Source organism: Shewanella sp. MMG014 (genome assembly GCF_018100775.1).
GTDB lineage: Bacteria > Pseudomonadota > Gammaproteobacteria > Enterobacterales > Shewanellaceae > Shewanella > Shewanella japonica.
The window spans coordinates 403,700-519,042 of sequence record NZ_JAGJDZ010000002.1; the positions used below are offsets into that span (position 1 = coordinate 403,700).

92 protein-coding genes and 1 pseudogene (2 of these 93 running past the window's edge) are annotated in these 115,343 nt (G+C 39.6%); 35 read left to right on the forward strand and 58 right to left on the reverse strand.

Annotated elements, in window-relative coordinates; all coding sequences use genetic code 11:
- The 7 genes from ggt to J8L86_RS04800 all read left to right on the forward strand — a co-directional run.
- On the forward strand, nucleotides 1-850 hold the end of the coding sequence (gene ggt / locus J8L86_RS04770; RefSeq protein WP_211028999.1) for a gamma-glutamyltransferase. Its footprint begins 905 nt before the window's first position; the window shows 850 of its 1,755 coding nt (coding positions 906-1,755); its start codon lies off the left edge, out of view; it ends in the stop codon at nucleotides 848-850.
- 631 nt (nucleotides 851-1,481) lie between these two features.
- A complete protein-coding gene (locus J8L86_RS04775; protein WP_211029001.1) occupies nucleotides 1,482-3,098 on the forward strand; it encodes a methyl-accepting chemotaxis protein in 1,617 nt (538 codons plus the stop codon).
- A gap of 68 nt (nucleotides 3,099-3,166) precedes the next feature.
- Complete coding sequence (locus tag J8L86_RS04780) at nucleotides 3,167-4,369, forward strand: hypothetical protein (RefSeq protein ID WP_065107852.1); 1,203 nt, start codon at nucleotides 3,167-3,169, stop codon at nucleotides 4,367-4,369.
- An 11-nt stretch (nucleotides 4,370-4,380) separates the two neighbouring features.
- Nucleotides 4,381-4,776: a phosphate ABC transporter substrate-binding protein gene (locus J8L86_RS04785; RefSeq protein WP_065107851.1), complete on the forward strand. Its 396-nt coding sequence runs from the start codon at nucleotides 4,381-4,383 to the stop codon at nucleotides 4,774-4,776.
- A gap of 263 nt (nucleotides 4,777-5,039) precedes the next feature.
- Entirely contained in the window at nucleotides 5,040-7,220 is a 2,181-nt protein-coding gene (locus tag J8L86_RS04790) for a M3 family metallopeptidase (RefSeq protein WP_065107850.1), read from the forward strand.
- 293 nt (nucleotides 7,221-7,513) lie between these two features.
- A complete protein-coding gene (locus J8L86_RS04795; protein WP_211029003.1) occupies nucleotides 7,514-9,592 on the forward strand; it encodes a bifunctional 2',3'-cyclic-nucleotide 2'-phosphodiesterase/3'-nucleotidase in 2,079 nt (692 codons plus the stop codon).
- A gap of 526 nt (nucleotides 9,593-10,118) precedes the next feature.
- A complete protein-coding gene (locus tag J8L86_RS04800; protein WP_211029005.1) occupies nucleotides 10,119-12,188 on the forward strand; it encodes a bifunctional 2',3'-cyclic-nucleotide 2'-phosphodiesterase/3'-nucleotidase in 2,070 nt (689 codons plus the stop codon).
- 92 nt (nucleotides 12,189-12,280) lie between these two features.
- On the opposite strand, the gene J8L86_RS04805 is transcribed toward J8L86_RS04800, so the two are convergent.
- Both J8L86_RS04805 and cobB read right to left on the reverse strand, forming a co-directional pair.
- On the reverse strand, nucleotides 12,281-12,739 hold the full coding sequence (locus J8L86_RS04805; protein ID WP_211029014.1) for an ATP-binding protein: 459 nt from the start codon (nucleotides 12,737-12,739) through the stop codon (nucleotides 12,281-12,283).
- 36 nt (nucleotides 12,740-12,775) lie between these two features.
- The gene (cobB, locus tag J8L86_RS04810) at nucleotides 12,776-13,534 is read right to left on the reverse strand and encodes a Sir2 family NAD+-dependent deacetylase (protein ID WP_055023350.1); all 759 of its coding nucleotides are present in this window, start codon (nucleotides 13,532-13,534) and stop codon (nucleotides 12,776-12,778) included.
- Nucleotides 13,535-13,858: 324 nt separating this feature from the next.
- Between cobB and fur the strand changes: the two genes are divergently transcribed.
- A complete protein-coding gene (fur, locus tag J8L86_RS04815; protein WP_055023351.1) occupies nucleotides 13,859-14,290 on the forward strand; it encodes a ferric iron uptake transcriptional regulator in 432 nt (143 codons plus the stop codon).
- A gap of 81 nt (nucleotides 14,291-14,371) precedes the next feature.
- Here fur and J8L86_RS04820 read toward each other — a convergent pair whose 3' ends face one another.
- From J8L86_RS04820 to sdhC, 10 genes are all read right to left on the reverse strand, one after another.
- Complete coding sequence (locus tag J8L86_RS04820) at nucleotides 14,372-15,295, reverse strand: hypothetical protein (RefSeq protein WP_211029016.1); 924 nt, start codon at nucleotides 15,293-15,295, stop codon at nucleotides 14,372-14,374.
- A gap of 158 nt (nucleotides 15,296-15,453) precedes the next feature.
- Nucleotides 15,454-15,954, reverse strand: a complete 501-nt coding sequence (locus J8L86_RS04825) for a GNAT family N-acetyltransferase (protein ID WP_211029170.1) — start codon at nucleotides 15,952-15,954, stop codon at nucleotides 15,454-15,456.
- A gap of 219 nt (nucleotides 15,955-16,173) precedes the next feature.
- Nucleotides 16,174-17,046: a succinate--CoA ligase subunit alpha gene (gene sucD, locus J8L86_RS04830; protein ID WP_055023354.1), complete on the reverse strand. Its 873-nt coding sequence runs from the start codon at nucleotides 17,044-17,046 to the stop codon at nucleotides 16,174-16,176.
- On the reverse strand, nucleotides 17,046-18,212 hold the full coding sequence (sucC, locus tag J8L86_RS04835; RefSeq protein ID WP_065107845.1) for an ADP-forming succinate--CoA ligase subunit beta: 1,167 nt from the start codon (nucleotides 18,210-18,212) through the stop codon (nucleotides 17,046-17,048). Before sucC ends, sucD begins: the two co-directional genes overlap by 1 nt.
- 78 nt (nucleotides 18,213-18,290) lie before the next feature.
- Entirely contained in the window at nucleotides 18,291-19,478 is a 1,188-nt protein-coding gene (gene odhB / locus J8L86_RS04840; protein WP_065107844.1) for a 2-oxoglutarate dehydrogenase complex dihydrolipoyllysine-residue succinyltransferase, read from the reverse strand.
- Between the two features lie 27 nt (nucleotides 19,479-19,505).
- Entirely contained in the window at nucleotides 19,506-22,328 is a 2,823-nt protein-coding gene (gene sucA, locus J8L86_RS04845) for a 2-oxoglutarate dehydrogenase E1 component (RefSeq protein ID WP_055023357.1), read from the reverse strand.
- Between the two features lie 210 nt (nucleotides 22,329-22,538).
- On the reverse strand, nucleotides 22,539-23,246 hold the full coding sequence (locus tag J8L86_RS04850; RefSeq protein ID WP_055023358.1) for a succinate dehydrogenase iron-sulfur subunit: 708 nt from the start codon (nucleotides 23,244-23,246) through the stop codon (nucleotides 22,539-22,541).
- Nucleotides 23,247-23,257: 11 nt separating this feature from the next.
- Nucleotides 23,258-25,024: a succinate dehydrogenase flavoprotein subunit gene (sdhA, locus tag J8L86_RS04855; protein ID WP_211029025.1), complete on the reverse strand. Its 1,767-nt coding sequence runs from the start codon at nucleotides 25,022-25,024 to the stop codon at nucleotides 23,258-23,260.
- A complete protein-coding gene (sdhD, locus tag J8L86_RS04860) occupies nucleotides 25,025-25,372 on the reverse strand; it encodes a succinate dehydrogenase, hydrophobic membrane anchor protein (protein WP_055023360.1) in 348 nt (115 codons plus the stop codon). It abuts the gene before it with no gap.
- A complete protein-coding gene (sdhC, locus tag J8L86_RS04865; RefSeq protein ID WP_065107843.1) occupies nucleotides 25,366-25,761 on the reverse strand; it encodes a succinate dehydrogenase, cytochrome b556 subunit in 396 nt (131 codons plus the stop codon). The genes sdhD and sdhC overlap by 7 nt, the downstream gene beginning before the upstream one ends.
- A 416-nt stretch (nucleotides 25,762-26,177) precedes the next feature.
- On the opposite strand from sdhC, the gene J8L86_RS04870 reads away from it, so the two are divergent.
- Entirely contained in the window at nucleotides 26,178-27,464 is a 1,287-nt protein-coding gene (locus tag J8L86_RS04870; protein ID WP_055023362.1) for a citrate synthase, read from the forward strand.
- Between the two features lie 1,003 nt (nucleotides 27,465-28,467).
- On the opposite strand, the gene J8L86_RS04875 is transcribed toward J8L86_RS04870, so the two are convergent.
- From J8L86_RS04875 to J8L86_RS04995, 25 genes are all read right to left on the reverse strand, one after another.
- On the reverse strand, nucleotides 28,468-28,974 hold the full coding sequence (locus J8L86_RS04875) for a hypothetical protein (RefSeq protein WP_211029027.1): 507 nt from the start codon (nucleotides 28,972-28,974) through the stop codon (nucleotides 28,468-28,470).
- A complete protein-coding gene (locus J8L86_RS04880; RefSeq protein WP_211029029.1) occupies nucleotides 28,971-33,836 on the reverse strand; it encodes an RHS repeat-associated core domain-containing protein in 4,866 nt (1,621 codons plus the stop codon). Before J8L86_RS04880 ends, J8L86_RS04875 begins: the two co-directional genes overlap by 4 nt.
- A gap of 86 nt (nucleotides 33,837-33,922) precedes the next feature.
- Nucleotides 33,923-34,897 (reverse strand): hypothetical protein, encoded by a 975-nt coding sequence (locus J8L86_RS04885; RefSeq protein ID WP_211029031.1) that lies wholly within the window; start codon nucleotides 34,895-34,897, stop codon nucleotides 33,923-33,925.
- On the reverse strand, nucleotides 34,894-35,997 hold the full coding sequence (locus J8L86_RS04890) for a hypothetical protein (protein WP_211029033.1): 1,104 nt from the start codon (nucleotides 35,995-35,997) through the stop codon (nucleotides 34,894-34,896). Before J8L86_RS04890 ends, J8L86_RS04885 begins: the two co-directional genes overlap by 4 nt.
- Nucleotides 35,998-36,018: 21 nt before the next feature.
- Nucleotides 36,019-36,309, reverse strand: coding sequence for a PAAR domain-containing protein (locus J8L86_RS04895; protein ID WP_055023369.1), 291 nt, complete (start codon nucleotides 36,307-36,309; stop codon nucleotides 36,019-36,021).
- Between the two features lie 49 nt (nucleotides 36,310-36,358).
- Complete coding sequence (locus tag J8L86_RS04900; RefSeq protein WP_211029041.1) at nucleotides 36,359-36,712, reverse strand: hypothetical protein; 354 nt, start codon at nucleotides 36,710-36,712, stop codon at nucleotides 36,359-36,361.
- Nucleotides 36,713-36,714: 2 nt separating this feature from the next.
- Nucleotides 36,715-38,619, reverse strand: a complete 1,905-nt coding sequence (locus J8L86_RS04905) for a type VI secretion system tip protein VgrG (protein WP_192022871.1) — start codon at nucleotides 38,617-38,619, stop codon at nucleotides 36,715-36,717.
- Between the two features lie 73 nt (nucleotides 38,620-38,692).
- Nucleotides 38,693-39,172 carry a type VI secretion system tube protein Hcp gene (locus J8L86_RS04910; RefSeq protein WP_055023372.1) on the reverse strand — a complete coding sequence of 160 codons (480 nt, stop codon included), beginning with the start codon at nucleotides 39,170-39,172 and terminating at the stop codon, nucleotides 38,693-38,695.
- A gap of 378 nt (nucleotides 39,173-39,550) precedes the next feature.
- Nucleotides 39,551-42,157, reverse strand: a complete 2,607-nt coding sequence (gene tssH / locus J8L86_RS04915) for a type VI secretion system ATPase TssH (protein WP_211029051.1) — start codon at nucleotides 42,155-42,157, stop codon at nucleotides 39,551-39,553.
- Between the two features lie 19 nt (nucleotides 42,158-42,176).
- Nucleotides 42,177-43,262 (reverse strand): type VI secretion system baseplate subunit TssG, encoded by a 1,086-nt coding sequence (tssG, locus tag J8L86_RS04920; RefSeq protein WP_211029061.1) that lies wholly within the window; start codon nucleotides 43,260-43,262, stop codon nucleotides 42,177-42,179.
- Nucleotides 43,259-45,088: a type VI secretion system baseplate subunit TssF gene (tssF, locus tag J8L86_RS04925; RefSeq protein WP_055023375.1), complete on the reverse strand. Its 1,830-nt coding sequence runs from the start codon at nucleotides 45,086-45,088 to the stop codon at nucleotides 43,259-43,261. Before tssF ends, tssG begins: the two co-directional genes overlap by 4 nt.
- The gene (gene tssE, locus J8L86_RS04930; RefSeq protein WP_065107832.1) at nucleotides 45,085-45,573 is read right to left on the reverse strand and encodes a type VI secretion system baseplate subunit TssE; all 489 of its coding nucleotides are present in this window, start codon (nucleotides 45,571-45,573) and stop codon (nucleotides 45,085-45,087) included. Before tssE ends, tssF begins: the two co-directional genes overlap by 4 nt.
- 9 nt (nucleotides 45,574-45,582) lie before the next feature.
- The gene (locus tag J8L86_RS04935; protein ID WP_211029063.1) at nucleotides 45,583-46,389 is read right to left on the reverse strand and encodes a type VI secretion system accessory protein TagJ; all 807 of its coding nucleotides are present in this window, start codon (nucleotides 46,387-46,389) and stop codon (nucleotides 45,583-45,585) included.
- Between the two features lie 14 nt (nucleotides 46,390-46,403).
- A complete protein-coding gene (gene tssC / locus J8L86_RS04940; RefSeq protein ID WP_065107831.1) occupies nucleotides 46,404-47,939 on the reverse strand; it encodes a type VI secretion system contractile sheath large subunit in 1,536 nt (511 codons plus the stop codon).
- Nucleotides 47,940-47,984: 45 nt separating this feature from the next.
- Nucleotides 47,985-49,475 carry a type VI secretion system contractile sheath large subunit gene (tssC, locus tag J8L86_RS04945; protein WP_055023379.1) on the reverse strand — a complete coding sequence of 497 codons (1,491 nt, stop codon included), beginning with the start codon at nucleotides 49,473-49,475 and terminating at the stop codon, nucleotides 47,985-47,987.
- Nucleotides 49,475-49,975 carry a type VI secretion system contractile sheath small subunit gene (gene tssB, locus J8L86_RS04950; RefSeq protein ID WP_055023380.1) on the reverse strand — a complete coding sequence of 167 codons (501 nt, stop codon included), beginning with the start codon at nucleotides 49,973-49,975 and terminating at the stop codon, nucleotides 49,475-49,477. Before tssB ends, tssC (J8L86_RS04945) begins: the two co-directional genes overlap by 1 nt.
- 41 nt (nucleotides 49,976-50,016) lie before the next feature.
- Complete coding sequence (tssA, locus tag J8L86_RS04955) at nucleotides 50,017-51,117, reverse strand: type VI secretion system protein TssA (RefSeq protein WP_211029065.1); 1,101 nt, start codon at nucleotides 51,115-51,117, stop codon at nucleotides 50,017-50,019.
- Between the two features lie 308 nt (nucleotides 51,118-51,425).
- Entirely contained in the window at nucleotides 51,426-52,217 is a 792-nt protein-coding gene (locus tag J8L86_RS04960; RefSeq protein ID WP_211029067.1) for a protein phosphatase 2C domain-containing protein, read from the reverse strand.
- The gene (tagF, locus tag J8L86_RS04965; RefSeq protein WP_211029069.1) at nucleotides 52,208-52,939 is read right to left on the reverse strand and encodes a type VI secretion system-associated protein TagF; all 732 of its coding nucleotides are present in this window, start codon (nucleotides 52,937-52,939) and stop codon (nucleotides 52,208-52,210) included. Before tagF ends, J8L86_RS04960 begins: the two co-directional genes overlap by 10 nt.
- Nucleotides 52,921-56,463, reverse strand: coding sequence for a type VI secretion system membrane subunit TssM (tssM, locus tag J8L86_RS04970; protein ID WP_211029070.1), 3,543 nt, complete (start codon nucleotides 56,461-56,463; stop codon nucleotides 52,921-52,923). The genes tagF and tssM overlap by 19 nt, the downstream gene beginning before the upstream one ends.
- 22 nt (nucleotides 56,464-56,485) lie before the next feature.
- The gene (gene tssL / locus J8L86_RS04975; protein ID WP_082972145.1) at nucleotides 56,486-57,775 is read right to left on the reverse strand and encodes a type VI secretion system protein TssL, long form; all 1,290 of its coding nucleotides are present in this window, start codon (nucleotides 57,773-57,775) and stop codon (nucleotides 56,486-56,488) included.
- Between the two features lie 26 nt (nucleotides 57,776-57,801).
- Nucleotides 57,802-59,130 carry a type VI secretion system baseplate subunit TssK gene (gene tssK, locus J8L86_RS04980; RefSeq protein WP_055023386.1) on the reverse strand — a complete coding sequence of 443 codons (1,329 nt, stop codon included), beginning with the start codon at nucleotides 59,128-59,130 and terminating at the stop codon, nucleotides 57,802-57,804.
- Nucleotides 59,131-59,200: 70 nt separating this feature from the next.
- Nucleotides 59,201-59,671, reverse strand: coding sequence for a type VI secretion system lipoprotein TssJ (gene tssJ, locus J8L86_RS04985; RefSeq protein WP_055023387.1), 471 nt, complete (start codon nucleotides 59,669-59,671; stop codon nucleotides 59,201-59,203).
- A 17-nt stretch (nucleotides 59,672-59,688) separates the two neighbouring features.
- Nucleotides 59,689-61,077: a type VI secretion system-associated FHA domain protein TagH gene (gene tagH / locus J8L86_RS04990; protein WP_065107826.1), complete on the reverse strand. Its 1,389-nt coding sequence runs from the start codon at nucleotides 61,075-61,077 to the stop codon at nucleotides 59,689-59,691.
- Between the two features lie 149 nt (nucleotides 61,078-61,226).
- Nucleotides 61,227-63,215 carry a serine/threonine-protein kinase gene (locus tag J8L86_RS04995; RefSeq protein ID WP_211029072.1) on the reverse strand — a complete coding sequence of 663 codons (1,989 nt, stop codon included), beginning with the start codon at nucleotides 63,213-63,215 and terminating at the stop codon, nucleotides 61,227-61,229.
- A 315-nt stretch (nucleotides 63,216-63,530) separates the two neighbouring features.
- Between J8L86_RS04995 and J8L86_RS05000 the strand changes: the two genes are divergently transcribed.
- A complete protein-coding gene (locus J8L86_RS05000) occupies nucleotides 63,531-64,022 on the forward strand; it encodes an OmpA family protein (RefSeq protein ID WP_055023390.1) in 492 nt (163 codons plus the stop codon).
- A 408-nt stretch (nucleotides 64,023-64,430) separates the two neighbouring features.
- Here J8L86_RS05000 and J8L86_RS05005 read toward each other — a convergent pair whose 3' ends face one another.
- Nucleotides 64,431-65,330: an amino acid racemase gene (locus J8L86_RS05005; protein ID WP_211029074.1), complete on the reverse strand. Its 900-nt coding sequence runs from the start codon at nucleotides 65,328-65,330 to the stop codon at nucleotides 64,431-64,433.
- A 131-nt stretch (nucleotides 65,331-65,461) separates the two neighbouring features.
- On the reverse strand, nucleotides 65,462-65,818 hold the full coding sequence (locus J8L86_RS05010; protein WP_247663192.1) for a GNAT family N-acetyltransferase: 357 nt from the start codon (nucleotides 65,816-65,818) through the stop codon (nucleotides 65,462-65,464).
- A 365-nt stretch (nucleotides 65,819-66,183) separates the two neighbouring features.
- Between J8L86_RS05010 and J8L86_RS05015 the strand changes: the two genes are divergently transcribed.
- The 4 genes from J8L86_RS05015 to J8L86_RS05030 all read left to right on the forward strand — a co-directional run bounded on the left by J8L86_RS05015 (nucleotide 66,184) and on the right by J8L86_RS05030 (nucleotide 74,587).
- Nucleotides 66,184-67,263, forward strand: a complete 1,080-nt coding sequence (locus tag J8L86_RS05015) for an efflux RND transporter periplasmic adaptor subunit (RefSeq protein ID WP_247663194.1) — start codon at nucleotides 66,184-66,186, stop codon at nucleotides 67,261-67,263.
- 10 nt (nucleotides 67,264-67,273) lie between these two features.
- Nucleotides 67,274-70,534 (forward strand): efflux RND transporter permease subunit, encoded by a 3,261-nt coding sequence (locus J8L86_RS05020; protein ID WP_211029077.1) that lies wholly within the window; start codon nucleotides 67,274-67,276, stop codon nucleotides 70,532-70,534.
- The gene (locus J8L86_RS05025; RefSeq protein ID WP_211029079.1) at nucleotides 70,534-73,650 is read left to right on the forward strand and encodes an efflux RND transporter permease subunit; all 3,117 of its coding nucleotides are present in this window, start codon (nucleotides 70,534-70,536) and stop codon (nucleotides 73,648-73,650) included. Before J8L86_RS05020 ends, J8L86_RS05025 begins: the two co-directional genes overlap by 1 nt.
- Nucleotides 73,651-73,720: 70 nt before the next feature.
- The gene (locus tag J8L86_RS05030) at nucleotides 73,721-74,587 is read left to right on the forward strand and encodes an MBL fold metallo-hydrolase (protein WP_211029081.1); all 867 of its coding nucleotides are present in this window, start codon (nucleotides 73,721-73,723) and stop codon (nucleotides 74,585-74,587) included.
- A gap of 78 nt (nucleotides 74,588-74,665) precedes the next feature.
- Here J8L86_RS05030 and J8L86_RS05035 read toward each other — a convergent pair whose 3' ends face one another.
- The 5 genes from J8L86_RS05035 to J8L86_RS05055 form a co-directional block, all read right to left on the reverse strand.
- The gene (locus J8L86_RS05035; RefSeq protein WP_240433795.1) at nucleotides 74,666-75,436 is read right to left on the reverse strand and encodes a phosphotransferase; all 771 of its coding nucleotides are present in this window, start codon (nucleotides 75,434-75,436) and stop codon (nucleotides 74,666-74,668) included.
- A 188-nt stretch (nucleotides 75,437-75,624) separates the two neighbouring features.
- Complete coding sequence (locus tag J8L86_RS05040) at nucleotides 75,625-75,798, reverse strand: Trm112 family protein (protein WP_080915983.1); 174 nt, start codon at nucleotides 75,796-75,798, stop codon at nucleotides 75,625-75,627.
- Nucleotides 75,785-76,801, reverse strand: coding sequence for a tetraacyldisaccharide 4'-kinase (lpxK, locus tag J8L86_RS05045; protein ID WP_211029083.1), 1,017 nt, complete (start codon nucleotides 76,799-76,801; stop codon nucleotides 75,785-75,787). Before lpxK ends, J8L86_RS05040 begins: the two co-directional genes overlap by 14 nt.
- The gene (gene msbA / locus J8L86_RS05050; protein ID WP_055023398.1) at nucleotides 76,802-78,601 is read right to left on the reverse strand and encodes a lipid A export permease/ATP-binding protein MsbA; all 1,800 of its coding nucleotides are present in this window, start codon (nucleotides 78,599-78,601) and stop codon (nucleotides 76,802-76,804) included.
- Between the two features lie 39 nt (nucleotides 78,602-78,640).
- Nucleotides 78,641-81,163 carry a ComEC/Rec2 family competence protein gene (locus tag J8L86_RS05055; protein WP_348772643.1) on the reverse strand — a complete coding sequence of 841 codons (2,523 nt, stop codon included), beginning with the start codon at nucleotides 81,161-81,163 and terminating at the stop codon, nucleotides 78,641-78,643.
- Nucleotides 81,164-81,191: 28 nt separating this feature from the next.
- Here J8L86_RS05055 and J8L86_RS05060 point away from each other — a divergent pair, with 28 nt between their 5' ends.
- Nucleotides 81,192-81,695 carry a DUF2062 domain-containing protein gene (locus tag J8L86_RS05060; RefSeq protein WP_055023400.1) on the forward strand — a complete coding sequence of 168 codons (504 nt, stop codon included), beginning with the start codon at nucleotides 81,192-81,194 and terminating at the stop codon, nucleotides 81,693-81,695.
- Between the two features lie 154 nt (nucleotides 81,696-81,849).
- Here the strand turns inward: J8L86_RS05060 and J8L86_RS05065 are convergent, their stop codons facing one another.
- Genes J8L86_RS05065 through J8L86_RS05075 form a run of 3 tightly spaced genes read right to left on the reverse strand, consistent with a single transcriptional unit; the run spans nucleotide 81,850 to nucleotide 83,582 of the window.
- Nucleotides 81,850-82,050 (reverse strand): DUF3624 domain-containing protein, encoded by a 201-nt coding sequence (locus tag J8L86_RS05065; protein WP_211029087.1) that lies wholly within the window; start codon nucleotides 82,048-82,050, stop codon nucleotides 81,850-81,852.
- A 21-nt stretch (nucleotides 82,051-82,071) separates the two neighbouring features.
- The gene (locus tag J8L86_RS05070; protein WP_211029089.1) at nucleotides 82,072-82,644 is read right to left on the reverse strand and encodes a GNAT family protein; all 573 of its coding nucleotides are present in this window, start codon (nucleotides 82,642-82,644) and stop codon (nucleotides 82,072-82,074) included.
- A gap of 35 nt (nucleotides 82,645-82,679) precedes the next feature.
- On the reverse strand, nucleotides 82,680-83,582 hold the full coding sequence (locus J8L86_RS05075; RefSeq protein WP_065107813.1) for a LysR family transcriptional regulator: 903 nt from the start codon (nucleotides 83,580-83,582) through the stop codon (nucleotides 82,680-82,682).
- 135 nt (nucleotides 83,583-83,717) lie between these two features.
- On the opposite strand from J8L86_RS05075, the gene J8L86_RS05080 reads away from it, so the two are divergent.
- Nucleotides 83,718-84,716, forward strand: coding sequence for an NADP-dependent oxidoreductase (locus J8L86_RS05080; RefSeq protein ID WP_211029091.1), 999 nt, complete (start codon nucleotides 83,718-83,720; stop codon nucleotides 84,714-84,716).
- Between the two features lie 64 nt (nucleotides 84,717-84,780).
- Here the strand turns inward: J8L86_RS05080 and J8L86_RS05085 are convergent, their stop codons facing one another.
- On the reverse strand, nucleotides 84,781-85,758 hold the full coding sequence (locus J8L86_RS05085) for a LysR family transcriptional regulator (RefSeq protein ID WP_211029093.1): 978 nt from the start codon (nucleotides 85,756-85,758) through the stop codon (nucleotides 84,781-84,783).
- 144 nt (nucleotides 85,759-85,902) lie between these two features.
- On the opposite strand from J8L86_RS05085, the gene J8L86_RS05090 reads away from it, so the two are divergent.
- The gene (locus J8L86_RS05090) at nucleotides 85,903-86,712 is read left to right on the forward strand and encodes a helix-turn-helix transcriptional regulator (protein ID WP_065107810.1); all 810 of its coding nucleotides are present in this window, start codon (nucleotides 85,903-85,905) and stop codon (nucleotides 86,710-86,712) included.
- Nucleotides 86,713-87,105: 393 nt separating this feature from the next.
- Here the strand turns inward: J8L86_RS05090 and J8L86_RS05095 are convergent, their stop codons facing one another.
- The 4 genes and pseudogenes from J8L86_RS05095 to J8L86_RS05110 all read right to left on the reverse strand — a co-directional run.
- Complete coding sequence (locus tag J8L86_RS05095) at nucleotides 87,106-87,489, reverse strand: hypothetical protein (protein ID WP_211029100.1); 384 nt, start codon at nucleotides 87,487-87,489, stop codon at nucleotides 87,106-87,108.
- 121 nt (nucleotides 87,490-87,610) lie between these two features.
- Complete coding sequence (locus J8L86_RS05100; RefSeq protein ID WP_065107808.1) at nucleotides 87,611-88,078, reverse strand: nuclear transport factor 2 family protein; 468 nt, start codon at nucleotides 88,076-88,078, stop codon at nucleotides 87,611-87,613.
- A 35-nt stretch (nucleotides 88,079-88,113) separates the two neighbouring features.
- Nucleotides 88,114-88,440, reverse strand: coding sequence for a hypothetical protein (locus tag J8L86_RS05105; RefSeq protein ID WP_211029102.1), 327 nt, complete (start codon nucleotides 88,438-88,440; stop codon nucleotides 88,114-88,116).
- A gap of 116 nt (nucleotides 88,441-88,556) precedes the next feature.
- Nucleotides 88,557-89,021, reverse strand: a pseudogene (locus tag J8L86_RS05110) (HD domain-containing protein); the annotation flags it as partial.
- Nucleotides 89,022-89,285: 264 nt separating this feature from the next.
- Between J8L86_RS05110 and J8L86_RS05115 the strand changes: the two are divergent.
- Nucleotides 89,286-89,414, forward strand: a complete 129-nt coding sequence (locus J8L86_RS05115; RefSeq protein ID WP_247663196.1) for a phage integrase N-terminal SAM-like domain-containing protein — start codon at nucleotides 89,286-89,288, stop codon at nucleotides 89,412-89,414.
- Nucleotides 89,415-89,754: 340 nt separating this feature from the next.
- On the opposite strand, the gene J8L86_RS05120 is transcribed toward J8L86_RS05115, so the two are convergent.
- Nucleotides 89,755-90,327: a DUF924 family protein gene (locus J8L86_RS05120; protein WP_211029104.1), complete on the reverse strand. Its 573-nt coding sequence runs from the start codon at nucleotides 90,325-90,327 to the stop codon at nucleotides 89,755-89,757.
- Between the two features lie 144 nt (nucleotides 90,328-90,471).
- On the opposite strand from J8L86_RS05120, the gene J8L86_RS05125 reads away from it, so the two are divergent.
- Nucleotides 90,472-90,903, forward strand: coding sequence for a hypothetical protein (locus J8L86_RS05125; RefSeq protein WP_055026280.1), 432 nt, complete (start codon nucleotides 90,472-90,474; stop codon nucleotides 90,901-90,903).
- A gap of 43 nt (nucleotides 90,904-90,946) precedes the next feature.
- Here J8L86_RS05125 and lolE read toward each other — a convergent pair whose 3' ends face one another.
- From lolE to J8L86_RS05140, 3 genes are read right to left on the reverse strand one after another with little or no spacing between them, the layout of a single operon-like run.
- Nucleotides 90,947-92,194, reverse strand: a complete 1,248-nt coding sequence (gene lolE, locus J8L86_RS05130; RefSeq protein WP_065107804.1) for a lipoprotein-releasing ABC transporter permease subunit LolE — start codon at nucleotides 92,192-92,194, stop codon at nucleotides 90,947-90,949.
- Entirely contained in the window at nucleotides 92,194-92,922 is a 729-nt protein-coding gene (lolD, locus tag J8L86_RS05135) for a lipoprotein-releasing ABC transporter ATP-binding protein LolD (protein ID WP_055026282.1), read from the reverse strand. Before lolD ends, lolE begins: the two co-directional genes overlap by 1 nt.
- Nucleotides 92,922-94,154 carry a lipoprotein-releasing ABC transporter permease subunit gene (locus J8L86_RS05140; RefSeq protein ID WP_119969654.1) on the reverse strand — a complete coding sequence of 411 codons (1,233 nt, stop codon included), beginning with the start codon at nucleotides 94,152-94,154 and terminating at the stop codon, nucleotides 92,922-92,924. Before J8L86_RS05140 ends, lolD begins: the two co-directional genes overlap by 1 nt.
- Before the next feature lie 163 nt (nucleotides 94,155-94,317).
- Between J8L86_RS05140 and J8L86_RS05145 the strand changes: the two genes are divergently transcribed.
- From J8L86_RS05145 to J8L86_RS05155, 3 genes are all read left to right on the forward strand, one after another.
- The gene (locus tag J8L86_RS05145; protein ID WP_055026284.1) at nucleotides 94,318-94,896 is read left to right on the forward strand and encodes a PilZ domain-containing protein; all 579 of its coding nucleotides are present in this window, start codon (nucleotides 94,318-94,320) and stop codon (nucleotides 94,894-94,896) included.
- A 170-nt stretch (nucleotides 94,897-95,066) separates the two neighbouring features.
- Nucleotides 95,067-98,549, forward strand: a complete 3,483-nt coding sequence (gene mfd / locus J8L86_RS05150) for a transcription-repair coupling factor (protein WP_211029106.1) — start codon at nucleotides 95,067-95,069, stop codon at nucleotides 98,547-98,549.
- Nucleotides 98,549-99,586 carry a peptidoglycan binding protein CsiV gene (locus J8L86_RS05155; protein ID WP_211029108.1) on the forward strand — a complete coding sequence of 346 codons (1,038 nt, stop codon included), beginning with the start codon at nucleotides 98,549-98,551 and terminating at the stop codon, nucleotides 99,584-99,586. Before mfd ends, J8L86_RS05155 begins: the two co-directional genes overlap by 1 nt.
- 129 nt (nucleotides 99,587-99,715) lie before the next feature.
- Here the strand turns inward: J8L86_RS05155 and nagZ are convergent, their stop codons facing one another.
- Nucleotides 99,716-100,735 (reverse strand): beta-N-acetylhexosaminidase, encoded by a 1,020-nt coding sequence (gene nagZ, locus J8L86_RS05160; RefSeq protein WP_211029110.1) that lies wholly within the window; start codon nucleotides 100,733-100,735, stop codon nucleotides 99,716-99,718.
- Nucleotides 100,736-101,148: 413 nt separating this feature from the next.
- Here nagZ and J8L86_RS05165 point away from each other — a divergent pair, with 413 nt between their 5' ends.
- The 13 genes from J8L86_RS05165 to J8L86_RS05225 all read left to right on the forward strand — a co-directional run bounded on the left by J8L86_RS05165 (nucleotide 101,149) and on the right by J8L86_RS05225 (nucleotide 115,010).
- Nucleotides 101,149-102,525: an L-serine ammonia-lyase gene (locus J8L86_RS05165; protein ID WP_055026287.1), complete on the forward strand. Its 1,377-nt coding sequence runs from the start codon at nucleotides 101,149-101,151 to the stop codon at nucleotides 102,523-102,525.
- 473 nt (nucleotides 102,526-102,998) lie between these two features.
- Nucleotides 102,999-103,271 (forward strand): hypothetical protein, encoded by a 273-nt coding sequence (locus J8L86_RS05170; protein WP_065107797.1) that lies wholly within the window; start codon nucleotides 102,999-103,001, stop codon nucleotides 103,269-103,271.
- 313 nt (nucleotides 103,272-103,584) lie between these two features.
- On the forward strand, nucleotides 103,585-103,974 hold the full coding sequence (locus J8L86_RS05175) for a hypothetical protein (RefSeq protein ID WP_065107796.1): 390 nt from the start codon (nucleotides 103,585-103,587) through the stop codon (nucleotides 103,972-103,974).
- Between the two features lie 50 nt (nucleotides 103,975-104,024).
- Complete coding sequence (locus tag J8L86_RS05180) at nucleotides 104,025-104,849, forward strand: hypothetical protein (protein WP_211029112.1); 825 nt, start codon at nucleotides 104,025-104,027, stop codon at nucleotides 104,847-104,849.
- A gap of 42 nt (nucleotides 104,850-104,891) precedes the next feature.
- Entirely contained in the window at nucleotides 104,892-105,428 is a 537-nt protein-coding gene (locus tag J8L86_RS05185) for a phosphatase PAP2 family protein (protein WP_211029114.1), read from the forward strand.
- Nucleotides 105,429-105,649: 221 nt separating this feature from the next.
- Entirely contained in the window at nucleotides 105,650-106,288 is a 639-nt protein-coding gene (locus tag J8L86_RS05190; RefSeq protein WP_065107793.1) for a hypothetical protein, read from the forward strand.
- A gap of 399 nt (nucleotides 106,289-106,687) precedes the next feature.
- Nucleotides 106,688-108,004, forward strand: coding sequence for a serine hydrolase (locus J8L86_RS05195; protein WP_211029115.1), 1,317 nt, complete (start codon nucleotides 106,688-106,690; stop codon nucleotides 108,002-108,004).
- A gap of 196 nt (nucleotides 108,005-108,200) precedes the next feature.
- On the forward strand, nucleotides 108,201-108,995 hold the full coding sequence (locus J8L86_RS05200) for a hypothetical protein (RefSeq protein WP_211029117.1): 795 nt from the start codon (nucleotides 108,201-108,203) through the stop codon (nucleotides 108,993-108,995).
- A gap of 275 nt (nucleotides 108,996-109,270) precedes the next feature.
- The gene (locus J8L86_RS05205) at nucleotides 109,271-110,017 is read left to right on the forward strand and encodes an HAD-IIA family hydrolase (protein WP_055026288.1); all 747 of its coding nucleotides are present in this window, start codon (nucleotides 109,271-109,273) and stop codon (nucleotides 110,015-110,017) included.
- A 299-nt stretch (nucleotides 110,018-110,316) separates the two neighbouring features.
- Complete coding sequence (locus J8L86_RS05210) at nucleotides 110,317-111,990, forward strand: M28 family metallopeptidase (RefSeq protein WP_211029119.1); 1,674 nt, start codon at nucleotides 110,317-110,319, stop codon at nucleotides 111,988-111,990.
- A 456-nt stretch (nucleotides 111,991-112,446) separates the two neighbouring features.
- Nucleotides 112,447-114,111 (forward strand): asparagine synthase B, encoded by a 1,665-nt coding sequence (gene asnB, locus J8L86_RS05215; protein ID WP_055026290.1) that lies wholly within the window; start codon nucleotides 112,447-112,449, stop codon nucleotides 114,109-114,111.
- 128 nt (nucleotides 114,112-114,239) lie between these two features.
- A complete protein-coding gene (locus J8L86_RS05220) occupies nucleotides 114,240-114,467 on the forward strand; it encodes a hypothetical protein (RefSeq protein ID WP_065107789.1) in 228 nt (75 codons plus the stop codon).
- 48 nt (nucleotides 114,468-114,515) lie between these two features.
- Nucleotides 114,516-115,010, forward strand: a complete 495-nt coding sequence (locus J8L86_RS05225; RefSeq protein ID WP_211029121.1) for a GNAT family N-acetyltransferase — start codon at nucleotides 114,516-114,518, stop codon at nucleotides 115,008-115,010.
- A gap of 140 nt (nucleotides 115,011-115,150) precedes the next feature.
- Here the strand turns inward: J8L86_RS05225 and J8L86_RS05230 are convergent, their stop codons facing one another.
- Nucleotides 115,151-115,343, reverse strand: the 3' portion of a protein-coding gene (locus tag J8L86_RS05230; RefSeq protein WP_065108406.1) for a DUF1289 domain-containing protein. Its footprint extends 20 nt past the window's final position; the window shows 193 of its 213 coding nt (coding positions 21-213); the start codon falls outside the window, past its right edge; it ends in the stop codon at nucleotides 115,151-115,153.

Sequence of the window (115,343 nt, forward strand, 5' to 3'; positions counted from 1 at the left end):
AATTCATATCATTCAAATGCTGAACATGCTTGAGAACTACCCTATCAATGAATTAGGCCACAATACGGCTCAAACATTGCACTTAATGGTAGAAAGTATGAAACATGCATATGCCGATAGAAGTGAGTATTTAGGTGATCCTGATTTTAACCCTGTCCCTTTGAAGGGGTTGACGGATCAAAAATACGCTGACTCATTGGTCAAAAAAATAGCTTACAACAAAGCCACTCCAAGTGCTGAGATAAAGCCAGGTAATATAGCTCCCTATGAGAGTAACCAAACCACTCATTACTCTGTTGTTGATAAATGGGGAAATGCAGTGTCGAATACCTACACGTTGAACTTTAGTTATGGTTCTGGACTAGTTGCAGACGGCACTGGGATTTTACTCAATAATGAAATGGACGATTTTTCTGCAAAGCCAGGTACGCCAAACGCCTTTGGTTTAATTGGCGGCGAAGCTAATTCGGTTCAAGGAAACAAGCGCCCATTGAGTTCAATGAGCCCAACCATTATGATGAAAGAAGGCAAGCCTTTCTTAGTGACAGGTAGCCCAGGCGGCTCAAGAATTATCACGACGACATTACAACTCATTATGAACGTGATTGATCATAAGCTTAATGTCGCAGAAGCGACTGCTGCGCCAAGAATCCATCATCAATGGCTTCCTGATTATATTGGTGTAGAAACCAGTTTAAACAAAGATACAATTTCACTGCTTGAAGCTAAAGGCCATACGATCAAGTCCAGCAGTGCCATGGGCAGTACCCAATCAATAGTGGTGACTGAAAAAGGCGTTTATGGAGCATCAGATCCTAGACGTGCAGGTTCTGAAACCCTAGGTTATTAGTAATAACGTAAATAATAACAATGTGCTGTATCGAAAAGCGATGAGTAGATACAGCTTAAATTTAAACAAGATAAAATAACACTCACTCCCTTTCCAAAATAAACCTGCTCACTTGCTCATTTTTATTGTTTAGATCCCCCCCTAAATAAGAATAGCTATCATTACAATCCGCATAAATAACAAAACAGCAACATCAAGATTCGATTTTTGTTATTCCAAATTTATTTCAATTAAAGTTTTTTATCTTTATGCCGATATTGTTATTGCAGGAACAGACCCGTTATATGGTTATTAATTAAAATTAACAAACACCCAATTGCGGATGCGTTTAATTAACAACACAGGTTGTAAGCGATATTTAACCCGCCAATATTTTGACAAGGACAAAATACTGGCAACTTAAGCAAGATAGAAAGAATTTAATTAATACCTGAAATGTTAAAACTTTTATCAAATAAAATTTATTTCATACAGGCGACAGACTTAACTAACTGATATTGATAGATATAACTATTTATGCCCATATGGTTGCATCAATTAACTGAAATAGACTATTTTTTTAGCATAAAATTCATATTATGATGCGCTAAAAATAACTCAATAATATTAAAAAACAGCAGGATTCAACTTGATGAAGTTAAACAGCTTAAAAATAAAGCACCGGATCGCTTTATTAACAGTCGTTGCAATTTCTTCGTTTGTTATTTCACTTGTAATTAACAATCAAAGCGTGCAACAAAATGCTGAACGTTTAAATGGACTTCAATCACAACTTTACCCAGTATTAAATTTAGCCACGATTAACGATGGCTTGTTATTGCAATTAAATCAAAATATTCAATCTGCAGTAACAACCGGTGAAGAAGAATCATTGTTCACTGCTGAAAATATGGTTAAACAAATTAATAGTAATCTAAATACTATTAAGGGTTTATTACCTCATGAAGCTAATGATGCCAATAATATGCAACGCGACTTGGCCACTTATCATGACAATGCCAAAACCTTAGTTGCTGAATTTTTAAAAGATGATGTCGACTTTAACAAGATCACAAACCAGGCTTCAGAAAATGCCAAGCGATTTGAATCCCTAACAGCGGTTTTTGCTAAAAAACAACAAGATTACTCAGATGCTTTCACAACGAGTATTAGCACGACCTTAGCAAGTTCAGATAATGCGGCATCATTGATGTTGATTATCGGTATTATCGCTTCACTATTTTTGGTGATCGTTGGCGTACTAGTGAATCGCTCAATCATAGTCACCATTCAGGACGTCACCCATTCATTACAGAATATATCAGAAGGTGAAGGCGATCTTCGTTCTCGGATTGAATATAACGGTAAAGATGAAATCGCGACGCTCGTACATTGGTTCAACCAATTTGTATCGAAATTACAAATCTCAATTGCTGACACTAAACAAACTACAGACAGTTTAAGTGCAGTATCTCATACGTTATTAGAAAGCTGTAAAAATAGTGAAAACACCGTTATCGAGCAAAATGAGTCCGTTGAACAAATCTCTAATGCCATGCGTGAAATGTTCATCAGTGTTGCACATATTGCTGAGTATGCCGCTAATGCTGCATCTGAAGCTGACAATGCAAATGATGAAGCTAAACAAGGTCAAGAGGTTGTGTCTCAAGCTATCACTACCATTAATAAATTAGCAGAAGAAGTACAAACGACTGCTGTTGTAGTGAATCAACTTGAGGCGTTCACCAGTAACGTCAACGATATTCTCGATACCATTCGTGGTATTGCAGATCAAACCAATTTACTTGCCTTGAATGCAGCAATTGAAGCAGCTCGAGCAGGTGAACAAGGAAGAGGCTTTGCCGTAGTGGCCGATGAAGTAAGAACCCTTGCTTCTCGAACACAAGCGTCAACGCAAGAAATTCAACAAGTATTGCAAGAGCTTCGCTCTACTTCAACTCAAGCAGTTGATGCAATGCAACGTGGAATTGAAACCGCTGAAGAAGGTGTCAAAACCACTTCATTAGCCGGAGATGCATTAATCAGTATCACCAATAAAGTGAGTGCGATTACCGTCGTTAACGAACAGATTGCTGCCGCCACTGAAGAACAACATAGCACTTCAGAGCTTATCCAGCAGTATGTCGCTGATATTGAAACCAATGCCGCTAAAGTAAAAATGACCACGGATGAAATGGGCGGGATCAGTTATGACATTGAAGGTGTTAGTAAACAGCTTCAAAACATAACAGGTCAATTTAAAGTCTAACAATAATAATATTTTAAGATAAACGAGATTTATCTTGAGTAATGATAAAGATGAACAGGAGTTACACCATGAAATTCAACTTGAAAGCGCTACCCTTAGCTATTTCTGTTGCAATGCTTCCTGCCTATGTCGCAGCTGAAGAAACAAGTGAAGAGAAAATTGCCAAGCTTGAACAACAAGTGCAATCACTTCAAGCAAGCCAAAATGCAAGCTTAACAGAACGTTTTAGCTTCAATGGCTTCATGACTGGTGCATATATCAGCTCTGACAATAACACAGGTTATGCAGGTGCGACTACCTCTGCTAACTTCGATGACGGCAGTAAATTTGGTCTTCAAGGTACCTTTGCCATTACAGATCAAACTCAAGCCGTAATGCAGCTTATGATGAAAGGCAGCAACGATTGGGAAGTAGAAGCTGAGTGGGCTTATATCTCACACCGTTTTGAAAATGGCCTTCAGGCTCGTGCTGGTAAACTTCGTGTACCTTTATTTATGTACTCTGATTACTTAGACGTGGGTTACGCACAGCCATTCGTACGTCCACCTTCAGAAGTTTATGATGCGGTTCCTTTCACATCTTACACCGGCGGTGATGCAAGTTATGATATTGAGTTTGATGACTCAACATTAACAATTCAAGCTTTTGGTGGTCAGTCTGAAGACTCAGGTATTGATATCGGAAATATTTTCGGCGCCAATGTTAACTGGACTGATTTAACATGGACTTTGCGGGCGGTTTACGGTCAAGCAACTCTTGATGGCACAGTCACACGACAAATGTCAGTAGACGGTGGAACAGACCCTTCAACAGGTTTACCAATTTCTATTGACGTTACTGTTGATATTCTAGACATTAATGATGCTACAGGTACATTCGTAGGTCTAGGCGGAAGCTATGACAACGGCTCTTTCTTAGCCATTGCTGAATGGACTCGTATCGAAACTGATGAAGAGTACCCAGATTCTGACGCAGGTTATGTCACTTTAGGTTACCGTATCAATGCATTTACACCTTATGTGACTGCATCTTATTACGAAACTAAAGATAATGACGTAAGAACTAATCCTGTTCACGCTGCAATTTTTAACGGCGAGCGCACAGCATACAGTGCAGGTGTTCGTTGGGATGCTATGGATAACTTAGCCCTTAAGTTTGACGTAACCCATGCCACTGACTTCGGTGACACCTCTGGCGGTTTTGATACCAACATAGCCCAAGAGTTTGATGACACTACAGTGTACACAGTTCAGTTCGACGTTGTATTTTAAGGAGCGATAAAATGAAAAAAATCCTATCTATTTTAGCGCTTAGCGTGTGTTCAGTTATGTCAGCTCAAGCAGCAGTTGTCGTCATTGGTGCACCTGGAGCGGCAGATATTAGCGCATCAGATGCTAAAAAATTATTTTTAGGTAAAGGCTCGAAATCTGCAGTGGTTTATGAACTTGCTGAAGGTAATGCAACACGTTCAGAGTTTCATGGTGCTGTCACAGGCAAATCCGATTCACAACTGAAAGCATTCTGGTCAAAGCAGGTATTTACTGGTAAAGGAAACCCACCAGCAACAGTAAATGATGCCGCGGCGATGAAGTCAGCAGTAGCTTCAAACCCTAATGCGATTGGCTACATTGATGAAGCTGATGTCGATGGCAGCGTAAAAGTGATTTTAAAGCCATAAAAACGACATAACATCATAGTCTTAAATTAAGTTTTAGTGATTGTGTTTTAAGCATTTCATACTCCCCCCTTCAATTGAAATGCTAGAGGGATCTGATAAACATCAGGTCCCTTTATTTTTTGTTACAAACTAAAACAAGATTACGACCAAAACTTGATAAACTAGTCACAAATCATAATGTAATAATGATAAACAGAAGCTTAAACCGACCATTCGATTAAAAGCTCATTTTTAACCATTCTTATGCAAACAGGGAAATAACTATGAAGGGACTAACCCTCAAACCGCTTGTTTCAGCTATGGCACTCACAGTCATGTTAAGTGCTTGTGCCAATGACAATGTACAAACCAACACGACACAAGCACCAAATGTCGTGGCTAGCAATATCATCGAGCAAAATGCTAACAACCCATTCTTTAAACCATACGGTACTTTTATGGAAATCCCTGATTTCGATAAAATAAAAGATGAACATTACTTACCGGGCTTTAAAGCAGGTATCGCCGCTCAAAAAGCTGAAATAGCCGCTATTGTTGCGAATCCAGAAAAACCAACATTTGAAAATACCATCGAAGCAATGGAGTTCTCAGGTGAATTAGTAACAAAAGTTGCTAGTGTTTTCTATAACCTTACTGGCGCGCATACAAACCCAGCGATTCAAGAAATTTCAAAAGAAGTGTCACCAATGCTATCAGCAGCAAGCGATGACATTTTATTAAATGATGAGTTGTTTAAGCGTGTTAAAGCCGTTTATTTACAAAAAGACAGCTTAAACCTCAATACAGCTAAAGCTAAATTGCTTGAAGACACCTACAAACGTTTTACCCGTGGCGGTGCTAACTTATCAGCTGAAGACAAAGCCACATTACGTTCACTAAATGAGCAAATTGGTAAGCTTAATCTTGAGTTTGGCGATAACTTATTAGCTGAAACCAATGCTTTTGAGCTAATTATTGATAACAAAGCTGATTTAGCAGGTTTACCACAAGATATTATTGATAGTGCTGCTGCGACAGCCACTAAACGTGGCCATGATGGTAAATGGGTTTTCACAACGCAACGCCCTTCTATCACGCCATTTTTAACCTATGCAGAAAACCGTGAGCTGCGTGAAACAATATTTAAAGGTTATATCGAACGCGCTAATAACGACAACGCGAATGACAACAAAAAAACCTTAGCGAAAATTGCTTCATTACGTGCAGAAAAAGCTGAATTAATGGGGTACAAAACCCACGCTGATTTTGTACTAGAAGAGCGCACAGCTAAAACACCTGAAAATGTATATGGATTATTAGACAAAGTTTGGCCAGCAGCACTTGCTCAAGCAAATGCTGAAGTTGTCGAAATGCAAAAGCTCATTGACTCACAAGGTGGCGACTTCAAATTAGAAGCGTGGGATTGGTGGTATTACTCAGATCAAATCCGTGTTGCTAAATACAGTTTCAATGAACAACAAACACGTCCATACTTCTCGCTTGAAGCAACCTTAGATGGCGTATTTTATACAGCCAACCGTCTATTTGGCATCACAGTGAAAGAACGTACTGATTTACCAAAATATCACCCAGATGTTAGAACATGGGAAGTCTATGATAAAGATGGTTCATTCTTAGCTGTATTTATGGGTGATTACTACGTACGTGACAGTAAACGTGGTGGCGCCTGGATGAACTCATACCGCCAGCAATACAACATGAATGGCGTTGAATCAAAGCCTATCATTGTAAACGTACTGAACTACCCTCGCCCAACGGGTGATGAGCCAGCACTGCTAACGTTTGACGAAGCAAGCACCTTATTCCACGAGTTCGGCCATGCACTACACGGGATTTTGTCTGACGTAGAATATCGCTCACAAGCTGGTACATCAGTACCACGTGACTATGTTGAATTCCCATCACAAGTCATGGAAAACTGGATGACCCAACCTGAAGTATTAGCGCAATTTGCTAAGCACTATCAAACAGGCGAAGTTATCCCGCAAGAATTAGTCAAAAAAATCCAAGCAGCAAGTAAATTTAACCAAGGTTTTGCGACAGTTGAATATATGGCCGCAACAAAACTGGATTTAGATTGGCACACATTAACTGATAACACTGTACGTGATGCAGCAAAATTTGAAGCTGAATCATTAGCCAATATGGGGCTGATTAAAGAAATTGCTCCACGTTACCGTAGTACGTATTTCTCGCACATTTTCGCGGGTGGCTACTCAGCGGGTTACTACAGTTACCTTTGGTCAGATATCTTAGGCGCAGATGCATTTGAAGCGTTTAAAGAAAATGGTATTTTCGACCCAGCAACGGCACAAGCCTTCAGAGATAATATTCTGTCTAAAGGTGGTAGCGCCGATCCTATGCAACTTTACCGTCAATTCCGTGGTAAAGATGCGGGTATTGAGCCATTGTTAAGAAGCCGTGGTTTATTAGAAGATAAGTAATTTATCTCAACCTTTAAAAGGCGCTTCGGCGCCTTTTTTATTGTCTTAATTATTTTTCTTTTAACCCTGCCTGCAACATTAAATCCTGAAATGCTTTAAAAATAAGAGTAATAACCTAATGAAATAGACGTTTGTACGTTCAATCGACATAGTTAATTTTATTTTGGCTAAATTATCATTCTGTAATTAACTTTGTATATAATTCCTAGCGATTAAAAAGAATACAAAAATGTGATTAATCAACATAATAAGAGCACTAAAAGCATGCTCTGGGGTCAAGTAAGAGAAAAACTATGTTAAATAAAACCTGTTTAGCCATTGTTATCGCCAGTTCACTAACGCTGGGTGGATGCAACTCATCTGATGAAATTAAATCAGCTGTAGAAGTCGAATTGCGCATCATGGAAACCAGTGATCTCCATGCCAATATCATGGATTACAATTATTATACGAGCCGAGTCGATAACACCATTGGCTTAGCAAGAACCGCTTCCTTGATAAAACAAGCACGCCTTGAAGTTAAAAACAGTGTGTTAGTCGATAACGGTGACTTACTCCAAGGCAGCCCTATGGGGGATTATATTGCGCATACTTTCCAAGCAAATAATCAACTAATCGATACTCACCCAGCTTATAAAGCCATGAATACTCTCGACTATGCTGTGGGTAATATTGGTAATCATGAGTTTAACTATGGTTTAGACTTTTTAGATCAAGCAACAGCAGCGGCCAACTTTCCATACATAAGCGCCAATGTTTATTGTGAGATTGATAATTGCTTTAGAGACGTCAAAGCTGGTGAACCTTTATTTAAGCCTTATATCATTACAGAACAAGAAGCTATAGATAATCAGGGCGCTAAGCACACCATCAAAATAGGCTACATAGGTTTTGTACCACCACAAATTAAAGTATGGGATAAACAAAATTTAGACGGCAAAGTTATCGCAAAAGGCATTGTTGAATCAGCAGAGCGTTACGTACCTAAAATGAAAGCTCAAGGCGCAGACGTCATTATCGCGATTCCACACTCAGGCATTGGCTCATCAGAAAACCCAGGTGACATGAATGCTGAAAACGCCACTTGGGCATTAACCACGGTTGCAGGCATTGATGCCATCATGTTTGGTCACAGCCACTCTGTTTTCCCAAGTGCACAGTTTTCTGATGTCGCTAAAGTCAATATTGAAACAGGCACGATTAATGGTGTCGCCGCTGTGATGCCAGGCCGTTGGGGAGATAATTTAGGTATTATCGATTTAACATTACGCCAAGAGGAAGGTAAATGGCGAGTATCCAACAGCTTGTCACAGGCTCGCCCTATTTTTATAAAAGAGACCGATAAAGTAGCAGGGTTCTCTGTCAATCCAGACAAAGAAATCCATACAAAGGTTGCTCCAGACCATCAAGCCACACTCGACTATGTTAATGCCCCAATAGGCAAATCATCTGCGGATATGTATAGCTTCCTCTCGCTTGTTCAAGATGATCCTACTGTGCAAATTGTGTCGAATGCCCAAATAGATGCAGTCACTAGAGCCGCAGCAAAAATTGATACATTAAAACACCTTCCTGTTTTATCCGCAGCTGCGCCATTTAAAGCGGGCGGGCGTCATCGTACAAGTTCTGATGCTGACAGTTATGTACAAGTAGCAGCGGGAGAATTGTCATACAAAAATGCTGCCGACTTATACCTTTATCCCAATACCCTAGTTGCGGTAAAAGTAACAGGTAAACAAGTTAAAGATTGGTTAGAGTGTAGTGCAAATCAGTTCAATCAAATTGATCCAAATTCCGCAGCAAGCCAAAGTTTAATTAATTGGGAAACTCATCGAACATATAACTTTGATGTCATTGATGGCGTTAACTACAAAATTGATGTGACTCAACCTAATAAATTTGATGGTGATTGCGCTATGGTCAATGCTGATGCAAATCGAATTGTTGAGTTAAGTTACACAGATGATTTTGGCACTATTTTTAAAGGCGAAGAGTTTGCAAATAAAAGCTTTCTTGTCGCGACCAATAACTTCCGCGCATTTGGTAATAAGTTTGCCGGCACTGGCGCTGATTATATCGCGATGGAACTACCAGATACTAACAGAGAAGCCTTAACTCAATACATTACACAATTATCAGAGCTCAATGGTGAAGTGGATCCTAGCGCTAATAACAACTGGCAATTCAAAACAATTGAATCAAGCACTAAGCTTGATATTCGCTTTGAAACTCAAGACTCCCCTTTAGCAGATACATTTATAAAACAGAACCAGCAGCGACCTATGACCAAACTTGAAGCTGATAATATAGTTTCTGGTTTCGCGATTTATAGTATCGACTTAAGTATCGACTTAAGTATCGACTTAAATTAATGCGTCAATAATATGTCAACAATACTTGATGACATTTTGGCTAAAAACTATAAAAATCTGCTTAATCAATAGTTTAATGTCAATATTCATACGAACGACTTTTGAGTGCCTAAGTAGTATTTAAACAAGGCGCGATAATAAAATTTCCAAGATAAACCCACAGGCTAACGGCAATGCTCCTATACATCAGGAGCATTGTCATCAACCCTTTTCCATTACTTCATCACTCAAACACGCCCTCTTATTTAACACCAATTGCGATTAGCAAGGTAATTAAGTGAACACTCAAGTTTAAAACACTAAAAAAATGCTAAATATCTACCACAAACTTCAACCGTTAACACAACCGCAGCTTAAATAACTTATCCTTACATTATCGTTCCTAGATCACAACACAGTGATTTATTTTATATACAATCTTTATTGATTAATTTACATTTCATCTCTGTAAATTGCTCACAACAATATGGAGCAAAAGAATAATAAGCTCCGGGGTCAGAAAAAAGCGTTTAAAAGAGAGACTATTATGTTGAACAAAAAGCTTTTAGCAGTTGTTATTGCGGGTGCATTAGGTATTACTGGTTGTAGCTCATCAGATGACGATGTTAAAACCATTGAAGTTGATTTGCGTATCATGGAAACCAGCGATATCCATGCCAATATCATGGATTATAATTACTATAGTGGTCAAACCGATAAAACTATCGGTTTAGCCCGCACTGCAGCACTAATTCATGAAGCACGTACTGAAGTCACTAATAGTGTGTTAGTCGATAATGGTGATTTACTTCAAGGCAGCCCTATGGGCGATTATATTGCTCATGAATTTAAATCGACTAACCAATTAGCCGATACTCACCCAGCTTATAAAGCAATGAATACTTTAAATTATGAAGTGGGTAACATAGGTAATCATGAATTTAACTACGGTTTAGATTTTTTAGATCAGGCCACAGCAGAATCAAACTTTCCTTATATCAGTGCCAACGTCTATTGTGAAGTTGATGATTGCTTCAGAGACGTTAAAGCAGGTGAACCATTGTTTGACCCCTTCATCATTAAAGATCAACTTGTCGTTGATAAAAATGGTGACGAGCATACGATTCAAATTGGTTACATTGGATTCGTTCCGCCACAAATCAAAATTTGGGACAAACAAAACCTTGACGGCAAAGTCATTGCACGCGGCATCGTTGAATCAGCAGAGCGTTACGTACCTCAAATGAAGGCCGCTGGAGCAGACGTTATTATCGCGATTCCACATTCAGGTATTGGCTCATCAGAAAACCCAAGTGACATGAATGCAGAAAATGCAACGTGGGCATTAACCACTGTTGAGGGTATTGATGCCATCATGTTTGGCCACAGTCACTCTGTATTTCCAAGCTCTCAGTTTGCTGACGTTGAAAATGTTGATTTAGACAAAGGTACCATTAATGGTGTTGCAGCGGTCATGCCTGGCCGCTGGGGAGATAATTTAGGTGTAGTCGATTTAACGCTAACCCAAGAAGATGGTGCTTGGACTGTAGTCAACAGCCAATCTGATGCTCGGCCAATTTTTATAAAAGCGACTGATACCACAGAAGAATTCGCTGTTGAGCCTGATGCAGATATACACGCTATGGTTGAAATTGAACATAACGCCACCCTTGATTATGTGAATGCGCCAATCGGTAAATCATCTACCGACATGTACAGCTTCCTCTCGCTTGTTCAAGATGATCCAACCGTGCAAATCGTATCAAATGCCCAAATTGACGCTGTAGCTGAAGCAGCCTCAAAGGTTGATGCTCTAAAAGGCATTCCAGTTTTATCAGCATCTGCACCGTTTAAAGCCGGTGGGCGTCACAGTACAACATCTGATGCTGACAGTTATGTGCAAGTCCCTGCTGGGGATTTAACTTATAAGAATGCCGCAGATCTTTATCTTTATCCAAATACCATGGTCGCAGTTAAAGTAACAGGCGCTGAAGTTAAAGATTGGCTTGAGTGCAGTGCGAATCAATTTAATCAAATTGATCCTACTTCTACTGCCGCTCAAAACTTAATTAACTGGGATACTCATAGAACATATAACTATGATGTTATCGACGGCGTTAACTATAAGATAGATGTGACTCAGCCTAATAAATTTGACGGTGATTGCGCAGTAGTCAATGCTGATGCAAGTCGTATTGTTGATTTAAGCTATACAGACGCTGATGGCATGACATTTACAGGGGATGAACTAGCAAGTAAAGAATTTATTATTGCTTCGAATAACTACCGAGCATTTGGTGGTAAATTTGCTGGTACGGGAGCTGAATTTGTTGTAATGGAGCTACCAGATACTAACCGCGAGGCGTTAGCTCAATATATTTCTGAAGAATCAGAGACTCATGGCGAAGTTGACCCAAGTGCGGATAATAATTGGGACTTTGTTACTATCGACACTGCTACTACACTTGATATTCGCTTTGAAACTCAAGACAGTGCAATCGCCGATAAGTTTGTTGAAGACTATCAAGTGCGCCCAATGACAAAACGAACTGACTTAACTGATGAGTTTGGGTTTGCAATTTACAATATTGATTTGCAAACGCCTGTATCTAACTAAATAAGAATCAGTTTATTAACCTAATTACCTGTAAAGTTAATTACTTCTGCTAACTAAAAAGGCGCATAATGCGCCTTTTTTCTCATTAAAACTTAATCAAGTTCAAACAACCTCGCCATTGTTTTGATATGGTTCAGTGGCACTTTATGTGTATTTCTTTGAGCACACAAAGCTTGGTGCTGACTATCTTTAGGATCACCGATAACTACGACACGAACTTGATACCCTAGGGCTTTAGCAGCAGCCTCGTAAGCCATATATTCCCATTTTGCCACATTGGTATTATCACATATGACTAATGGTTCATTGCTTGCCAACGCATTGATAAATGCCGTTAAATTAGCCTGATGATATTGGCTTAATAACTTAGGATTAAATAGATACTGACCTTCTTGCTCAAAGTATTTATCCGTTGAAAAATATCCATATTGTTTTACATGTAATGCGGTATCAATACCCTGGTTTGTTAAAAATTCATTCACCCAGTATGACTTACCACTACCAGGTAAACCTCGCATGATAATGGCTAACTTTATATTGGTTTGATTCATTAATTCTTATTTCGAAAGTGACATACGTCTAAATACTTAAGCCGATAAAGCATTGGCTAATTGTTCATTGAATGATGGGTTACCTACAACTTCGCCTGCTAAAATAGTTTCTACTAATTGCGGCACAATATCCCCTGCTTTTCCAGTCAAATGATATTGAAACTGACTGTGTCGATCTGGCTTCGCCAGATTAACCTCAACGGTTTGTGCGCCATGATGATTTGCACTATCGACAAAACCTGCTGCAGGATAGACAGTACCAGAAGTACCTATTGCAATGAATAAGTCACAGTTGTCCAGTGCATCATGGATTCTGTCCATGCCAAAAGGCATTTCACCAAACCATACGATGTGAGGACGTAAACGTTTAGCTGGAATACAACAGGTGCAGCAATTATCTTCACTAAATGGTTCGCGTAACACGAACGTTTGCTGCGATTGAGGGCAACGGCCTTTGTTTAATTCTCCATGCATATGTAATAAACGTTTAGAACCAGCACGCTCATGCAAATCATCCACATTTTGTGTAATAACAAGTAGCTTGCCAGAAAACTCCGCTTCAAGTTTTGCTAAAGCAACATGGGCTGGATTGACCGTAATTTCATCACTGTTAAGGTTATCCCAACGACTATTATAAAAGCGTTCCACTAAATCAATATCTCGAGCATAGCCTTCTGGTGTGGCGACATCTTCAATATGATGCTGCTCCCACAACCCATCTTGATCTCGGAAGGTTTTTATCCCCGACTCAGCTGAAATTCCTGCGCCAGTTAAGACTACAATCTGCCGATACATATTGATTTCCTTATTGTTATAATATGAAGCAACTCAATCACTAGCTTAGCAAAAGATCACTGTAAATTTTATATTGCTAATCATGAGTAAAATACTAACCCTATAGTGATATAAATGCTGCAAACTCACAATAATCCCTTAGTATAAGTAAGACTATTGTGTATTTTTTAACTAAAATGAGCTGCTTATTTAGTAGATAACAGAAAAATCTAGTTATATTGTCGATTAACCTTCAACAAAGGTTCCAGTTTCTGATTTCAACACATATAATAAACTTAACTATCCACGGATGAACCTTTAGGTTCTGCAATCAAGAGATTAGCAATGACAGATGGAAATCAAGCACTCAAAAAAGCAGGTTTAAAAATTACACTGCCACGAGTTAAAATCCTAGAATTAATGCAAGCCCCTGAAAATCAACATATCAGTGCTGAAGATTTATACAAAAAATTGCTCGATGTTGGTGAAGAAATTGGCTTAGCAACTGTCTACCGTGTATTAAACCAATTTGACGATGCAGGTATTTTAAACCGTCATCATTTTGAAAGCGGCAAAGCAGTTTTTGAAATGTCAACTCAAAAACATCATGATCACCTTGTTTGTTTAACATGTGACAAAGTTATTGAGTTCTCTGATGAAGTTATTGAGCGTCGTCAGGACGAAATCGCTATGCGCCACAATATCAAACTGACGCACCATAGTTTATATCTCTATGGTCACTGCACAAATGATACCTGTGATCATGCAGACGAATAGTATTTATTGTTTTAGTTAATTGACTTTAACAAATAAAAAGCCAGCATTAAGCTGGCTTTTTTTATCGCTAAAATGACTCGACTAAAATCGACCATTCACTCCAATACTATAAGAGAAACCATCAATATCAGAATCCAGCTCTTTTGCTGCGGTAAACACCGCTGCCATTGTGTCAGTTATAGGTAAATAATAATCGGTGCTTAATAACCAGCTGTCATACTCACTTTCATCAAAATCATAAAAATATGAAGCACCTACAGACCAAGAATTAGTGACATACCAATCCGCTTCCACTAAAGCGGTAGAATTACTATCGCTATAGGAACCACCACTATCACTAATGTCAGGGTCGTTAAACACTGAATCTACGGTGTAATCACTGTAAGTATATCGACCACTTAAATACAAACCTTCAGTCCAATCAAATTGAACGTAAGTATCAGCACCTAAAGTAATACTATCTTGCTCAGTATCAGACTTTCTAAAAGATGATGATTCACTGATATCATAGCCCCCTGAACTACGAATATACTCAATATAAAAAGAACTAGATGGATTGAAATAGTACCCAAGCGTTACACCATAATTATCATTTTCGAAACTAGAGTCGGCTTCAAAATTAGAATATTGTGCTTTGATAAACCATTTTGAATCAAACACATATTCACCAGAAATATTGTATTGGTCAAAATCATTCCCAATTCCTGAGTAAAACCCGCCTATATTTGACACCTGACCAAGATAGCCTGATAGCAAATAAGGGATTTTATTGTCATTTATCGACGAGAAATAATAGCGGTAATCGAGTTTAAAGGTTCCGTCTGAACTTGATTCTGTTTGATCAAAATATGTCACTGTGCCGTCATGTTGGTAATCATCATCTGCCATCACTAATGTAGATAAAGAAGAAGAAAATGCGGTGAGAATGGCTAAATATAAACCTTTTTGAATCATATTTGTTCCTTGTTTAAATAACAAGAAAGAGCCATAGAAGATAATATCCATATCTTTATTCCTACATCGCAATGTTGCGATCGACTCTTTCCTTAGAGTTTTTGGGGGATACTTCTAAGGCAAAGATAGAAATAACAATATCTACCTTTACTTAGAAGACTATAAACTAACGAAGTATAAATTAAATTGCAATCAGATAGGTTGATAATTTATAGCATTCTTTGATACACCTGTACCTTATGGCCTTTGTATATGTTTTGTTCATACAACGACATGCCATTGTTTACTGCAACTTTTTCGGAGCCTACGTTTCCATGTAAGATGAGCGCAATAACTTCATCAATATCAAACATTGGCTTAAGGGTATTCATTACCGCTTTTGCTGCTTCTGTACCAATTCCCTGCCCCCAATATTCTGGAAGAAAGCGATATCCCAGTTCCACTTTATCGTATTCGGGAATGTATTTAGGCCCACAAAAACCAATCACTTTTTTATCTTCTTTATGGTACACCGCCCAGCGTCCAAAACCTTTATCGTTATAGTCTGCTTGTATCACCTCTTTGAAAACTTGTTCAGCCTCTAATAGGCTTTTTAAGGGCGATTGTGGGATGTAAGTCAGCACATCAGGGTTACTATTCATTAATAAAATAGCTTCTATATCGTGCTGATTAAATGGACGAATGAGTAGACGATCTGTTTCTGCAATCACAGCGGGGATCACGGGCGTTATATGAGACACGATTATCCTTAACCTTTATTATTCTGAATTGTTGTGGGCTAACTACATGTTTAACTTTAGTAAAATAACCTTATCAAGATTTGACTATTTATCAATAACCACATGATAAAATGAATAATATTTCATCATCAACCGTTTGTTGCCCAACAAAAAAGGCGCCGAAGCGCCTTTTATATCACTTGCTAGTATTTACCAGCCAGTTTTAGTACGTAACGCTTTACCGATATCAGCTAAAGAGCGAACTGTGCTTACGCCAGCAGCTTCTAGTGCAGCAAATTTATCTTCTGCAGTACCTTTACCACCAGCGATAATTGCGCCAGCATGACCCATACGCTTACCTTCTGGTGCTGTAACACCAGCAATGTAAGACACAACAGGTTTAGTAACATTAGCTTTGATGTATTCAGCCGCTTCTTCTTCAGCAGTACCACCAATTTCACCAATCATTACAATTGCTTCAGTTTGTGGATCGTTTTGGAACATTTCCAATACGTCAATGAAGTTAGTACCAGGAATTGGGTCACCACCAATACCAACACAAGTTGATTGGCCGAAACCTTCGTCAGTAGTTTGCTTAACCGCTTCGTACGTTAATGTACCAGAGCGTGAAACAATCCCGACTTTACCAGGCTTGTGGATATGACCAGGCATGATACCAATCTTACATTCACCAGGAGTGATAACACCTGGACAGTTAGGACCGATCATGCGAACGCCAGTTTCTTCAAGCTTAACTTTAACTTGAAGCATATCTAACGTAGGGATACCTTCTGTGATACAAACGATTAGCTCGATGCCACCGTCAATTGCTTCAAAGATAGCATCTTTACAGAAAGGAGCTGGTACATAGATTACAGTAGCAGTCGCGCCTGTTTCAGCAACAGCATCTTTAACAGTGTTAAAGACTGGCAGACCTAAATGAACTTGACCGCCTTTTCCTGGAGAAACACCGCCAACCATTTTAGTACCGTAAGCAATTGCTTGCTCAGAATGGAAAGTACCTTGACCGCCAGTGAAACCTTGACAGATAACTTTAGTATCTTTGTTAATTAATACAGACATTATTTGCCCTCCGCAGCTTTAACAACTTGCTCAGCTGCGTCAGTTAAACTGGTAGCTGCAATGATATCAAGATCTGAGTTAGCTAAAACTTCACGACCTAATTCAGCGTTAGTACCTTCAAGACGAACAACAACTGGTACTTCAACACCCACTTCTTTAACAGCGCCGATAATACCTTCTGCGATCATGTCACAACGAACGATACCACCAAAGATGTTCACTAGAACGGCTTTAACATTTGAATCAGAAAGAATGATTTTAAATGCTTCAGCAACACGTTCTTTGGTTGCTCCACCGCCCACGTCTAAGAAGTTAGCTGGCTTGCCGCCGTGTAGGTTTACGATATCCATAGTACCCATTGCTAGGCCTGCACCGTTAACCATACAACCAACATTACCGTCTAGTGCAACGTAGTTAAGTTCAAACTTAGCTGCGTGTGCTTCACGAGCATCATCTTGTGATGGATCGTGCATTTCACGGATTTTAGGTTGACGGAACAATGCATTACCATCGATACCAATTTTGCCATCAAGACAGTGAATGTTGCCTTCGTCAGTGATAACAAGTGGGTTGATTTCAAGTAAAGCGAAATCATGGTCTTCGAACATTTTAGCTAAGCCCATGAACACTTTAGTGAACTGCTTCATTTGAGTTGGGTTTAAACCTAACTTGAAGCCAAGATCACGTGCTTGGTATGGTTGTGGGCCCGCTAGTGGATCGATGATTGCTTTGTGAATTAACTCAGGCGTTTCTTCAGCAACAGTTTCAATCTCAACACCACCTTCAGTTGATGCCATGAAAACAACACGACGTGTTGCACGGTCAACTACAGCACCAAGGTATAATTCGTTTGCGATATCAGTACAGCTTTCTACTAAGATTTTAGCAACTGGCTGACCTTTTTCGTCAGTTTGATAAGTGACTAAGTTCTTACCTAACCAGTTTTCAGCAAATGCTCTGATTTCTTCTTTATCGCCGGTAACTTTAACGCCACCTGCTTTACCACGGCCGCCAGCGTGTACTTGACACTTAACAACCCACATATCACCGCCAATGTGACCAGCAGCTTCTACCGCTTCTTGGGCTGTATCGCAAGCGAAGCCTTCAGAAACTGGTAAACCATATTCGGCAAATAAGGATTTTGCCTGATACTCATGCAAATTCATGATGATCTATCCATATACTTCTTAAAAAATCCTACTGGCTCTTATGAGCCAGCTACGAGGGTATTGTCTAGTTGACTCTTAAAGGTCAAGCAATAGACGAGTTGGGTCTTCAAGGAAGTCTTTAATAGCAACCAAGAATCCAACTGACTCACGCCCATCAACAATACGATGGTCGTAAGATAGTGCTAGGTACATCATAGGTTGAATAACAACCTCACCGTTCACTGCCATTGGGCGATCTTTAATAGCATGCATGCCTAAGATTGCACTTTGTGGAAGGTTTAGAATAGGTGTTGACATTAATGAGCCAAATACACCGCCATTAGTTACAGTAAAGTTACCGCCGGTCATATCATCTACTGATAATTTACCATCACGGCCTTTAATCGCTAATTCGCGGACGTTCTTCTCAATTTCAGCAAGGCTCATTGTGTCAGTGTCACGTAATACTGGTGTAACCAAACCACGTGGAGTTGATACTGCAATGCTCACATCAAAGTAGTTGTGGTAAACAATTTCGTCACCATCGATAGAAGCATTGACTTCTGGGAAACGTTTCAGCGCTTCAGTTACAGCCTTCACATAGAAAGACATAAAACCTAAACGGATTCCGTGGCGCTTTTCAAAGATTTCTTGATATTGCTTACGAATGTCCATAATTGGCTGCATGTTAACTTCGTTAAACGTTGTTAGCATTGCCGTTGAATTTTTCGCTTCAAGCAGACGGTTAGCAATTGTTTTACGTAAACGTGTCATAGGTACACGTTTTTGACTGCGACCTTCAAGCGGCGCAACAGGTGCTGATGCAGCTGCTGGTTTCGCTGCTGGAGTAGACTTAACAAATGCTTCAACGTCTTCTTTAGTAATACGTCCGCCAACACCAGAACCTTTCAATTGGCTAGCATCAACATTATGCTCAGCAATTAGACGGCGCACTGATGGGCTTAGTGCATCGTTTGATTCATCAGATTCAACAGCAGGAGATGCTGCTTCCGCTTCAGCTTTAGTCACTTCTTGACCAGAAACTGCACCAGCAACAAAGTTAGCAATAACTTGTTCGCCAAGGACAGTATCGCCCTCTTGGAATAATAATTCGCTAATAGAACCATCTTCTGGCGCAACAACTTCAAGTACGACTTTATCAGTTTCAATATCAACTAGATTTTGGTCACGAGAAACCTGTTCTCCAGGCTGCACATGCCATGTCGCGATAGTTGCATCAGCAACTGATTCTGGCAAAACGGGTACCTTAATTTCGATACTCATGGAAAGCTTTCCTTTTTATAAATTTTATTACGACAGTTTTAATGCGCTATTGATTAATTCTTCTTGCTGGCGAGCATGAAGCGCTGGATAACCGCAAGCTGGTGCAGCAGATGCTTCACGGCCCGCATAAGTTAATTGAGCTCCAGCTGGAATCGCTGCCCAGAAATGATGTTGGCTACAATACCAAGCACCTTGGTTCTGAGGTTCTTCCTGACACCATACAAAATCTTTAACATGCTGATAATCAGCAAGTGCTGCTTGCATTTCTTCTTGTGGGAACGGGTACAGTTGTTCCACACGTAAAATAGCAATATTGGTAATTTCTTGCTTACGACGCTTGTCGAGTAACTCGAAATACACTTTACCGCTACAGAAGACAACGCGTTCTACTTTGCTTGCATCTAATGCATCAAGTTCACCAATGACACTTTGGAAACTTCCGTTAGCTAATTCATCTAAAGTTGAAACAGCTAATGGGTGACGCAATAATGATTTAGGCGACATAACAACAAGTGGACGACGCATAGGACGTACAACTTGACGACGCAACATGTGATAAACCTGTGCAGGCGTAGAAGGAACACACACTTGCATATTATGGTTTGCACAAAGTTGTAAGAAACGTTCTAGACGTGCAGATGAATGCTCAGGACCTTGGCCTTCATAACCATGAGGTAGCAACATAGTTAGACCACATAAACGGCCCCACTTTTGCTCACCAGATGATAAGAACTGATCGATGACCACTTGGGCACAGTTAACAAAGTCACCAAACTGTGCTTCCCAAATAGTCAGACCGCCTGGCTCAGCTGTTGCGTAACCGTATTCAAATGCCAGTACTGATGCTTCTGATAATACTGAGTCAGTAATATCAATTTCACCTTGCTCATCAGCCACATTACGTAATGGCAAATAAGTGGTACCGTCATTTTGATTATGAAGAACCGCATGACGATGGAAGAAAGTACCACGGCCAGAATCTTGACCTGTAATACGAACACGTTTTTTATCTTCCAAGATTGACGCATAAGCCAAGGTTTCAGCAAAACCCCAATCAACTGGTTTTTCACCATCGGCCATAGATACGCGGTCTTTGTAAATCTTAGCGACACGAGACTGTAATTTGTGGCTTTCAGGGATATCAACGATCTTTTGCGCTAAATTATTTAAACGCTCAAGTTCCATTGACGCTTGGTAGCTTTCGTCCCACTCACGGTTAAGGTATGGCGTCCAGTCAACAGTATGTAATGTCATTGGTCGCCATTCTTTAACAACACAATCACCGGCATCTAATGAGTCACGGTACGTATTAACTAAACCAGTTACATCATCCGCTGAAATACTGCTTTCTTCAATTAATCGATCGGCATAAATCTTACGTGGCGTAGGATGTTTTTTGATTTTTGCATACATCAACGGCTGCGTTGCACTTGGCTCATCAGCTTCGTTGTGACCATGTCGACGGTAACAAACTAAATCGATAACAACGTCACGTTTAAATTCGTTACGGTAATCAACGGCTAACTGAGAAATAAAGGCAACAGCCTCTGGATCGTCAGCATTAACGTGGAAAATGGGTGCCTGCACCATTTTAGCGATGTCAGTACAGTACTCTGTCGAACGCACATCTTCATGGTTAGAAGTGGTAAAGCCAACTTGGTTGTTAATAACGATACGAATCGAACCGCCAACCTTAAAGCCACGAGCTTGAGACATATTGAATGTCTCTTGAACAATACCTTGGCCTGTTATTGCTGAATCACCATGGATAGTAATTGGCATAACTTGTAAGCCATCTTTACAACCACGTCTGTCTTGACGAGCACGAACAGAGCCAATAACAACAGGATTAACAATCTCAAGGTGAGATGGGTTAAACGCTAAGGCTAAATGAACATTACCACCTGGTGTTTCAAAATCTGATGAGAAACCTTGGTGATACTTAACGTCACCAGAGCCTTGAACTTCATCGTGTTTACCAGCGAATTCATCAAATAATTCTGCAGGACGTTTACCCAATACATTTACAAGTACGTTTAAACGACCACGGTGAGCCATACCAACTACGATTTCTTTCGTTCCAGCTTCACCTGCGCGGTATAAAATTTCGCGCATCATTGGTACTAATGCATCGCCACCTTCAAGAGAAAAACGTTTTGCGCCTGGAAATTTTGCGCCAAGGTATTTTTCCATACCTTCAGCAGCATTTAGGCCTTCTAAGATACGTTTTTTGGTGCTGATGTCGTAATTAGCTTTACCTAAAGATGGTTCAAGACGTTGTTGAATCCAACGCTTTTCATCCGTATCAGTAATATGCATGTACTCAGCACCAATTGAGCCACAGTAAGTGCTCTTAAGTGCTTTAACGATGTCGGCTAATTTTAATGTGTCGCTACCGTATGCAAATGAACCTGTATTGAATTCACGTTGCATATCTTCAGCATCTAGACCATGAAACGCTGGGTCTAATTCAGATACTGACTCACGCTGCCATAACCCTAATGGATCGAGATTGGCATTTTGGTGACCACGAAAACGGTGAGCATTGATTAACTGGAGAACTTTAACTTGTTTAGCATCTAATTCAGGATCGGTTACACGGCTGGCGCCTTTGGCTCGACCTTCTAATGCTAAACTGCGGAAATAATCACGTACTTTAGAGTGTGCAGTTTCAGGTATATCTTGAGAAGTACCATTTACCGCAGGGAGATTATCAAAAACAACTTGCCAGTCTTCAGAAACTGAACTTGGATCTTCTTGATAGGCTTCATACATCTCTTCTACGTAGGTCGAATTAGAGCCACTTAAATGTGACGATTCGAGCCAAGCTTTCATGATGCCTTGGTGCATTACTTTTCCTTACAAAACTTGATACACGTGCTTCGACATAATCATAATTACGATACCTATTGCACCGCAATCGAATCGTATCTAACTATATAATTTTAATCAGTTAAATACAAAGGACTTCCTAATACACACAATAGAGTCATCTCCAAAGATGAAGATGACTCTCAATGAGAGCTAATTAAACTGTAAACCTAGCTCTAAACTGTGCATTTATACTGCTCGCTTCAATAGCATTGACTTAATATGGCCAATTGCTTTAGTTGGGTTTAATCCTTTAGGACAAACATCAACACAGTTCATGATGCCATGACAACGGAACACACTGTAAGCATCATCTAAACCAGCTAGACGTTCTTCAGTTGCCGTATCACGACTATCAATCAAGAAGCGGTAAGCATGCAATAAACCACTTGGACCGATAAATTTATCCGGGTTCCACCAGAACGATGGACAAGCAGTAGAACAACAAGCACACATGATACATTCGTACAAACCATCTAAATGAGCGCGCTCTTCAGGTGATTGTAAATGTTCACGAGCCGGCGTTTTCTCATCATTGATAAGAAACGGCTTAATTTTTTCGTACTGAGTGTAGAACTGAGTCAGGTCAACAATTAAATCACGCACTACAGGCATGCCTGGTAAAGGACGGATTTCAATTTTCTTACCCTTAAAAGTAGAAACAGGCGTAATACACGCTAAACCATTTTTACCATTCATGTTCACGCCATCACTACCACAAACACCTTCACGGCATGAGCGTCTAAATGATAACTCAGGGTCTGACTCTTTCAGCTTCATCAGTGCATCCAGTACCATCATATCGGTACCTTCTTCCACTTCTAAGCTGTAATCTTTCATATAAGGCTTAGTATCTACATCAGGATTGTAGCGATAAACTGCAAATTCCAATTTCATCGTGGCTTCTCCTAGTAAGTACGCTTGATAGGCGGGAATGCATCACGAAGCTTAGGCTCCATGTTGACCTCACGCTTAGTCATTTGTTCAGTGACAGGATCAAAGACACTGTGACATAACCAATTATCGTCATCACGGTCTAAGAAATCTTCACGAGAATGCGCACCACGGCTTTCTGTACGGAAGTTAGCAGCATAAGCAGTTGCAATCGCTGTAGCCATTAAGTTATCTAACTCTAAACACTCAATACGTTGAGTATTAAATTCTGAAGAATTATCAGATAACTTGGCGTTAGCTAAACGTTCACGGATCTTCTTAAGCTCTTTAAGGCCTTCAGCCATTGCATCGCCACTTCTAAATACAGAGAAGTTAAGCTGCATACATAACTGTAAGTCTTTACGGATTACTGCAGGATCTTCACCTTCTTTATTGCTTTCCCAGCGATTAAGACGATCAAGTGAAGCAGTAATTTGCTCTTCTGAAGGTGCTTTAGGATCAGCAGTCTCATCTAACGCTTTACCTAAATGCTGACCTGCAGCACGACCAAATACCACTAAATCAAGCAGTGAGTTACCACCTAAGCGGTTTGCACCATGTACTGATACACAAGCAATCTCACCCACTGCAAATAAGCCTACGATATCTTGCTCTGAACCATCTTCGTTCTGGCGAACAACTTGGCCACTAACTTTAGCGGGTAGACCACCCATCATGTAGTGACATGTTGGCAATACAGGGATTGGGCCATCTGCTGGATCAATATGCGCAAACGTACGAGAAAGTTCACAAACACCAGGAAGACGCGCTTCTAATGTTTCTTTACCTAAGTGATCAAGTTTAAGTAAACAGTGCGGGCCTAATGGACCATCTAATCCACGACCTTCACGGATCTCAGTCATCATTGAACGAGCAACGACGTCACGAGATGCTAAATCTTTAGCGTTAGGAGCATAACGCTCCATGAAGCGCTCGCCATCTTTATTTAAAAGATAACCACCTTCACCACGACAACCTTCAGTTACAAGTACACCTGCGCCAGCAATACCCGTTGGGTGGAACTGCCACATTTCCATGTCTTGCATCTGAACACCAGCACGCATTGCCATACCAACACCGTCACCAGTGTTAATGTGAGCATTAGTAGTAGAAGCGTAAATACGCCCTGCACCACCCGTTGCTAAAATTGTTGCCTTCGACTTAAAGTAAACAATCTCGCCAGTTTCAATTTCAATTGCAGTACAACCCACAATTGCGCCGTCATCGTTTTTAACTAAATCTAATGCATACCATTCAGAAAACACTTCAGTTTTGTGTTTAACGTTTTGTTGGTATAAGCAATGAAGCAAAGCATGACCGGTACGGTCAGCTGCCGCTGCAGTACGTGCCGCTTGTTCACCACCAAAGTTCTTTGATTGGCCACCAAATGGACGCTGGTAAATAGTGCCGTTTTCGAAACGTGAGAATGGAAGACCCATTTGCTCAAGCTCGATAACCGCCTCTGGACCTGTCTTACACATAAACTCAATCGCTTCTTGGTCGCCGATAAAATCAGAACCTTTCACGGTATCGTACATGTGCTGTTCCCAGTGATCTTCATGGGCGTTACCTAACGCAACAGTGATACCACCTTGCGCAGAAACCGTATGAGAACGTGTTGGGAATACTTTAGATAAAAGCGCACAGCTCTTACCTTCTTTAGAAATTTGTAAAGCCGCTCGCATGCCAGCGCCACCAGCGCCGATCACTACTGCGTCAAATTCGCGAACTGGAATAGCCACTTAAACACCCCACACTATAATGATGCCTGCAGCTAGATAACAAAAAGCCGCTACGACAAATACGAACTGAAGTAATCCACGTACTGATACATTTTTAACGTAATCAGTTAGCACTTGCCAAATACCAATCCACGAATGAATAAGCACAGCGACTAACGCTAGCAGAGTGAATACTTTCATCGGCAAAGTGCTAAATAAGCCATGCCAGATTTCGTAAGTTAATGGGGCGCTACACGCAATGAAACCCACCATAAAAATGGTATAACAGGTTAAAATTACGGCACTAGCACGAATTAAAATAAAGTCATGAACACCACTGCGTCCAAGGCTTGCTGCATTAGTTACCATACCCAAATCCCCACAATGATTGAAAACGCCGCTGAAAGTACAAAGGCGATTTTTGCTGAAGCTAAGCCTGAGGCTAACTCTTCCCAACGACCGGTATCCATAATCAGATGACGTAAGCCAACGATTAAGTGGTAACCCAACGCAGTAAGAATTCCCCAGATAACAAACTTAACGAGCAAGTTATCAAAAAGAGATTGTAGGCCAGCGAAACTCTCAGGAGATGCTAAAGATTCATTTAGCATCCAAATAAGAATACCGACAGCAAACAGCATGATAACACCGGAAATACGGTGAAGAATTGACGCAATCGCTGTTGCAGGAAAGCGAATGGTCTGTAGGTCTATATGGACAGGTCTTTGCTTTTTCACGTTCTGCTCACTCAGCTCCATTGAGCATTATTTTTATTATTCATCTTGCTTTGCTTCTATTTGCAACACCAACACACATATGTAAACAAAATGTTGAAACATAACAGACTACTATCAAACACTTAACTATTTGAGAAACCACTAATTTAGCTAGGTAAAAAATGTTTTCAAAAATGTGATGTCTGTCGCCCTTTGTGGACGCAGGCAAGTATACTCAAGCCCATTGTCAAATACAAACGTCACACTATGCAAAATTTGTTTTTTTGCATTTTTTTTGCAAACAAACCACAGCTGGCAAGGCGTCTAGCAAGGTTTATACCATGGTCTAATAAATTTAAACGCTTATTTAAATTGAAATGTGATCACGATTCACTGTAAAGTAATGTCCGCTTAACATGCCGCACTCACAGAAAAGAATGAAGTAAGGAGAACGGGGTATGGCTGACAATATAGCCAAATTAGAGTTACCGGGGAATGATTCAATCGATTTACCAATTAAGCAGGGAACTGCTGGTTTTGATGTAATCGATATCAGTAAATTAGGAAAGACAGGTCATTTCACCTTCGATCCTGGTTTTCTAGCAACAGCCTCTTGCGAGTCTGCAATTACATACATTGATGGCGAAAAAGGTGTACTAACACACCGTGGCTACCCAATTTATGAGCTAGCGACTGAATCTAACTATTTAGACGTTTGTTACTTACTGCTTTACGGTGAATTACCAAGCAAAACTCAATACGAAGAGTTTGTTGCAATGGTAAAAAACCACACAATGGTTAATGAACAATTAGCTTCTTTCTTTAGAGGCTTCCGTCGTGATGCACATCCAATGGCAATGCTTTGTGGCGTTACTGGTGCATTATCTGCGTTCTACCAAGATTCTCTTGATGTAAATGATGAAAAACATCGTGAAATTGCGGCTTTCCGCCTAGTTTCTAAAATGCCAACGATTGCAGCAATGTGCTACAAATATTCAATTGGCCAACCTTTCGTCTATCCACGCAACGATTTAAGTTACGCAGGTAACTTCTTATCGATGATGTTCGCTGTCCCATGTGAAGAATACAAAGTCAATCCTGTTGTTGAAAAAGCAATGGACAGAATCTTTGTTTTGCATGCGGATCACGAGCAAAATGCCTCTACGTCTACAGTACGTTTAGCAGGTTCATCAGGTGCTAACCCATTTGCATGTATCGCGGCAGGTATCGCTTCATTATGGGGTCCAGCTCATGGTGGTGCTAACGAAGCTTGTTTAAACATGCTTGAAGAAATTGGCAGTGTAGACCGCATTCCAGAATTTATTGCACGAGCAAAAGACAAAGCGGATCCTTTCCGTCTTATGGGCTTTGGTCATCGTGTATATAAAAACTTCGACCCTCGTGCGAAAGTTATGCGTGAAACTTGTCATGAAGTTTTAGCTGAATTAAACGTTAAAGATCCACTACTTGACGTAGCAATGGAACTTGAGCGTATCGCACTTGAAGACGAGTATTTCGTTTCTAAGAAGCTTTATCCAAATGTTGATTTCTACTCAGGCATCATCATGAAAGCAATTGGTATCCCAACAAGTATGTTTACAGTGCTATTCGCACTATCTCGTACAGTTGGTTGGATTGCTCATTGGAAAGAAATGCTTGACCAACCAGGTCATAAGATCAGTCGTCCACGTCAGTTATACACTGGCTCAGAAGACCGTGATTTTGTTAGTTTAGATAAGCGTTAATTCGTATTAAATTAACTTCTAAAGCGCCTATAAGGCGCTTTTTTATTGTCTGAAATTCATGTAAACCTGAATGAAAAGATTTAACTAATAAATATTGATTAGACTTGATGCCATCGTACACTCTCAATAGCCCACAATTCTTCAAACAAACACCTCTCACTAACTGAAATAAGTTCGATATTAGAGTGTGAATTGCCCTTGCCTGCCTTAGCGATAAACAAGTTACCTTCTCATTAACTCATCATGAGCATTTGTGCATTTGTGCATTGCTAAAGTTATCGCTCTCTCCCGATTTTATTCAGTTTGAGCCACTAGCAATAACAATCCGATACGTAAAAATAAACTAAGATAACCATACAAAAACACATAAATATTCATTGAGGTATTTGGCCGATTAAGAGAAAGTAGACATCGCAATGTTATAAAATAAAGTCAATTAGGCCATATAGTATGACTCTCACTCCATTCCCACACAATCAAACCATGCACTAAAACGGTGAAAAGCAATTTAATATGCTTGCAAAGGCACATTTTTATGCAAAAAAGTTATAAGTGTACAAAGTAAATTATAACGAGACACTATAACTCAGGAACAACGGCGAAGTATTTGTGCTTTTAAAGGTCAATAACAGCTATTTGTAAAAAAGAAGGATAAACCAGATTGTAAATTTCGCACCATAGTAAAACATGCTTGCTCAGCTATAGTGCGATAATAATTTAGATGAAATTAATTCATTGTTGAATCATCAATAGTAAAACAGTAACTAAATGCATGCTCATTATCCAAATAGGTCTAGCAAGTTTAACGAAATGATAATAGTCAACTTTACCTTACTTGATTAAAGCGTCGGCCTCATAACTTTCTTGAAGATAGATTTAGCAGAAAAACTCTCCCATGAGTTAGTGATTATCACAATTAAAACCGTGCGCGCTTACCTGAAATGAATTTATTGGTATTCTGATTCACTAATTGAATTCAATATAGGCAATTACACAAAATCATTTATTGGATTGAGTATTTTGCAGCGATTTTTTTCAATTCATCTAACAGTCCCTCTTTAAGCATATACAGGGGGATATCCCATTCTTGTGGGCTTATTTTGGCAATATAATCTTCCCTGTTACCATTCCAAATATTTAAACCGGGTAGATTCTCTGCGCAGCAATGCATCATCACATTAATCCCAATGGTTTCCCCATCAAATTCTTTATGCTTACTACGCTCAAAATTAGAAAAGCCACCTTCCGCAGGCTTTTTTAAAAAACCATTTTCTATGGTGTCAACTACCCATGGTAATGCTTTTAAAGGATACTCTTTCTGTGTATACCTTCTTACTTTTTTGATTTTCGAATAATAATCTGTTGATACCACTAAATAATTGCCTTTTTTGACAAGCAACACCTTTTTATCTGGAAACATCTCATAATTTAGTGATAACAACACCTCTTCATCGTTTTTAAAGTTATTGTGGTCGATTAACCCTAAGGGGGTGCATATATTTTGGCTCATTTTAATCCTTTAATTGGTGTTAAATAAATGGTGGTCACGTTTTTCATCTCTGCGATGGTTGGTGGATTATTCTCTAGCGTTAATGTTTCTACAACGCCATGATTATTGCCCGCATGACGGCACTTGGTCATGCCATCACCAGTAAATTCACTGTTAGCACCAAATTCAGTTCTTAGAGCATGCCGAGCTGCAAATTTATCTTGCTTATCTCTCTCCAATGACTCTATAAAATCTCTTTGCTCATCGTTCTCAAACTCGCTAAAACCATATCGCCAATATTCATGCATATGTGATGCATACTGTCTTTGATAATCTGAGTTTAATACACTACCAATCGCACCATGATATTTAGGATCGAGATGCATTAACGCTGGTTCCTCTAGTTTATCCCAAGTCGGTACAAAGGTATTCTCTCCAAATAATGTCAGATCTTCCCCTCTATCAACAATATGAAGAACATAGTCTTTTGACGGGTCATAGCCCGTTGCAAGTAAATCAGCAATAATTTGCGGATCACTATCTGCATTTTCGAGCATACCGAAACTTGTCGCCCACAATGCGACAAGGCCGCCATCTTTTTGAAAGGCGAGTTTTGCATTAGTAGCGTCGTTTTTGGGTTGAAAACTAATAAGAAAACGCGCTTCATCTACAGAACCACCTTTTGCCTTTGCTACCAACTCTTCGTCGCTGAATTTTGCATGGTAACCCTGCTCAATAATACGTTCACGTGCTGAAGCCAGCCTATTAAGACATTCTTCAAACGAGGTTGGCTCTTCCTTCGCTTCAGCTGTTTCTTGTTGTGTTGACGGTCCTATAGCACCTGAAGTATTACTTTTTATTGTCTCATCGACACTGTAAGGCTTATTCTCTAATTGAATTATCGTAGGTAACTTTTCTTTCAAATCATCAGAAATTAACGGGCTCGAATCCAACGTCGTTTTATCTATCCCTTCCTTACAGCTCAACCCAAACGGATCTACCCAATTCACATGATTCGGCGCATATTGGTAGTGGTTTAATCCCCCAACTAGCCCTATTGGATCTTGATGAATAAACCGTGCCTGCTCAGGGCTATAATACCTAAATCGGTTGTAATGTAGGCCTGATTCGTCATCGAAATACTGACCTTGAAAGCGAATAGGGTTTACTATCGAATTTTCAAACTCATCATCTCTTGCAACATTGCTTTCAACAACAGTATCAAAGGCTTTTCCAAACACATCTAACTGATTACGCCATACTGTTTGGGCATTAGCATCAGTCAGACAAATAGGCGTGTCCATTTGGTCTAAATGATAATAATAAACCTGACCAGCTTTAATAAGAGCAACCGGCGTAAAGGTATCGGGCTGATAGATGTACCAGGTGTATTCACCTAACGTGCACTCACCAATTAACTGATTATTATCCCAAATAAAATCAGTACGGACTTGCTCGGTCACTTTTGCACTGCGTCTACCTAATGCATCATATTCATATTGCGTCAGTTTGCCATTATCATTAATTTGGATTAACTGGTTTAAGCCATTAAAACTGCGCTGTTGTTTATTGCCCGTTCCAATTTGAGAGATTTGATTACCACTGGCATCATAACGATAATCCACTCCTGCCATACTCATTAGTCGGTCATTGTTAACAACCACATCTTGAATGGATTTATCAGGACGATTTTGTTCAGTGGTTAATACCTGAGCGTCATGTTGACGAATATGTTGAGTCGGGTTGCCAAATGCATCCCAATGATACTGTTCTTTGTGATGATGTTTTACAGCAATGGCGTTAGAGGCAATACTGCTTTTACCATTCGCGCTTAATGCTTTTGCTTCACTCTCTCGCGAATGGCTAACCAACTGGCTAATTTTATTGTATTCAAATTGGGTTAAATCGACATTTAAGTCATTCTCATCCTGCACGCCATTGCAATTTAATTGACTTTCAGATGCTTTAAGCTGGTGCTGATTATCATAATGATAGTGTCGATGTTCAAATAGCGGTGAACTTAACACAGTTGTTGCTTCGCTCTCGCTTTCACTTTCTGCAAACTTAGCGTGTTGCCACTGCTGCTTAGTGAGCCTTGAATAAGCATCATATGTGTGGGTTGATTCGAGTTGATTACCTAACCTTGTGTGCTCTAATAAGCCAGCATCTGTATATTGATATTGAGCAATATCGATAGTTTGCTGATTATCGGTTAGTACAACACCAATATCCGCTAACAGGCCATTACGATTATATTGATAATTTACTTGGCTTCCATCAGGTAAGGTTAAGCCACTTCGATTACCTTTAGCATCGTACTGATAAGATAAGTGCCATGCACCTTGATTGACCTGAGTGACTCTACCCTTAGTGTCATATTTTTGCTCTAGAGTGCGATGCTGATTGTGTGCGCGAGTGATATTGCCAATGACATCATATTGGTAAAAATTTTGAGTGTTTAACGTAGCAGAATGAACATTAGCATCAAGTTTTACATGACTGCTTTGCTGAATAATACGACCTAGTGCATCACGCTTTAATTCAATAAAACGAATGTCACTGTCGTTTACTGCCACTAACTTATCATTGGCATCATATTGGTAAACTTGCTCGCGACCATCAAACCCGATTAATTTTTTTGGCTGTTCTGTCGGGGTGTATTCAATTCGATATTGAGCACCATCACTTCGCTCAATTTTGTTTAAATTACGCTCTTTATCATAGAAGAATTTAAGCCAGCTACCATCTGCAAAAGTTTGTTGACACGGTTGAGCTAATCCATCATAGCTAAGCAGCGTTTCAATATCGCTCTGATTTGCATTATTTAAATCAGATGCGTTTTCATCAACAACTGCTTCATCAGCCAATAATTTTTGACTAATTTTTCTACCTGCTTGATCAAACTGATATTGGGTGATAATTGCCTGTTCAGGCTTATCTTGAGGGTATGCTTTTTCTTCAATTATTTGCCCATTGAGGTCGCGAATGTACTCAGTAACTAAACCTTGCGGGTTAATTGTTGCATTTACTCGTCCTAAGCGATCATGACTATAGCGAGTTAAAGCATCGCCAATTTGTGTTGCTAATAATTCGCCATCTCTATCCCAATGATATCGATGTATAACACCATCAAGCTCTGTTTTTTGAGTTACTTGTCCAAAATCATTGTATTGAAAATACCGCTGACGACCATCAAAATGACTTTCTGATAAAATGCGCCCTGTTGCATCAAACTGCTTTGTAAATGTTCGGCCAATGGGATCTTGTGTCAGAATACACTGACCTAAACGGTTGTATTCAAATTGTGTGACACCACCATCAGCATGAATAATGGCTTCAATTTGTCCTGAGGTATTGTATATGAATTGGGTTTGATTATTGTTTGCATCAATGGTCGCTATTTTGCGCCCAACACTGTCATATTGATGCCGTGTCACCGCACCATTAGCATTATGATGTTCAATCAGTAAACCTTGAGAATTATGAACGAATGTTTCTTTATTTCCGAGAGAATCAATACAACCACTTCGCATGCCATTTGGATGTAACTCATAAGAAAAATGGTAGTGATAAATCTCATAATCACCCCACTGCTCTATGCATTTAGCGTTTACGTCCTCAGCATCCCATAAAAAGTGGTGGCTAAACCCTGAAGCTCGAGTTCTGGCTTTTAATAAATAGGTTGTTTTGTGATTACTTCGGGTTGAAGCTTTAGCTCCCTGAGTTTGGCTAGGTTTATGATAGCTGTATCGTTCAACTAGACCATTCATGTCAGTAGCTGCAATTAAGGCTTGGTGGTCATCATATTGATAGCTTGCAAGGAGTTCAGGGTGTTGCTGCTTATTACCTTTCTCGTCAAGTATATAAGAAGCAACTTTTAGTAAGTTACCTTGGGCGTTATAACTAAGAAGTACACCGCGTTTAGGCCCTGTGGTTATTTGATCAAGCTTGCCTTGCTTATCATAGTACAGCTGAAAATATTGGCCTTGGTGATTACTAATCGTTTCTAGTAACCACACATCTTGATTGTCAATTTGACGCTTTTTAAACGCCCAATGACTGTCATCTGGTTTTAATAATACCTGTCGACCATCAGCTTGATGTACTAACGACCAACCTGTCGTACTTTGAATACTGGTTTGGCCGCGTTTAACTTCATCAAAAACATGTACTCGGCCTTCTTCATCAGTGAGCTCAAACCAATATTTACCAGGCTTTTTCGGCCCCACTTTGGGAGGAGCTTGATATTGGCGATTGAGTTGTAAGCTAAAGTTATGTCGCCAACCAAAACCAAGCCCAACATTTCGATCAACTTTACTAGAGCGATATAAACGTCGCCAAGTTAACGGCATTAGGCCATTAATTTCAAAATCAGTTAACGGTAAAATTTCCTCGCCAGATAACATAGACACAGGATCACTGCGGCATTCTTGTTGATCAATTGGTACTTCAGTTGGAGTCGTATTAGCAATGGTGCCAGACTCAGTTGATTGAGCTGTCTGCTTACCTTTACTTGAAACAGGCGCTTTAGATTTACTTGAGCTGTTTCCGAGTGAGGCCGTTTCGGTAGAAGTTTGAATATTTGCTTTAGGCGTTTCAACATAAACACGTAATAGGTTACGTGAAATTGCTTCATTTAATTTGGTGACGATTTGTTTTCGATTTAACGAAGCATTCAAGCCCGCTTGCAATACTAATGCGCGCCCTTGCATTAAGGCATTTCTATCACGTACCAAATGAGGACTTATTTCATTGACCAACTGCTCAATTTCATTAGCTTGGCTAAAGGTTTGTAATTGGAAACCAGAAGGTGTTGATGCACTGCTGGGAACAACAACGATATGCCGATTGAAACCATTAAAATAAAAATTACTGACCGTCATTGGTACTAACGCCTTCTCTATCCATGAGACTAATGTTAAAAACAGCTAAATGCGTTGTCAGCCATACAGGCTGCATTTGATTCTGATTAGCCATTTGCTTCACCGCTGCAACCTAGCCACTCATACCTTAACAGGCCAAGGTAACGTTCCTCAGAAACCTCTAACTGAACGCTTACTCCTGACAAAGCTTGTTCTTTATAGCGATTAAATACGTGTAATAAATTATATAAACCCGCTGCGGCACCAATATTCCCAGTGTAATAATTAGTTTGAGTAATTTGGGTATCTTGATCTATTTTTCCCGCTAGCTGCTCATAGGCATTAAGCCAGCTATCTTGGGTGGTTTGATTATCACCGGGGAAATATAATTGTTTTAGTAAACTTGATTCATCTTGCTCTGTAAGCTGAGTAAATAAACGCTTAATTGATTGTGTTAATTGAACCTGGGTAGCAGCGTCTTGAAATACATCAGTCACATGTAGCCCTAGTGATGTTTTTTCTGCAGTAGTGACTTGAACCTTAGTCATTATCGCAGCCTCAGAAGGCCTAATGCCTTCATCAATATCTGCATTAATCAATTGACCAGTTCGATAAAGTTCAGGCATATCAAAATACAAACTATCCACTGCGATAAAGACAATCGAGTCAACACGGCTTCCCATCGTCTTAGCTGCCTCAAACGCAATAGGTAAAGATGCACTTCCCATAGGAAAAATGCGCCCATTAGGGTGTTCAAAACAATGAGGAAAAGCTTGATGTAATTCGTTTACCCACTGAGTTAACATTTCAGGTGCTAAATTAGGTAACAACCAAAAAACAGGATTGTGTTGATATGGCGTCCATGCGCTGGCATCAGTTATAGGCAGCTTACTTAGCAGTTCGATAATGCGTGTTAATTTACATTTCGCACTTAGATCACTGCGCATACCTGAGACTAATTGAGTTCCGTTAGGTAATTGCAGAATGAAATCGAGCCCTTCTGTATAAGGTAAATTAATCAACTGCATTTGATTATCGCATTGACCTACGATTAACTCTGATTCGAGTACATTAATAATCATGAGGCCAACTTTATAGTCATTGACGAAGTTCGCACTTCACCGGTTAATCTAAGCTGATGTAATTTAGCCACCCTTTGATGAACAGGGCTCGATTTAAGCAGTATTTTATCGACCGTTTCTAGGCTAACTTCCACGCCATTGAGTAGGCGAACTCCAGGTGTATCTGGCGCATATAATTGCCAGCGATTAAGTAACTTAGCGCTATAAAATTGCAGAAACTCAGCACGTCTTTGTGTGTTTTCTTCAAACTGTCTTTGGTAAGGAATTGACGAGTCAAGTCCAGGGCCTAAAAGCGTTCTTAAAGCATCAAAAGCAATTAATGTTTTAGCGGGGTGCTGCATTGCTTTTGCTAAAAATGGCACAAATTTACCAAAGCCTGAAAAACCCATAAGCTGAATCACTCTGTCACTGAGGTTTTCATCACGACTCATTAAATTGAAAATTTGAGTTAAAACCTGTTCATCAAGAGAGGTCACAAATATTTCAAACAAAGGGCTATGGCAATATTCATTTTCAACAAAACGGCTATATAGCGCTAATGGCTCAGAAATTTCTTCTAACAACATTTCTGCATATAGTGCATTCAGCGGCGTAAGATTTAGTGAGGCAATACCTGCAATACTTTTTAGTCGTTTACCTCGGTAGATACAAAACAAAATATATTGGTTAATTTGTTCAGGCGTTTTACCAACCATCGAGAACTGCAAACCTTCAACACCAAACTGGCAAGCCACTAGTGCTAAACTAGGGATGTATTTATTTAAATCTATTTGATTGTTATTTAATAGTAATTCAAATACTTTTGCTTGGTCGTGGGTTCTTTGTTTGAGATGAATTTGCAACAGTAGTTGCAAAACAACCAACTGGTTCTCCGTACTGAAATACACATCATTTTCAAACGCTGTCACTATTTCAACGACGCTATTAGCACAGAGAAATGCTTCGCTATTATGTTCTTCGTGAGCTTGCTGCTGGATCATATTGAGTGTGACTAATAAAGATCGGGTGTTATCTTCAACATTTTTAGGGGCACACTGAAACGACGACATTAATATTTGTCGTTGTGCTAAGAGAAGTTCAAAATTCTCAATCAAGTTCATTCAACGCAATCCTTGCTCATACTATCCAATCATTACAGTAGGGTTTCCTACTACAATCTTACCTCCATGGGCAGTACTGTCTCCGAGTCTCGCTGCGGGTTTTCCATTAATCAGTACCGAACTTGAACCTGCGTTGATTGTATCTGGTGGGCCAACACAAATTAACTTGTCACCTTTACGAGCAGCAGGCATAGAACCAATAAGCACGTTTCCTGAGCCCATAATGACAGGTCCGCCTACATGTGGGACTGGGCCTGGGTTAGTTTTTGGGCATACATGCATAGATGTCAGTGTAGCTGCGGGCATTCCCATAAAATCTTCCTTGAATTGTTAGTCTTACATTGGCGCTATCGGCAGGGTATTAATCACTTTCTAACGGTATAACGAGCAAGTCTTGTTGCATTAAGGCTACCGCTATTTCTTTGATTAATTTTAATTGCTCAGCCCTTCCTGATGCATACTCGTCATTCATCAAATAGTTGTAAATATGGCTAATTACATCCTGATGATTACGCCACATATGACGATTAGTTAAGAATTGTTCACCATAGGTTGTACTAGTTACATAGGTCTTATCAGGTATATCCAATAGTGGGTCTTGAGGTTTATCAACGGGTTTGCAAATCAAATACCGATAACCAAATTGGCAAATCAACTCGTGGCCACGACAAAACGCACCCGTTAATCCAACTCCAGGGTAACTTGAAATTTGCATTGTTAATTCAACTTAATTTGCGCTGCTTTCAACGCAATACTGGTACCGTTTACTTTCACATTAGTACCTTTAATTTGAATGTTGGTACCTTCTATTGATATCGAGCCATCACTGCTCATTTTAATCGAGGCACTACCCGTTTTAATCACGACTTCTTTCCCTGCTTCGATATTAAGCGCTTTGCCCACTTTGAGCGTGTCGTTACTGCCAATATCATCGCTACGGTCTTTACCGACTTTGAGTGTATCGTTATTGACCACTTCAGTGGTTCTATCATTACCAATTTTGCCGCTGTCATTATTAACAATGTCTAAAAATCTATCATTGCCGATAGTATCTTTCTGATCGTTCTTAACATTTAATTGATGGTCTTTTTCTGCTTGTAAAAATAGCAGCTCTTTACCTTTTTCATCATCAAAGCGTAATTCATTAAAATTATCTGCGCCGCCCTCTTTAGTGCTATGCGATTTAATCCCTGACTGCGTTTTTTTAGCCGGTAAAGCATAGGGTGGCATTAGATCCGCGTTATAAACTGCGCCACTGATTATTGGTTGATCAGGATCGCCATTAATAAACTCAACTAAGACTTCTTGACCTACTCTTGGGAAGAAGAAAGCGCCCCATTTATTACCAGCCCAACTTTGGGCAACACGGATCCAGCATGAGCTTTTACTATTAAATTCACCATCTCTATCCCAATGAAATTGCACCTTAACTCGGCCAAATTTATCAATATGCTGTTCATCACCAGATTCTCCAGTAACGACAGCTGTTTGCACTCCATTGATAAGTGGTTTATTAATTTGAAGTGTTGGCCGATACGGAGTTGATTTAGGCACACATTCAAAATCATTTTGATAAACACCAATTGAAGCGGATTGACCAGCGCCAGATTGGTTAGGCTGTGTTGCAGATGTCCTTAGGGCAGTAATAAGAAAACTCTTACCTTTATAACTGCTGTTTTCGTGATCCTTAAAACTAAAAAATTTACCTACACTAAAGCTGCGGCAGTCGCCTTGACCACTGCATTTATTCATGTCTTTTTGTAATGCTTCTAGTTGATTATTAGCAAATGGTTGAGCACGTTTATTTAACTCTGATTCGCCAAGGTAGTCGTAAACTTCAAGTGTACTTTGATCAGGTAAACTGGCATTGGCATGGCTGCCTGACGGATATAATTTGGGTTGTTCGTAATCATATCCCTTTTGCATAAAGCCGCCACTCACCATACTCATACCGCCTTGCCAGTGAGCAACGTGTGACTCTGCTAAATGACCAGAAAAACAACGTACTTTCTCTTCTGCACAAGGTTTATAAGCTGTAATATCATCGGCAAGTACTAAGGTATGAGCACTCACGCTGTGTTCAAAAAAGAAGAAAATACCTTCTTGCTGTAATAAACGGCATACAAAATCTAAATCAGATTCAAGGTACTGAACACAATATTCGTATTTAGGGTATGTGCGAGTGGTTTTATTTTGAAAGGCAACTTTATGTTGACCAAACAAGTCACTAATAATATCGATTACTGACATGTTTTGAAAAATTCTGCAGTTACTGCGCTTTTTCATCAATGCCATTCTAGGCACGATAACAGCTTGATAATCAATATAATCTTGGGATACATCGGAAGCAGCAGTTCGCATGCCAGCTGACTCTAAGTGACTGACTACACCATGAAAATATCGAGCAGCTCCATCACTTTCTGCGTTGCGCAAAGTGATGCAAACATTTTTGCCCACAAGGCTATCTAAACTAATTTGTGTCCCAACGGTAAACATGGACACATTGATAGAAAATAACTGAGAAATGGCTTCTGTGGCAGTAAGATGCGTTAGGTATAGCGTGTCTTTACCTAATGGGGTGCTGATACTGATTATATTATTTTTTTGAGTCGCCTTTAGCATTCCTTGCCTCAGTCATTAAGAATTAAGATCTTGAGGAAACTGACGTTCCCTCAAGATTAAGATCGCAAATGGATTACATTTGTTGACCTTTAACACCGCTGTAGCCGTAACGTAGCGCTGCAGTAATGTTGTTTTTATCATCAGTAGGCGTTACTGCCATCATCATTTCAGTGTAACTGATAGTGATAGTTTCTACTGGACGATCGCCATGAACTGAAACACTGTAGCTAGAGATCATTGCATCAGTTAATTCGATTTGCATGATTTCTTCAATTTTGTCACCTTGCTTGGTCACATGGAAAATAGCTTTTTTACCTTTACCGATAGTTGCTTCTTTGAAAAGATCAGTAGAGGCATTATCTTGTAATTTAGTGATAGTTACATCACCTAAACGTGTAGAGCTCGCTTCACGGTCTTTTGCAGTACCAGTAAAAGAAGTAATTTCACGGCTAACATTCCAGTCTACTGATAACACAGTAATCATGTCTTTGAATTCTTCAGCAGTAGTTTCGCCTTTAATACCTTCATAATCTAAATACGTGTTCGCTTGCATTATTAATGCTCCTTTTGCGTGATTGTCATCCATTAATGGACAGTTTTATATAAGTTTAATAACAAACTTAATATTTCAATTTATTAAAAATGCACTTACTAACAAATAACACCCAAAAGTATTATTTATTGATAAAAGTAGATATATATTTTTAAAGCCAAAAGATTATAACAAAGGTTTTTTTTAAATCAATCGACCTTACAAAACAAGAGTTAATAATTTACAAAAATAATTAAAAGATATTAATTCAGACACTTATAATAACCCACAACAATAAAGCTTTATATAAACCCTTATCATTTGTTATTATTAACACTGGCTAACTAATACCTAATAATTATATTTTGTAAGTCATCTCTTACTTTAAAAAAATTAAATTTATACTTTATAGGTAAATTCTTCCTTGCTTACATTAACTTTGACATTATTTATTTTTTTATTGGTCGCCATATTCTGTAATATTTGTACTGAGAGTTCAGGTAACATTGAGTTTTGTAAAATATTGTGAACATTTCTGGCTCCAGAACCTGCATCTTGGCACATTGAAACGATCTTACTTACAACGTCATCGGTAAAACTAAATTTCGCCTGATAATGACCCGCAAGACGATGGCCAACTCTCGCTAACTGTAATTTAGTAATTTCACTCAACATGTCTTGAGTTAATGGAATATATGGAACCACATTGGTTCGTCCTAAAAATGCGGGTTTAAAGTAAGTCAGCAAGTCATCTTGTAAAGCCTTTCTTAAACCATTGATTGAAGGCGCCGTTTGCTCATCTTCAAATAAAGACATCGTTGTATCTGTCCCAGCATTAGAAGTCATGATGATAATTGTATTTTTAAAATCAATGTCTCGCCCTTCACCATCTTTAATCATGCCTTTATCGAATACTTGATAGAAAATATCCTGTACACCAGGGTGCGCTTTTTCCATTTCATCCAATAAAATAACGCTATAAGGCTTACGACGAACAGCCTCTGTTAGCACGCCACCTTCGCCATAACCCACATAACCAGGAGGTGAACCTAATAGTAAAGAAACTTTATGTTCTTCTTTAAATTCAGACATGTTGATCACAGTCACGTTATCTTCACTACCATAAACATGCTCTGCCAAAGTTAATGCCGTTTCTGTTTTACCTACACCACTTGGGCCCGTCAATAAGAACACCCCTATTGGGCGTTTCTCATCACCTAACTGCGCTCGCGACGTTTGCACTGTCTTAGCAATCAAGTCCAAGGCATGATCCTGACCAATAACTCGTTTAGCCATAATGTCCTTTAGATTGAGCACATTGGTAATTTCATCATCCTGCATTTTACCTGCAGGGATCCCGGTCCAGTCTGAAATCACTTCTGCAACCAGTTGCTCATCAACTTGCCAATGCACCATAGGTTGTTTGTTGCTTGCTAATTGTTGTTTTAGCGTCGTGAGTTCGGCAACTAACTGATCAGAATCTTCCTCTCCCTCTTGGATTTTGGTCACTAATTCTGCAATGGTTTCCACTGTTTTAAGTTCGGTTTCCCATTGCTTCATTAAAGGCTTAAGTGCTTTCTCTAACGTTTTTTGCTCTTTATTTAACTCGCTAATGACTTTCTTATGATCGGTACCCGTTTTCTGCTCACGGGTTAAAATATCAATTTGCGTCTCAAGTTGCTGAATTTGTCTTTGTAATGATTCAACACTGCCTGGTGTTGAAGCCTGACTCATTGCAACGCGCGCACATGCCGTGTCCAGCAAACTTACCGCCTTATCGGGTAGCTGCCTGCCGGTAATGTAACGATGTGATAAATTAACAGCTGCACAAAGCGCCTGATCTGACACTAAGATCTTATGGTGACTTTCCATAACAGGTAGCAAACCTCGCATCATTGCAATAGCCTGTTCTGGTTCAGGCTCTTCAATTTTAACCACCTGAAAACGTCGAGTTAACGCTGCATCTTTTTCAAAAAACTTCTTATATTCAGCCCATGTTGTAGCAGCAATTGTACGAAGTTCACCACGAGCTAACGCTGGTTTTAAAAGATTTGCAGCATCATTTTGGCCTGCCTGCCCTCCACTACCAATCATGGTATGCGCTTCATCGATAAATAGAATGATGGGTTTAACCGAGTTTTTAACCTCGTTAATCAGTGCTTTTAAGCGATTTTCAAATTCACCTTTAACACCCGCTCCGGCCTGTAGCAGGGCTAAATCCAAAGTATGAATACGGACATTTTGTAACGCTAATGGCACTTCTTTTTGGGCTATTTTTAACGCTAGCCCTTCAACTACCGCTGTCTTACCCACACCAGCTTCACCAGTTAAAATTGGGTTATTTTGGCGACGACGGGTTAAAATATCGATCATTTGACGAATTTCGTTATCTCTACCTAGAATAGGATCAATTTTTCCTGCTTCAGCTTGCTGCGTTAAATTTTGGGTAAACTGATCTAAACTCGGCGTTTTACTGGGTGCATTTTCCATTGCCTGAGTCTCTTCAATATCACTACTTGATACTTTATGCTCAGTAGATTGTCTCTCAAGTTGTGGCCATGCATGCTTTAATTGCGCTGAATCGATTTTGAACAGCTGTTTCGCTGAACGAGAAACTAACGAGTTTAACGAGTCATCGGTCAATAATGTGAAAATCAAATAAGCAGTTCTGATTTCATTATCATTAAATTCAATACTGGTATTTAACCAAGTTTGTCTCAGTAGACTAACAATATGCGGCGATAAACTTGGCGCTGCGCTATTACCTGTTTTAAATTTCTCTAGCCCTTGCCTTACCTCATGAATTAATTGGTCTTTTTGGATTGAAAAACTGGCCATAATGATATCTAAATCACCTGACTCAGCCTCTAACAGCGCAAGTAACCAATGTTCAATTTCTACCGTAAATTGACTTCGGCTGTGACACACACTGGCCGCAGACTCTAAAGACTGGCGACATGTTGGATTAAGTTTCCCTACTAACTTACTTAAAGTCATCGCTGACATATTGATAATCCTTTATTAATTAAATCATTAAGCGTTTTGTTTGTTGTCCATGTTCGGTTCGGCTTAATAAACCACAACCTAAGCCTAACGGCACGGCCGCTTTTGAAAGCTGAGCTTTTGGAGCATCTTGTTGTTTTACATCGAGATAAATTTTAAATTTCGCCGTTTGGCCTAAATAGCTTGATACGAGATCTTTTAACGGCTGATAACACTTCTCACCAGGCATGAATGCACTAACGGTTTGACCGTCTTTAGGTGTGAGTTGAATACTAATACTGGAATTAATATCCCAAACTCGACTGCCAATACTCGCATCTACACCTAAACGCGCGTACTGACCTTCTGGCATTGCTCTGGAAGATAACTTGGTTTGTTCATTGGCTGAAAGCTGCTGCCAACGACCTTGAAATGACGCTATCTCGACTTCACAACCAGTAAAGTCTTTCAGCATGATTCTAAGTGATTCAGCACTCGGCGTTTTTCTATTCAAAAAACCACCGTAGTAACAGTTCAACGACTTTTTACCGCTAAGCAGGCTGAGCACATGCGTAAAACTGTCTTTTTGATTATTGAAAGCTGACACACTATCTGGCGAACTATCTTGAAGCGGTTGATAGTTAACAGAGAATCGATACTTTTCCCATGCTCGATAAAATAACGAGATGATGCGGTGATTAAATAAATCATAAAAATCCCGCATACCTGTGTCTTTTAAGCGCAATCGTTCAAGTAATAGCTCTGTATAATGTTGAGGTAGCACACCACTTGGGCCAGTTAACCCCATAAAGGAGACATGCATTTCTGCAGCAATTTTTTTAGCAGCACTTGCTTGGGTTAAATTCACTTTACTGATTGCTTGCCCAGGAAAACCCAAATGTTGATCAGACTTAAACCGCAATAACTCTTCTGATGGAATGGCATCATGGCCCACTTTGTGACCTTGCTCTTTTCCTTGAAGTAATTGCTGCTGAAATTGATATACAGCCTGATAAAAGTCATGCTCTGTCGGTGAATCAGCAATCGCTTGTAACTGTTTTGCAGGTGCACTCATGTTCGCCGACTGATTGATTAACTCATCAAAGTCTACTTCTGCGCTCATTGTCATAGTAATGGCCTATTTCCAGATCGAGCTGGCCACGTATGCGTGATGGCATCTTGATCTTTAAACCTCATGCTTAAACGCGTAAAACTATTTACAACAGAAAACTGGGCAAAGAAATGGTCTAAAATGCTGCAAAAAAAGAACACGCCACTACCTGAGTAATGATCTTTGATGAACGTAATTTCAATATGGCTACCACTGCAAAAACTGATACGTCCATTTTGATTGACCCGAGCAGTATCGGGGGACACTGATACTTGATAGATGTTTTCAATCAAGTTTTTATTCTCTGGTGAGCATTTGAAGTCATACAGTTTTAACGTTTCTTTTAAATGCGTCAGCGCATCAGGGCCACTAAAACTGTCTATAGATAAATGGCTGACCAATTGCCAACGAGAAGCATCGCTTAATGCAGCTCTCACCGGCATGGTTGGTGCTAAAAGGCATTTGACGTGTTTGATAATATCAGCACGTTCTGGCACAAACATTTTAGGTTCATCGGTGCCAAATGGCAGGTGAGCGGGTAGATTTCTGTTACTGCATAAAGCATTAATACTCAGTATCCAAGCGCCATAATCTTCTTCGGCTTTAAAGCCCTTAAAATTATGATCCACCAGCGATAAATAGGATTCAGTCCCCTGCTCTGCATAGCCTCCAGACCAACTCGATGACTCTCGCCTTAAGTGCCAAAATAAGTTGTCATGGCCTAAATACTGTGGGTGGGATTCACCGTAAAACGGTGTAACCTCAACTTGATTATCTTTAGGATCATAGGCAATGACTTGTTTAACACCGATTATCTCTGCAACTTCTGCATCGGCATAACGCGCTGCCAGTTTATATTCATATTGAGATGCATCGATACTGACAGGCTCAAGTTTTTGCTCAAATAAATTTATGACTGGAGTACACCCGAGCAAAAAGTGATTCGCTGTAACTTGTTTTTCAAGGTCTTGCGAGCCTTCTTTTAAATAGATATAAAGCGAAAACTTATCGTTGATCCCTTGCCACTTTCCTTCAATATCATCAATATCAAAAAATAAAAACTTTTCAGGAAAAATGAAGTTTTCAAGTAACATACGGTATCCAGCGCTACTGCGTTGGCTGTATGGTATGACTTGCTGATCATCTTCAAAACCCACCGACTTTAAATGTCGCTGAGTTAAGAAGTGACACACCGATTGGTCTTCATTCACTAAGGCAAAGCCTAAGCTATGTTGAAACAGTAATTGGTATAACTGGAAAGTTTGATGGTCCTGACCATTCAAGAAAAATCTCAGTCTGTTAACACCTAAACTCGGCATGCTAATTTCTTCAAACTCACATGCTATATCCAGTTTGATAATGGCTTTAGCCCGTTCTGGCCATTGAGGTTCTGGCGCATTGAATGGAGCATTTTGAAATTGCACTTTTTGCACTTCAATTGGCCACAGTTTCATGTCGTAACATGTTTGAAAATGACATGGCTTCATACCATCAACTTGAGTATCAACCTTAGTATTTTTAGGTAACTGTACTCCTGTTGTCGACAAGTTTTCTGTGGTGACTTTTATCACTGACATTGAAGGAATTGGTGCTTGATAATCAGGATACAATTGACCTAATAACGCTTCTGTCAATTCAGGGAAACTGTCATCTAACTTCTGCCTTACTTGCGCTGTTAGTAGCGAAAAAGCTTCGATAAGTCGCGACACATGTGGATCTTCGACATGTTCATCACTTAACCTTAATCGACCAGCGACCTTTGGGTATTGCTCCGCAAACTCCGAGCCCATATGCCTAATAAATGCTAACTCTCGGTTGTAATATTCTAATAATTCTTGGTTCACAACGCCCCCTCATTCACAATCATCGCCAGATGAACTGGTTCAACTTCTGAGTCAAATGTAATAAATTCAGGTTCAGGATCCGCATATAAAAGTGCATTAATCTTTAACCTTAATACCCGATCTAATGGTTGCTCGTTATCTACCGTTTCAACCATGACTTCAAGAAATCGAGGCTCAAACCGTTTAATCGTGTCAGCAACCTGTTTACACAGAAGTTGGCGCCCATCGAGGCTTGCAACAGGCATAGAAGAAAAATCACGTAAACCATAGTTCATTAAAGAATGATCCAGTTCGCTTAAATGTTCTGGCCAAGTTTGCCACTGTAACTTTGCATTAAGCAGATTTTCTAAATCACGACGAACATTGGTTCTTAACTGACGTAAATTAAGGCCTCTATGGCTATCTTTGACATCTTGCTCATCTGGCGCATCATCGATTAAACGATCAAGTACTGATGCCATAATAGGTTGCTGGTTTTGGCTCAAAATGACTTCCTACTGTAAAACGGGAGTGTGGATTTTAGTCACTTGATTCAAAGGCAGTGCATTGTCATCTGCAAACCACATTTTTAATCCTTTACCTGTCATAACGTCTGTGGCGACTTCTTGCCAATCCGTTTCACAACCTAATTTTTGCGCATCTGTTTCGCTATTACCGTAAACAAGTGGGATATGTGCTTCGCCACTTGGGCCGTTTTTAATCGCTAGATCAACACGTCTCCAGACGGTTTCAACCAATGATGAAACCGGTTGGAAATTGATATATTCAATTTCTGAAAGTTGCGCTAAATAGTAATAGCCATCAGTTCCGAAGATTTCTATAAAGCCACCTAAGGTGTCATCCAAATCTCTTATCTCTTCATTAACTTGATCGTCTAATAACAAACTCACTTGAGGGCGTTGAGCTTCTAATCCTTGACTACACTGAGCCACTTCATTGGCAGTATCATTGCCTTTTTGGGCATCAGTTAACGCTAAACGTAACTTCATTAGCGCTTCAACGTGATCATCAGAGTCAGCGAACAGTTTAGGTACTGAGTTGCCTTGCATATAATCCTGTCTACTTTGCTCTGCACGAATTAATTGACGTAAGTTTGAAGCACCGATTAAGAAATCAGGATGTTTTTGCACAAGAAGATTAAGCTGCTTGTCAGCACGCTCAAGTTCACCGTTAATGCAAAGCAGTTCAATGAATGCACTTTTTAAATCAACATTCATTGGGTCTTCTCTTAACTGAGCTTCTACATATTTAATTGATTCTTGTAGCTGACCACTTTGCAGCATCTGTTGTATTTTTTTCATGTGATACCTTTTAATTAATTCCTTGAGGTCAGCTCAGTCACTAACTTAATGCTAGAAACCATCTGATCTAATTGAAAATGGGGTTGTAATTGAATAATTGAGTAAAAATGCCCTGGTTTTCCGCGCATTTCCTTTACTTGTACTTGGGCATTTCTTAAGGGATATTTGCTTCTAACATCGTCAGAAGACACATCGGATGCAGTCGTGTAATTATGAAGCCATAGTTGTATATCTCGCTCACAAGCCTCTGCAGAGCTCAATGAACCGATTTTTTCTCGACCTATCACTTTGATGTAATGTGCAAACCGAGATACGCAAAGCGTATATTGAAGCATGGTTGATAGTTTGGCATTGATGGTGTCTTCCAAACGTTCGTACTTTATGGGTTTCTGGGCTGATGCATTGCTGTAAAACACTAAGTGTTCGCAGCCTGAAACGGGAGATAATGGAATAAAACCTTGGTCAGAAAATGACTTTTCAGCTCTATCACTGACAAGTAAATCCACTGACGGTTTCTTACGCTTGCGGTATAAGTCAGTTTCATACTGGCTAACAGCTAAGTCACACACTAGCCCTTTTTTACGACTACCAGGCTCTAAGCCTCGAATATGGCCAAACCAGCCTGAATCACTAAATGAGCGGATTAATACGCCACCAAAGGCGTAAGCGGCATTTCCCCATAAATGATCAGTCTTTGGGTGCTTTATTGATTCTTTAAACTTGAAGCCTTCACTGCGCGTCCCGTCAATTAAATATGGCGATCGCATCAGTATGTGCGGCATGGTGAGTCCAATAAACCTCGAGTCATCCATTTCACGAAGTGAGTTCCACTTTACGTATTCAGTTTGCTCGAATATTTTTTCAATATTCATGTGAGCCGACAAATCAGAGAAGTCATCAACACCAAATAATGTTGGGCATGCAGATGTAATGAAAGGAGCAAAAGCTGCTGCAGCGGTGCGAGATATGTCTTTTAGTACATCTATATCATTAGTCGCAACACCTGGCCTAGATTTATGGCTAAGTTGATAATCACCAATGAGCGTGCCAAAGGGTTCGCCACCAGACATGTCATATTCATTGTTATAAATGAGTTTGAAAAATTCGCTTTGGTCAAATTCAATAGCCCGATTAATATCTTTAGATAACGTCTGCCAACAACAATCGAGAATTTTTACTTTAACTTTCTGATCTTTATCATGTAACTCTTGCTGCTCTACAAGATAAAACACGCCACGCCAACTCGCCTCTAATGACTGAAAAGCTGTGTTGTGAATAATGCTATTGATTTGTTGTTCGAGCTGCTTATCGATAAGATCTACCGCTTTTAATAAAAGAGGTAGCACTGAGTGCTTGTCAAACTGAGTTAAAGAATGACGCGAGTTTTCAAGCCACAATAATAACGATCGGGTTGAGTCTGATTCACGAAGGAATCGTTCAACAAGATGTTTATTTTTCAGCTTTTGTGGTGTTGAAGACACAGGCTGTTTAAAGCCTGCGTCATCATTGAAAATTTCACTTGTAACAAATGAAATGGTTTCTTGCGTCATCGTTTGTTTCTATCCTTGAAAACAAATGAGGGTCACTGTCAGTGATTATCCTACTTTAGGAATTTTCGCCACTAGACGTAGTGATGCAGTTAACTCTTCCATTTGCAACCAAGGACGTAACCAAGCTACAGCATTATAAGAGCCCGGTTGACCTGGGATTTCCTTCACTTCCACTTTTGCGTCAGCTAATGGATATTTAGCACGAATATCTTGTCCGCCACCTTCTGATGCATTGACAAAAGAAAGGATCCAACGGTTTAACCATGCTTCAACATCATCGGCTTCCATAAAACTACCAATCTTGTCACGAGCCATCACTTTTAAGTAATGTGCAAAGCGAGACGTTGCCATTAAGTAAGGTAGTCGAGATGAAATTGCAGCATTAGCCGTTGCATCGTGACTAGAAAAGATTTGTGGTTTTTGACAGGTTTGTGCACCAAAAAATACGGCATAATCAGTATGCTTGTAATGACATAATGGTAAGAAACCAAGTTTACTTAACTCTGCTTCTCGACGGTCTGTAATACCGATTTCAGTTGGACACATTAAGTCTGGGTCACCATCATCACTGGTAAAGACATGAGCAGGTAGACCTTCAACTTTACCCCCACCTTCTGCACCACGAATCGCAGTACAGAAACCATACTGGCTAAATGCTTGACCCATATTGGTTGCCATAACATATGCTGCGTTCATCCAGCAATAATCATCATGAGCTGCAACTTTAGAACGGCCACTTGCCGCATCCATTTCAAACTCTTCGTAACAGAACTCTTCTACTGGTTTAGTTGCACTACCGTAAGGTAAACGCGCAAGTACTCGTGGCATAGTCAAGGTCACAAAGCGTGAATCATCACTGTCACGGAATGAACGCCACTGTGTGTACTCTAATGATTCGAATACTTTTTCAAGATCACGTGGTTTACTTAATTCTGTCCAGTCATCAAATCCAAATAACGATGAACCAGAAGCAGAAATAAATGGGCAGAAGCCAGCAGCAGCCACATTAGACATTAAAGATAAGGTTTCAATATCTGATGGATGATTAGTAAATTCATAATCGCCGACTAAACAACCATAAGGTTCGCCACCTGGCGTTCCGAACTCAGACTCATATATTTTCTTGAACATTTGGCTTTGATCAAACTCAACAGCCTTACTTAAATCCTTATGAAGCTCTTTTTTAGATAAGCTCATTACACGGATTTTTAATGTCGCGTTGGTTTCAGAGTTCTTAACTGTGTGATGAAGACCACGCCAGCTTCCTTCTAATTTTTGCAGCTCATCATTATGCATAATCGCTGCAAGCTGTTTCGAAATAACTTCATCCAAACTATCAATCGCTTTGTTAAACGTCACAGTTAAGTTTTTATCCCACTGAACTGTCCCTTTCAACGCTTCTTCAGTCAAAGAGCGAATAAGCTCTTCAGCACGTGTTGAATCAGTTTGTTTCGTAGCATCTATCGCTTGGTCAAGAATCGACACACTCAGTGTTTCTTCGTTTACAGGCTCTAATGTAGCGGCATCCGTGCTCATCATTCAGCTCCTTTAAGATTTAGTTCACCGGCTAGTTTGTCTAAGCTAGTGGTATTGTTTAATACGTCTTCTAAAATATTCTCAAGATTCTCTGAGCGGTCTACTTTAGTCATCAGATCACGCAATTTGTTACGTGTTTCCATTAACTTTTTCAAAGGCTCAACTTGATTGACGATCGCTGCAGGTTCAAAGTCTTCCATGCTTTTGAACTCTAAATCGACATTCATTTCAGAATCATCGTCAGCTAACGTATTTTTCACAGAAATATTTAACTTAGGGCTCATGCGCTTTAGCACGTCATTAAAGTTATCACGGTCGATTTGTACAAAACGACGGTCTTTTAATGGTTTTAAATCTTCAGTGTTATGGCCGGTAAAGTCACCTGTAATACCAATCACAAAAGGCAGCTCTTTTTTTACAACTGTGCCTTCCGTTTCTACATCATAGGTAATGTGGACGCGGGGTTTTCTCACTCGCTTTAATCTATCATGTACACTCATTTGAACTCCTTTCAATAAAATTGTGAGTAATCGATTACAGATTATTCTTCAGTTTTTATTCCAGATAATTTAAAGAAGCCATTCCTCGCTTCTCCATCTTGGATTAATTCTTGTAACAACTCAGGTAAACTCAGATCACTCCACCTAATGACTTGCTCTATGGCATAGGACATCGGTGAATGTGGCTCAGTATTCTTAAAAAAATCTGCGATTTTCTCTAAATTCTCAATAGCTTGAGCGCGAGAATTTAGCTGTTGCTCAATCCCAGTCGAGCTACTTTGCACCGTTAGTTCGTCATCAGTTTCTACTTCAACTTCCGTAGATATTGAAGACGTTTGGCTCTTAGCTAAAATAGGTTCGGTTATCGTATGAATTTGAAGCGCACAGGCTTCTAATGCTTTTCGAATATAGCTAGTCGGTTGTGGTAAACCTCCCATCGCCGTATCCATGACTTCCGACAACCTTGAAAATGCAGCGATTGCAGCATTGACATCAGCATCAAGTTCAATAAAAAAGCTATCTGATGTTTCCTTAATACTTAACTCAACTTCTTCAAGTGATATAGCACCCGCATCGAAACGTTTTTCTTGTTTGTCGCTATCTAGCCTATCGACCTCTAATGCTTGCTCATATTGCCAAGTTGAATAGGCGAAGGCCCCTTCTGTGATGGGAATGGTTTTGATTGGTTGAATTAATGAACCTTCGCTTTCAACACCGTTTAAACCAATTAATGGCGCAATTCGTTCTTCAAGATCGTCTGGGTCAGGTATTGGATATAAGTTTTCCCAATAGCGCTCAATTAATTCAGCGGCCAAGGTAAAACCAAAACTTAATCCCTTAAATCCATGTAAACGGCATGCAGCTTCAATAAACCAAGCGATGTACTCGAGATCTTTGGCTTTATCTCTAGTGATATCTGGCACTTGCTCAAAGATTGGGCGCCACTCAATAGCAACAGAAAGCACATCTTCTTCGTCTATTAACGCTTTTCGTTCATTCGCCCGTGCTGTGCTTCTTACATCTTTAAGTAAGTAATAGGTAGATGTTGGACTGATATCAGAACGCGGATCTTCTCCCGTTACAGCTTCATCTGTAATAGGTTCAATTAATTCTTCAATCGATAGATTATTTAATTGGCTCAACTTTATTCAATCCTTGAATATATTATTATCAATATTCGATAACAAATTGTGCTTCTACACAAAACTAATAAAACACTAATACTTAATAGTGTATATTTAAAATTAATACTAAAAATAATACTTTTTGATGTTATATATCAGATCACATATTAGTTAATACTTTATAATGTAAAAAACATCTAATACGCAATAATCATTAAGTATAGATTTATTTTAAATAACATACTTATTAACTATTAATATAATAATTACCATGTAACATTTACACTTTTGTTAATTCATCAACAAGAAAACTTCCGATTTATTCTTTAAATAAATACAGGAATGGTTTTATCAAAGTCATCATTTGACTCACTTATGTCTTTTGAAGATAAAACCGACGTAACTTGAGTGTTTTTTACTAAAATACAAGTGACATTATCACGCGCATTTCGAACTAACGATGCATGTAATAAGGCCAGTCCAGAATCAATAATATTACCAGAGTTAATTGTGGCTTCGATTTCAGTGTCACTAAGTTCTTTATTTAGGCCATCACTACAAAGTAAAAACGTATCGCCTTCAACCACTTTACCCGTCCGATAATCAATATCTAATTGACTATCGACTCCCACAGCACGTGTGATTACATTTGCTAATGGATGTGACTCTGCATCTTCAGCGGCCAACAAACCTTCATCAACCATGTCATTCACTTGACTGTGATCTTTGGTAATCATTGTCATTTTCTGTTGTCTTAACAGATAAATCCTACTGTCGCCGACCCAAAGCAGGTGATAATCGCCTTGATATAACCACAACACTACAACTGTACTACCGGCGACTTTACCTTCAAAATCAGTTTGGCTCATTTGCTGAAGCTGGGTATTACTGTTTTGTAATGCGAGCTTTAAAATATCAACACTGATTAGCTCAGGAGATAATCCATCAACAGCCTGTTGAATATTGTCGATAACTAATTGGCTCGCCACATCACCAGCAGCATGACCTCCCATCCCATCAGCAACAACCCATACACCGATATGCGGAAGTTCTAACATAGCGTCTTCATTAATTTCTCGTACTGTGCCTCTGTGGGTTAAAGCTTGACTTAAGTGCACGTATTTTGCTCCTTCACTAAGGCGGCTGTGTTCCAACCTCTTTGTATCCATTGCCCGCTTAACATAGAGACAAACTGGCTAATTTGAGGCAGCCCTTCTGTGATAATCATGCATGCTTCAACCTCTGATGAACCTTCTGTCCACCAAATACTGTATCGTTCAAACTGTTTACGGTATTGCTGATCAAGTAGTGACAATATATTAGGAGCATTACTTCCCTGAATAACCCAAGCTTTTTTTGTAATGTCACTAGATTCACTTTGAGATGAACACAGACCAGTAACCGGAATCGTGTACTGTTGCCCAGAGACATCATTCAACCAAGTCTCAAGATTGATATCATCTTCAAGTACCTGCAAAATCTGTGCTTCAAATTGTGTCGACCATTCGTTTTCATGCCAACCACATACCGCAGCTTGCTGATGAAAGCCTGCTAAAGTAAAAGGATAATGACGCCCAACATTATCCACGCTCGGAATAAGTGTCCCCACTACTGCTTGCTCGCAGCATACTCCAGCTGACAAAGAAAAATGCCAAACAGGGCTTGTGAGATAATAATCCAGCCATTCATTGCCGCTTTGCTCTTTACTCACCGCAATGACTGCTTGTAACCACTCATTCCAGTTTTTAAAAAAGTCTATATCTAGATTTTCTTGTAAAAAGTCACCCTTTGAGGGGACTTTACCGCAATAACCTAATCGCATTAAAGATTCGACGGACATGAGAAAGTCTCCATATTAGCCATCCAAAATGGATTGTTTACGCTGTTAGCAATCAGTTTTAACTCAGCATTATATCCACTGAGGTTGATCATTAACTTGCCGTCTTTCTTTGTTTGCGGACGTTTTTTGCTCAACTCATCGAGTAAGCGGAAGAATGACCATTCTCCTTCGTACTTCTTATTGATTGAACGGCCACCATTAGGCGGTGAAAACGCAATGCGAGTTTCATTATTGGCGCCTCGACCTGGCCAGAAAAATAACTCTTTACGTGTTGGTCCATGGCGGTATTTAAGTTGTTGTTCATCCAATTCTAATAAGAATAGGCTGACACTACTGTCCAGTAGTTGTGGTTCAAGAGAGAAGTTAATTTTGGGGAATTTAGTTCCCGGTTCAAAGAATGCCTCTTTAATGATTTCAGCTCGTTGGTACATTTCTAACACGTCATAGCTAATACCAATGTTACGTTTAAAGCGCCATGGCTTTTTACTGGTATCAACATGCGCTGCCAGATATTGGTCCCAAAACTGATCTAAGGTGCCGCCATAGCCAAAGAACTTGCTAAAGTCTTTTAGTCTCACATCTTCTTTTGCACGACGATTGAACGGGTAACGACCTGATATCGCACGATTAAACTCAGCTAAGACCTCTGAGCGCCAAATGCCATTAAATCGCTGACTTTGGTTAGTTTTAGCAAATGATCTAGTTTGATAAGCAACATCATTTAACCAATTTTTGACTGGGTATGGTAAATCCATCAATTGCTCTGACAATGTCATTCCCATCTGAGCAAAGTTTTCTTCTACAGCCTGGTTCACGACTCTGCCGTCCGATTGAAGGAGTAACTTGCTGTAATTTCGATTCAATGCGCGCAGAGTCGTTTGAATTTGATCGACTTCTACTAAGTTAATTTTAATCAATTCACTAAAGGCAACTTCCACTTCTTTACCAGGCAGGTCGACATTTAACTCAATTGCGGTATCAGGTAGCAACCGATTTAACTGCGCTTTTTTAGAACGAAAGGCAACATCAGTGACATTAGTAGCCACTTCTGATGCAGCCTTTAAATTATTAGACTCCATAGGAAGTTTGGTTAGTTGCACATTTTTTTGCGCTGCGGCAATGATGGTTTTTATGGGTTGATCAGGACTTGATAACGCCGCTGTCACACGCTCAGCCTCTTCAAGACTTGAGTATGGTTTTACAAAGATATCACTTAAAAAGTCTTCCCAATAAAATATATAGTCACGAATATACTTACGCTCTAATTCAGCTGTTAGACGTTTTTTAGCCTGCTCATCTAAATTAGCTAAGTCATCTCCATATACCCAGCTGTCAGCAGTCAGGTTTTTAATAATTTTGGTTTTTTCAATATTGAAAATTCCGTGGAACCCATTAAAAGTATACAAGCCTGGAATACCGTCATTAAACGGTCTACCACTCATAAATGTTAAGCCATCAAGACTGTCTAAACTAAGAATATCCACTAGTTTAAAATCAGGAATACTGCTTTGAGAGAAGTCGCTCTTCAATCTCTGATAAGCTCGCTCCACCAGCGGCAACATGGTTAAATTAGCTCGAGCGCCATCAACAACCATGTCATCGTATTGAGTTCCACGGATCCCTAACGTTAAAAGTGTCTCAATATGTTGGTTTAGCTGCTCTCTGATTTCGGCATTAACATTCCCAGTAATGTTGCGATCAATATAAGCAGAGAACCAAATTTTGATGTTGCTTTCATCAAAATGCTCCGGTAGATACAACATGAGATATGTTTTTAAGGTTTCATATAAATAATTAAGGTGCTGACCGTTAGCATCCATTTCTTCGCTTAACACATCTAACATAAACGGCAATAAATGCGCTTCTAATGCTCGCTCATATGCAGCTGAAGCAGGTTGCTTTAACTTATCCCCTTGGTACAAACCAAACGTTTGTGCATCCTCAGGTTTTTCTGAGCCAAACCCCACAGGTAAATCACGAATCAGTGTCAAACCTTTAGTTAAGGTGATGACATCAGTGTTCGCATTCAGACCACCATGAGTAATATCCTCATACTGAGCAAGTTCAGTAAAAGTATTATCGATAAGCTCATGGTTCCAATCATAACTTTGCCACCAAATATAACTCGTAAATAAAGTGACCACTGCGGCTGCACCCACCGAAACCTTACGCAGCATTCTGTTTTGGTTAGTATGTTTGCGGTTTGTAGAGGCTAAATTCTTCTCAGGAAAAATGACATCTTCCAAAAGTCGTTTAATAAAGTAACTACGCTGCTTATTACTATTATTGCTTTTAGTTTTACTTTTAATACCGCTGGATAAGTGCGTTGAAAGATGGTCAATCGGCGTGCCTTCTTGGGTCGCACTGGTTAAGTATACGCCACGCAAAAGAGGCGCTTCTTCGTAAGCATTCGGAGCAAATATTTCCTTTAAGAAATCATCTGCCGAACTTTGAAGTAATCGTAGTTGTTTTGGGAACTCATAAATTACTGCTCGGCGCTCAAGATCACGCTCATTTTTAAGGCGACTATTTAAGCGAGCATTTAAGTTCAATAACAAATGATGAAACTCTTTATTGAAAGTACTAACGATGTCAGTTTCATCATCTTCGGTATTTAATGGAAAAGTCACGCCCCAAATTTGTTCGCAATCTTCTTTGGTTAAATCATCAAAAAATTCGTTAAATCCTGCAACTAAATCAGATTTAGATAACAACACATAAACAGGAAATGTCATGCCTAACTGGTTTTGTAATTCCTGCAAACGCTGCTTAATCGCTCGTGCGTGTAGATTGCGTTCAGTTTTAGTTTGATTAAGTAACTCCGACATTCCCATGCTAATAATGACGCCATTGATTGGCCTTACTGGTCGGTATTTCTTCAATAACCCCAAAAAGCCCTGCCATGCACGTGAGTCTTGTTTAACATGACTATCTTGGGTGGTATAGCGTCCTGCGGTATCAATAAGTACCGCTTTGTTAGTAAACCACCAATCACAATGACGTGTACCGCCAACACCTTCAATCATGTCGACACCCATTTTATCTTTTAACGGGTATTCCAATCCTGAATGCTGAATTGCAGTCGTTTTACCACTTCCTGGTGGGCCAATCATGATGTACCAAGGAAGCTCATAAATACTTTTGTTTTTGGTTAATTTAGTTTGTTTTAAAATATCTAACGCTTGGGTCATTTTGTTTTGCAGCAGCGTTATCTCACTTTTTACTAGCTCGTCTCCGTTAACCGCAGCGCCTTCTTCACCATTAATCAAGCTATCAGCCATTTCTTCACTTTGTTTTTTACTTTTAATTTGTCGTGAAAAATGAACGCCACCCCAGACCATGACAATGACCAAAAGTACAATGACACGAACTGCTGCAGACGCTAATGGCTCATAACCTGCAATAGCGACTAATGGGCCACCAAACCAAATAAGTAGTGCTAAACACACAAAGCCTAAAATGGTAATAACCCATTTAGATTTAAGTGTTTCGACAATTCCCTTGCCGACTGATTTTAAAGACATTTATACAATTCCTTTTGTCACTCTAAAACAATAAGTCAATTTCAATTCGACGATTTAAAGCACGATTAAGCTCGCTATCATTAGCAAAACGAGGCTCAGACTCTCCCCTTCCTTCAGGCCATAACCGACCACTCAATGACGCGTTATGCGCTAACACATTGCCAATCGATGTGGCTCTAGCAAGTGAGAGATGCCAATTTGATGGGTATTTAGACGTAAAAATCGGTTCGTCATCAGTATGGCCAGTGATCAAGATTTTCCCTTTGGTTCCTTCAAGTGTCCTAGCGATCTTAGCTAAAATCGCTTCAAAATCTGATCTTGGCTGAGTGTTACCCGATGCGAATAATTCACCAGCACCAATTCTGATCCGAACTCTGTCACTTAATTGCTCTACTTCAAGTAGTTGCATACTAATTTCTGTCTGCAATAACTGCTGTAGTAAAAGGGCTTCTTCACGGCTTAATTGTTGCTGTGCAGCAACGGTTTTTTCCCATGGTACGATAGATGTTAATTGCTTATATGCCTGTGACGAATAGCTATTAATACTGTAGTTAAATCCCATGTAGACGAATAAAATAATCACCCCAAACAACGCACCAATCACCCATAAAGGGAAAGGCTGTTGAAATGATAAATTTGGCACAATATTATTTCGCCAGTCAGGTGATAACTCCCGATGGAAGTCGCCTTTACAAGATTGGATAGCAAGGTAAGTTCGCTCTCTTAACGCTTCCAGTTTCTGGTCGCCTTGAGGCTCAATACGCATTTTCCCGACAAAACCAAGCGTTAAACATAAATACATCAATTCCAGTAAGTTACATTTCTCAGCAGGTTGTAATAAAGACGCATCAAGTAGCGTATAAAAATATTCACCCCCGAGTGTTTCATTATGAAAAGTCGACAGTAAACTCTCAGAAGCCCAGTAACTTTGGCCGCCCCATGCTGTATTCAAAACCACTTCATCAATAAAACAGCACAAGCAATAGCGCGCTGACTTTATGTCTTCGGCAGCAATATCAGCATTACGAAGTTGTTGTTCATAATGTTTAATCAACTCAACACAATGCACACGTAAGGTATTTACGTCATCATGCTGAGTACTCGTGCGTAATTGAGTACAAATAGATAGTAACGTGCCTGCATAATCAACAATCGGATTTTGTGCCAAGCTTAATACAGCACTTTGCGTTCTGTTATCAACGCTTTGTTCTTGTATTAATGTTTTCTGATTATCATCACTAACTTTAGGTTTTTGGATTGCCATCCCCGCGCCTTTCCCTGGACGTGGTTTAACAATGGTTTTATCGTTCACAAAAATTATCCTTAATATTGTGGTTGTTAAACGCTTACAGCCCAAAGCTCAAGTTGTAAATCCGGATAAGCGCCAGAAATATGCATCGCAACACCACCACTGGATTTAAGTTTGATCCAATGGCTATTGTTCTTATCTAATTGGAAATAATGATAGCCAGCATGATATGGCACTTGTCGCGGGGCAACAGGTAGGTTCGTGATTCCGATACCGGCCAGCTGGTTATTTACCAGTTCTCGAATCGTTTCTACCGAGCCAATTTTAATTTGTGACGGCAAACGCTGACGTAAATCATCATTTGGTACATTCGCTTTCACCGCTAAGATGAACTCTGCGCTATCAAGTAAACTCTTATCGGCAATGGTTGAGAAGTACACGCCAAATTTGGTTTTTTCGAGTACCAATTCTGTTGCTGTTTGCTCAAGGACAGTGCTTAATCCGTGGTTAACAATGACCATGATATTACCGAATACATAGGTCAAATTATCATGCTGATAAGTAGGCAATTTCGGTGGTCTTTTATCTTGGCTGCTAAACGTCGATAGCTCACCTGCAAAACTCACTAGAGTTCTAAATAACACTTCAGGATGGATATGATTGATGACGCTATAATGCTCAAATAAAGGTTGGTATTTATTCAATAGTTGTAGCATTAAAAAGTCAGCAATTGAGCTTGAAGATCCTTGAGCTTGACTCAATCTGCCAGCAATAGCTTCTGCACGTTGGTTTATCATTCCCGTCACTTCTGAAGTGACATTAAGCAAGGCTTTAATATGCTCTATGCCGGTACAAGCTGGAATAAACTTTTTATCAAGCCTAATTGCCCCTTCTTCAGAAACATCAATAACTCGAGCGATGGCGATAGATACATAGCCTGAACGGTCTTCACTTTGCAGCTTTAAGCGGCAATCAAATTTTGCGACTTGCAACACTTCCATTGCATCAGAACCCACACTGGTATCAACAATATTATGATCTTCGTACAAGTAGCGAGTGATTTGATTTTGTTCAGATGACGAAATATTAAGGCCGTTACTTTTCGCTACAGGAAGCACTAAATAAATCAGTTGATCGATTGTCCCTGCTGGTATCGATAACGCATTAGGAAGCGGACTTTGCTCAGGCATTAATACTAAGGTTTGATCTTGAAATACACACTCAATTCTATCTAAACCAAACTGACCTAGTGGCAACAAGCTATAATTAATTTCGTATTGGGTCACTCCCCATGCAAATGGGTTAGCTTTATTCGCTATTTGAGTTTGCTGATACTGTAAAAAACGTTCTTGTTGTTGCATATGCTGAGGGCGTAAAAACATCCCTTCAGTCCATGCTATTGGGCTAAAATCGCTCATAACTTCCTTATTATTTCCAATACTTGTTATCGTTGTTGAAATATCCGTTATTTCAATTTAAATAAAATCTTTACTGCTCAGAGTTATAAACTGCTATTTTTTCTATATTGACTGTGACACTGTCATATCCAGTAGGGTCAACCTCAACAACTGAGCGCCAGCGAGAAGCATCGATATCGCGATAAGCCACAATCACCCCTACGTATCGTGTGTTTTGACCTAAGCTCATTGGATACTCGTGAATTTCAGAAGGTTGCAATTCAAGCTCATCTTTTCGAATTAAGTCAGGTCCTAATACCGATTCAGCAGACTCGTAAAGAGTGAAAAAATCCTGATTATCAAAGATGGTACGGGAAGAAAGTTCGAATATTTTTACTACCACAGGCGACGGACGCTTATTGATATCAGGGTTAATATCTGCGCTCGCACTAAACGTGATATCGGTATAAGCAGGTACCACGGCATTAATGGTTTTACAGCCCGTATTTATCAACAATACTGAGGCTAGTAAAGCTTGATACAATCCTAATTTTAGTTTCATCGCTTAATCCCTTAAAATTATAATGATTTGATTTTATTGTCGTAAGCTTCTACAAAGTCATCAGATAATGCTGAGGTGTTTGTGTTAGCAAACTCAGCCTGTAAATCTTCATGTAAACTTTTGTAGACTTTCCATTGTTTAAATTGCTTTTGGCCTGGCACTAACATTTCAGCAAATGATTGGCTTTGACTTTTTTGCTCAACAAGATCGGGATCGAGCTGATTTAACAAGCCTCTTAAAGCACCAAATGTCCCAGCGGTAAGTGCAATGTCATGTTTACGCCCATCGTTAAATGCTTCAATAATGGCCTGTTGAGATGACAGAAAACTCGCACTTTTACGCAAATACAAATTTTGAAAAACATCATCAAGACTGGCTGAAAACTTGAGCGGATTATTTTCTCTTTGCTGAAATGTCGTTTGGTTAATTCTGAATTCTGTTTTCAACTTCGAGCGTTGACGCAAAGAGTCCATTAAGCCAGTGAGCATGAGTTGCATGCTTTGACCAAGCTCGAACATTAATTCTTCAGTGAGTACTTTGCTGTACTCTTGCTCATCAATACCAAAACCTTTAAAAAAAGCTTGGCTTAATGATGAAGCAGCTTGTACCTGATTGCTCACTTGTGGTTGAGGTTCTGATCGAGTTGCTTGTTGAGCTGTTGATTGCGCCGCATGTGGGTTAGTCACTTGCTGCTGACTTGCCATACTTGCTAATTGTTGTGGCGGCATTGATTGCGGCTGTTGGTGAGCGGGTTGCGGCGCAGCTTGATTCGTAACAGGTTGACTAACTGGCATACTAACTTGTGGCTCTGCCACTGGCGCAGACTCATTAAAGAAATCTTGGCCCCACTCTTCTGGAATTGCCATCCCAGGAGGCTGAAAATGATCTTGTAAGTCACCGTTGACATCAGGTAGCGGTTGAGACTGACTCGGCGCTTGATTCAACAAACTTTGTGCGTCAAAACCAGCAATTTGTTGTTCAAATTCGTTTTCAAACGGATTACTGTCAAGCACTTGGTTAGCCTGAAACGGGTCGGCACTAACACTTGCAGCTGATTGAGTGCTAGAAGCAGCCCCAGTACTAATACCATTTGTCATCTTTGCTGACACTTCATAATCACCTAAGGTGAGTAGATCATCATGCTCAATCTTATGAGGCTTTGTAGATCCTAACGCTTCAACTGAACGGTTTATATATAAGCCATTCGTTGATAAATCTTCAATATAAAAGCCGTCAGAACGTTTCGTAATACGAGCATGTGTACCCGACACCACCTTTTCTGGATCAGGTAAATGCCAATCATTAGTATCAGCTCGACCTATTGTAAGCGAACTGATTACATCCTTAGATGTGACTTGCTCAGGTGATAACCGATGAAAGCTCACTATCTCAAGCGTTAATTCCATTTTAAATACATTCCTTTAAACAACTTATGCGCAAACAGTGACTCAACACATTTAAAAGCGTAATGCATATCAATCCTTAAATTGATATGCAGTTAAATAAGGTGATTTCATCACCTTACTGGTTATTTGCCCACTCTTTGCAATGCGGTTTACAGCCTCTCAACACCGTTTAGACGTTCATACATCTCATTACCACGAGCAAATAATTCACGGGCAGTTTTTAAATATTGTTTCTCTAAATAAATATTGGCTTGTCTTAGGTAAGAACCTGCTAAACGTTTATCCAAAGTCAATAAGGGTTCAAAATCTTCCGGTACACTCTCAGCTAGCACTCTGACTTCATCGTCAAATGCTCGCAGGTCTTTTGGATTATCAATGGCATCTAATCTGACAGTCAGCTCTTCAAAGGTGTTTCTGTAATAGACCTCTGCATCTTGGTAAGGATATTGCGCATTTTTACCGCTTTGGACAGCATTGTTGTATGCAGTGAGTTGTTCAACCGCCACCTTCATTTCAGCGCCATAAGTCAGTAAAGGCTGTGCTTCAGCTTGCTGTGAAAAAATAACCTCACCCGTTGTGATTAGTGCCTTTATTTGAGTGACATCGTGGGTTTTAAGCGCTACATCAAAAGCTGTTGCATAAAGTGTAAAATCTTCTTCTGATGGCACATAAGTGAACTTAGGCTCGATAAAGGCTAAGTCTTCAACAATCGCTTTTATATTATTTCCGCCTGCTTCATCGTATCTTGACTGACTTAACAGTAAAGCTAATCGCTCAGATAACGCATCTATCACCGACTGCTTGCTACGTTCTGCTTGGTTTTTCATTTTTAATAAGCGTATTGAGTCAGGGTAATAGCGCTCAGTGGCTTCAATGATTAATGAAATTCGGCCATAGTCTTGATATAAACCGTTACTGCTTTTCGGAACTGAAGCAATTCGCTTTTCAACAATATCTAATACTTCAGTATGGTGTTTTCTTAATAAACCATTACGAATTAGCACTTTATCTTCAGGTATTTCAGCTAGGCGCTCTAATAATGCGGAAGCTGGAATGTATTCGTATGACTGAGTTTCATTTTGCACTTGATCAGTCATTGATACTTTTTGCTCTAAATTCGCAAGTTGCAGCTGATGATGTTGTTGGACTTGTACTCCCACAACAATCAGTGCCACTGCCGCAGCAATCGCAGTAGGTAGCGGCCAGGCTTTACTCTCAAACTTTTCAATAATCGTCGCGATAGAGTCAGCTCTTTGCGCCTTCTTAATAGCAAGACCTTTTTTGAGTGTAGGCCATAAACGTAAGCTAATATGACTTGGTTTACTCAACGATGCTTTGGCCAAATCGACTTCATTTGCCGCAACTCGTTTGTAAGGGTGTTTGCTGGTTAACAGTTCATAGGTAATGCAAGAAAAGGCATAAATATCATCGGCGGCACAAGCTTCTTCACCCATCAGCTGCTCATAGCTGGCATAGGCTGGTGTGTAACCTGTCAGTGGCGAGTCTTGATCAACTTGTTCTAATGCATAATGGTCTTTTTCATGTTGGAATGATTTAGCCACGCCAAAATCAAATACCTTGATATTGCCTTGACGGGTTAAGAAAATATTCGATGGTTTCAGATCGGTATGCACAATTCCTTGTTTATGGGCATAAGTTAATGCCGAACCAATCTGCTCAATAATCTTCATTGAACCTTTAAAGTTAAGTCCAAGCGGCTTAGAACGTTTAATCACTTGATCTAAAGATTCACCATCTAGCCATTCCATGACCATAAAATGGTAACCATCGTCAGTATCAACGTCGTATACACGAATAATATTGGGATGCGAGAGCTGTTGTGTTTGCACAGACTCTTTAATTAACACCTGTTGCGCTTCTGGAATGTCAGTAAATTGTGATAACAGTACTTTAATAGCGACAAACGGTTCTGCGACATTTAATGATTCTAAATATAGATCTTTTGCACGGTAGATATCACTCATACCGCCATGACCAATTTTAGATTCTATTAAGTAACGCTTTTTAAAACATTTACCGATTAAATTCGTATTATTTTTGCTATTTGAACCGTTATTAATGCCAGCGACCAAAGTCTTGTCATCAACCATATGTTCGGGGGTTTGACTCTTATCCATAAGTACAGGTAAATCCCTTTATATTATCCTTAAGTATGTAAACTAATGCACTACTCTATTTAATTTACCCCAATATGTTGCAGCATCAATTTAAAAAAAACAATATTAAAAACCATTTATCATTGTAAATATAAAAATAGAGCAAATATCTCACACCCTTTAGTATGTATTTAATTAAAATATAATTAATTAGGATATAAATTTAATTAAACTTATAAAACATTCATTAAAAAACCATCTATTTCTATTGACCAAGCATTCCATAATGGGTAATTTACGAATACTTTTTTAACGGACTAAATAATAGAAGTAGATATGGCATATTCTAAATTATCAGTACCTCTTTTGATCTTACTTGCAGCATCTGGATGTAAATCAACCCCAGAAGTTCAACCTGAACCACCTAAAGTCGTTTCGCTTTCTCCTGCGTGCATGGAATACGCTTTAGAAAATGATAATGAAGAGCTTGTTGGTTTTAGACCGGTTTACTTTGAAGTCAACAGTGCAAAACCTTACAGTAGCTTAGACAGTAATATGTCTTGTATTGTCACTTACCTATCTAGAAACCCTGATAAGTCTGTTGATATTCAAGGGTATACCGACGATAAAGGTACAATTGAATACAACAAGGCGTTAGCTAAAAAACGCGCTGATGGCTTAGTTGAACACTTAGTACTATTAGGCGCCTCACCAAAGCAGCTTCAGTCTAGTGCACACATTATCGAAGACAAAGGCGTTAAATTGACGACTTCAGAGCGCTCAAAAATACGTCGTGTTAATTTTGCTATTACAGACAAATCTTTATAGTATCGATGGAAATAGTTCTATTATTTTTCGAACTAGCACCTATCCTACTAGCATGAGCATCACGATATAAATACAGGTATACCGAGTTTCGGCTTACCTGTATTTATATAATACTTAGTGATAATAATTTAATCAGTAGACTTTGAAAATCATACTTTAAGGTTTCAATTTATGTCATTTTTAATTTAGGTTAGTTTTAATTAAAGTGACTTTTCAGTTTAAGTTACCTTCCACTTTAGATTAAGTTAAAATTTACTTATTAAAAAACCAAATTGCATTAATACATTACAAAAAACCATCAATTAATCAGTCCTAATAACACAGCCTGACTTGTATCATTGATAACCTAGAAAGATAAGCTTGCGTTGGTCGCGAGTATATTTAAAAATCACAAACAAATGCTAAGTTTCAAGCCTCAGCAAGCACCCTGTTTTTATTTTGCCTATAAACAATATAATGCGCGATATCTTCAATAGAGTGAATGTCTCCAATATTTATTTTTTCACAAAAGTCTCTGGCTTCACCGCTGAAGTAAAGTGACTTTGCCAACTCATAAACTTGCACAACTTTGCTTGCAACCGCCTCCATTGGATCAATAAAATCAATTGATGAAAAGTGGTTCTCTAAAATAGAGCGAACTAAAGGTAACTCAGTACAGCCCAAAATAACGGTATCAACACCTTGAACTTCTAACGTTTCAATCGCCTTAATCAATAGTTTTGCATTACTTGCTAATTCACCAGATTTAATACCAAACGGTTCTCTTATATCCTGACCACATGAGGATTTCTCACCAGTTTTGGCACCATATATTGCGCTATGTACATATCGTTCTTGAATTTCTAATGACGGCTTAATAAACGGTAAATTTGCCATTGTTAGATAATCATCGTAGATACCCGAATTGTAAGTACCATTGGTACAAAGTATGCCAACGATTGCTGCAGGGTTATCGCTATGAATTTGCTCTGTGGTTGCTTTCAACATGTCGAGTAAATAAACATCTGTTTGTTCTTGTAGCCTTTTCCTAAAATAATGCGCTGTATTGCATGTCATCACTGCAAAATTGACTTTATTTTTTTCAAGAAATTTTACTGATTCAAGCATCTCAGGAACGGGATCTTCTCCTCCCTCATTGATAGCTTCAGAGCGATCAGGTATATCTGGATTCTTAATGACAACCATTCCCATATGGTCTTGATCCTTCATCGCACCATGCGCGACTTCTTCCTTAAAAACAATATCCTGAAATAGAATGTCAGCTTCCGGCCCCATATTGCCTACAACACCAAATAATAACTCTTTCATATCTAACTGGCCTTTCGCCCTCTGTAAATTTAGGCTTATGGTAAAAGGCAGGTGCAATAGACGTTAATCTCAATTGAAGGATCTAACCCTCTATTATAATGGCGTAGATGTTGTTAAATAAGCGTAATGGGTTAATCAACACGCTTAATATAGTGATCAAACTGGTTGAGTTGTCGGTATCCCTTACTCTCGTATAATGCTTTAGCCGCGCCATTACTCACCTCTGTCGATAATTTAATACTGTCCGCATGAGTAAATTTAGCGAAAACGTCAACCTGATGCAGTAAAGCTGTAGCTACACCTTGTTGTCTAAAAGCGTGTTCTACATATAAATCGTTTAAAATCCATGTTCTTTTCATCGCAACTGATGAAAATGACGGATACAACTGAGCAAAGCCAACCAACGTATTTTGCTCATTCATCGCAATAAAAATGATTGAATCAGCTTCAACTAACCTTTCCTTAATAAATTTATGGCTTAAATCCAAATTTTCTTCCTGGCCATAAAACTGTCTATAGGCATCAAAAAAGCGGTGAGATTTGTAAAAGGTTATCGATTGTGGCTTGTATGATCTTAACCATTTTCCTATTCCTTGACTGAGCCATCGGCTTTTTCGTTGAGTGTCAGAAGTGCTCACTGCCACTATTAACCATTAACACCAAAAAATAAACATTTTCACCACATCTTAATATTCACCTTTGCTAAACTAAAGTGCAAAAAACACTTAAACCTCTGTTTAAAAACAAATTAACTATATTGGCACAACTTCTGCTTATTCAAGGTTAAATAAGTATTAGCAACAAACCGATTACAAAATAAATTAGCAGGTACCCCATGGATAGGTTAATCAGCATGAAAAAAATGACAATCTCACTACTTTGCTTTGCAACATTAACGTTAACAGCTTGCGGTGGAGAATCTGAAATAGAAAAAGAGGAAGAGAAGTACGCCATTCCTGTTGAAGTATCACCAGTTACTCAAGGAGATGTATCTTCGTTTTATAGCACAACTGCAACATTAGAAGCGCCAGAAGAAGCTCATGTCGTCACCCGCATTGCAGGTCTCATTGAAACAATTGAAGTCGAGGAAGGCGATAGAGTCACCAAAGGTCAGGCTTTAGCCACCATTGACGCAAAACGTCAGCACTACGATTACAAACGCTCTCAAGCTGAAGTTCAAATCATTGAGCAAGAGTTAAATCGACTAAAGCAGATGAAGAATAAAGAATTTGTCAGTCAAGATGTCATGGCAAAGTTAGAATTCAATTTACAAGCCGCTATTGCGCAGCGTGATCTAGCTAAACTGCATGTTATTGAAAGTCAGATAGTTTCGCCAATTAATGGTGTAGTCGCTAAACGCCACGTTAAAAAAGGCAACATGGCGAAAGAGTTTGAAGAGTTATTTTATATTGTTAACCAAGACGAGCTTCATGGCATCGTTCACTTACCTGAGCAACAATTAGTGAGCTTACGCTTAGGGCAAGAAGCTAAAGTAACAAATCAATATGCTAATCAAAGCATCAACAACCAAGAAATCATCGCTAACGTACTGCGTATCAGCCCGATTGTGGATGCCCAAAGCGGTACATTTAAAGTCACCATTGCTATCAATAATAGCGATGCCAAACTAAAAGCCGGTATGTTTACCCGAGTAGAATTAAAATATGACACTCACAAAAACGTTATTACCGTTCCTTTCAACGCGGTTATTAATCAAGATGATACTCAAGCCTTGTATGTTATCGAAGATAACACCGCGACCCGTCGAGAAGTCAAACTGGGCTATCGAGAAAAAGATAAAGTTGAAATCCTTTCAGGTGTTGAACAAGGTGAACAAATCGTCATTCGTGGTCAGCAAAACCTGAAGGATCAATCTTTGGTCGAAGTGATCACGCCCCTTTCTTATGCCAAAAACAGCCTAGCAGCGCAATAAGGAAGTCACTATGTCATTGATTAATACTTCGGTTAAACGCCCGGTTACTGTGTGGATGTTTATGCTTGCCATTATGTTGTTTGGCATGGTGGGCTTTACTCGACTTGCGGTTAAGTTACTACCCGACCTAAGCTATCCAAGTGTAACTGTACGTACTGCCTACGATGGCGCTGCGCCAGTTGAAGTTGAACAGCTTATATCTAAACCCATTGAAGAAGCGGTTGGAGTCGTAAAAGGTTTACGAAAAATCAGTTCAATTTCTCGCTCTGGAATGTCCGATGTTGTCCTGGAATTCGAGTGGGGCACGAATATGGATATGGCAAGCCTCGAAGTACGTGAAAAAATCGATACTATTGAGTTACCTCTAGATATTAATAAGCCGCTTTTACTGCGATTTAACCCTAATTTGGATCCCATCATGCGTTTGGCGTTATCGGTTCCTGACGCAACTGAATCTGAATTAAAAACCACACGCACTTTTGCTGAAGAAGAACTAAAACGTCGCCTTGAAGCACTATCTGGTGTGGCTGCAGTTAGGTTATCTGGCGGATTAGAGCAAGAAGTTCATATTTTACTTAACCAGCAAAAATTACAGCAGTTAAACTTAAATGCTGACGATATTAAGCGCCGTATTAATCAAGAAAATATAAATTTATCAGCAGGTAAAGTGATACAAGGAGATAAAGAATACCTTGTACGCACCCTCAATCAATTTAATAGCCTAGATGAATTACGAAACGTCATCATCTACCGTGAAGGCCAAACATTAATTCGATTATCGGAAGTGGCTGATATTGTCGACAGCTATAAAGAACGCAGTGATGTCACCCGTATCGGCGATGTCGAGTCTATAGAACTGGCGATTTATAAAGAAGGTGATGCTAATACCGTTTCTGTTGCTAAAAAGGTGCAAGCAGAGCTTGCTAATATCAATCAAGAATCGGCAGATAATCAACTAAAAGTCATTTATAACCAATCAGAGTTTATCCAAAGCGCAGTGAGTGAAGTCACCACAGCAGCCCTATTTGGTAGTTTGCTTGCGATGCTAGTCATTTATTTATTTTTAAGAGACATCATAGCCACACTTATCATTTCAATTTCAATCCCATTCTCTGTTATCGCCACATTCAACATGATGTACTTTGCAGAGATTAGCTTGAACATAATGTCGCTTGGCGGGATCGCATTAGCCATAGGCTTGTTAGTTGATAATGCTATTGTGGTACTTGAAAATATTGACCGCTATAAATCAAAAGGCATGGCTAGATTAGATGCTGCTGTTACTGGCAGTAAAGAAGTGGCTGGTGCTATCTTTGCTTCAACACTGACCACCCTCGCCGTATTTGTCCCGCTTGTGTTTGTTGATGGTATTGCTGGGGCGTTATTTTCTGACCAAGCGCTCACAGTGACCTTCGCCTTACTGGCTTCATTATTTGTCGCTCTCACAGCGATTCCAATGCTTGCTTCTAGACAAGGTTTTACTCAACTACCTGTAGAGCAAACCACTACTCCGATTGAAAAACTAACGAGTAAAAAAGCAAAGTTCGCCTATTACACCAAGGCTATTTTAGGTTTTCCTTTTAAACTTATACTCAGTTATCTACCGACCTTATTGCTTAATCTTGTCATCATACTAACCCGCTTTACGTCTTGGTTTTTCAGCTTGTTCATGCGTCCGTTAAGCGCAGGTTTTAATCTATTTTATCGATTCATTGAGGCGATATATCATCGTGTATTACGTCAAGCAATGAGCCATAAAATGGTGACTGTGGTTATTGCACTCATGTTAACCGTGGGGGCTGGTAGCTTATTCCCAAGATTAGGTGTGGAGCTTATTCCTCCAATGAACCAAGGGGAGTTTTATGTCGAAATTTTACTTCCACCAGGTACTGCCGTTCAAAAAACTGATGCTGTGCTAGAGCAATTGGCATTTTCCATTAGCGATAGTGACAATGTGAAACACACTTTCAGCCAAGCAGGTAGTGGTGGATTAATGACTTCTGATACCGCTAGAGGTGGAGAAAATTGGGGACGATTACAAGTTGTACTAGCCAATCCTGACGCATTTACAATAGTGGCTAATACGTTACGTGAAACCGCCAAGCGTATTCCAGCCTTAGATGCAAAAATTGAACATCCTGAATTGTTTAGCTTTAAAACACCGCTTGAAATTGAACTCTCTGGGTATGATTTAGCCCAGTTAAAGCAAAGTGGTGACCAACTGGTTTCTGCCTTGTCACAATCAACAAGATTTAGCGATATCAATACGAGTCTACGTGATGGACAACCTGAAATCAGTATTCGCTTTGATCATGCCCGTTTAGCAGCCCTTGATATGGACGCACCTACTGTTGCCAGCAGAATTGCTCAGCGTGTAGGCGGGACTATAGCAAGCCAATACACAGTTCGTGACCGTAAAGTTGATATTTTAGTGCGAAGCGAACTAGATGAAAGAAATCACATTGAAGATGTCAATTCGCTGATTATTAACCCTAATAGTCAATACCCGATTCCATTAAGTGCTGTAGCTGATGTCTCATTGCAAGTGGGCCCATCAGCCATTAACCGTGTTAGCCAACAACGTGTCGCAATCGTATCGGCAAACCTCAGTTATGGCGATTTAAGTGAAGCAGTAAAAGAAGCCCAACAAATACTTAATCAACAGCAATTTCCGTCTTCCATTCAAGCACGCTTCGGCGGACAAAACGAAGAAATGGAGCACTCGTTTAATTCATTAAAAATTGCCTTGGTATTAGCTATCTTTTTAGTTTATTTGGTCATGGCAAGTCAGTTCGAGTCTTTACTGCATCCATTACTAATCCTAATTGCTGTGCCCATGGCTGTTGGTGGCAGTGTTATCGGTCTGTTTATAACAGGCACTCACTTAAGTGTGGTTGTCTTTATCGGCCTAATAATGCTCGCAGGTATTGTTGTTAACAATGCGATTGTTTTGGTCGATAGAATCAATCAACTTCGAAAAGAAGGTCATGATAAAGATGAAGCGATTAACACCGCAGCTAAATCGCGATTACGCCCAATTATGATGACAACGTTAACCACAACACTGGGCTTGTTACCAATGGCAATTGGTTTAGGTGATGGTAGTGAAATACGTGCACCTATGGCAATTACTGTTATTTTTGGTTTATCAATGTCGACCATGTTAACGCTGTTAGTTATTCCAGCCCTTTACGGCATATTTGATAAAAAACGTTATCAAGTAACGCAAACGGAAGTGGCGCCGACCTTAGCATCAGAGGGGCAGTTATAATGGATAACATTAAAATTAATCAAAATAAACAGAGCTTTAGCATTACTCGATTAGCCATTAAGCGCCCCGTAACCACCAGCATGTTTTTTCTGGCAATATTATTATTCGGCATGGCCTCTAGCAGGCTACTGCCATTGGAAATGTTTCCAGGTATTGATATTCCACAAATTCAGGTAAACGTGCCTTATAAAGGGTCAACGCCTGCTGAGGTTGAACGAGATATCACCAGTGTTCTAGAAGAGTCGTTAGCAACAATGAGTGGTATTGAAGAGGTACGCTCAAATTCATCTCAAGATGGAGCGAATATTCAGCTCAATATGAAATGGGGGCAAGATGTCGCCACCAAAAGTCTAGAAGCACGCGAAAAAATCGACTCGGTAAGGCATTTATTACCCAGAGATGTTGAACGAGTGCTCATTCAGCAATTCTCTACTGCTGATATGCCAGTGCTCACTATTCGTATATCAAGTGAGCGCGAGTTATCCAATGCATTCGACTTGCTCGATAAGCAACTTCGCAAACCCTTAGAGCGTATTGAAGGCGTATCAAAAGTCACTTTGTATGGCGTTGATCAAAAGCAAATTGAAATTAGGCTAGATGCCGATAAGTTAGCAGCTTCAGGTATCAACCCTGCACAGCTTCGCCAACGACTACAAATGGAAAACTTTGTCATAAGTGCTGGTACCATCCGTCACAATGACCGTGTTTTTCAAGTATCTCCAAAAGGTGAATTTTTATCTATTGAAGATATCAAAGCTGTTAAACTCAATACCACAACCAGCCTAGGTGACATAGCGTCAGTGACCTTTACGCTTCCTGAGGCGTTTGAGGGTCGACATTTAGACCAAAAATATGCTGTTGGTTTAGATGTGTTTAAAGAATCTGGGGCAAATTTAGTGCATGTGTCAGAGCGAGTATTAAAGGTCATTGAACAAACTAAACAAGACAGACAATTTCAAGGCATCAAGTTATTTGTCATGGAAGATCAGGCCTATGGTGTTAAGTCTTCACTTAAAGATTTGCTGCTATCAGGATTGATGGGCGCTTTTCTATCATTCGGCGTACTGTACTTATTTTTACGTAACTTAAAAATGACATTAGTGGTGGTGTCGTCAGTACCTATTTCAATTTGTATGACGTTAGCTGGTATGTACTTACTGGGTTATAGCTTGAATATCTTATCGATGATGGGGTTATTACTGGCAGTGGGTATGCTGATTGATAATGCGGTTGTTGTAACCGAAAGCGTACTGCAAGAAAAGCAACGTAGTGGTATTACAGGTCAGCAAGATACCTTAGCACGCTGTCAAAAAGCCAATGAAAATGCCGTGTTAACTGGTGTTGAAAAAGTGGCTTTAGCAGTACTTGCTGGCACGCTGACCACTGCCATTGTCTTTTTACCTAATATTGTGGGTGTTAAAGTTGAGCTGACCATTTTCCTTGAACATGTAGCGATTTCAATCTGTATTTCTCTTGCCGCATCACTGTTAGTGGCAAAGACATTAATCCCATTATTATTGACCAAATTACATTTCGAAATTGATACCGAGGAAAAAGAGTCTACGTTGCGTCAGTTTTATCAAACAAGCTTAACTTGGATTTTAACGCATTCGAAGGCCTCTGGGGTGTTAGCCGTGTTCCTATTAGCCTCAACAGCATTGCCATTGAGCTTGGTGCAACAGGACCAATCAGATGGTGAAGGTAATGACCGTTTATATATTAATTACCAACTTGAAGGCAGACATAACCTCAAAGTTACTGAAGCGATGATCAATCAAATGGAAGACTATCTTTATGCCAATAAAGAAACCTTTCACATCGACTCAGTATATAGCTATTACTCAGCTGATAGCATTCAAACCACCATCTTGCTATTAAAAGATATCGAAACTCCAATGTCTGAGTTAAAAGCGCAAATCCGAGAAGGATTCCCTAAATATGCCGCCGCTTCACCACAATTTGGTTGGGGAAATGAAAACTCAGGATTACGCATTACATTAACGGGGCGTTCAACGTCTGAACTTATCAAGATTAGTCAGCAAGTTGTACCATTGCTGAGTGCGATTGACGGCTTAGAAGACGTGCGCTCTGAAGTGAATGCAGCGCAACAAGAGGTTGTGGTAAAAATTGACCGTGAAATGGCTGCTAGGCTTGACTTAAACCTCAATGAAATAGCCTCTCATATTTCAATGGCACTTCGAGGCTCACCACTGCGTTCATTCAGACACGATCCTAATGGCGAGTTACGTATCGAATTAGCCTATGATAAAAGTTGGCAACACTCTTTAGAAAAGTTAAAACAACTGCCTATTATTCGCCAAGGTCAGCGAGTGTATAACATCGATAACTTAGCTGAAATCAATATTCAACCTCGTTTTGATACGATTAGACATTACAATCGCCAAACAGCCCTATCCATTGGCGCTAATGTCAATGACATCACTACAGAAGAGGCTCAAAAGCAAATTGAACAAGTCATGGAAACCATTAATTTCCCGTATGGTTATGGCTACAGTTTACGTGGTGGGTTCCAACGACAAGATGAAGACCAGTCGATTATGGCCGTCAATATGATATTAGCGCTAGCCATGATTTATATCGTCATGGCCGCTTTATTTGAATCCCTGTTATTACCAACAGCTATTATCAGCTCAATCTTGTTTTCAATCACAGGTGTTTTTTGGGCACTGTGGATTTCAGGTACGCCAATGTCAGTTATGGCAATGATTGGGATCCTTATCTTAATGGGCATCGTAGTTAATAACGGCATTGTATTGGTGGATCAAATAAACCAAATGACGCCCAAATTATCTGACTTATCAGACACCATTATTGCTATCTGTGTTACACGATTACGTCCAGTATTGATGACAGTCGCGACCACTGTGCTAGGGCTTGTTCCTTTAGCCATGGGTGATACTCAAATCGGCGGCGGTGGGCCACCATACTCACCTATGGCCATTGCCATTATTGGCGGGTTAAGTTTTTCTACCGTCACCAGTTTGTATTTAGTGCCTCTTTGCTATCAAGCGCTATATCGAATTCGTTATCAATCATCAGTTAAATTAGGTTTAGCTGACAAGAGAGCGAAAAAGCTGTTACCTTGGACTGTGTAATATGGATGCCTCATGCCTTTGTGCTAGTTAATCTAGCCAAAGGCGTGAATATTAAACCAGGACACAACAGATGAAACTAAGATTGTTCAGTAAATTACTCGCACTATCATTAATTAGCACTGCAGTTTATGCTGATGATGACCGCTTTAAAGATGTTCAAATCACCTCACAACAACTCACACCCACAACCTATATGTTTATCGGCTCTGGCGGTAATATCGGTGTATCAGCTGGTGCAGATGGCATATTAATTATCGATGATCAATTTGCACCACTCGCAGATAAAATCAGTCAATCATTAAATAAAATTCAACCAGGACAACCTAAGTACGTCATTAATACCCATTATCACGGCGATCATACTGGCGGTAATGCCCACTTTGGTGAACAAGGGATCATATTTGCTCATCACAATGTACTGAAAAGACTCAGTGCCAAGCAAGATACCCCAAAAGCAGCCCTGCCCGTTGTGACTTATTCCGAGGATGTTGCCATTCATTTTAACAATGACACGTTAACTCTGAAACATATGGGGTCAGGACATACTGATGGCGACAGTGTAGTGTTTTGGAAAAATGATAACGTTATACACATGGGGGATTTATTTTTTAAAGACCGCTTCCCTTACGTTGATTTAAATGGTGGTGGCTCTGTTATTGGTTATCGTGACAATGTTTCAAAGGTTCTGTCATTAATAGACAAACAGACACAGATAATCCCAGGTCATGGTTCGCTGGCCACTCAGGATGATTTATTAAAGTTCAAACATATGCTTGATGAAAATATTCTATGGATGGAAAAAGAGCTCACTGAAGGTAAAACACTAGCGCAAGTACAAGCAAGTGGCGTACCTGAGAAATGGAAAGATTGGAGCTGGGGTTTTATCACGGAGAAAAAGTGGATCGATACCTTATATAAAGACTTAAAACCTCGCTAATCATCTACTTATTTGAATAAAGCGATTCATTCTAAAAAAAGCCGCTTGTCAGCGTAGCAGTGACAAGCGGCTTTTTATTTAATGGTACCTAAAGTGCCATAGCACCCAATACACTGGTTTTAAATCTTTACCACCTATACCTTGAAACGGTTTTGCAAAATAGTATAACCATTGCCAAGACTGTAAAAATTGCTTGGCTTGTTGCCAAATAACCTCACCACCAGCTTGGCGATAAGCCGTTATCGCAGCCGAAATCTTTTCTTTATCATTTATGTAGCGGTATAGGCTATGCACATAAACTAATACATCTCGAATTTGTTGGTTCAACAAGGTGCCCTTTTGCTGATTGGCCTCAAAATCGATAAATTTAACTTCACCGGCATCCCAACTTATGTCGCGTAAAGCCGGTCTTCCATGTGCATGATCCATCAAATGCAAATGAGCTAAACCTTTGCTGGTATCATTCAAAATACGCTGTAATTCATCACTGGCTATATCATCACTTTCAAGCCAATCCCTAACCGTGCGCCCTGCATCTTCAACAACGAGATATCCATCGCCACTTGCATGTACCTTGGGAACTGGAGCACCATCGTTTTGTAAAAGTTTCAAAACTTGAGTTTCTTTGTATAAGGCTTCGGCTGAATCAGATTTTAAAAAGCGCATCGCTCCAGAAAGCTTTTCAACTTGTTTAAGCCAATAGCGCTTACCTTGATATTCAAAATGACTGATACGCACACCTTCATTTAAAATAAGCATTTGTGCGACTTTGTCCTGAAAAGAATGCATTTGAGTCATTTTTTGTCCGCCATACCGAATTAAGTATTCAGTATCTAAGCTATAAGACATAGACTTCAAATTTTTCGAGGTGAACTGGCTGACTTTTACGTCAGCGCATAAATAGTGCAATCACTCTATAATCAGTACCTACATACTAATAACAACAAGTGCACAATAGTTAACCAACGAATTGATATGTAGCATGGGATTTAAATCAAAAAAAAGCGCCTTAAAGGCGCTTTTTTAATAATGATTTTTTAAGACTCTAGCGGTAATGCTCGGTTTTCAAGCAAAACAGGAATGCCTTCAGTAATTGGATAAGCGAGCTTGTCAGCTTTACAAATCAATTGATCTGCTTCTTTATCAAATTCCAACTTACCTTTACATACTGGGCAAGCCACAATCTCAAGTAATTTTTTATCGAACGCCATGGAGGTTTCCTTGTTTAACTTTGACGACTTGTTCTAGTCTATTCAAAAATGCTTGATCAAAACTTTTATTAAGCTTCGCATTTACTGGCAGATACCACCAGTTTTGTTGTGCAAAATCGCGACATTTAACCGCATCTTTCTCTGTCATTATCAATGGATGCTCTTCAGAGAGTTGCGCTAATACCTGTTTATCAAATGCCTGATGGTCTTCAAACTCATGAGTTTGAACAATGTCGTACCCTAACGCGCTAAGACTATCGAAAAAACGTTGCGGATTACCAATCCCCGCCATAGCCACTGCGGGTTCAGATTGCCAAGATGAGGTATTAGAAGACGCTGCAGAGTCTACCCTTGTTAATGAACACGGTGCTAATTGCATTGCCACTTCATCATTTTGCGCTGCACCACCATTGTTGATCACCCAATCAATAGTGTTTAATCGCCAAATGCCTTCTCGTAATGGCCCTGCAGGAATTAAGCATTCATTACCGTATCGTCTTTGCCCATCTACAATCGCAAGTTCGATATCTCTGGCTAAGGCATAATGCTGTAAGCCATCATCACTAATAATCACATCAACATCAAAATCAGATAACAACTTCTGCGCTGCGTCAATACGCTTAGCGCCAACCACCATGGGAACGTTTGTCCGCGCCACAATCATGGCTGGCTCATCACCCACATCTACCGCTTTATCGGTTAAATTAACGGCTTTCACGCCATTAATTTTAACCCCGTATCCGCGGCTTATTACCCCAGGCTTATAGCCATGCTGGCGAAGTAAATCAATTAAGTAGATAACGGTAGGCGTTTTGCCACTGCCACCAGCTGTGATATTACCCACGACAATCACAGGCACAGGTAAAGTTTTAGCTTGTTTTATCCCGAGTGAAAACCCAAGGCGACGCAACCAAGTAATAAGCCCAAATAACCAGCTCAATGGCATAAGCAACCATTTTGCCGGATGACCTTGATACCAAATTTTGTTAACTAACGCCTGCATTTAATTACCAAATTGCATTTTATACAAGTTAGCGTAAACGCCTTCTTGCTCAACTAGCTCAGCATGCGCACCGCGCTCGACAACTTTACCTTGGTCGATAACAAGAATTTCATCTGCAGATTCAATCGTTGAAAGTCGATGTGCAATAACAATGGATGTGCGGTTGTGACGTAAGTTATCTAACCCATGTTGAATGGCTTTTTCAGATTCAGTATCTAAAGCCGAGGTTGCTTCATCTAAAATAAGGACAGGCGCATCACGTAACATAGCACGAGCAATGGCAATCCTTTGACGCTGTCCACCTGATAGCAAAACGCCATTCTCACCGACTTCGGTGTCTAAGCCTTCTGGTAGAGTTTCGATAAACTCCATTGCATAAGCAAGTTCAGCAGCTTTAACAATTTGCTCTCGGGTCACTTCACCTGGGTAGGCATATGCAATGTTATTCGCGATAGTATCGTTAAATAAGGTCACCTGTTGTGATACCAAGGCGACTTGATTACGTAAAGACTTCAATTTGTAATCATAAATACTGACATCATCTAAGGTAATATCACCTTCAGATACACCAGTGTAAAAACGCGTCATTAAGCTGGCAATGGTCGACTTACCTGACCCACTTCGGCCAACCAAAGCAATGGTTTTGCCTTGTTTTACTTCAAAGTCAATATTGGTTAACGCTGGCTTTTCAGTGTCTGGATAACTGAATGTCACGTTATTGAATTTCAAGTTACCTTTTACTCGTGCCACTTCATATTCACCCGTATCAGATTCAGGGGCGGTATCAAGTAGCTCAAACACGGTTGTACACGCTGCAATACCACGCTGAAACTCAGCATTCACTCGCGTTAAGTTTTTAATTGGCTGCAGCATTGCCATCATAGCGCCTAAAATAGCGGCAAAAGTACCCGCGGTCAGTTCTTCTTTTAATCCAGGAAATGTTGCGGCATACAGTACAAACGCAAGAGCAAATGAACCGATAATCATAATCACTGGCTGACTGATTGCTTGGGCGACAGCTAACTTCATATTTTGATGACGGTTAGAATCATTCACCTTGAAAAAACGATTAACTTCCGTTTTTTGACCACCAAACGCCAATACATTTTTGTGGCCTTTGATCATTTGTTCTGTCGTCGCTGTAACCCCACCCATAGCTGATTGGATTTGCTTAGAAACCTTACGAAAACGTTTACTGACAAGGCTTATAACTATCCCCATTAATGGGCCAATCACTAATATGCACAGGGATAGTTTCCAAGAATAAAAGAACATGATGGCTAACATTGCAATGACTGTAATCGAGTCACGTACTATAGAAATAAGTGCACTGCCGGATGCTCGGGCGATTTGTTCAGTATCGAATGTAACTCGAGAAATTAAATTACCACTGTTTTCTCGGTCAATATAACTGACAGGTAAGCGTAAATAATGTTCAAACACTTGCTGACGCATATCCATGATTAACTTAGCACTCATGTAGGATACACAATAGGTCGATACGAAATTCGCAATCCCCCGAAGTGTAAACATACCAATGACCACAAGTGGCGCCATTAACATAATGTCTTTGTTGGCATTAAATCCGCCGTGGGTCGGAACTTCTACGCCACCAACCACATTAGGCGTTTGACTAAAGCCTTCATCGATAAAAGGTTTAATGAACGCAATAAAAGCGGCGTCGACTAAGCCGTAAGTTAACAGACCTAAGATTGCTAACAAAAACATTCCTTTCATCGGAATGAGATAAGTAAGAAGGCGTTTAAATACGCTCGACATTTCGTTATTAGTTGTTGTCATTGATTACGTTAACACTTGAATAGCAAACAAAGGGTTATTCTACTCTGCTTTAACTTTCTCACCAAATCTAAACAGGCTGTTATACCAAAATGGCGCAATATCTGAACGATATTCACGAATAGTATAGTTTGATGGTTCAAAATCTATACTAATCTGACCCGAGTCACCGCTAACAAGTGTTTTAGCTCCTTTAAGTTTGTAACGATTTTGAATATCTTCTTTAGGAAATCCATATTGATTCGCGTAGCCTGCGGTAAAAATAACATGCTTTGGTGACACTGCATCGATAAAGTCTAGTGTAGACGATGTTCGACTCCCATGATGCGGTGCAAGTAACACATCAACGGGGGCTAATACGTCTCGCTTAAGGAATTCATACTCAGTTTCTTTTTCAATATCTCCAGCCAAAAATAGCCGCCGTTGAGTATCAATAATATAAGCAACACAGGAGCGGTTATTATCATTACTTTCAAGTGTATTAATATGCATCTCAATGGTTAAGTTAAGCCACTTTATTTGGTTATTTTCGCAAAGCAAATGTGCTGGTGCTTCAGTAGCCAGCTCAGAGCTTAAATTAATACTTTTATCGATAACGGCTTGCTCTGCTATAACAATCACCCCTGGGTAATGTTTGATTATGACATTTAACCCTCCAGCGTGGTCATTATCATTATGGCTCACAATGACGTAATCTAATTGAGTAACCCCTTTTGCTTGTAACATAGGGACAATAGCTCGCTCTGCATAAGAAAAACTCTCCCCATACGCGGCGCCTGTATCATAAAGTACGCCACGATTCCCCTGCTGCAGTAGTACCGACATGCCTTGAGCTACATCAATAACATGCGCTTGCCAATGAATCGGCTTTAGCGTTGAATCTGTAATGATTGACTTATTATCGGCGTGCTGAAATGGATCAATGTGATGTAAAGTCCAATGCTGCACTGTCAACATGACAAAGGGAATACACAATAAACTTGATACGACTCGCCATGTTTTATCCACTGACCATTTTATTAAAAATAGTCCCATTATGAAGAAAGCCACACTCAAGATGAGATTATCTGGCAACCTCACTAAAGCGAGTGGCCAGGCGTCACTAAAGCCAATTAACCACTGAAAAGGGCTAAGTGACAAATCAGCTAATTGCATTACAGTTTCGCCAAGTATGTACGACCAGTTTTGTGGTATGGGCATTATCATCAACAGTAAATTGAGCACCAAAGCGATAATGCTTAATGGAATAACCACAAAGCTAAACCAAGGCACCATAAGGAAATTAACCCAAATACTGTGAAATGAGAAAATGCCAAACAATACCGCTTGCACCAAACCTAAAGCTAATGCCAACCGCCATTGCACTGCCCAAAATACAACAATAAAAGCCTTACATTGACTGATTAAACGTCTAAACCTAGTTTGATGATCTTGAAAAAAACGCAGATAAAGGCTTTGTTGTTCCCTATTAGAATCAACACTATCTATACAATCAGTGCTATCACTTTCTTGTGAAATCGTGGTTTGTTGATGAAGCGAGGTATAGTCGATGGTTAATAAAATAATGGCCAGCGCACTAAAAGACAGCCAGAAACCAGCGCTTAAACTCGCGAAAGGATCAATTAATAAAACAGTAAATAACGCCCAAATGAGTCGCTGCCATGTTGAAGCATATTGATTGACCATGGTGAGGACCACGAGTGCAAGCAACATCACCAAGGCACGTTGTGTTGAAATGGCAAAACCAGCTAAATAGCCATAACCCAAAGCAAACACAGTTGCTATGAGCATAGATAAAAGCAAGTTTCTGCGACTAGAATGCGGCCAACATGTAAACAGCATCCCACGTGATAATAATAGAAAAAGTCCAAAAACTACCGATAAATGCAAGCCAGAAATAGCCACTAAATGCCCAGTTCCTGTTTGACGTAACTGTTGCCATTGCTGCTTGGATAATAATGATTTGTCGCCAAATAGTAACGCCTGCATAACAGCGCTATTGTCTAAACTCCTTAATACAGGTGTTAGGTTATCTATGATTGTTTGCCTAAAAGGCGCAAAATAGGCGACTAACTCCCCTTGCTTCACCGTGCCTTTTGCGACGATATGACGGCTTAATAGGTACTTTTGTTGATTAAAACCACCTTGATTAAGCGGGCTGGTAATCGGTTTAAGTCTGGCACTTAGCAGCCAAGTTTGACCGACTTTTAATTCAGGCGGTTGCTGCCAAATGAGTCTATAGTAGTGGTCATAAAAGCGACTTTGTTCAGAAAGCAGCCGAATATCGAAACTTATCCAGTCGCTGTTTACGCTAACTAGTGATACTATCTCTGCCTTAAATTGTTTTTTGACAGGGATATTTGATTCTTGTGAAGAAAATAGTGAATTAAAACAAATAGAAATTAGCAACACTCCAAAAAGTGTTCCACTGATGAACGACCACTTTTTAAAAGTTACTAACACTATTATCAAAGTGATAGACGCCATCCATATAGGAAGTAGGCTTGGCAGCAAATTGCTAAAAAGCATACTGGCGCAAAAACCATAAATGAATCGATTTATCATTGATTAATTAAAGACAGTAATCGCGTATATGCCAAAAAAATTATTACAAAAATTTATGCCGAAGCCTGAAACAATACGTAATCATAAGTATTTACGTATATTTGGCAGCTTATTAAATGATCCCAATTTATGGACGTTGAATCGAAAATCAGCGCCAGGATCATTTGCTATTGGCCTTTTTGTTGCTTGGCTGCCTTTACCTTTTCAAATGGTTATTGCTGCAGGTATGGCCATTTATTTCAAAGTTAATATTCCCCTCGCCGTTGCGCTAGTTTGGTTGACTAACCCGATTACCATGCCGTTTATGTTTTATGCTGCCTACCTATTAGGTGCAAATATCCTCGGGATGGATACGACTGACTTCGCATTTGAAGCCAGTTGGCAATGGGTTGAAAGTTCAATCGGAACAATCGGTCCACCATTTTTATTAGGTTGTGTTATTTTGGGGGCAATTTTTGCGTTAATCAGCTTCTTTGTGATTAAAAGTCTATGGAAATATTCGATACTATTTAAGTGGAAAAAAAGAAGCTAACCTAAACCGTGATATTGAATGAAAAGCCAGCATTTAAGCTGGCTTTTTACATTCTCATACCGACTTTAAGCCAGTGCGATTGAAATGAGAATACGTGAGAGTTAGCTGAACATATTTATTCAGCTGCTGATAATTTTCGATAAATCAGTACGACTTAGTGCAAACTTAACAGTCCAGAAAATGCAATGCAGAAAAACAGTAACGCAATCGATTCAACCAACGTCGGGTTATCAGCATAATTCCACCACCACAACGGCCAACAGATAAGACTCAATACAGTAAGTTGCATCATACATGCTCGGCAACGGCCTATCTTTTGCTTAAAAATGGACTCTTCACAGTCATTGCAAGACATCACCACTCTCCTTTATATACTTCAATCAGACTCATAAGAAAGGTGCTCTTTATTTAATAGTGCAAAGGCGCATTCATCCCCCCATTTTCCTTTAAAAAATATGTTTTGTATAAAATGCCCTTCTTTTCTAAAGCCGAGCCGCATCAATAGTGTCATTGACGCACTATTTTCGGCATCAGTTGTTGCGGTAATTCTATGTTTTTTCAGTACAGAAAATAAATAATCAATCACTGATTTCATCGCTTCAGTTGCGTAACCTTTTTTTTGTGCCGTTCTTGCTAAGGTAAAACCGACTTCAACCTGCTGCTCATCAACAAAATGTAGTGCGATATCACCAATTAACTGTTGCGAGTCTTTTTCAATCAAGGCCAATTGAAACCAAAGGCCTGCAACACCGAACATTTGGTAATCCATATTAGAATAAAACCGCAGGGCATCTTCTTCAGTGTAATCATTCCAGCTTTGGTATTGAGCGATGATGGGATCCGCTCGATAAGCTGCAAAATTAGCTAAATCATCAGATTGAAAAGCCCGTATTGTTAATCGTTGTGTATTCAATTGCGGTACTTGAACGGGCTTATTGGTTGTCTTCATTCCTAATACCTTACCTTTTGTGATTGATTAATAGGTTAAGCATGTTTAATTCTCGCCACTAAAAAATCCACTGCGGCTTTGACTTTTGGCACATGGTAGCGGTGTTTTTGATAAATCAAATATACGCCAAAATCATCACTTTGAGTGGCAGACAATGGTGGCTCAAAGTGTAACTCAGTTAATTCATTACTGGCTAAAAACGGCGATAAAACCCAGCGTGGCATCATCAAAATACCTTGGTGTTGTTTTGCCTTTGCAATTAGCCACTCCCCCACATTGCTAATCGCTGCTGCTGGTGCTGATACGTCTTGCCACTGACCATTTATTTTACTCAGCCAAGGTACACGACCATTTGGTGAGCGATAATATAAACCTTTATGATCTTGCAGCTCTGATGGATGTGTTGGCGTTCCCATTGTGTCGAGGTATTGCTGAGTTGCAGCAGGGATAAATTGATTGTCCATTAATCTAATCGCCATAACGCGATCATTTGGGGCATAACCACCTCTAATAGCAATGTCCACATCATCACGACCAACCGAGGACAATTCATCACTAAGCTCTATATCTAAAATGACTTTTGGGTATAAGCGAGAAAACTCATCTAAAAGCGGAATAAGTACTTCTCTACCGATACCAACCATGGCGCTTATTCTCAGCTTTCCCATTGGCTCTGTTTGATACGTTCTTACCGCTTCATTGCTTTGTTCAAGCTGTAGCAATAGTTGTGATACTTGTTGATAGTATTCAGCACCAATCTCAGTCAATGATACGGCTCTAGTTGACCGTTTCAATAACGTCGCACCTAAGCTTGTCTCAAGATCTGCCACTCGCCTTGATAATGAAGAAGCAGGTACCGAAAAGCTTTTGGCTGCGTGAGTAAAACTGCCAGTTTCTACCACTTTGATAAAATATTTAAGCGCTCTTAATTGATCCATACCCCACCCATTATTGTCATAAAAGCAATAAAGAAAGACAACTAGCCCACTATATCTTATCAATAATCAAAGTAATAATACTGTTTATCTTATTCACACCGATACCTAATTATCGATCTCATTGAAGGAAGCAAAATGAGTACATTTACTGCAATTAACTTAGTCAAACGACCACAAGGCGGACCAATTACTCAAGATATTTTTGAAATCGTATCCTTACCAATGCCAAAGGTTAACCCGGGTGAAATTCTCGTAAAGCAAAACTATATGTCACTGGATCCCGCTATGTTTGGCTGGATGCAACCTGATACGGACAGCTACATACCACCAGTAAATCTAGGTGAAGTCATGCGCAGTAGTGGCATAGGAGAAGTCGTTGAAAGTCATCACCCTGATTTTGAGGTCGGCGATCGAGTCATGGGAATGATGGGCTGGCAAGAGTATTTCTGCAGTAATGGCAAAGGCCTAAATAAAGTGGATGCCCCTTTACCTGATGAAACCATTCTATCTGTGTTTGCTCTGCCAGGGTTAACCGCCACGCAAGGGTTATTTAATGTAGGTAAACCTAAAAAAGGTGAAACAATAATAGTAACAGGCGCTGCGGGCTCTGTCGGTTCTATTGTTGGCCAACTTGCTAAAGCTGATGGACTTCACGTCATTGGTGTTGTTGGTAGTGATGAAAAAGCCAATTGGATTGTTGATGAGCTGGGATTTGATTCAGCCATAAACTACAAAACAGCTGATTTAGCTGCAGAATTAGACAAGTTAGCTCCCCAAGGTATCGACTTATTTTTTGAAAATACTGCAGGTCCAATTCAAAGCCTGATAGTCGACAGAATGAACCCTCATGGCCGCGTCATGGTTTGTGGTCTGATTGCTGATTACAGTAAACAGACACCTGCGCTAGGACCAAGCTGGATGAATATTCTAAAAAGACGTATAACAGTGCAAGGTTTTACCATGCCAGATCATTTTGGCGAAATCCCTAGCTTATTAGAAAAGCTCACTCCTTATGTACTGCAAGGGAAAGTGAAGCATCGCTCACATGTACTCAATGGGCTAGAATCATCAATTGAAGGATTAAATTTATTTTTTAAAGGCGAAAACCAAGGCAAGTTAATGGTTAAGCTTTAATATCATCAGCCCCAATCATCCAGCCCAAATAGAGCCTATGTTTATTAAACAAGGGCTCTATAAACTAGGTGATAGTAGAGTCAGAGTGTAAATTACGATTGGCAATAAGTTCAACTGATGAAAGTAATCCTGCAATTAATGATTTCACTAGATCTTTTGAGCCCGAATATATTTGATGTTGCTGATTTGCCTGCAAATAATACAATGCATAACTTAAACGTGATGGTAATAAATTAGCGACTTTATCGGGAACCTCGTAAAAATAGTGTCCGGGATAGTAAAGTGCAGAAAGTTTATCCGCAATAACAATAGAATTATCTGACTGTAAAAACTGCGCCAATATCGAGTGAGACTCTGATCTAAACTTAAACTTGAATCCCTCAGTGAGATCGTTATTTTCCAGTGCTGGTTGCATACGATTGATATCTGAAAAAATTATCCCTGCAAAGTCGTGCTTTTCAAAACCACTCAACTCCATCCCCTCTTCAATCCACGCATTAGGAGTCCGACTGATAAAAATAGGCTGGCTTTCAATCAATGGTATTTGTCTAATTTCTTTTGGCGCATTAATTGGAAATAAATTAAGCCCAATGTGAACATCGCCATTAATGACTTGATCAAGGGTATGATCTCCCCAATGAGTAAAATTGATTTTTGCTTTGGGTAATACCTCAATCACTATTTCAACAAGATTTTTAGCAATAACATCAATCAGAGGACTACCAATGGCAAAATTAATCTCACCATCGAAATCTCCATGACTTAAAAAATCCTGAGGGTAAAAACGTTTATCTAATTGTATCAATTCATTCGCCAAACCCTCGCCAATTGTCGTCGCTCTGACGGTTGGCACTAAATGATTTTGGCCTTTGATGAATAAAGGGTCATCAGTAGCAAGACGTAATTTAGATAAAACCTGGCTCACTGCTGATTGAGTTATTCCGAGTTTTGCTGCAGCCAAAGTTGTACTACGAGTGATATATAACTCGTTAAAAATTCTTAAATAATTTAAGTTAATTTGTTCTGGATATTTTCTATACATGCAGTTTTTTGAAAGTGTAAAACTTAATCCATATTAGCATACCTAATAGCCATTATAAGTAGCCCTCATCACAAATGTTAACTAGCATTTACACCGCCTAGTGTATTACGCACATCAGCTCACATATGTATCAAGGGAGAGAGAGTGTCCGCTCAAAGTAAAGAAGAAATTTTCAGCAAAGAAGACTTTGCCGTCGCCTTAAGGAATTATAGAAAGTCATACCGCTTATCTCAGCAATCACTTGCCGATGATTTAGCGACTAACCATAGCTTATTTAAAAACATCAATCAGTCAATGGTCAGTCTATGGGAAAAAGGCACTATCTTACCTTCGCTAAATCGCAGAGTCGGTTTAGCCAACTTCTTCAACCAATGTTATCAATATGACGAACATGAATTGAAAGTGGTTATCAAGGCACGTAAGCACAAAACTGCTATCAATGAAAAACCGAATATTTATAATTATAATATCAATCAAATCAAAGAGTTTTGGTTTGATGAAATGACTGAAGATGAGAAAGCATTAATCTATAACGCACATGCGTCTCAAAGTGGATATGACTTTAATGAAACCATCGAACACATTGACTGTAAAAGACTAAAAGTAGTCTGCTTTTACTACAATAATTCAATCATCGGGCATTTGGCCTTTTGCGCAGCACAAAATGGTTTAATTAAGTTAGCCAGTGTGGTCGCTATCGATAAAAACATTAAAATGAATATCTTTAAATTCATCCAGACATTGTCATCTGACTTAATGTTAGTTATTCCAAGTTTTATTAAATATTACAGCCATATGCTCAATGATATTTACCTTGAAGAAATTAAAAATGACTCACCTATTACACTACACGCAGGTAAGAGTGAGGTTGTTTTCAATAACCCGTTTGTTAAGCACGTTTTAGACGGTAATGATGATTTAGCCTTGCTTCGTTTCGAACAGCACAATGACTAATCAACCTGTTTATCTCTGATCGATTTATTGCTAATCGATTTATAGTTAGTCGATTTATAGTCAGTCGATTTATAAGAGTTACGCAAAAAAGTATAGCGCCTTGGATAAACGATGTATCACAAGTCGCTGTCTTTTCTGTGTAAGCTTTACCGGCATGAACACTACCCAGATTCATCCAACAGCAGACTTAATCACTGAATTTAACATTGAAAATACATCAATAACCACTATTACAACTTGGCTTAATTAGGCGTCTACCATCTTATCAGCACTCACATTAACTAAGTCAGCCCAACTTTCTAGAACATTTATAGCCTGGTGACAATGATAACTGCTGCACTACTTCAGATAGATGCTCAGATAGATGTTCAGATATATGACTAACGTGTTGAACTATCTAATGCTGTTAAAGCGAATAACATCTTTATGTAAGCCATAAGCCATATTTACACCTGATGTATGATTTATGAAAAACTGAATCCAACCGTTATTAATTCCAGCTTCCCAGTCATTAATTTCACCGTAACGATTTAAATAGCGATTGACCTTTGAATTAATGCCTTCTTCAGTTTCTCTACCTGCCGAATCGTTATACCAAGTTGAAGTTACGATACCGTTTCTCTCATAGAAACCACATTCCCAATTATCAAAGACGATTTTATAAAATTCACCTTCTTTATCGGTACACTTTTCTATTTCAGAAGAAAATGACTCAAGTATTTTTAAACCTTCATCTAAACTAATCCCTAATGGAATATGTGGTGACTCTAATTGCATGATACTCCTTACGCATAACGCCACGCCACGCCAAGCGTGCAAAAAAATTGTTTGAGGAAATAAGCAAGGAACATACAAGGCTAACTGTATTTGGCCGTTCTTGAGCGCCTTTAATGTGAATTTATTCGTGATATTTACGAATGACAGCCACTTTTCCATCCTCAATTTCTAGTACTTCCATCATTGTTTGAGAGTACTCAATAGGCTGATTACTTTGAGGGTGAATACCTTTAGCATAGTCTTTATATCTAATGGCAATGGCTGATTGATTGAAAGCAAATACGTCTAATAATTCAGCTTTGTACTCAGTATGAGCACCTAAATAGAATGTCATCCCTTTACGCATATCACTTTTACCAGACGGTAAGCGAGAATCATCAGTAACCCAAGGCAAATGCGAGTGACCAACATCGTCGGTTAATAATGCTAAATATTCTTCTAATTCTTTTTTTGTAGCTGTCGGACTTTGCGTGGCGACCATTTTATCAAAGTACAACTTCGCAAACGCATCGAGATCTATTTTTGAGTCATTAGCTAATAACGAACCGGAAAACAAAATAGTCAATGAAAGTATCAATAGTTTGTTCATAAGAACTCCTTTTCTAAGATTTACATAGCGTCTTGTTACGTTTTTACGCCAGTATTTGTTTGTTCCATGAATATATCTAATAAATTCCCTACAATTAGATGATCAGTATTCTCATCAATAGTACACTGAGTATCTATTAAATGAAGTGTTGTAGCTATCGAGCTTTGTGAAGATAAGTACATAAGTTTTTTAAAAATATTTCTCATGTTTTCATCTGAGTCTTGCCAAGCTTTGGACAAATCATGCATTGTACAGTCATTAAAATCTGTAGGCTTAGTCGTTGATAAAAGTTCTACAAAATGGGCTATTGATTTATCAAGTGACTCTTCTTTTATTTCATTTACAAACGTCAAATTATCCACTAATAATCTCCAAAAACCATTAAGCCACATTAAATGTGCAGCAGAGTAACGTGCGCTACACTTGAGCGAAACGAAACTAGCGCAACGGAATCACTCATAAGTACCTTATTATACACTTATTTCAATACGCCAGTTTCAACGGCTTCGTTCAATCTAGACTCGACTTCTTGCCAAAGTCTGTTACTACCCTTCGAAAAACGCTCACCATTGAAAGTAAGAACCTTTTCTTTAGATATAATGTGCTTCTTCCAACTATGACCTTCACCGTAAATGTTGTGAAGTAAAGGCGGTACTCTGTCAATTGCCTTTGCAAAGCTGGCCTCTGGGCTATCGCCTTTTTCAAATTCGTCCCAAAGTCTACCAAATTCTTTTGGCAATAGTTTTAATAACTTGTGTATTCCCGCCCTTTCCAGTTGTTTACCTTCTTCTGTTTCACTCGCGTAAATAACTCTATCACCAACTTCAATTTCACCTAAGTCATGGATGAGTAGCATCTTCATGACACGAACAATATCAACTTGCACATTTGCAAAGTCTTTGAGTTTTAGAGCACTCAAACATACGTGCCAACTATGTTCTGCTGAGTTTTCGTATCGTTCTAATCCTACGGGTTTGGTTTGTCTCTCGACAGATTTGAGTTTTCAACTTCAATTATTAAGTCGATGATTTCCTTGATTTCTTCCACATTACCTCCATTTTATGTGATATCTCTGATTGGCACATATTGCAGCATTAAGTGGACAAAAATAGTGGGTTAAAATGTGTAGCAGAGCGAAGCGTAAATCACTGTTTTTATCTAATTTAAATACCTTGTATACATACAGCCATGTGCCAGTAGGATATTTTTGTCTTCATCATCTTTCATTGAATCTGTTAGAAAAGAATTACGTACTCGACGCTACAGTATAAAAACTGAGAAGGTTTATTTATTTTGGATTAAGACATTTATTATATTTAATGATAAGAACCATTAACAATGGGTGGCAATTCATTCAATAACTTACCACATCAAGAAGAAGCAATTCTCGAAAACGCGATGTTTGAGTGGGTTGCAATTCCTTCTGCACTATTAGGTTAATATCGTGTAGTGCACCATTAGGTTAATGTCGTGGCTACACTCGCGAGAAACCATGTCTAGTTAATAACTTGCTCATTTAATATCATCGGGGAATAATAGTTTCGACACTAACGATACACCGTTACAGCCGCCGCTAATTACACACAAGCAGATTCATGTGTAAAGCAAAGATAATAACCCTTGATTAATGATCATAGTTTTCCTTTACCCAATTTGTCTCCACATGGAAGCCCGCTTTAAAAACCGCTACCCGGTTGCTGTAAAAACCTCAGTTCTTCTTCTGTAGATTCACGGCCTAACAGCATGTTTCTATGAGAGTATCGTCCAAACCTTTCGATAATCGCTAGGTGTTTTAGTTCAAATTGATAATTAGACTCCAAGCCATCTTGTTTAAATAGCGTTAATGCTTGCTGGTGAATCGATAGTGATTCGCTGTGCATGAAAGGCATATACAGAAAACTTCGCTCTGTCTGCTTGAGCCGTTTATCGTCACCACAATGAATAGCTTCTTGCGCCAATACTAAAGCCAGTGAGTCAAAAGCAAACGCTTTTGCTGAATCTCGATAAAGGTTTCTTGAGAATTGATCTAATACAATGATTTCTGCTAAACGACCTAACGCAGTATTACGCCAATGGAATAACTCTCCGGCGTTAGCTTGACGGTGAAAATGATTAAATTGTTGCTTAATCGTCGCATCAAATTCCTTGTCTTTTGTAAACCATAAACCCGAGTCAATATCAGTAAACCAAAACTGAATAATGTTGGCAGCATCGCCATTCAATTCATGACTTATTATGCAATTACTCATCAACTAATCCTTTATTGTTTTATTCGTCATTTATCTTCATTTTCATGACTAATTTCAGTAACTCAACAAATATATGCTAGATTTAATTTAGACACTTAGTCATCTTTTACTAAGTCATTTGATAGTAGGAATTATGGACCTAATATGGCTAATACTCCCGACACGTCTTCCAGCAAGTCTATCAGACAAGATCCTCTTATCGAAAAAGTGCTTAAGCGCAGTCCTTCAAATATTGCAGAAACCTTTACTGATGAACAGCTCAATGCAATAAAAATGGCCTTAGGCCCTAATACTTGGGGAGGCCATTTTTTAGATAGTCGAGGAACCTTTAAATTTCCCTTTATCAAATGGCGATTTTATTACGTTTTTTTACTGGGTAAAAACAAGCGTGCTTACACCCGTCGAGAAAAGAATATGTCGATGTTGATGATGTTTGCCACCATCGGAGGGTTTATTTTGATGAGTACCTTATTCGGCTTATTACTTTTATATCTATTGAAGTCTTGGTTAGGTATAGACCTATTTCCTGACACCTCTTTAGGTATTTGGGATGCTGTTAAAAGTCGATTTGAATAGCGAGGCTACAAAATAAACGCGCCTCAGCGCGTTTATTTTGCCTTTATCGGCCAGCTAAAGCTGTAGCAGGTGCTATTTTTGTTGCTTTATAAGCGGGGTAAATTGTCGCTAATAAACTCATGACTAACCCCATTGCCACAACAACTATGACATCTTCCTGTTGTAGTTGAGAAGGTAAAAAATCAATAAAATAAATATCAGAAGCGAGTAACTGTATTCCTAAAGTTTGCTCTATTGCACTGGCGATAGCACTCAGGTTCGTTGCTAACAACACCCCAATTACTGCGCCGATAGTACAGCCCAAAAAGCCATTCAACCCACCTTGCATAATGAATATTGACATTATTGCTGGTCGTTTTAGGCCCATAGTCATCAAAATAGCAATTTCAGAGCTTTTGTCCCTGACAGCCATCACAAGCGTAGACACAATATTAAAACAAGCCACAGCAATCACCAGAGCCAGCACCAAATACATTACCATTCTCACAAGTTGAATATCTTGATACAAATGCCCTTGTGAGCGAGTCCAATTATTTAAATGTAAGTACTGACTTTGGGCATAGCCTAAATCTCGAGTAATGCGCGGCGCACTAAATACATTATTAACCGTGATCCTAAGCCCTGTTGCTGAATTGGCTGGCAGTTTAAGAATGTTAGCTAAATATGCCATTGAAACATAAGCCTGTGTTGACTCTATTTCGCCACCAACATCATAAACTCCCGCAACAATAAAGCGATGACTCTTTGCTGCCGACAATGTATTTGATTGGCTCATATCAGGCGTATACATGGATAAGGTATCGCCAATATCTAAACCCAATTTATCGAGTAACGAACGACCTAAAACGATATTATTTTCAGCTACTGATAAGGTATTCCATGTTTCTTCTGGCATAAATTCAGCAAGAGTTGAAACTGACTGCTCATATTTAGGCTCAATACCGTTAAGCACAATTCCTTGGAAACCACCCGGTTTTTGCACTAATCCCTGCATTCTGATAAATGGCGCTGTAGCAACAATATCTGGCATGTGTGTGGCTGTTTCAGCAATCGCTTGCCAATCATGTAGCGGCTCATTAACGCTTAACAATTCACCATGGGACACCACACCTAACAAACGTTGTTCTAATTCTCTTTCAAAGCCATTCATTGCAGAAAGAACCAGAATTAATACAGCCACACCAAGGGCAATACCAGCTGTAGAGGCAAAAGAAATAAATCCAATAAAACCATTCGATTGTCTAGCGCGATAAAATCGCCAACCTATCGTTAGCGGTAATAAAGACTTCATTAATGTTTGTCCGCTGCTGTTGGTTGAACCGAAATATCAGCCATGTCTTGTAGTACTCCATCTTTCATTGTTAGCTGGCGATCCATTTTCGCCGCTAATTTATAATCATGGGTTACGACAACAAACGCTGTGCCAAGTTGATGGGCAAGTTCACGAATAAGCTCATATACACTATCGCCACTGCTTGCATCAAGGTTACCTGTAGGCTCATCAGCCAAAACAAGCTTAGGTTTGTTGATTAATGCTCTAGCAATGGCTACACGCTGGCGCTCGCCACCAGATAGTTGTGCGGGTATATGTTGAAGTCGATGACCTAGCCCTACTCTTTCAAGTAATGCCTGCGCTTCTTGTAACGTTTGTTTTTTATCACGACCTTGAATGAAGGCTGGCATCGCCACATTTTCAATCGCTGAAAATTCAGGTAATAAATGATGAAACTGATAAATAAAGCCTAAATCCTGATTGCGAATTTCAGCTTGTCTTGATGCAGATAGGGTATACAAATTCTCACCATCCAGTGTCACTTCACCCGATGTTGGAATATCTAAAGTCCCCATAATATGCAGCAAGGTACTTTTACCAGAGCCAGAACTCCCCACAATGGCCAGTTGCTCACCTTTGTAAACACTCAAATCGACATTTGACAGCACTTTTGTTGTCGTTTCACCGTCATGAAACTGTTTACAAACTTGGCTTACTTGCAGGATAACTGAGGTTTTATCATTCATTATTCATATCTCAAAGCAGTGGCAGGCTGAACCCGCGCAGCGGTTAATGCTGGATAAATTGTGGCAATTAATGTCATTGCTAGCGTGCCCACCACAATGATACTAATTTGGCTTAGTGATACCTCAACAGGTAGCATTTGCCCTGCGCCTAAAACTGATATGCCCAGCACATTTAAAATAATATTTAAATTCAACGTAATCATTACACCCACAATTGCACCAAGTGCGAGGCCAATAATGGCATTCAGTGAGCCTTGAACGATAAAAATGTTCATCACCGCTTGAGTGGTTAAACCTTGTGTTTTTAACACTGCGACATCGGTAGTTTTGTCTATCACCATCATCACTAGCGCTGACACAATGTTAAATGCTGCAACGGCAACAATTAGCGATAACATCAGCGACATCATGTTCTTTTCCATTTTAACGGCTGCAAACAAGTGTCCGAACCCTTCACGCCAATCACGAGTGGTAATGGATATGCCTTGTTGAGCGAGATCTGCAGTGATTTTCTCACCCACTTGCGGTGCAGAAAACGGATCAGCTAAATACACTCTTAGCTCGTTAATCTCTTTAGGGTTAATTCGCATTAATCGCCTTGCATCTTGGTAATGAACATACGCAAGTGCCGCATCAACTTGTGATCCCATTTCAAATACGCCAGCCACGGTAAATTTACGCTGACTAGGTACCGGTCCTAACGGAGAGTAAACCACTCCATCACCGCTTAATAATCTGACTTTATCACCAATATTAATAGACAGTTTACGGGCTAATTCACTGCCTAAAACAATGTTATAACTACCCGCTTGTAGCTGCTCAAACGCACTTGAATAGGTATTTGCGATAATTGCAGATAAGTCCTGTTCATATTCTGGAAAAACCCCATACACTTGAACTGCGCTGATATTTTGATTGGATTGCACCATCGCCTGGGTGGTTACTGATGGGGCAATGCCATGGATACCATTTTGCTGAACAATAATACTGGTATCACCTTGCCAATCATTAAACCCAGCTTCTGAAACTAAAGTTAATTGCGGAACTGCACCTAAAATACGCTGTTTAAGTTGACCTTCTAGCCCATTCATTACAGAGCTAACAATAATCAGTGCAGCAACACCTAAAAAGATACCTGATACGGCAAAAAAGGTAATGAAGGATGCGAACGCATTCGCTTTTCTGGTTCGCCAGTAGCGATAGCCAATGAATAATGAAAACCGAAAGTTCATAAAGGAAACGGCACCCCGAGTGTAGAAAGTAAATATAACGGCTTAGTGAGTCTATTATGCATGAAAAACAGCCGTTTATTTACGTAAGCAGGCTAAAACTTGCTAAATGATAAAGATGGGCATGATAATAGGGGTATTAGTTTGATAAATAAAGAGGCAAACCTTGTTCACTGAATCTAACGCATATTTTACTGTGCCTCATCAATTCAATGTTTATTTGGAAACTTGGCCTGAATCTAACGCTATCCCAACAGAAGAGGATCTTCGCTCAATGCAGTCTGTTGGGCTTAAGCTGCTGTCAGAAGTCAAAGAACTTGAAGCCAATTGCTTATTGCAGCTACGTCAATTAGATAATGAAGCAAAAGCTGTGGTCGATTTTTTAAAATTACAGTCACGTAAAGTCGATTTAGTGTTACAGCATGTGTTAGAAAAAGAAGTGCAATCGGGTGAGCGTTATCAAGGTACCCAATTTGGTGGCAGCGGTATAAGCATCGTCAGCCCTGATCCCCTCACCATTGGCGATTACTTTAAATCTTCGATTTACATCAGCAGTGAACTCGTTGCGATATTATGTTTATGCCAAGTCAGTCAGTGCCAAAGCACCGAAAACGGCTACCTTGTGACATTCGAATTTAGCCAGATACTCGACTCTGATGTAGAGCAACTCGTCAAAGCCAGTTTAAATGTGCAGCAAAAAATGTTGAAAATGCGAAAACAAAGTCGCCAACAAGCCTCTGACTAATAATATTTGCCTGCAACTTGTTATTGGCTAGCTTATAATAGTAAGCCAATAATAAAGGCAATGAGGATGCTTGCTTTTATTCATATCCGTTACCAATACTTTTACTATTGAGTCCCTTATTAGTATCGGCTGGAACATCACACATTGACAGAAGTAAACTTAATAATTCAATGAAGAATTTTAGCGTTTTAACACCGCCTAGTGTAAAAAAAGGCCAACAATTTCAGACATTAGCAACACTAGGGGGCGTATCTCAAGCCATTACCCTGTCGAGTTTAATTCAGCAACATTCTGGCACAACTCTTATTGTCACAAGTGATACGCCAGCAGCGCTACAACTTGAAGTTGAACTCGGTTACTTATTGTCTCATTACGACGTCAATGTCTGCTTGTTTCCTGACAGAGAAACCTTGCCTTACGACAGTTTTTCACCGCACCAAGATTTGATTTCTCAACGGTTAGAAACCTTAGCGCAAATGAGCCAAACACAACACAATGTTATTATTGTGCCAGTTAACACGCTCATGGTTAAACTGCCGCCTAAATCATTTTTAACTGCAAATGTCATGTTGCTGAAAAAAGGCGACACTTATAGTCTCCAACAAGTAAGACAACATTTAACAGATACGGGTTATTACATTGTTGACCAAGTATACGAGCACGGCGAATTTGCGATTCGTGGTTCTATTCTAGACATTTTTCCGACGGGGTCAGATCAACCATTAAGAATTGAATTATTTGACGATGAAGTCGAGTCAATTCGTTACTTTGATGCTGAAACCCAGCGTTCTCAGCAAGAAATAGACGCAGTAAGAATGCTGCCAGCAAAAGAGTTTCCTACTGACAATGCCGGAATTGAAGGCTTTAGGCAGCGTTACCGTCGTCGATTTGAGGTCATCTCAAAAGAAGCAGAGTCGGTTTACCAGCTCGTGAGTAGAAACCTTATGCCTGCGGGTATTGAGAATTACCTACCACTGTTTTTTGATGAAACAGCCAATCTATTTGATTATATTCCAGAGAACACTCAGCTCATTACACTGGGTGATATTGAACAAGCAAGTCAGCACCATTTAAGTGAAATCAACAGCCGCTATGAAGACCGTAGAGTTGATCCTTTACGCCCCTTACTCGCACCACAAGAACTGTATCTGCTCATCGATGAGTTATTTGCACAATTCAAGCGCTATCAGCGCTCGCAATTTGCTCTTCCTAGTGATGAAAATAACAAAGCGCAACACGCTAGTGTGTCTGCGTTGCCTGATATCAATGCCAATCATAAGCTCAAGCAGCCATTAATCAGTCTGCAAGAATATAGTCAAACACATCAACAATTGGTGTTCTGTGCTGAATCAGAAGGTCGACGTGAAGCATTAATTGAGTTGCTAGGCAAAATCGATATTAAGCCTAAGTTGTTCAATCATTTAGATGACTACATCAAGGCAAAAGCTCCTATTGGGTTAATTGTCTCGCCGCTATCACGAGGCTGTGTTATTCACGATACGCCTAAAGGTGATATCAGCGTTATTTGTGAAACTGAATTATTCGGACAACGGATTTCTCAGCAACGACGTAGAGAAAAACAAAAGCAAGTCAGCTCTGATGTATTAGTCAAAAATTTAGCTGAATTAAAAGTCGGTGAACCTATCGTTCACCTTGAACACGGTGTTGCGCTATATCAAGGCTTAGTCACACTTGATACTGGTGGTTTAGTCGCTGAGTACTTACAGCTTGAATATACTGGCGGCGATAAATTATATGTTCCAGTATCTTCACTGCACCTAATTAGTCGTTACAGCGTGGGCGCCGATGAAAGCCCAACCTTAAATAAACTAGGTAACGAAACGTGGGCTAAAGCCAAGAAAAAAGCCATTGAGAAAATTCGTGATGTTGCCGCTGAATTACTCGATGTTTACGCCCGAAGACAAGCCAGACCTGGCGATGCAATGAAAATTGAAGCTGAAGAATATGCCCAATTTTCTCAAGGTTTTCCTTTTGAAGAAACTGTCGATCAAGAAACCGCAATCGAAGCTGTGCTTGACGATATGCAAGCGCCAATGGCCATGGATAGACTGGTTTGTGGTGATGTCGGTTTTGGTAAAACTGAAGTTGCTATGCGAGCGGCTTTTGTCGCGGTCAATGCAGGCAAACAAGTGGTAGTATTAGTACCAACCACCCTGCTTGCTCAGCAGCATTATGAAAACTTTAAAGATCGGTTTGCAGACTGGCCTGTCGTCATTGAAGTCATGTCACGTTTTCGCTCTGTAAAAGAGCAAAATGGGGTGCTTAAACAATTGTCTGAAGGCAAAGTCGATATTGTTATTGGTACCCATAAATTACTCCAAGCTGAAGCCAACTTTGACAATTTAGGCTTACTTGTCATTGATGAAGAGCATCGATTTGGTGTTCGTCAAAAAGAAAAAATCAAAGCACTACGGGCAAATGTTGATATCCTGACATTAACAGCAACCCCAATCCCACGAACCTTAAATATGGCAATGTCGGGGATGCGAGATTTATCTATTATCGCAACTCCACCAGCAAAACGCTTAGCTGTAAAAACCTTTGTTCGTGAGTACGATATTGCAACGGTACGTGAAGCTATACTGCGGGAAATACTGCGTGGTGGCCAAGTTTACTTCTTGCACAATAATGTCGAAACCATTGAAAAATGTGCCCAAGACATTCGCGAATTATTACCTGAATCTCGCGTCGTTACCGCTCATGGTCAAATGCGAGAACGTGAACTTGAGAAAGTCATGTCAGAGTTTTACCACCAACGATTTAACGTATTAGTATGTACAACGATTATTGAGACTGGTATCGATGTACCTAGCGCCAATACAATCATTATCGATCGTGCTGATAAATTTGGGCTTGCACAATTGCACCAATTACGGGGACGTGTGGGTCGCTCGCATCACCAAGCTTATGCCTATTTAATGACGCCACATCCAAAATTAATGAGCGCAGATGCTCGTAAACGACTCGCCGCAATTGATGCCTTAGAAGATTTAGGCGCAGGCTTTATGTTAGCCACACAAGATTTAGAAATTCGTGGTGCGGGCGAGCTCTTAGGTGACGAGCAAAGCGGCCATATTTCTAAAATTGGGTTTAGTCTATATATGGAAATGCTGGAATCAGCAGTGAAAGCATTAAAAGAAGGCAAAGAGCCGTCGCTTGCTTACATGCTAAATTCACAATGTGAGATTGAATTACGTATTCCAGCCCTACTCCCTGATGACTATGTGTCAGACGTTAATATGCGTTTGTCTTTATATAAACGTATTGCCAATTGCGAAACTGAAAAAATGCTAGATGAACTCAAAGTTGAATTCATTGATAGATTTGGTCTACTGCCAGATCCTACTCGCAACTTAATGGAACTAACCTTATACAAACACCAAGCAACGGCGTTAGGCGCCAGTAAGATTGAGATGCATGCCAAAGGTGGTAGCATAGAGTTTAATGACGACCATAAAATAGATCCTATGTTCATCATTGGTTTATTACAAAGCCAGCCACAAATTTATCGAATGGAAGGCTCAAATAAGTTAAAGTTCACTATCCCTGCTGAAACCAGCAAACAACGTCTAGACTTAGTGAAGACGTTACTAGAACAATTAGCTCAACACCGTATTGGAGAAACCCACTAGTGCTGCGTAACCTTGTTATATCTATTGCCGCTATCACAGCGATAAGTTCGTCATTAAGTGTTCAAGCCAAGTCGTGGTTTGAAGTCGAAGTTTTCGTGTTTGAAAGACAATCTAACAGCCTAGAACAATGGCAAGAAAATGCCGCAGTAGCGCCTAATCGCAAAAATGTCGACTTAATTACCCCTATGATCAGTAACGACATCACTGGCGTTGCATTAGGGTTATCAGGCTGCACATCAACAGACTGGACAAGTGGCGAAGTTGATTGCCAAGATCCATTGGTCAGTGCCAATAAAACCACCTTCCCAAGTCAGGTGCCTTTTTCTATTGCTGCCGATGAACCTCAAGTCGCCTATTTAGGTGAAGGGCCAATTTTATTAGCTGAGTCCCAGAGCCAATTTGCTGAGATAATCAGCGCTGTAAAGCGTGAACGAGACGTGCGTAGTTTATTGCATATGACATGGCAACAAGATATGCAGTCCCGCAACCGTGCCAAACCGATTCGCATCTACGCAGGTAAAGATTTTTCAGAACAGTTTGAATACGCTGGCAACCCAGTCACAGAACAGCAAGAAGATGAGTTTTCAACTTTTGACTTCAGTTCATCATTTGGCAGCTTTATTGATGAACCCAAAACGACTCCAGTGTGGGAGCTTGATGGCAATATCAATATTTACTTAAGTCATTATTTATTTATCGAAACACGACTTGCGCTTCGTAAACCCATCCAAAAAGAAGTGGTGCAAAATGATTACTATCAATACAGCACTCAAGTGGAAAATGAAAAAGTATTAAGTCCATTTTTGCAATCTATTCCTATGGTGCAAAACAGACGAGTAAGATCAGGTGAAATCCACTACTTTGACCACCCTAAAATGGGGATTGTGATGCAAATTAGAAAAATGGAACAACCGACAACCACTAAGCCAGAAGATCTAGTGATGGAAGACTCGCTTGAGGAAAGTACTCAACCACTTAGTGATGATACTCCGGCATTGATGACTGAAGGCAATGCAAGCCATGAATCATTAAAGTAAGCCTTTCACTAACTGAAACTAATTTAGTCTGGTCAGGTGTAGAGCAAACGATTCCGTTAGCATTAGCATCACTAAACCGAATGCACATGAACAAATCTGTTTATGTCATTCGGTTTTTTATTGGCCAGTTTACGCTTGTGAGTGTGTTATTTGATTGGCAAGTTGCTGGGCTTTTTGCCAACGCTCCTCACAACCTAAGGCGCTCATGACTTGTTCCTTATTTGCTTTAAGCTTGGTCGCATTAACACTTGGTGGTGTTTGCGGCCATTCAAAATTAGCTAAAAGCGTGTTAACACCTTCGGGGTCATTACACACTAATATCATGTCACAACCCGCTGTTAAAGCCGCTTTAGCCCTATCGAGATAATCTCCCGCAAAAGAAGCCCCTTTCATGCCTAAGTCGTCAGAGAATATCACTCCATCAAATTCAAGCTCTTGCCTTAATACCTTTTGCAGCCAAAAAGAAGAAAAACCAGCAGGGTTGGGGTCTAACTGACTATAAACCACATGCGCTGGCATCACCCCATTGAGTAATTTTTTACCCATAAGTTGCTTAAAAGGGACCATATCATGTTCAAATATTTGTGCTTGGCTTCGATTGTCTTCTGCCATAGCAACATGGGTATCCGCTTTAACACTGCCGTGACCAGGAAAATGTTTCCCTACTGCGGCCATACCTGCTTCATTCATTCCTTCAATAAACGATTCAGCCAGCGCGCTCACTTGTCTAGGTTCGGCACTAAAACTGCGTTTGCCAATCACATCACTAATGCCGTTTACATCTAGCACTGGAGCAAAACTTAAATCAATGTCGCAAGCAAGTAATTCAACTGCCATCAAAAAGCCCAGTTCTTTACTCCAGCTTTGCGCAAGTGTTATGTCTCCAGCGGCTGCGGGTAATATATCCCCCATGGCAGGAATAAGTGAAAAGCCCTCTCTAAACCGTTGTACTCGGCCACCTTCATGATCAACAGCAATCAATAATTCAGGACGTATTTGCCGAACAGATTTAATTAAGTCAATCAATTGTGTTTTATTAGAAAAATTGCGGGTAAATAAAATAATTCCGCCAACTTGTGGATGCGAGAGTAAGCTCGCCTCTTCTTCGCTAACGCTATGGCCAGCTAAATCCATCATTAAATAACTCACGAGAGCTCCTGTTTATATTGGCAGTACAACCTCATAATTGTTCATATTTATGAATAGTCACCCTTGCGTTCCCCCTTGCAATAACCTCAACTAATGTGAAGTATATCGCATAAAAAAATCTAATGAACGAACTCGTAAAAAGTATGGGATACTCAGTAAAATAACTATCGTGATTTGAACCTAGATTATGTTTAAGCCATTAATCTAAACATGTTTAGTGGCGACTATTATGCAGAGAAATCTCCTATAGAGAAACAGTTAATAACGAAAACAACCCGCCTATTACTTGTTTTGTTATCTGCATATAGTGCCTCATTGGCGCAGGCTCTTATGCTGACAAATCTATCTCAAACGACACGACGAATATAATAAACGACTATAATAAAAAACGACTGAATTAAAGGTTGATAACAATGATTAGTGTATTTGACATGTTTAAAATCGGTATTGGACCATCAAGCTCCCATACTGTCGGTCCAATGAAGGCTGGTAAGTTATTTATGCAGCACTTAGCTGCACAAAATATACTTGCGCAAACCGATGAATTACGTTCAGAATTATTTGGTTCTTTAGGCCAAACGGGTAAAGGTCACGGTACAGGTAAAGCGGTCATTCTTGGGTTAATGGGTGAAGATCCCGATACCGTTGATACTGACACCATCGACGCCATTTTAGAGCAAGTATCAGCCAATCAAACCCTAACGATTGCAGATGGACGAACAGTCAAATTTACCCGTGATAACGGGATTACTTATCATCGCCGTAAAAGTTTACCTGCTCACGCCAACGCAATGACGCTATATGCATATAGCGAAGGCAGCTGTATCTATGAACGTACTTATTATTCTGTCGGTGGCGGTTTTATTCTAGATGAAGATGAAATCACCCAAACGAATGCCTCACCTGCAACACCGATAAAATCAGCCCCTTATGATTTTGATTCAGCCACGCAACTTCTTGATGTATGTTGTGAAAATGGTTTAAGTATTTCGTCATTAATGATGGCCAATGAACTGAGTATTGCTTCTGAAGAAGAGGTAAAACAGGGCTTATGGGACATCTGGCAAACGATGAAAAACTGCATCGAACGTGGTTATCAAAAAGAAGGCATGCTACCTGGTGGCCTTAAACTTCGTCGACGTGCACCCGCTTTATATCGCCGCTTACAAGCCGAAGGCCGTAATAATATGGATCCTTTGACAGCAATGGATTGGGTCGATTTATTTGCGTTATCTGTCAATGAACAAAATGCTGCAGGCGATCGCGTCGTCACCGCTCCGACTAATGGCGCAGCTGGCATCATTCCAGCGGTTTTATGTTACTACCATACTTTTGTACAAGAAGTGGACATTGATGTTTGTTGCCGCTACCTACTGACTGCTGCAGCCATTGGTATTTTGTATAAGAAAAATGCTTCTATTTCTGGTGCGGAAGTGGGCTGTCAGGGCGAAGTGGGCGTAGCTTGTTCAATGGCAGCTGCAGCACTAACAGAAATTATGGGCGGCACTGTAGAGCATGTAGAGAATGCGGCAGAAATCGGTATGGAGCATAACCTTGGATTAACATGCGATCCTGTTGGCGGATTAGTCCAAGTACCGTGTATTGAACGTAATGCAATGGGCGCAGTAAAGGCAATTAACGCCTCTCGTATGGCATTGCGTGGCGACGGTAACCATAAGGTCACACTTGATAAAGTGATAAAAACAATGATGGACACCGGTAAAGATATGCGTAGTAAGTACAAAGAAACGGCCAAAGGTGGCTTAGCAGTCAATATCGTTGAGTGTTAACCATAATTTAACCCTAACCAATCATGCATGAATCAATGACATCTTCCAAAGAGGCTTTTTAGCCTCTTTGTTTGTTTTAATCGGTAACGTATCTACAAGCATCATTAAAGCACTATCAAGACAGCTAACCTACAAAACTATAGTAGCGATCAGATTTCAGTGTTATCCAATACTCAAAGCACTACACTCTTGGTAAAGGTTATCAATCGCATAGTCATAACTCGCACTTCGATAACTCGCTATTTTAGGAATTTAATACTGAGTTAACCATTACTAAATGTCTTTTTAATTACTAGTAACGCCAAGTCACCTTAATATTGTCTCATTGGTAATGAAGTAACTAATGTGTATAGAGTTCAAGCCGCAATTTATACACACCTCCCATATTTCAACCATAAGGCTTAATAAAAGCAAACGACAAAACAAAAAATCCTTAAACGATTACCTTTCTAAGGAATTTACAGGAACATTTAATGAAAATAAGAACAGAAGCTGTGCTCACTGAAGAAGATGTCATTCGCTACGGCCATGTTCATTTTATCTACAAGCTTACCGTTACATTTAAACCGACTCATGTAGAAATAAGTGGCTCGCAAGAAACGATTAAACGGTTCTTAATCAAGCATTGGTTTGCTGATGATTTTACTGCTTACAATGACTTTATGGTTGAATACTTAGCACACCTAAAAGACAATAAACCGCTGATGTTAAACAAAAGATTGAAATCCGCCTCAAATGCGGACTAATTAATATGCCTGTTTTTCTAACTAAGGAACTACTTCAACCTAAAACTTATACAAACAGCGTAAATAGTTACAAGCAATAACCTCCCTCAAAAACACTCACTCAATCTAGGCTACTTCGGTAGCTTTTTTTATGTCTGCAATTTAGTAACTACAGCGTAAATACATCACTAATGCTCACTATAAACGCCAGTAAAGCTTAGTGAACCTTCGTTTAATAACATACCCATATCGAGTCACCACCTACTGGTAGAAAAAATCAATCCAAGTGGAAAACTCCTTATCAATACCGACTTTAACTTACTAAGGAAACATCATGAAAAAATTAATAGCGACTATCGCATTCACCTTAACCCTAACAGTAGCGCCAACAATTCAAGCTGATGTACTGGCTCCTATTTCTAGTACATATGGTCACGTTAAAACTTCATTGAATTTTGATATGACGCATACCGAAAATTTTAAGGCTTCAAATGGTCTTGAAATCAAAATCCACGCTTCAAAAAGCGACGACAACCGAGTGTTGGTGATGGATTCAAGCTGGTCTCCTTTTGCTTACCTTACCAGTGGTATTACTGAAACAAACGCTAAAGAAGCTGCAATGGAATATGCAAACACAAAAAGCATCGATGTTCAGCTAAGTAACCCTGAGGAGTACTACCACAACGGCTCTTACGGCTACGCATTCAACGTCGAAGCTAAATAACATTAAACAACTCATGGGCCAAGCCCTCACTAACTCGAGAGAGAAATACAATGAAAACATCTGTAATCGCTTTATCAATCGCCTCTTTATTTGCTGGTTCTGCAATAGCTTCAACAACAGTTGATGTATATACAGAACATGCTGACTCAAAGAACCACGTTCAAAGCCTTAAATTAGGTCATCAATTTGATTTTGGAACTGGATTGTCGATTGAAGCAAAAACTGATAAATCATTTGAACTTGGTCTTGAGCATCAGTTCTTTATCACTGACGGTTTCTACCTCACTCCAAGCGCTAAATATCTGTTCAACAAATCAGACAACTTCCATGCAGAACGTGATGGAACATTCACTATTGATGATGTAATTCCAGGTGGTAATGGGACACGTGAAGTCACTGGTTATCAAACTTTCGATACTATGGGTGAAGGCTCAGATGTAGCAATGTTTGGACTTGAAGCTGGTTATAGCTTTGATTTCGGCTTATTTGCAAGTGCTCGCTACCGCATGGAATATGCACAAGAAAACACAGGTTTCAAAGTTCAAATCGTTGAAACAATGGATGGTGGCTCAAATGTAGTTGACCAGTTTGAATTGTCATCTCAAAGCAAAATTGCTCGAACTGATTTAACAGTTGGTTATAACTTTGAATTGGTTTCACTAAAAGCAACTGCTATTCACGAAAGTGAAAAGAACAAAGATTTGGCAAACCTTTACAAAGGCATCGGTGCTAAATCTTCTGATTGGTCCTCTGAAGTTCGAGCAACATTCAATGGCTTCGATATTGTTAAGCCATATGTTCAATACACAGGTAAAAAGCTATATAGCGGCCTTAATGACGAAGCTATTCGTGTAGGTATTACCGCAACATTCTAAGTTCTCTCTTGCCAAGGACGGCAAATCCTTCTTGAGGTAATGATGAAAAAACTACTATTAGCTTTACCACTTTTATTTTCTGTTAACGCAAATGCAGAAAGCATCCATAGTGATTTACGCACTTATGGTGATGTTGCTCAAGTTGCTATTCCACTAACAGGCTTTTTCGTTGCCTGGATGAAAGATGATACTGAAGGAATGTGGCAATTAGGTAAAACGGTTGTTTATACACAAGCAATCACTGAAGCAACTAAATATGTTACTGATGTTACTCGCCCTTGTGGTGGTAAACGTAGTTTTCCAAGTGGTCATACATCGGCCGCCTTCAGTGGCGCTGCTTTTTTGGATCACAGATATGGATTTAAATACGGCTTACCCGCATACATTGCAGCGACTGGAGTAGCCTATTCAAGAGTCAAAGCGAATAAACACTGGAACACTGACGTCATTGCTGGTGCGTGTTTAGCCTATACAGTGAGTTATTTTGTGGCAAGTCGATATCGAGACCCTAACTTGACCATTGCACCGGTGTTAATGGGCAAAGATGCCCAGGGCATAAAAATCAGTTATACCTTTTAATGTCTTTAACACCTATCACTGAAGTCAGATATCTTACATCCCAAAAAGTAATGACTTTTATTACACATTACCTGTTAACGTAGAGGAAATTTAGCTCCTGTACTGTTTTAAGTAGATTGTTTTTATTAAAGAATGCGTATTTATCGCCAAGCCTGTATTACTCAGGTAATATCAATTTACAGCAATCCTTTAATTAACCAACTTTTATATGAGCTAATAATATGGATGATTCAGCTAAATTAGAGTTTGCAAGCCTAATAACAGATCAAACGAAACTACTAGAGTTAATTGCACAAGTCCCTCATCAAGCCCTAAAACAATATCCAGCTTTACAAAAACACCTCGTCATCCAGTCAGAACGTAATAAAGAATTACAACGAGCAATTAAAAATGGTGATTTCACCGAACAAGAGTGGAACTTGTCTTTATACCGTTTGCTAGACAACTTAGGGTATGAGATGGTTCAGACCATTGATACGACGATTTTGTCTAATCGTGTTATTCACTTGGTGGGCGCTGATATCCATTCAATAGAAACCTTGTCCATCCAAGACATTGGCTCAGAAGTACTTTCAGAAATTTTGATTAAGATGGCAAACAGTGTCATTGATACAACTAAGGTTAAGGTCATCAAATACCCTTGGTTAGCTGAGAAAGGTAGAATTGATTTCGGGTTTTACGCACAGCTAGATAAAGTTTATGCTGCATGGGTTGATGGCTTTACTTCACATTACAAACTCAATATGTGGTGCGAAAGTAATATTGGGACTAGAGCACCGCAATCGTGCATAAAGTTTTTCAAAGAACATGGTAATCCATCCGAGATCAAAGAATGGCTAGAGTGGAAATCAACCCGATAAATTAACACTCAAACAAAACCCTATTCATCTATAAACTTATCCTAAAGTGGCGACGTATTAAGTCGCCTTTTTCTTGTTCAGTAGAATGAAACGTTATACAGCGCAATAAAACTTGAATGTCGAACCAAATATCAAAATACCAATTCAATTTATTGGTGAGCGTTAGCTGACGTTTAAAACATTTAAGCTTTTATCACTTCCTTTCATTTATTACTTCATTTCACTACTCACTTCATTTTAATAATCACTATAGCTAACAGTGATGCTTAGTAACAAGCAAATTGGCAATATGAACCCAAGACGAAATATTGACTACCAACATCATCCTTTGAAGCAAGTTTCAGAAAACTTAACTAAGTTTGATGACATTGCCAAAGACGGTTTACTACTGAGGTTACTATGACAAAAACACTTATGGCTTTACCAATGCTTGTGGCTTTGAATGTTAATGCGGCAGAATTTCAAAGCCGTGACGAAGCATTTGTTGATAATGCCGCTCACCATGCGATTACGATTGAGAATTGGGATCAAGGTGAAAATGCAGCATCTACTTTCACTAATGCATATAAGTTTACTCACTCTTATAAATTGAACACTCAGGGCAACCATGAAGATTTAGGTACGGGTCAGATGAACTTCGACAACATATTTGTGGATGATGTTGATGGACAAATTAGCCTCAATACATTTTTACGTGATCGCGTTAAAAATCACTCAATGGTAGTGCTTAGAAATGGTCAACTAGCACACGAACACTACTGGAACAATATGAATGAAAATACGACCCACCTTGATATGTCAGTTACAAAGTCATTCACTTCGATGGCGGCTCAAATTGCTGTTGCGAATGGTCAATTGAATATGTCAAAACGGGTTATCGAATATCTACCTGAACTAAAAGGCACAGCTTGGGAAACTGCAACAGTTCAAGAAGTTTCAGATATGAGAACTTCAGTCGTCATCAATACACCGCCTCACTTTTCATGGGACCCAAGAATGACAACGGCGCAAAGTTATAATTCTCTTGAAGGTGTAAAAACTTATCCAAATGGCATTAATGATTACTTTCAGTTAGTAACTAAATTTAAAGGTTCTATGGGTGAAAAATACACTTACCAGTGTGTCAACACAGAAGTCCTCGGTAAAGTTGTTGAGGTAGCGACTGGTGAAAACCTTGCCAGTAACTTAGAAAGACTGTGGCAAAAAGTAGGTGCTAAAAACGATGTTTATTTGATGGCTGGACATGCTGGTGATGCAATGGCTTCAGGCGGTATGAATGCATCAACAAAAGATTTAGCACGAATTGGCAAGATGATTATCAATGATGGTAAAAACTATAATGGTGAACAAGTTTTACCTAAAGCATTTATTGATAGTTTAATGAGTGGTAATGATGAAGTTCGTGCAGCTTGGAAGTTAAGCAAAGAAAGTGCGTTGGCTGACGGATGGTATAAAGATCAGTTCCGAGTTCTTAATATCGGCGAACACAAAATCTTAGCGATGGTAGGTATTCATGGACAAGTTCTCGCAATGGATTTTGATACTGATACTGTGATTGCAATGAATGGTGGCTATCCAATCTCAGAAACACCAAGAATGGCGATTTCAATTTTCTACAAAACAATTCCAGCCATCATCGAAGCATTAACTGAGCAACCTATTGGTGCTTATTTAGATGAAAACGGTGACGTCGTTATTGTTGGTGAAAGCAATTAATTTATCCTCAAACTAAAGGCTACCAACTTGGTAGCCTTTTTTATCTCTAGATTTCACTAAACATTCCTCAAAAGCCTAGTAAACCCCATCGTACTACTATAACCACAACGTATAAAACCCCTTGTAAGCCATATCGGCGCTCTAGGCGCACCTTACGATAAACATTTAATTTACAATAAAATTTAGAGAGAATACCATGAAAAATACATTGATTACCTTATCAATCGCTTCCCTGTTTACTGGGTGTATTGCAGCCACAGAGCTGCCCACTAAAGAAAAGGTTTCACCCAGTGATTTAACTCAAGTTAATTCGTTTGTGAGTGGATCATTGAACAATAACAAAGAAATAACTTTAATGGGTGGGGTTGCGGGTCAATATTCTGCTGGAAATGGCTTCTTGAGCTTAGTTGAACACAAATCAGCGACCACCCATGAGAATAATCGTTTAGCTCAAGATACCCGAGTTCGATATTTTCAAGTGTTCGATGCTAACTTCATGTCCACTGAGCAAATTGGTTACAGCGTTGATTACATGAAGTCTTGGAAAATGGACACAGAAGCTATTGGATCAGACACTCTAGCATTGGGGGTAATTAGCAAATATTCACTAACCGACTCATTATCAGTATACCCTAACGTTGCTTATGTCATCGGTAAAGCTAAGGGGAGCACTGGTCAACAAAGTGATGTTAAAGGATTCCAGACTAACTTATTTGCAAGTTATGCCATCAACGATTCAAGCTATATACTGCTGCAACCTCAATTTCAGCAGGTTAAATTATCGTCAAATACACAAAGTACATCAGCTGACGTTAACACTTTTAAGATAAAAACGGGCTTTGGCACTTCTATGGATGAAATTGGAAAATGGTGGCTGGAAGTTTCCCATACTTACACTGAAAATAATGCTGAAATAAAATATGTTGACCAAATAATAACTGGCATAAATAAAGATCATTTATTTGATGTCACAGTTTCATACTATTTCTGAACCCGAGTTCTAATTATTATGCCAAGGATGGTAAATGTTAACGACCTTTGAAGCGAACAAAATAAGTATAAATACTCTCTTTAGGAGTTACATAAGTTATCACCCATTTTTAGCGGCAATCAGCCTGTAAAGAGACAAATCAACACCAAATAGCCAGCAATTATAATACCGTAAAATTAATTACCCTGTTTTTGGTTAAATCACGAGCATATTGATTGTTTTTTACATAAAAATGCCTTTATATGATGAAAGCATTCATCAATAAAGAGTAATCAATGAAAAATATTATCTGCGATATCGATGGCGTTTTACTGCACGACAATAAACTGATCCCCGGAAGTGATAAATTTATCCACAGAGTGCTCGAGCAAGGCAATCCACTGGTTATTCTTACCAACTACCCTGTTCAAACAGGAAAAGATTTACAAAACCGCCTTGGCGCTGCTGGCATTAATGTTCCTGAAAGTAGCTTTTACACTTCTGCAATGGCAACGGCGGACTTTTTAAAGCACCAAAAAGGCAGTAAAGCATACGTTATTGGTGAAGGCGCCCTGACTCACGAGCTTTACAACGCTGGCTTTACGATTACTGATATTAACCCTGACTTTGTGATTGTTGGTGAGACTCGCTCATTTAACTGGGACATGATCCACAAAGCGTCCCGTTTTATCGCTGATGGTGCTCGCTTTATTGCTACAAACCCCGACACTCATGGTCCAGCATACAGCCCTGCTTGTGGCGCTTTATGCTCACCGATTGAACGCATTACCGGTAAAAAGCCATTTTATGTAGGCAAACCAAGCTCATGGATTATACGTTCGGCGTTAAACCACATCAAAGGCCACTCAGAAAATACCGTCATTATTGGCGACAACATGCGCACCGATATATTGGCAGGTTTTCAAGCGGGTCTTGAAACGATTCTAGTCACCAGTGGTGTCAGCCAAATGGCAGATATCGACAAAGAACCGTTTAGACCTAATCATGTGTTTAAATGTGCTGGCGATATTGACGTCGTTTAATTTCCGACAAAAACGCCATTTATCTACTCAAGTCATCCACTCAGCTAAAATTAGCCTCTTAGGTATCAAGATCTCTGAGGCTAACTAGCATAATCCCATATTTACATCAGCAAAAAAGTTATTTAACAGTTTAAATAACTGAATATTTCTCTGATTAACATTAGGTAACATAATTTCAAGCCTTCTCTATTGAATGCAATATAGGCTTGATTCATTATGCATTCATAGTAAAACCGCATTTCTACTACATTGAGCGGTTTTAACTCGGATTAAGACTAAAAATAACAATAGGACAACCTATGAAGCAATTGCTGCCATTTTGTGCGTTAGCACTCATCACGGCTTGTAGCCCACAAAATGCCCCTACTGCTCCGAACCAAGCGGAAAAAAACACCTCAGCGGTATCTACAGATACAAAAGTAACGTTTGATGAATCTCGTTTTAGAAACGATATCAAGACCTTATCATCAGATGAGTTTGAAGGCCGCGCCCCGACAACAAAAGGAGAAAAACTCACCCTTGATTACCTATCTGCAGCATTTACTGAAATGGGTTTAACAGGCGCTTATCAAGGCAGCTTTTTACAACCGGTTCCTATGGTGAGTTATACCGCAAGTGAAGACCAAGCTATCAGCTTGGCGGGCATTGATATGCATTATCGCCAAGATATCGTACTGGGAAGCCGTCACGATAAAGGTGGGGTTAATATTAAAGATGCGCCTTTGGTGTTTGTTGGCTACGGAGTTAATGCACCTGAGTATCAATGGAATGATTATGAAAACCTTGATATGAAAGGCAAGATAGCGGTCATTTTAGTTAACGATCCAGGTTTTGCTCACCCAGAGTCAGATAAATTCAACGGCAAAGCAATGACGTATTATGGCCGCTGGAGTTATAAGTTTGAAGAAGCCAGTCGTCAAGGTGCATTAGGTGCAATCATTATCCATGATACGGCTCCTGCATCTTATCCTTGGTCTGTTGTTGAAAACAGCTGGACTGGTGCACAACAAGATCTTGTCTTAAATCAAGCAGAGCAAGATAAACGCGTTACTGTTGAAGGTTGGATGACAATGGAAAGCGCTAATGCCTTGTTCAAAAAAGCCGGTTTTGAATTGGAGCCATTAATGGCACGTGCCGCAGATAGCGCGATACATCTTGAGCTAAATCAAACCGCAGATATTCAATTTACCAGCAAGGCTGAATACGCAGACAGCTATAATGTGGTTGCAACTCTTGAGGGGACTGAAGCAAGTGATGAACACATTCTATTTACTGCTCACTGGGATCACATTGGTATAGACCCAAGCAAAGATGGCGATAACATCTATAACGGTGCATTAGATAATGCCTCGGGAACAGCTGGGATAATGGAAATTGCACGTCAATTTGCTGCACAAGCCAAAAATGGCCAAGGCGTGAAACGTTCATTAACTTTTATAGCAACAACAGGTGAAGAACAAGGGCTGTTGGGATCGCGTTACTATGCTGCAAATCCAATCTACCCGATTGATAAAACCGTTGCTGTATTCAACCTTGATAGCACTAATGTTTATGGCAAGACGCAAGATTACACCATTGTTGGCAAAGGCCAGTCAGAACTTGAGCGCTATTTAATTGATGCAGCAAATAAACAAAACCGTCACGCTACTCGCGAACGTAACCCTGCATCAGGCGGGTTTTTCCGCTCAGATCATTTCAGCTTTGCAAAATTAGGGGTACCAGCGGTATTTGCTGGTGGCGGTAGTATTCCGCTAGATGACGAGACTGCAGAGTATAAAAAAGCGATGCAACAAAAAATGAAAGGATGCTATCACAGTGTTTGCGATCATTATCATGAAGACTGGGACCTTTCTGGCGCTTTACAAGATTTAGCCGTGTATTTTGAATCAGCGAAATCTTTAGCCAATAACGATGATTGGCCTGGCTATTATCAAGGTTCGGAATTTAATTCGCTTAGGCCAGCAAAGGACTAACCTTTGCTAATTTTGTAGGAATTAATAACGTATTGAGCTAATCGCACCTTGAGTTAATCCAGCAATGAGTTAATAGCATTGGCTTTTACAATATAAGTCGTTTTAACTGTATTTTTAATCAATATCCCTTGAGTTTGTAAACCTCAAGGGATTTTTTGTATAAAACCACCTCAACACACCCCATTAAAATACCTGAAAAATTTAATCAGTTTCGATTCCATAATCTTAAAATTCTTGGGCTATCTGCCCAGTCAAAATAAATATTCATCAATGGTAGTAACAAAAAAATAGATAAACCTCAAAAACAAGGCCAAAAAAAACAGATTTGACCAACTAAAAACCCAATAGTATTGACGATCATTCAAAATTTACAGTTGAACCTTGAGAAAAATGCTGTCAAAGTAATTTCCAGATAAAGATTATTAAGTGTAGATATAGCGATTCTGGAGCCAAATTATGTGTTCAATTTTTTCAATATTAGATATTCAATCAGACGCAAAAGAATTGCGTCAAGTGGCTTTAGAAATGTCTAAGTTACTGCGCCACCGTGGACCCGACTGGTCAGGTGTTTATGCTGACGATAAAGCAATTTTGGCACATGAACGTTTGGCGATTGTTGATGTAGACCACGGCGCACAACCGCTAATTAGTGAAGATGACAACATTGTACTGGCAGTAAATGGTGAGATTTATAACCATAAACAGCTAAAAGAAGAGCTAGGCGAAAAATACCGTTATAAAACAAACTCAGACTGTGAAGTGATTTTAGCTTTATATCAAGAATACGGCGTCGATTTTTTAGATAAACTAAACGGCATTTTTGCGTTTGTGCTCTACGATAAAGCACAAGATGCATTTCTAGTTGGCCGTGATCATATGGGCATTATCCCGCTTTATTCTGGTCGTGACAGTCTAGGTAACTATTACATCGCATCAGAAATGAAAGCGTTAATGCCGGTATGTAAAACAGTAGAAGAGTTTACACCAGGCCATTACCACTATTCTAAAGACGCAGGATTAACCCAATACTACCAACGTGATTGGCAAGATTTTGAAGCAGTAAAAGACAATGCCGCGAGTAAAGAAGAATTGCGAGATGCTTTAGAAGCTGCGGTTAAACGTCAATTAATGTCAGATGTACCTTATGGCGTATTGTTATCAGGCGGGTTAGATTCATCAGTTATTTCGGCAATTACGCAAACCTTTGCTAAACGTCGTATTGAAAATGACAGCGAAACCGATGCCTGGTGGCCACAGCTACATTCATTTGCTGTTGGTTTAGAAGGCGCACCAGATTTAATCGCAGCCCAAAAAGTGGCCGATGCAATTGGCACAATTCACCACGAAATCCATTTCACCTTCCAAGAAGGGTTAGATGCGATTAAAGAAGTTATTTATCACCTTGAAACCTATGACGTTACGACTATTCGTGCAGCGACACCAATGTACTTAATGGCCCGTAAAATTAAAGCGATGGGCATTAAAATGGTGCTTTCAGGCGAAGGCGCTGATGAATTATTTGGCGGTTACTTATATTTCCATAAAGCACCTAATGCACAAGCATTCCACGAAGAGTTAGTACGTAAACTCGATAAATTACACCTATTTGATTGTTTACGAGCAAACAAAGCCATGGCGGCCTGGGGACTAGAAGCACGTGTTCCATTTTTAGACAAAGAGTTTATGGATGTCGCTATGCGTATCAATCCTGAGGCTAAAATGTCAAAAGAAGGTCGTATTGAGAAAAACATTTTACGTGAAGCATTCGAACATGCATTGCCACATGAAGTCGTTTGGCGTCAAAAAGAGCAATTCAGTGATGGTGTTGGTTACTCTTGGATTGATGGCCTTAAAGACATCGCTGCAGAGCAAGTGGATGATTTACAATTAGCCAACGCTAAATTTAGATTCCCGTACAATACGCCAGAATCAAAAGAAGCCTATTACTATCGTTGCTTCTTTGAAGAGTTCTTCCCATTAGAGTCAGCAGCAGAAACAGTACCGGGCGGGAAAACGGTCGCTTGCTCTACACCTGAAGCATTACTTTGGGATGAGAGTTTACAAGGCATTAATGACCCTTCAGGTCGTGCTGTTAAAAACGTCCATGACAGTGCTTATTAGTTGTTATAAATAACCTATTAATAAAAAAGCCATCGACTGTCGATGGCTTTTTTATGTTTGTTTTTATGCTATATTTTCAATGCTAGTTTAACAGTTACTTATAAACTCAATATTTAAAGGATTAAATAATGTCAATTAATGCCGCTTTTATTGGACAATTACTCATGGTGCTTTGGGTGCCATTTACCATTTTTATTACATGGAGCAGTTATAAATTAGGGAGTAAAAAAACCTCTTCACCTAAGTTAGCCACAGCGATTGGCTTCTTACTCGCATTCTTTCCACCTTTAGCACTAATTTATATTGCAGTTTTGGTCATGATTAAAGATAATTCGCCTTTAGAACCAGTAAGTTGATGTCTGCAATCTTATAATCACTGCTCCAGCTATTTTTAAAGGTTTTCCATGTCTGATGTGACAATTTTTCATTTAGAAATGACCCATGCAAGTCAATTAAACGCAAAATCAGATGCTAAAGGTTTAATTGTCACTAAAGCCAAGCTTCCCCAGTTTGAATTCAATCGGTTTCTATATCAGTTTGTTGGGGAAGCGTGGGAGTGGACCGACAAACTGGGCTGGTCAGAGCAACAATGGAAAAGCTATAGCGAAGACCCTCACTTACATTTGTACGTTGCTTACTTTGAAGGTTCACCTGCAGGCTATTTTGAGCTGCAACAACAATCCAACGGCCAAGTTGAAATAATGTACTTTGGACTAGGAGTAAGGTTTATCGGTAAGGGAATGGGCGGCTACTTACTTAGTGAGGCTATAAAGCAAGCTTGGGCACTACCAAATACTAAGCGAGTATGGGTACATACGTGCTCTTTAGACCATCCTAGCGCCTTAAAAAATTATCAGGCTCGCGGGTTCAGCTTATTTAAAACAGAGATTGAGCAATAACAATATTTTGAAATAATGAGATAGAGCAATCACTCCGTCGTCTCAACTGCTACTTAGTTTGCCCTCACATATGTTTGTAATGGATCGGTGGGTTTATCAATTAACCACTTCAGAAGGTAATCATTCGCCTAGAAGACAATTCATTTAGGCGACGCTAATCGTTGAGATAGTGCCTGTATAAGCTCTCTTTTTTGGTTGTCGGTCATTTTATGCCACCCCAATATTTCATCTAACCTTCGGTGACAACCCAAACACACATCTTGCTCATCTAAACAGCAATTGCCAATACAAGGTGAATTAACGATCGTATTTTGTTGATTTTCAGCAATGTTA

What these genes read in the sequence shown, in the direction of transcription:
- lpxK (WP_211029083.1), bottom strand. Translation starts at nt 76,801, where the DNA reads ATGCAGGCGTTAGTTAACAAAATTTGGTATCAAGGTCATCCGGCAAAA.
- J8L86_RS05190 (WP_065107793.1), top strand. Translation starts at nt 105,650, where the DNA reads ATGGATGATTCAGCTAAATTAGAGTTTGCAAGCCTAATAACAGATCAA.
- J8L86_RS04900 (WP_211029041.1), bottom strand. Translation starts at nt 36,712, where the DNA reads ATGCAAATTTCAAGTTACCCTGGAGTTGGATTAACGGGTGCGTTTTGT.
- J8L86_RS04850 (WP_055023358.1), bottom strand. Translation starts at nt 23,246, where the DNA reads ATGAAATTGGAATTTGCAGTTTATCGCTACAATCCTGATGTAGATACT.
- J8L86_RS04905 (WP_192022871.1), bottom strand. Translation starts at nt 38,619, where the DNA reads ATGCTAAAGGCGACTCAAAAAAATAATATAATCAGTATCAGCACCCCA.
- sucC (WP_065107845.1), bottom strand. Translation starts at nt 18,212, where the DNA reads ATGAATTTGCATGAGTATCAGGCAAAATCCTTATTTGCCGAATATGGT.
- J8L86_RS05020 (WP_211029077.1), top strand. Translation starts at nt 67,274, where the DNA reads ATGTCATTGATTAATACTTCGGTTAAACGCCCGGTTACTGTGTGGATG.
- J8L86_RS04875 (WP_211029027.1), bottom strand. Translation starts at nt 28,974, where the DNA reads ATGAGCCAAAATATATGCACCCCCTTAGGGTTAATCGACCACAATAAC.
- J8L86_RS05125 (WP_055026280.1), top strand. Translation starts at nt 90,472, where the DNA reads ATGGCTAATACTCCCGACACGTCTTCCAGCAAGTCTATCAGACAAGAT.
- J8L86_RS05210 (WP_211029119.1), top strand. Translation starts at nt 110,317, where the DNA reads ATGAAGCAATTGCTGCCATTTTGTGCGTTAGCACTCATCACGGCTTGT.
- J8L86_RS05165 (WP_055026287.1), top strand. Translation starts at nt 101,149, where the DNA reads ATGATTAGTGTATTTGACATGTTTAAAATCGGTATTGGACCATCAAGC.
- J8L86_RS04805 (WP_211029014.1), bottom strand. Translation starts at nt 12,739, where the DNA reads ATGAATCAAACCAATATAAAGTTAGCCATTATCATGCGAGGTTTACCT.
- tssG (WP_211029061.1), bottom strand. Translation starts at nt 43,262, where the DNA reads ATGACAATGAGCGCAGAAGTAGACTTTGATGAGTTAATCAATCAGTCG.
- J8L86_RS05075 (WP_065107813.1), bottom strand. Translation starts at nt 83,582, where the DNA reads ATGGATCAATTAAGAGCGCTTAAATATTTTATCAAAGTGGTAGAAACT.
- sucA (WP_055023357.1), bottom strand. Translation starts at nt 22,328, where the DNA reads ATGCACCAAGGCATCATGAAAGCTTGGCTCGAATCGTCACATTTAAGT.
- J8L86_RS05220 (WP_065107789.1), top strand. Translation starts at nt 114,240, where the DNA reads ATGTCAATTAATGCCGCTTTTATTGGACAATTACTCATGGTGCTTTGG.
- J8L86_RS04790 (WP_065107850.1), top strand. Translation starts at nt 5,040, where the DNA reads ATGAAGGGACTAACCCTCAAACCGCTTGTTTCAGCTATGGCACTCACA.
- lolD (WP_055026282.1), bottom strand. Translation starts at nt 92,922, where the DNA reads ATGAATGATAAAACCTCAGTTATCCTGCAAGTAAGCCAAGTTTGTAAA.
- lolE (WP_065107804.1), bottom strand. Translation starts at nt 92,194, where the DNA reads ATGAAGTCTTTATTACCGCTAACGATAGGTTGGCGATTTTATCGCGCT.
- tssC (WP_055023379.1), bottom strand. Translation starts at nt 49,475, where the DNA reads ATGAGCACGGATGCCGCTACATTAGAGCCTGTAAACGAAGAAACACTG.
- J8L86_RS05095 (WP_211029100.1), bottom strand. Translation starts at nt 87,489, where the DNA reads ATGCAATTAGAGTCACCACATATTCCATTAGGGATTAGTTTAGATGAA.
- J8L86_RS04885 (WP_211029031.1), bottom strand. Translation starts at nt 34,897, where the DNA reads ATGATTATTAATGTACTCGAATCAGAGTTAATCGTAGGTCAATGCGAT.
- tagF (WP_211029069.1), bottom strand. Translation starts at nt 52,939, where the DNA reads ATGTCCGTCGAATCTTTAATGCGATTAGGTTATTGCGGTAAAGTCCCC.
- tssC (WP_065107831.1), bottom strand. Translation starts at nt 47,939, where the DNA reads ATGACGCAAGAAACCATTTCATTTGTTACAAGTGAAATTTTCAATGAT.
- tssJ (WP_055023387.1), bottom strand. Translation starts at nt 59,671, where the DNA reads ATGAAACTAAAATTAGGATTGTATCAAGCTTTACTAGCCTCAGTATTG.
- J8L86_RS04820 (WP_211029016.1), bottom strand. Translation starts at nt 15,295, where the DNA reads ATGGATATTATCTTCTATGGCTCTTTCTTGTTATTTAAACAAGGAACA.
- fur (WP_055023351.1), top strand. Translation starts at nt 13,859, where the DNA reads ATGACAGATGGAAATCAAGCACTCAAAAAAGCAGGTTTAAAAATTACA.
- J8L86_RS05040 (WP_080915983.1), bottom strand. Translation starts at nt 75,798, where the DNA reads ATGGCGTTCGATAAAAAATTACTTGAGATTGTGGCTTGCCCAGTATGT.
- J8L86_RS04880 (WP_211029029.1), bottom strand. Translation starts at nt 33,836, where the DNA reads ATGACGGTCAGTAATTTTTATTTTAATGGTTTCAATCGGCATATCGTT.
- J8L86_RS04785 (WP_065107851.1), top strand. Translation starts at nt 4,381, where the DNA reads ATGAAAAAAATCCTATCTATTTTAGCGCTTAGCGTGTGTTCAGTTATG.
- odhB (WP_065107844.1), bottom strand. Translation starts at nt 19,478, where the DNA reads ATGAGTATCGAAATTAAGGTACCCGTTTTGCCAGAATCAGTTGCTGAT.
- J8L86_RS04795 (WP_211029003.1), top strand. Translation starts at nt 7,514, where the DNA reads ATGTTAAATAAAACCTGTTTAGCCATTGTTATCGCCAGTTCACTAACG.
- J8L86_RS04870 (WP_055023362.1), top strand. Translation starts at nt 26,178, where the DNA reads ATGGCTGACAATATAGCCAAATTAGAGTTACCGGGGAATGATTCAATC.
- J8L86_RS05025 (WP_211029079.1), top strand. Translation starts at nt 70,534, where the DNA reads ATGGATAACATTAAAATTAATCAAAATAAACAGAGCTTTAGCATTACT.
- J8L86_RS05120 (WP_211029104.1), bottom strand. Translation starts at nt 90,327, where the DNA reads ATGAGTAATTGCATAATAAGTCATGAATTGAATGGCGATGCTGCCAAC.
- J8L86_RS05060 (WP_055023400.1), top strand. Translation starts at nt 81,192, where the DNA reads ATGCCAAAAAAATTATTACAAAAATTTATGCCGAAGCCTGAAACAATA.
- J8L86_RS05100 (WP_065107808.1), bottom strand. Translation starts at nt 88,078, where the DNA reads ATGAACAAACTATTGATACTTTCATTGACTATTTTGTTTTCCGGTTCG.
- tssH (WP_211029051.1), bottom strand. Translation starts at nt 42,157, where the DNA reads ATGTCAGCGATGACTTTAAGTAAGTTAGTAGGGAAACTTAATCCAACA.
- asnB (WP_055026290.1), top strand. Translation starts at nt 112,447, where the DNA reads ATGTGTTCAATTTTTTCAATATTAGATATTCAATCAGACGCAAAAGAA.
- J8L86_RS05005 (WP_211029074.1), bottom strand. Translation starts at nt 65,330, where the DNA reads ATGAAAGAGTTATTATTTGGTGTTGTAGGCAATATGGGGCCGGAAGCT.
- J8L86_RS05140 (WP_119969654.1), bottom strand. Translation starts at nt 94,154, where the DNA reads ATGAACTTTCGGTTTTCATTATTCATTGGCTATCGCTACTGGCGAACC.
- J8L86_RS05195 (WP_211029115.1), top strand. Translation starts at nt 106,688, where the DNA reads ATGACAAAAACACTTATGGCTTTACCAATGCTTGTGGCTTTGAATGTT.
- J8L86_RS05055 (WP_348772643.1), bottom strand. Translation starts at nt 81,163, where the DNA reads ATGATAAATCGATTCATTTATGGTTTTTGCGCCAGTATGCTTTTTAGC.
- J8L86_RS04935 (WP_211029063.1), bottom strand. Translation starts at nt 46,389, where the DNA reads ATGAAAAAAATACAACAGATGCTGCAAAGTGGTCAGCTACAAGAATCA.
- J8L86_RS05185 (WP_211029114.1), top strand. Translation starts at nt 104,892, where the DNA reads ATGAAAAAACTACTATTAGCTTTACCACTTTTATTTTCTGTTAACGCA.
- J8L86_RS05205 (WP_055026288.1), top strand. Translation starts at nt 109,271, where the DNA reads ATGAAAAATATTATCTGCGATATCGATGGCGTTTTACTGCACGACAAT.
- J8L86_RS05170 (WP_065107797.1), top strand. Translation starts at nt 102,999, where the DNA reads ATGAAAATAAGAACAGAAGCTGTGCTCACTGAAGAAGATGTCATTCGC.
- J8L86_RS04895 (WP_055023369.1), bottom strand. Translation starts at nt 36,309, where the DNA reads ATGGGAATGCCCGCAGCTACACTGACATCTATGCATGTATGCCCAAAA.
- cobB (WP_055023350.1), bottom strand. Translation starts at nt 13,534, where the DNA reads ATGTATCGGCAGATTGTAGTCTTAACTGGCGCAGGAATTTCAGCTGAG.
- tagH (WP_065107826.1), bottom strand. Translation starts at nt 61,077, where the DNA reads ATGGAATTAACGCTTGAGATAGTGAGCTTTCATCGGTTATCACCTGAG.
- msbA (WP_055023398.1), bottom strand. Translation starts at nt 78,601, where the DNA reads ATGACAACAACTAATAACGAAATGTCGAGCGTATTTAAACGCCTTCTT.
- J8L86_RS04780 (WP_065107852.1), top strand. Translation starts at nt 3,167, where the DNA reads ATGAAATTCAACTTGAAAGCGCTACCCTTAGCTATTTCTGTTGCAATG.
- tssK (WP_055023386.1), bottom strand. Translation starts at nt 59,130, where the DNA reads ATGAGCGATTTTAGCCCAATAGCATGGACTGAAGGGATGTTTTTACGC.
- J8L86_RS05070 (WP_211029089.1), bottom strand. Translation starts at nt 82,644, where the DNA reads ATGAAGACAACCAATAAGCCCGTTCAAGTACCGCAATTGAATACACAA.
- J8L86_RS05085 (WP_211029093.1), bottom strand. Translation starts at nt 85,758, where the DNA reads ATGTATAGAAAATATCCAGAACAAATTAACTTAAATTATTTAAGAATT.
- J8L86_RS05015 (WP_247663194.1), top strand. Translation starts at nt 66,184, where the DNA reads ATGAAAAAAATGACAATCTCACTACTTTGCTTTGCAACATTAACGTTA.
- sdhD (WP_055023360.1), bottom strand. Translation starts at nt 25,372, where the DNA reads ATGGTAACTAATGCAGCAAGCCTTGGACGCAGTGGTGTTCATGACTTT.
- J8L86_RS04800 (WP_211029005.1), top strand. Translation starts at nt 10,119, where the DNA reads ATGTTGAACAAAAAGCTTTTAGCAGTTGTTATTGCGGGTGCATTAGGT.
- J8L86_RS05080 (WP_211029091.1), top strand. Translation starts at nt 83,718, where the DNA reads ATGAGTACATTTACTGCAATTAACTTAGTCAAACGACCACAAGGCGGA.
- J8L86_RS04995 (WP_211029072.1), bottom strand. Translation starts at nt 63,215, where the DNA reads ATGGATAAGAGTCAAACCCCCGAACATATGGTTGATGACAAGACTTTG.
- tssM (WP_211029070.1), bottom strand. Translation starts at nt 56,463, where the DNA reads ATGTCTTTAAAATCAGTCGGCAAGGGAATTGTCGAAACACTTAAATCT.
- J8L86_RS04890 (WP_211029033.1), bottom strand. Translation starts at nt 35,997, where the DNA reads ATGAACTTGATTGAGAATTTTGAACTTCTCTTAGCACAACGACAAATA.
- J8L86_RS04775 (WP_211029001.1), top strand. Translation starts at nt 1,482, where the DNA reads ATGAAGTTAAACAGCTTAAAAATAAAGCACCGGATCGCTTTATTAACA.
- J8L86_RS05000 (WP_055023390.1), top strand. Translation starts at nt 63,531, where the DNA reads ATGGCATATTCTAAATTATCAGTACCTCTTTTGATCTTACTTGCAGCA.
- J8L86_RS05175 (WP_065107796.1), top strand. Translation starts at nt 103,585, where the DNA reads ATGAAAAAATTAATAGCGACTATCGCATTCACCTTAACCCTAACAGTA.
- J8L86_RS05030 (WP_211029081.1), top strand. Translation starts at nt 73,721, where the DNA reads ATGAAACTAAGATTGTTCAGTAAATTACTCGCACTATCATTAATTAGC.
- J8L86_RS05200 (WP_211029117.1), top strand. Translation starts at nt 108,201, where the DNA reads ATGAAAAATACATTGATTACCTTATCAATCGCTTCCCTGTTTACTGGG.
- tssB (WP_055023380.1), bottom strand. Translation starts at nt 49,975, where the DNA reads ATGAGTGTACATGATAGATTAAAGCGAGTGAGAAAACCCCGCGTCCAC.
- J8L86_RS05065 (WP_211029087.1), bottom strand. Translation starts at nt 82,050, where the DNA reads ATGTCTTGCAATGACTGTGAAGAGTCCATTTTTAAGCAAAAGATAGGC.
- sdhC (WP_065107843.1), bottom strand. Translation starts at nt 25,761, where the DNA reads ATGGAGCTGAGTGAGCAGAACGTGAAAAAGCAAAGACCTGTCCATATA.
- J8L86_RS05180 (WP_211029112.1), top strand. Translation starts at nt 104,025, where the DNA reads ATGAAAACATCTGTAATCGCTTTATCAATCGCCTCTTTATTTGCTGGT.
- sucD (WP_055023354.1), bottom strand. Translation starts at nt 17,046, where the DNA reads ATGTCTGTATTAATTAACAAAGATACTAAAGTTATCTGTCAAGGTTTC.
- J8L86_RS04910 (WP_055023372.1), bottom strand. Translation starts at nt 39,172, where the DNA reads ATGCAAGCGAACACGTATTTAGATTATGAAGGTATTAAAGGCGAAACT.
- J8L86_RS05035 (WP_240433795.1), bottom strand. Translation starts at nt 75,436, where the DNA reads ATGTCTTATAGCTTAGATACTGAATACTTAATTCGGTATGGCGGACAA.
- J8L86_RS05225 (WP_211029121.1), top strand. Translation starts at nt 114,516, where the DNA reads ATGTCTGATGTGACAATTTTTCATTTAGAAATGACCCATGCAAGTCAA.
- mfd (WP_211029106.1), top strand. Translation starts at nt 95,067, where the DNA reads ATGAAGAATTTTAGCGTTTTAACACCGCCTAGTGTAAAAAAAGGCCAA.